This window comes from Spiroplasma endosymbiont of Sarcophaga carnaria (assembly GCF_964019595.1).
GTDB classification, from domain to species: Bacteria; Bacillota_I; Bacilli_A; order Mycoplasmatales; family Mycoplasmataceae; genus Spiroplasma; species Spiroplasma poulsonii.
Genome location: NZ_OZ026456.1, coordinates 1,038,090 through 1,153,432, shown reverse-complemented (window position 1 = coordinate 1,153,432; position 115,343 = coordinate 1,038,090). Strand labels below are relative to the sequence as shown.

Here is a 115,343-nt window from a genome sequence, read left to right as displayed (position 1 = left end):
AAAATAATTCACGCATCACCTAAAAAAGTCATTAATTGTGGTAATACAGCATAAATTGCTTCTTTAACTTTCATCATCGCTTGCCCTAATCCACTTCAAATAGAACCCATTCCATCTGAAATAGTAGGTGGCGTATCTGCTGCTAAAAAATTAATTGCTGTTGTTAAATACATCCCTAACATTATTTTTTATCCTCCTTGTTTTCAATTTCTTTTTTATCTTTTTTCTTACCTCGAATTTGGCGAATTTTCTGATAAATTGATAAACCAATTCACGCAAAAATACCTAATATAATAACAACACTAAATATTGTCGTTAATCAAACTGGCATAATATATCTCCTTTCAATAAATTAAAAAATTGAAATTTGCAAACTCGCTCCGCTCGTTGTCGCTTTGCTCCACTTAAAAAACATTATTGAATAAATTATCCGCTAATAAATTACGCGGAATAATTTATTCTTTTACTTTTTAATTTCAATATCTTTTACAATCTTATTGACAGTATTAATAACAATATCTTTACCATACTTTTTCACTAATGACCGCAAAATTAAATATTGCTTTGTTTGCATAATTTCAACCTCCTATAATTAACTTAAAAAAGTTAACTAAATTAATAGTTAACTTTTTATGATTTGGCATTTACAATTTACAGTATCATAAAAAGAAAAAAACTAACGATCCTGTTAGTTTTCCTTTATACTAATTCAATAATCACCATTGGGGCATTGTCCCCTTTACGATTATCTAATTTTAAAATGCGAGTATAACCCCCATTACGATTTTGATATTTTTTTGCAACACCATTAAATAATTTTTGTAATGCTGTTTCTTTTTCATTCGCATCAATATCGCGTAAAAAACTAGCAGCACGACGACGAGCATGTAAATCTTGTCGTTTCCCTAAGGTAATTAATTTATCAACATGACGACGTAGTTCTTTTGCTCGGGTTTCAGTAATTTCTAAACGTTCATTAATAATTAATTCTGTTGCTAAATTACGCATTAAGCCATTTCGTCAAGCTGTATTTTTTCCTCTTTTTTGTTGATATGACATGATAACATTCCTCCTTTCCTAATCGCGACGAAAGTGTAAACCTAATTGGGCCACTTTGTCCTTGATTTCTGTTAGTGATTTTTTTCCTAAGTTTCGAATATCTTGAATTTCATCTTCTGTTTTTGAAACTAAGTCCCGTAACGTATCAATTTTTGCTCGTTTTAAACAGTTTTGTGAACGTTGGGTAAATTCTAATTCATCAATACTACGATCTAATTCATCTTCTTCTGTTTCAGTTTCTGATAAAATAATTTGGGTTAATTTAATTGCTTCGTTTAAATTAACGAAGAACTCTAAGTGTTCAGTAATAACTTTTGCCGCCATTGCAACAGCATTAACTGGTGTAATTGAACTATCAGTTTGAATTTCTAACTCCAATTTTTCTAAGTCCGCATTTTTCCCAACTTTTGTTGGTTCAACATTATATGCTACTCGTTGAATTGGACAATAATTTGAATCAATCACGATTAAATCAGCATATTTTTTTTCTTTCTTGTTATCTGTAAATGATTTATAACCACGCGAATTACGAGCGTGTAATTCTAGTTCTAATTCCCCACCTTTAGCAATTGTTGCTAATAATAAGGTTCCATTAATAATTTCAACTCCCGTTGGCACCACTAAATCTTTCGCGTAAACTTCTCCTTCTTTTAAAGAAACTACCTTCAAGATAACTGATTCACCATCAGGAATAATATCTTGGTTAATTTTCAATACTAAATTTTTAATATTTAAAATTATTTTTGTAACATGTTCAACAACCCCGGGAATAGCAGTAAATTCGTGTGAAGCCCCTTTAATACGAACTGCAAAAACAGCAGCCCCTGGTGTTGCTGATAACAATGTTCGGCGTAAAGCATTCCCCAATGTTACCCCAAACCCTCGTTCTAAAGGTTCCACTAAAAACTTTCCATAATTATTTGCTTTATCTTCTGCTTGTAATTTAAATTCTGGTCTAATAAATTGTTTCATCGCCTGATCCTTCTCCTATCCTCTTGGTCTTTTTGGTGGTCGTGCCCCATTATGGGGAATTGGCGTTACATCTTTAATTGAAGTAATTTCTAATCCAATTGCTTGAATACTACGGACTGCAGCATCTCGCCCCGGACCTGGTCCTTTTACTTCAACTTGAACACTATTCATTCCGTGTTCTTGACTTGCTTTCCCAGCAGCTTCAGCAACCATTTGTGCTGCATATGGGGTTGATTTTTTACTTCCTTTAAAACCCATTGCCCCTGCTGATGATCATGAAATTACATTACCCGCTTCATCGGAAATGGTAACGATTGTATTATTGAAAGTTGAATGAATATGTGCAATTCCCTTTAGGACATTTTTCTTAACTTTTTTCTTATTCGTTGTCTTCTTAACAGCCATAATTCTTCTCCTTATCTATTATTTTTTCTTATTAGCAACCGTTTTACGCGGTCCTTTAACCGTACGAGCGTTTTGCTTTGAAGATTGTCCGCGCGCTGGTAAACTTTTACGGTGACGCATCCCACGATAACTCCCAATTTCCATTAATCGTTTAATGTTTAAAGCAACTTCACGTCGTAAGTCACCTTCGGTTTTTATTTTTGCAATTTCATTCCTAATTGTTGTTAATTCATCTTCTGATAAATCTTTTACTCGAATATCTTCTGATATTTTTGCTTCTTTTAAAATTTTTTGTGACTGTGGTTTTCCAATTCCATAAATGTAAGTTAATGCAATTACAACGCGCTTATCATTTGGAATATCCACTCCGCCAATACGTGCCATCTATCTTCTTCCCGTCCTTTCTTAACCTTGTCGTTGTTTATGTTTTGGTTGTGAACAAATTATCATCACACGCCCTTTTCTTCTAATTACACGACATTTGTCGCAGATTTTTTTAACTGATGATCTTACTTTCATCGTGTATTCTCCTTTACCAAATTTTATTTTTGTTATTCTTTTTTATTTATGTCTAAAAATAATTCGCCCACGTTCTAAGTCATAAGGTGACATTTCGACAACTACTGCATCCCCGGGTAAAATGCGAATGTAATTCATCCGGATTTTACCCGAAACGTGAGCTAAAATAACTGCCCCATTTTCTAGTTTCACCTTAAACATTGTATTTGGTAATACTTCTAAAATTGTTCCTTGTACCTCTAATAAATCAGTTTTGGCCATTTTATTTATTACCTCCAATCCCCGTTATTTTAGAACTGCCATAATTTGGTCCCATACAGCATATCCTTCCATATCAGCATCAATAACGGTTAGTACTTGCTGATTTAAATAATACTGCACTAAGGGTGCTGTATCATTTTGATAAGCTGCTAACCTAATTTTAATTTTTTCTTCACTATCATCTTTTCGTTGAACCAATGGTGTTTGATCATCATCACAAACTCATTCGACTTTTGGTGGAAACGCTGTGCGATGATACGTACGTCCACAAGTTGGACAAGTTAACCGTCCAACAATCCGATCAAATAATTTTCTTTCATCAATTTCAAAATATAAAGTATGATCAATTTTACTATTCAACTTTTGTAGTAACTGGTCTAATTTTGCTGCTTGCGTAATTGTCCGCGGAAAACCATCTCAAATTAAATCACCACTGATTGTTTGTAAATGTTGTTCAACCATTTCAATCATAAGATCATCAGGAACTAACTTTCCTTGTTCAGAATATTGTTGACACAACAATCCTGACGGTGTTTTCTGGTTAATATTATCACGAATAATATTTCCGGTTGAAAGATGCGTAAAGCCAAATTGTTTGACTAAATGCTCAGATTGGGTTCCTTTCCCACTACCTGGCGCTCCTAACAAAATAATGTTTCGCATTGTTTGTCCTCTGGCTTTCTATCATAAGTATGAATCTTTTGTTTCATCTTCTAATTTTTGTGACTTTTTGTCAATAAAAGCTTGTTGAGTAATACGACCTTTAACTTGACGCATTGTTTCTAACGCAACTGACACCATAATAATTAATCCTGTTCCTCCAATTGCTAACGCACTTGGTAATGATGTTAACTTACTAATTACATATGGTAAAATCGCAATTGCTGCTAAAAAGACTGATCCTAAAATACTTAAACGGTTAATTGTTCCTTTAATGTATTTTTCGGTTTCTTTTCCGGGACGGACCCCTGGAATAAAAGTTCCGGCCTTTTGAAAGTTTTCCGCAATCTTTTCTGGATTCATTTGAACTTGTGAATATAAGAACGTAAATAAAATTATTAACACGGCATAAATAATAATTCCTGGCCAAGTACTAAACGATAAATAATTATTCGTAAATTGGACAAAGCCATTAGCTGGGTTGCTAACGCTAATAATTTGAGCGACAGTAATTGGCGCTGAAATTAATGCTGAAGCAAAAATTACTGGAATAACTCCCGCGGAATTAATTTTTAAGGGTAGGAAGGGACGATTATTTTCATCACCTGACGCTAACCCACTTCCGGTTTGTTGAATTGGTAATTTACGTTCTGATTCATTTAACATTACAACAAACAACACTACCAATAAAAACATTACAACATAAACTAAGAATTTTAAAATTCCATCAAACAATAAGTTAATATCCTCTTGTCCTGAAATTCAAAACTTAAATGTTGTTTGTAAATTGTTTGGTAATTGCGCAACAATTCCAGCAAAAATAATTAACGAAACCCCATTTCCGATTCCTTTAATTGTCATTTGATCTGCTAATCATAACATTAACATTGTTCCAGCAATTAAAGCCGTTGGTACTAACAGATAATAGAAAATTGGACTTCCAGTTCCAAAATCAGATGAATCTCATTTTGGCGAAATAATTCCTTGATTTGCCATTGTAAAAATTGTTGCAATTCCTTGCATAATTGCAAACGGAATTGTTAATCATTTTGTTAAACGATCTAATTTTTTTCGACCGCGTTCCCCACTCTTCGCTCAGCGCGATAGTGGGGGAATAACGTCAGTTGATAATAACTGCACAATAATTGAAGCAGTAATATATGGTGAAACTCCTAACGCTAAAATAGAAAACTTCCCTAATGTTCCTCCTCCCAACATCGAAATCAAACTAAAGAACTGGTCATTGTTTGATAGATCTTGGAAGTTCTGTGAAATTGTAACACCTGGGACTGTTAAATAACTTCCCAAGCGGATTAAAACTAAAACTAATAAGGTAAAACCAATTCGTTTCATCAAATCTTTATTTTTAACAAAGAAATTTGATGATTTAACAATATCAATATCACCATTTTTGCGGGTTGTTTTTCTTTTTTTTGTCTTAGTTTTCACTATATTACCTCCACTTTTCCTCCGGCTTTTTCAATTGCTGCTTTTGCAGTTTGTGAAATTTTGTTAACTTTAACATTAACACTCTTAGATATTGTACCATTCCCTAAGATTTTAATTAATTCTTTTTCATTTTTTAGCACTTTTTTTGCAACTAATGTTTGATGGTTAACGTCATTTAAACTAAGTTTTTCTAAATCACTTAAGTTTAATAACACATAAGTTTTTGTTGAAATATTAGTAAACCCAACTTTTGGTAAGCGGCGAAAGATTGACGTTTGTCCCCCTTCAAAACCAGGACGAACGCCACCCCCAGTACGAGCATTTTGCCCCTTATGACCTTTCCCCGAAGTTTTTCCAAGACCAGAAGAAGTTCCTCGTCCTAAACGTTTTTTACTATGACGAGCCCCTTCGGTGTATTGTAATTCGTTTAATTTCATCTTCCTTACCTCTTTCCTTGTAATTCTTCTGGGGTTTTACCACGTAATTTCGCAATTTGCTCAACTGTTCGTAAATTGCGTAAACCATCTAATGTTGCTCTAATCATATTGATTGGCGTATTTGATCCTAATGATTTTGTATAAACATCTGCTAAGCCCGCTAGCTCAATTACTGCTCGCGCTGGCCCCCCGGCAATAACTCCGGTTCCCTTGCGCGCTGGTTTAATTAAAACCTCACCGGCTCCAAAATGACCAATAATTTGATGGGGAACTGTTGTTCCAACTAAAGGCACTTTTACTAATTGTTTTTTTGCTTCTTTAATTGCTTTTTTAATTGCATCAGGAACTTCATTTGCTTTTCCAGTTCCAAACCCAACACGACCTTTTTTATCACCAATAACGACAACTGCCGCAAAACGGAAGTGACGTCCTCCTTTTGTAACTTTTGTCACACGACGAATTGTTACTACTTTTTCTTCAAACATATTATCCTCACCACGACGATCAAAGTTTCGTTCTGAACGTTGATGTGGTTGACGGGGATTGTTTCGTGAAAAATCACCTTTTGGTGGTTGTGATGGTGTTGATGGTCCACCAGTATTTGGTGTTAAATCTGTTTTATTCTCTGCCATATTTTCTTATTGCTCCTTTTAAAATTTTAATCCTGCTTTACGCGCAGCTTCTGCAAATGCTTTTACTTTTCCATGGTATAAGTACCCACCACGATCAAATACTACTGTTGTAACTTTTTTATCAAGTGCTTTTTTTGCAATATCAGTTCCGACTTTTTCTGCCGCCCCAACATTACTTGTTGTTTTTAAATCTGCCATTTTTAATGTTGAGGCAGCAACAATTGTTGTTTGCTTAACATCATCAATTAATTGGGCATAGAAATGCCCATTCGACTTGAACACATTCAAACGGGGAATTGCAGAAGTACCATTGATTTTTGCACGAACACGAAAATGTCTTTTTTTACGTTTTGCGCTTCGACTTTGACTTTGTAAATTTGCCATTGTTGTTCTTCCTCTCTTCTGCTATTTACCAGCAGATTTCCCTTCTTTACGAATAATATGTTCATCTTTGTATTTAACCCCTTTTCCTTTGTAAGGTTCGGGTTTACGATAATTTCTAATGTTAGCTGCTACTTCCCCAACTAATTGTTTTGAAATTCCTTCCACAACAATTTGTGTTGGTTTGGGAAGGGTAATGGTAATTCCTTTTGGAATATGATACTCAACTGGATGGGAATATCCTAAGTTTAAGGTTAATTTATCACCTGCTAAAGCAGCACGATAACCAACCCCATTAATTTCTAATTCTTTTTTGAAACCTTTGCTAACACCTTCCAACATTCCTTGAATTAAAGAATTGATGGTTCCGTGTAATTGCTTACTATGTTTCACGTCATTTGCTCTTTCTGTTGTCACAATGCCATCTTTTGCGTTAACGGTAATAACACTTGGGATTGCTTGTTCTAATTGTCCTTTTGTGCTTTTGACAATAACATTGTTTGGTTGAATTGTTACTTCGACACCTGTTGGAATTTTTAACTCTCTATTACCAATACGAGACATTTTTCTGTTCTCCTTTAAAGTTTTCTATCAAACATAAGCAATAACTTCCCCACCTAAGTGAGCATATTTTGCTGCTTTATCTGTCATAATTCCTTGGCTTGTTGAAATAATTGCAATTCCCATCCCATTTAAAACTTGAGGTACTTTTTCAACGGTTACATAAACTCTTAATCCTGGTTTTGAGATTCTTTTTAATCCTGAAATAACTTTTGTTTTTCCTTTGTACTTCAAAGTTAAACTTAATTCTTTTTTCACATCTCCTGATATTTTAAAATCTTCAACATAACCTTCTTCTTTCAAAATCTCAGCAATTCTTACTTTCATTTTACTTGAAGGCATAATCACACTTTTGTGTAAACGTTGGTTAGCATTTCGAATTCTTGTTAACATATCAGCAATTGTATCAATCATCATAATTAATTAGTCTCTCTTTCTATCATGAAGCTTTTCTAACCCCAGGAATTTGTCCTTTGTATGCTAAATTTCTAAAGCATAAACGACATAAATTAAATTTACGTAACACAGCATGAGGTCGTCCACAGTTTCCACAGCGAGTATAACCTCTTACCTTGAATTTTGGATGGCGTTGTTGTTTAACTTTTAATGATTTTTTGGCCATATTTCTTTCCTCCTATTTTTTAAATGGCATTCCCATTTTACCTAATAAGGCGTGAGCATCGCCATTATTACTTGCACTTGTGACAATTGTGATATCCATTCCACGAATTTTTTTAACTTTATCATAGTCAATTTCGGGAAAAATAATTTGTTCTTTGATTCCTAGCGTGTAATTCCCGCGCCCATCAAAAGCGTCGAGACTAACCCCACGGAAATCTCTTACTCGTGGTAAAGCAATGTTAATTAGTTTATCTAAAAACTGATACATCTTTTTACCACGTAAAGTAACTTTTGCTCCAATTGGCATTCCTTCTCGTAATTTGAAGGCCGCAATTGAACCTTTTGCTTTGGTAACAACTGGATGTAATCCTGTAATTAACGCTAATTCATTTGTAATATCTTCGATTACTTTACTATTTTGTGCTGCATCACCAGCTCCCATATTAACAACAATTTTTTTAACGGCAGGAACTTGCATAATTGACTGATAACCTTGCTCTTTGAATAATTCTTTAACAATTACATCTTTATATTTTTTTTCTAAACTAACATTCATTATTAATAATTATTCCTTTCTTTACGCTAAATGCGCTTTTGACTTACGAGCAATGCGAACTTTTTTACCATTATCAGCAACTTGATAGCTAATTTTAGTAATTTCTTTTTTGTTCTTTGGATCAATTAATGCAACATTTGAAATATGAATTGAAGCAGGAACTTGTTGAATTCCTCCTTCGGTGTTGTCTTGTGACGGTTTAACATGTTTAATATTAGTAATTCCTTCAATGACAACACGACTTTTTTCACGTAAAACACAGATGATTGGTCCTTTAGTTCCCTTGTGTTTTCCCGTTACAACTTTGACTAAGTCACCTTTTTTAAATTTAACTTTACTCATAACTTAGCCTCCTATAATACTTCTGGCGCTAATGATGCGATTTTTCCAAATCCAGCATCCCTAACTTCACGGGCAATTGGACCAAAAATACGTGTTCCCCGTGGCGTCTTATCTTCTTTAATTAAAACTACTGCATTTTCTGAAAATTGAATTTGTGTTCCATCGGTTCTTTTTAATCCGCGTTTTGTGCGAACAATAACCGCTTTAACAACTTGCCCTTTTTTAACAATCCCACCGGGAGTGGCTTTTTTAATGGTACATACAACAATATCCCCAATATTAGTAAACTTACGTCATGAACCACCTAAGTTTTTAATTACTAACACTTCTTTTGCTCCAGAGTTATCGGCAACTCTTAATCTTGTTTCTTGTTGGATCATTTATTTTTCCTCTTCTTAATTAACCAATTGCTTTTTCAATAACTTCAATTAAACGAAAGTGTTTAGTTTTTGATAAGGGGCGTGTTTCCATAATACTTACCTTATCCCCGGTATGTGCTTGTTCATATTCGTCGTGAGCTAAATATTTTTTTGAATACTCAACACGTTTTTTATATAATGGGTGGTTTTTGTATGTTTCAACTAAAACAGTAATTGTTTTATTGCTTCGATCCGAAATAACACGGCCTTGTAGCACTTTTCGACTATTTCTTTCCATTATTTTTTCCCTGTCCCTTTCTTGGTAGTTGTTTTATCATCGGCTTTTTTTGTTGTTTTTCCAGCAGTTAAAATTTTATCACGATTTTCTTTTCAATTTGTTCCATAAGTATACTCTGATGCTTTTGGATCTTTTGCTTTTAAATCTAGATTGATTTTAACACCTGTTCCGCGACCTTTTTCTGTTCCGATTGAAATTGAACTTTTCATTGCTGCTAATTTTTCTTTTGCATTAAGTTCAACATCTTTTTTTGCAGTATTAGTTCCCGTTGATTTTTTTGTTACTTTTGGCATTTCGATTTCTGCTTTTGCCGAAGTAACTGATTTAACGGTTACTGTTGATTTGCTACTTGTTGTTGGTGCAGCTGGTTTACTAACTGCTTTTGCTGCTTCGTTCTTTTTAATTAAAGATTTTAAAGCAGCATCATTTGCTCCTGCTGGTTTAGCAGGTTCTTTCTTTACCACTGGAGTTTTAGAAGACGCTGCTGGGGCTGCTTTTGGCGTTGCTTTAGCAGGTTCTTTCTTTACCGCAGGGGTAGTTGGTTTTTTGTCAGCTTCTTTTTTTGGTGCTGACTTAGTTGTTTTATTAGCAGCTGGTTTGCTTTCTTGCAACTGTGCTGCTGGTTTTTTCGCGGGGGCTGCTGAAACTTCTTTTGTTGTTGCTGCTTTTACCGCTGCTGGTTTTTTGTCATCTGCTTTAGCAACTGGTTCAAGATTTGGTCCTTCCGCCGTCATTTCCATCGCATCAGTTAATGGTAAATCCATTAAACTTGCCATGTTGTCTTCGGGACCTTCTTGTTCTGCCATAATTTGATCAATTTTGGCTTTGCGTTGCTTTGCAAATTCTTGTGATTCTTTTTCAATTTTAGCGTATGTTTCACTTAAATTAATTTTGACATTAATTGCTGTGTTTTCACCAGCTTTTTTACGAGAAGATAAGATTGTTAAAATGCGAGCAATTTGTTTTTTCAATTCCCCAATGCGATGTGGTTTTTCTAAGTTCCCCATTGCTGATTGAAATCTTAAAGCAAATAATTCAGCGCGTGATTCTTCTTCCAGTCTTTTTAACTCTTCAACTGATTTTTTGTTTAAATCATTCATCCTTACTCTTCTCCTTTTTTTATAATCTTACATCTCACTGGTAATTTATGCATTGCTAAACGTAACGCTTCACGGGCTGTTTCTTCTGAAACTCCTGCTACTTCAAACATAACAGTTCCCGTTTTAACTACTGCTACTCATTCTTCTGGTGAACCTTTCCCTGATCCCATCCGTACTTCTAATGGTTTTTTAGTTTTTGCCATATGGGGAAAAATTCTAATTCAAACTTTTCCTCAACGTTTCATATAACGTGTCATAGCAATCCGCGCTGCTTCGATTTGACGGTTTGTAATTCGTGCTCCATCTAGTGACTGTAATCCAAATTCTCCAAAATCAACTTTAGTATTCCCTTTTGCTTTTCCTTCGTATTTAATCCGATGTGGACGACGATATTTCGTTCTTTTTGGTAATAACATTATTTTGCCTCCTTAGGAGCAGAACGTGATTTTGGTGGATATTCACGACGATTATTGTTCGAACGATCATAATCTCTTCGTTCAAACTTTGGTTTTTCATCGCTAGTTGTGACTAGATCTTTACTTAAGATTTCACCTTTACAAATTCAAACCTTAACACCGATTTGACCATAAGTTGTCAAAGCTTCAGCCAAAGCATAATCAATATCACTACGTAAAGTGGCTAATGGTACTGTTCCTTCGGTATATCCTTCGGTACGAGCCATATCAACGCCACCTAAACGTCCTGATACAGCAGTTTTAATTCCTTGTGCACCAGCTTTCATTGCTTTTTTAATTGCTAACTTTTGCACAGTTCTGAATGATGCACGATTAACAATTTGTTCTGCAATTGTATTTGCAACTAATTGTGCATCAGTATCGGGGTTTTTAATTTCAACAACATTAATTTTTACTTCCATTTTACGATCACCAATTGTAACTCTTACTAGTTTTACTAATTCGACGATGTTTTTTCCTTCTTGCCCCAAGACAACACCAACACGAGCAGTTCTAATAAAGATAACAATTTCTTTTTTTGTTCGCTCAATTTCAATTTTAGAAACACTAGCTCCTTTTAATTTTTTCATTAGAGCTTTTCTAATTTTGATATCTTGATGCAATCAATTCACATAATCTTGCTTTTCAGCATATCATCTTGAATCTCGTGTTTTAATAACTCCAACACGTAATCCCGTTGGACTAACTTTTTGACCCATATCTTGTTATCTTCCTTTCTTATTGCTGCCCATCACTAACAGTAACTGTGATGTGACTTGTTCTCTTTAAAATTTCATATGCGCGTCCGTGGGCACGAGGACGGAATCGTTTTAATGTTGGTCCTTCGTTAACGAAGATTTCTTTAATAAATAAGCGATCAGCATCCAAGCCATTATTGTTAACAGCGTTTGCCACTGCTGACTTTACTAATTTTTGAACTGGTACTGATGATTTTTTGTTTGTGTTGTTAAGAATAACTATTGCGTCTCCCACTTTTTTATTTCGAATTAAATCGATAACCAATCTAACTTTTCGTGGCGATATTCGAATACTTCTTAAGTTTGCTCTTACATTCATTTATATAATACTCACTTTCTGAATTTAATTATTTTTTCTTTTTCTTATCATCGCCATGGCCACCAAATTTTCTCGTTGGTGAGAATTCTCCTAATTTATGACCAACCATATCTTCAGTAACATAAACCGGAATATGTTCTTTTCCGTTATGTACAGCAAAGGTATGACTAATAAATTCAGGGAAAATAACGCTTCTTCTTGATCAAGTCTTAACAACTTCTTTTTTATTTATTGCATTTAATGCTTCAACTTTTTTTTGTAAATGTTTATCAACAAATGGTCCTTTTTTTAGACTTCGTGACATTGTTGTACCTCCTTTTAAATAATCTCTCTAATTTCAATCTTTACTTTCAACTACTATTCGTCATATTTGACTGCTAATTAGTAAGATTATTTAGTGCGTCTTCTAACAATTAGTTTAGTTGAAGCTTTTTTCTTATTACGAGTTTTTACTCCTAATGCTTTTTTACCTCATGGTGTCATTGGTGCTTTACGCCCAACAGGAGCTTTTCCTTCTCCCCCACCATGCGGGTGATCATTTGGGTTCATAACTGACCCACGAACAGTTGGCCGAATTCCGCGTCAACGGTTACGTCCTGCTTTTCCTCAATTTACTAAGCCATAGTCTTCATTTCCAACTTCTCCGATAGTTGCACGACATTCAGCTAGAACCTTACGAACTTCACCAGAAGTTAGCCGAATTGTAACATATTTACCATCTTCATCTTTCCCTAGTAATTGAACTGATGAACCCGCTGAACGCGCTAATTGTCCACCTTTACCAGGACGTAATTCTAAATTATGAAATACTGTCCCTTCTGGAATGTTTTTTAATTTCATGCAGTTTCCAACTTTAATATCATTTTTTTCCCCACTAATAATTTGCATTCCAACTTTAATTGTTTTTGGTGCTAAAATATATCTTTTTTCACCATCAACATAATTAACTAAAGAAATAAAGGCATTACGATTTGGATCATATTCAATTGTGGCAATTTTACCAACAACATCATCCTTATTTCGCTTAAAGTCAATAATTCGATATTTAACTTTATGACCGGCACCTTTATGTCTTGTGGTAATAACCCCTTGGTTATTACGACCAGCATGTCTTTTCCGAGTTTCAATTAATGATTTTTCCGGACGATCAGTTGTTAGAACGGAATAATCTAATGTTGTCATATTACGACGACTCGGTGTAACTGGTTTAAAACTCTTAATTGGCATTTTTATTTATCCTCCTATTTCGCCAATAAACAGTCCCAGATAGTTGTATCCTGGAATTATTTATCTTCTCCTAATAAATCTAATTTTTCTCCTGGTTTTAATTTAATGATTGCACGTTTTGTATACGTTGTTTCTCCAACAAATTTTCCCATTTTCTTTTCTTTTGGGTCATAATTAATAACATTAACTTTTTCAACCTTTACTTCAAAGATTTTTTCAAAAGCTTTTTTAATTTGAACTTTATTAGCAGTACGTGCCACTTCAAAAGTGTAAACCCCATCAGCCATATTACGATATGTTTTTTCTGATAAAATTGGTTTTTTAATGACATTTGTAATATGCATTATGCGTACACCTCCTCAATTGCTTTAACCGCTTGTTCTGTTATTAGTAGTTTGTCAGCATTTAGTAAATCATAAATATTAATTCCAGCAGATGTAATTATATTTACTTTTTCAATATTACGTGATGATTTAAAGTTAACTTCATCACCATCGGTTGTAATGATTAATAATTTTTCATTATTAACTTTTAAATTATTTAAAACCCCAACCATTGCTTTTGTTGAAGGTTGTTCAATTCCAAATTGATCAATTATCACTAAATTTTTGTCTTGTGTTTTTAATGATAATGCTGATTTAATTGCTAATCTTCTTACTTTTTTATTAACATGTTTTAAGTAATTTTTTTCTGGAGTTGGACCAAATACGATGCCTCCTCCTTTTCATTGTGGTGCTCTAATTGAACCCTGGCGAGCACGACCAGTACCTTTTTGTCTTCAAGGTTTTCTTCCCCCACCAGATACTTCAGTTCTTGTTTTAGTTTTGTGTGTACCTTGACGCATTGCCGATTGTTGCGCAACAACAGCATCAAACATTGCTTGTTGGTGTGGTTCAATCCCTCAAATTGTCTTATTTACACTAATTTCTTTAATGCTACTTCCCTTCGCATCAAGTACTTGTAATTTCATTTTAAAATTCCTTTCTACAAAACTATTCTTCAACTGATGCTGGTGCATCGGTTGCTGGTGCTGCTTCAACTGGTGTTTCAGCAACTACCTCAACTGGTTTTTCTGTTTTAATTTCGGGTTCTGGTGTTTTTGATTCAACAGTTCTTTTAATTAGTTCTGTTGGTGTCTTTGGGTTTAAACCTTTAATTGTTTCTTTAATAACTACAAACTGTTTGTTTGGTCCCGGAATTGAACCTTTTACTAACAAGGCGTTTTTTACAGTGTCAATTGCAACTACTTCTAAATTTTGAATTGTTACTTTTTCAGCTCCCATATGCCCCGGCATTTTTTTTGATTTTAAAATGCGGTTTGGAGCAATTGGTCCCATTGACCCAACTCCACGGTGATATCCTGATCCATGACCCATTGGTCCACGTGAATAGTTGTGTCGTTTAATTGACCCTGTAAATCCTTTCCCTTTTGAAGTTCCGGTTACATCAACGAATTCCCCAGCAGTAAAGATATCAGCTTTAATAATATCGCCAGAATTATAGCCATCCATGTTTCTGATTTCTTTAACGAAGCGCTTAGGTGTTGTATTCGCTTTTTTAAATTGTCCTTGGTCTGGTTTTGAAACCAAGTTAATTCTTTTATCTTCGACAGCTAATTGAAGCGCTTGATAACCATTTTTTTCTTTACTTAACACTTGTAAAACAACATTAGGTTGTACTTCAACTACTGTAACTGGTATTAGTCTACCATCGGTAGCAAAAACTTGTGTCATACCAATTTTGCGTCCTAAGATTCCTTTCATTTCTTTCCTCCTTGAAAATACGTCATGTATATCTTGCTGATAAATTAAATTTAAGAGCGGTTATTTATTTCATTTCAATTTCAACACCACTTGGTAATTGAACACGTTTTAGAGTATCAATTACTTTTGGACCATCAGGATTAATGATATCAATAATTCTTTTATGTGTTCTCATTTCAAATTGTTCTCTTGAATCTTTGTATTTATGAGTTGCACGTAAAATAGTAATGATTTCACGATCAGTTGGTAAAGGAATTGGTCCTTTAACTTTTACTCCTGCGGCTTGAGCTGCTTCAATGATTTTTTGAATTGATTGATCAACCACACGGTGATCATAACCCTTTAATTTTATTCTCATTTTAGTTTGAGCCATTACTTTTCCTCCTAATTTATTTATATTTTTTGTGTAAACATTGACAACGCCTATCAGTGTATCAAAGATAGACCATAAAAGACGTTTCCACAAAATATACATGCTAATTTATTTTATTGGATAACATCCAATAATGCAAGTACTTTTTTAAAAAAAAATAAAAAAAATAATATTTTAAAGGGGATAAAATTAGCAATTATTATCACATTCATAATCGTCAGTAACAGAAAAATATTATCTTATCTTTTATTATTTTTTTAATCTCGTTATAATTATTATTGTATAAAAGTAACAAAGGGTGAGGAGAAAAATGGCAAACAAAAAGGATGATAAAACTATCATATGAAAAAAGTCAAAAATTGTTGAACATGATTTACGTTATGAAAAAATCCAAGAGTTTAAAGCACAAGTAGTTAAAATTGAGCTTGATAATTTAGCACGTAAAACATCACGAGCCCATGAAGTATACCGTAAAACAAAGAAAAAACCAAAACTTGATAAGAAAAAAATAATTGATAAAAATAATCCAATGTATAAAATTTTATTAAATGCCCAAAAAAAGAATAACCAGTTAAGAAAACAAGCTTTTAAAACTAATGACCCTAATTATATTGATGTTAATAATATGACTGTTGCTGATCGTGTTAAAATTGTTAAATTAGCGAAAAAAAATAATCCATATTATCGCCAACTATTATTAGAAAAAAACACAACTGGACTTTCTGAATTAGCCCGAAAACGAAAAATTGAAATGATGACACAAGCAGCTCAATCAAAAAAAAGATCAAAAAAATAAAAAAAGTATAAAAAACTCCTTTAATTTTGTCGAAAACTCTTGATGAAATAAAAAAAATCATCAATATGACAATTTGAAAACTAATTTTGTGTAAGATTATGATTTTGCTTTAAATTTTTTAAACGTTAAAATATAATACCGTTGATTGTTGGTTTGGTGTTAAACCTTTGTGTTGGTATTTTCATTTTCAGAGCTTTAAATAATTTTGAATATTAGTGAAACCCAAACCATGATAATGAATTAAGGCTTCTTTAAGACTGGATTGTAATTTACTAATCTTATTTAACTTTTGATAACTAGTATCAGGGTTTGTACTAGTTTTGGTGGAATATAGAGTAGAATTTGTTTGTTTTGCTACTAATAAATATAGTGGTTGCATATCAGAAATAATTATTGATTTTTCTTTAATTAGTTGCTTATTCATATTTTCAATAATCCATTGTTTTTGTAATCTTTTGGTATTGGTGGATTGAACAAAAATATTATTATTGCTATCAACTGCCATTTGAATACAGCATTTGGTATCAGTTGAAAATGGATCGAGATGAGTTTTTCGTTTATCAAATTTATCTTTAAAATTGCCTTTATGAATTTCTTTAATAAATGTTTCATCCATTTGGATTTGACCATTTAATTTTTTAAATTTTAACTGTGTATTTTCTAATTGTTTTGATTGCATTAATTTTTGTCGATTATATCAAGCGGTTTTTGGGGTTGTTTTAATAAAACGAGAAATTATTTTACTAGATTGTCCTAACAATGAAATTTGAATTAATAAATTTCACTGTTCATAATTTAAATGACTTCAATAAGTAAAATGATGACGAAATGCATCAAAACTAGCACGACATTTTTTACATAAATATTTTTGTTTTCCTTCGGAATTATGACCATTTTTAACACAATGAAAAGATTTGCAATTAGGACATATAATGCCTTTATCTCTAAATTTTTGATCAATTTCATTTAAACGTTTTTGTTTTTTAATTAAGTCTGCTTGTTGTTTTATTTTTTCATAAAATTCTAAAAATTGATCATCTGTTAAGCTATTTATTAATTCTGTAATTATTTTTTTCATCATTTATTTACCTCTATATATTAAAAATATACCTAATTTTAGGTATATTTTATAAATATCAAGAGTTTTCGACAAAATTAAAGAAAAACTCTTTTATACTGTTAATTTATTTGTGATAAACTTCATTATTAATAATTTTAAATCCCCGATAAATTTGTTCTAGTAAAATTAATCGACATAATTGATGCGGTAATGTTATTGCTCCAAAGTTTAATTGAAAAGCAACCTGTCCTTGGATTGTTAAATTAAAACCATGACTACCACCAATAATAAACATTAATTTTGCTTTTTTAAAATCCTTAACATCTGCTATTAAAGCAGCAATTTTTTCACTTGTTAATGATTTACCATCCAGAGCTAATAATACTTTATAATAATCGGGATAATCTAAAGCTTTTTTTATTACTAATACTGTTTGTTTATTAACTGCTACTTGTTCATTTTTATTTACAATTTCTTTTATTTCAATGATTTCGATTTTAGCATAATGTTTAATTCGCTCTAAAAACAAAGCACAACCCGATATTAAGAAACTTTTATCTAATGAACCAACTGTTAAAATTTTAATATCCATTACTTGTATTGATCTGTCATTGAATCAACATTAATTTTTCATTTTAAATCAGGAAAAGCATAATCTGGTGATAACGATGGAAATTGTCCATTTTTATCAACTTTTTTATCTTCATCAGCTGTTAAAATTCCATCTTTGTCACCTTTTTTAACATATCCTAATGCAATACTAACACTTGGATCGATATTAGGAACTGGAATCTTAAAATTATAGTCATGATAATCATCATTTGTTAATTTACTAAAATCATAAAAACCATAACTAAGAAAAAACCATTGATGAGCGTATGTTGGTTTATCCGTACTACTATTTGGATTTTTATAAACCAAGTAATTAGCGTAAGCAACTAATTTATCAATTATTGCTGAAAAAGTAAAACGTTTATGTTCGCCTTGGAATTCAAACCGAATTGTTACATTTGGAATTGTTATCGCAAGATAACGAGCTGATTGATAACCACGGTTCTCATTAATCTGGTCAAATCCTTTATTATAATTGTTATTTGGATCATTTAATCAATCTAAAATTGTCGCAACTGGCGATAAAGTTTTTAATGATGGTGGTGTATAAGGTCATTTTTTACTACCTCACGTATGTTCTTTCACCCAATCTTTATTTGATGTTTTTTCTGCATTACCACTCATTGTTACTAAATTTTGATTATTAGGATCAACAACAGTTGGGTTTTCATTTGCCGTTAAACCAACTTGGGTATAATATGAATCATAACTAGTTGAATAATTAGTAAAAAATTCTTCTCATAAGGTTTTTTGATTAATTTTTTTTGCATTATCAAAAGGGTCAGTTCCATCAATTTTTGCATTTGAAATAATATTATCTTTTTGTTCTTGTAATCCGGCAGCAATTTGTTCTGGTGTTCAATTTGCTCCTTTTACAGTTGTCTTACTATTGTCTTTTGTTAAATTTATTCCAGTTAAAAATGGAACAACGACATTACTAATTAATCCCATTCTTCTCCCTTGTAAACTATATTCATAAGGAGCTCCCGTTTCATCTTTCCCTGATTCAGCAGCGTTATCGATTCCATTAACTGATTTTCCAGTTACAGTCGGCGCATGACTAAATTTTTGATTCCCATTATATACAAAAACAGGCACCGGATTTCCTTGCGGTGTTGTATTACAAGCAACAAGTGAAGTTGTTGATGTTGTAATTAAAGTTGTTGCTGTAAAAAGTGATAATAATTTACGCATTTTAGACCCCTTTTCCTAAGCGTTTATTTAATATAATTGCATCTCTGCTACTAACTAAAATGTTAACCTAAATTTTAGCATTTTGCAAACCATAATCAGCAAATGAACCATGTTTTTTTACAAATAATAATTCGACACTACCAGTTGGGCCATTCCGATGCTTCGATAAAATTAACTGTGCTTTTTCAGTTTCCAATGGAGCATATAAGTTATTTGGATCATAGGTTTCATAATAGTCTTCACGAAATAAAAACATAATAATATCAGCATCTTGTTCAATTGCCCCTGAATCACGTAAGTCTGACATAATTGGACGTTTATCTTCTCGTTTTTCAACTGACCGTGATAGCTGAGATAAACAAATAATTGGTACTTCTAATTCCCGCGCTAAAGCTTTTAATTGGCGCGAAATAGTTGAAACCTCTTGTTGACGAGAATCACTAAAATGCGTTCCCGTACTCAATAATTGTAAATAATCAATAACAACTAATCCAACTTCATTTTCACGACACAGTTTTCGAAGTTTTGATTGTAATTCAATAACTTTTAATCCTGGTGTATCATCAATAAATAACTTGGTTTGTTTTAAAAAGTCCGCAGCCTTTGTAATATTTTCTCAATCACGAGTTTGTAAACCTTTTCCAGTACGAACTTTTGCTGAATCCACTGTTGAATAACTCCCAATCATCCGTTGAATCAATTGTTCTGCGGGCATTTCAACTGAAAAAATCGCAACAGCTTTTTTTGATTGTGCTGCAGATTTAACAGCAAAATTTAGAGCTAATGCCGTTTTCCCCATTGATGGTCGTGCTGCTAGAATAATAAAATCCCCTTTTTGAAAACCTGATGTCATTCGGTCTAAATCACGAAAACCACTTGGACTACCTGTTAACATTTCACCAGAATTTTCTAACAATTCAATTTTTTGTAAAACTTTGTCAACTTCATCAAATAATGTTTTAAATAAATTTCCTTTTCGTTCTTTTTTAACATCTAAAATCTCTTTTTCGGCTTTGCTAACAACTTCATCAATTGGCTGATGAGTTTCAATTTCACGATGGATATTTTCAAGCACCGCTTTTAAACGGCGTGAAGTGGTGTTTTTAATAATAATATCTAAATACTCTGTTAAATTTGCATCAGTTGTATATGATTGAAATAAATCTGTTAAAAATTCAATTCCCCCAATTTTATTTAACATATTATTTTTTAACATATAATTACTTAATGTCGTAATGTTAATGGCTACTTTTGCCAAAAACTGTTCTTGTAAGGCTTTAAAGATAACTTTATAATTCATTACGGTAAAATCTTCTTCTGTTAAAATTGAAAACACTTCTTCTGCAGCAGCAATTGAATGAGCAATAATTGCTAAAACATTTTTTTCCGCTTCATTAATAACATTAATCTTATTTAACTCTTTTTTACTTAAGTTATCCATTACCTAACTCTCCTTTTTATCAATCATCACCTTCAAAGTTGCAATTAAATTAGGGGCTAATTTAATTTTTAAATAGTGCAACCCAAAACTTGTTAAATTATTATTATCAAGAAATTTCTTTTTATCAACTTTTAAATTAAATTCTTTTGCCAAACGATCTTCAATTTGGGTTAATGAAATTGAACCAAAAGTTTTATTATCATGAACTTTTAATTTAAAATTTAAGGTTAATTGTTCTAAAGCTGTCTTTAGTTCTTCTAATGTCGCTTTATTTGCTGCTGCTTGGGCTGCTTGTTCGGATAGAACAACATTGAGTTTTGCTAAATTAGCTGGGGTTGTTGGAATCCCAAATCCTTCTTTAATTAAATAATTTTTCGCATAACCATCTGAAACTTCAATCACATCATTAATTTTGCCTTTGCCCTTAACATATTTAATTAAAATAACTTTCATCATAATCACCTATTATCAATTATATAGGAAAACTATCTTAAAAAAATACTTCTTTTATCATTTTAAGAAGGATAATAAAAAACGAATGATACTATTCGTTTTTAACCAATATCTAATAAGTACAAACATAAGACAGCTTTCTTAAAAACCTTGTCTAAGCGTTTTTCTGCATCAGGATCTTCTTGGTATGTTAATGAATTACGATATTTTGTATGTTGTAAGAAACTAAAAATATCATATTCTAACTTAGGATTAAATTCTTTGATGTCTGTGCGTTTTTCTTCTAACAACGGCAATAATTTATTTAATACTGTTAACTTAGCATTAATATCACCATTATTAGCAAAATACTCCGTAAAGATTGATTCCTTATTAATTTTTTCTTCATCATCATTATCATTATCAAATGAGCGCTTTGATGTAAACCCCGGTTTTCGTCTTAACTTTCTGTTACTACCAAAATGATTTTCTTTTACACCAAAACGTTTAACCTTGCAACTGTTACTAATTGTCTCAACAACATCAATGCCAAATCAATCTAACAATTCATAAATTTTAGTTGGGAAACTATTAAAAGCAATTGACTTATAATTATTTAAAGCATTAATAGTTGGTCCATCTGTTTCTGTTGATAAATTAACAACATTTAAACTATACTCACAAAACTTTAATAGTTCTGAATCTTCAACAAAAAAGGTATCAATTTGATTATAAATTACATCATAATTTTTTTGATCTTTTTTTTGAACTGATTTTTTATTTAAATCTAATTCCAAGTCATTAATCAAATCAATACTATAACTTTCTTTTATAATTCCTAATTCTTGTAAAGTATTATTTACTTCTAAATTAATATTAAAAAAAATAATTGCTTTATCAACATTCATTCCAAATAATTTAGTTGACGAATTATCTAACGATGTTTTAATAAATTGGTCATTGACCATCACTGACCAATCAGATAAAATTTCTTTAAAATTTGTTAAAAAATACGCATATCTTTTATTTTCATTTTTATCAAAAATTGACATACTTCACCCCTGATTATATTTTTTATTTCTACATTATATATATTATACCAAAAAAACAAGATTAATTAAAGCAATAACTTTGGATTTATATTTGATGATAAATAAAATAATTTTAATAATCATCGCTTTTTTATTGCATTCTATTTTCTTAACCAATTATCTTTTCTAAACAATTAAAAAAACATACCAATGGGAATTTGATATGTTTTGTTTATTGTTTACTGTTTAAATTAAATATATTTGAAATGGTGGACCCGAACGGGATCGAACCGTCGACCCCCTGCGTGCAAGGCAGGTGCTCTCCCAGCTGAGCTACGGGCCCAAAATTAGATAAAAAATGGTCGGGCTAAATGGACTTGAACCATCGACCTCACCCTTATCAGGGGTGCGCTCTAACCAACTGAGCTATAGCCCGAAAACCTAAATCATTATAACATTAATTTTATTTAAAAAACAACTATAAACCTTTAATTTTGTCGAAAACTCTTGATGAAATAAAAAAAATCATCAATATGACAATTTGAAAACTAATTTTGTGTAAGATTATGATTTTGCTTTAAATTTTTTAAACGTTAAAATATAATACCGTTGATTGTTGGTTTGGTGTTAAACCTTTGTGTTGGTATTTTCATTTTCAGAGCTTTAAATAATTTTGAATATTAGTGAAACCCAAACCATGATAATGAATTAAGGCTTCTTTAAGACTGGATTGTAATTTACTAATCTTATTTAACTTTTGATAACTAGTATCAGGGTTTGTACTAGTTTTGGTGGAATATAGAGTAGAATTTGTTTGTTTTGCTACTAATAAATATAGTGGTTGCATATCAGAAATAATTATTGATTTTTCTTTAATTAGTTGCTTATTCATATTTTCAATAATCCATTGTTTTTGTAATCTTTTGGTATTGGTGGATTGAACAAAAATATTATTATTGCTATCAACTGCCATTTGAATACAGCATTTGGTATCAGTTGAAAATGGATCGAGATGAGTTTTTCGTTTATCAAATTTATCTTTAAAATTGCCTTTATGAATTTCTTTAATAAATGTTTCATCCATTTGGATTTGACCATTTAATTTTTTAAATTTTAACTGTGTATTTTCTAATTGTTTTGATTGCATTAATTTTTGTCGATTATATCAAGCGGTTTTTGGGGTTGTTTTAATAAAACGAGAAATTATTTTACTAGATTGTCCTAACAATGAAATTTGAATTAATAAATTTCACTGTTCATAATTTAAATGACTTCAATAAGTAAAATGATGACGAAATGCATCAAAACTAGCACGACATTTTTTACATAAATATTTTTGTTTTCCTTCGGAATTATGACCATTTTTAACACAATGAAAAGATTTGCAATTAGGACATATAATGCCTTTATCTCTAAATTTTTGATCAATTTCATTTAAACGTTTTTGTTTTTTAATTAAGTCTGCTTGTTGTTTTATTTTTTCATAAAATTCTAAAAATTGATCATCTGTTAAGCTATTTATTAATTCTGTAATTATTTTTTTCATCATTTATTTACCTCTATATATTAAAAATATACCTAATTTTAGGTATATTTTATAAATATCAAGAGTTTTCGACAAAATTAAAGCTATAAACCCAAAATATTTTAAAAAAATAAGAAAATAATTTTTAGAACCCTAATCTAATTATTTATAGTAACTATCAGTAAAAAATAATTAAATTAAATAATAATTAATATAATTTTTAACCATATAAAAATGTTTCTCCTAACTTTAGATATTAATAAAAACCTAGAAAGGTTTTTATTAATATTCTCTTAGTTAAAAGAAACATTGCAAAAGTATTTAAATTACTTTTTATTTTACAATCGGATTTAAGTCTTCAATATCGTTAACATTCTCACGATTTGATTTTTTACGACTTTGTTTTTCTAACTTTGCTTGCAATTTTGCCGCTTTTAATTCTTCTTTTGCTAAACGTTTTGTTTCTTTCTTTGACATTTCTGAATTATGATTAAAATCATTATCATTAATAAAACTAAAGAAATCATCATCATTTAAATCAGTTGGTTTCGTTGTCGCTTGCGGTTGTGATAAATCTTGGTTAACATAAACTGGGTTTGCAACAAAAGCTTGTTCGTAGTAATCTGGCATTCCTGCCCCCGCTTGATTTTGTTGTTGCTCACCAGATGTTCCTTGTTGCCCAAATCCTTGTGATCCTAATGGGCCACTCTCTGCTCCTTGTTGTTCTAAAGGCAATTCATTTGTACCAATTGGTTGTGTACTATTATATTGTTCTTGTGCAGTAACGGGTGCTATTGGTTCAACTTGGGCTGTTTGTAGAGGTTCTGATTTAATATCAGTAACATTTGAAACAGCCACATTTTCAGAATTAAAACCACGACCGCTTTGTTGGCGATCATTATCTTCATCAGCATTCTTTCTTAAATCATCATCCCTTTTACTGCCCTGATGATTTTTTTCTGTAGAATCTTTTCGATGGTAATCTTCTTCTGAATGTTCATGATAACCCCCATGGCCACAAGTGCATCCACCACCACAGCCATTTTGCGATCAATGGTTAGGATACATGCCGTGATACATTCCTGGGTGCATTCCCATTGGTGGCATTGGCGGCATCATTGGATAATACGGATATGGCGCTAGCGCTGGTTGTTGAATAAAAAAGACTTGTGGCGAAGCACCACTAGCCGCAGGATACGGAGTAATAACTTGTTGTTGTGGTGGTGTCGAATATTGTGGGATTGCTGATACTGCTGAATAATTATTTGTAGGTGAAATTGATGGTGACAACGTTAGTGTACTAATAAACACTTCAGCATCACGGCGACTTCTAAATAACGCTATTTCACTATTGGTATCATGTGACTTCACTAAATATCCTTCTTCATTTGGTAAGATATAAAAGCCATTATTCATTACTACACCTCATTTACCCTATCTTCTACCCATACTTTACTATATATATTATAGCATAAAAAAAGGAAATAATATATAATATTATATCTATTTTTTAATTAATAGGTTATTTCTTTAAAAAATAAAAAATAATTATTCCTTTAAACTCTAACTTAAAGTTTCTATTTTCTTTAAAACTCGCTCAATTACTTTATTTTGGTTTCCTTTTCATCACTGCAACGATGAAATTCGTTCAAATTTTCAACCATTACTTTCTAAAATTGATTGTCGCCAAATATCTCGAGCTCGGTCCATTGGCTTAGAATGATATGTATGACCATCACACTCAATTGCTAACACAAAATTACCTGTTGTTTTATCTTTAATTCCTAAATCAATCCGAAAACCAGATTGTTTTACTTGCGGAATAATTTCAAATCTTTCTCCATTTAAATGTTTTTTCAATTGAGTATAAATTTCTTCTTCTAAAATACTATCCATTTGTTGATAAGGATTCTCATCACTATATTCTATAAGATATTTACTTCAAATTGATTGAAAAACCTCATTATCTAAATTGCATGATTGCAAGTGATCAACATAATTAATATAGTCAGCAAATACTTTTGCTCCTTCAGATTTTAGTGCTGAAATATCATAACCAAAATCATGACCCTTGATTGATTTTACAACAATAATTTTTTTAATAGCTCGGGAAACCGCAACATTAATTCGATTTTCACCATTTCTATTATTAATAGGACCAAAATTTCGTTTTAAACGATTTGTAACACTATCTCTTGCAAATGAAACTGAAAAAATAATAATATCTCTTTCATCTCCTTGTACTTCTTCAAGATTTTTTACAAATAAAAATTTATTAACATCAGACTTACCATTCATTTCTCATTCAACTATCGGATCATTTAGTTTTTCCAATTTTTCTAAAATTAAATTTGCTTGGTTCTTATTAAATGCAACAACCCCAATTGTTTCATTATTTTTTCTATTGTCTAAAATATTCAGAATTTCTTGCACAACAGTATTTGCCTCAATTTCATTTCTTTGATTAATTCATTTTCCATCAACATTGCGAACTTCAATTGCCTTCTGTTTTTTATATGGTTTTTCACAAACTAAGAGTTTTCCTTCATAAAATATTTTATTAGAGAATTCAATTAATTCACGATTCTCTGAACTATAGTGATAATTTAACATTTCCTTTGAAAAGAAAGTGGTTGCAAATTCTAGTAGTGATGAATACTCGCTTGCTTTAAATTCATCAATATCATCTTCTTCATCATAATCATCAAGATTTTTTGCAAAAAAATTCGATGGTTGAAGTTGTTTTCCATCTCCTGCAACAATAACTTTTTGACCACGATTCATTAAACTAATACCTCGCTCTAAAAAAATTTGTGAAGCCTCATCAAAAATCATATAATCAATACTCCCTCTTTTATTTGGAAACAATGTTATCCCGCCTTCAATTGAAGAAATAATAATTGGAAAAATTTCAGAAATAAAGACTCTGTATGATTCCATCATTTTTTTAAGAGTTGGCAATCGTTTTCCATCCATTAAGCGCTCAAATTTTACATATAATTTCGGTTGTTCTTGCTGTAATACTTCAATTTTGAACATTATATGTTTTGCAAATTTAATATGCAAATTTTTTAAATCTATTTTTTGCTTTTTCTTAATTAATTTTTTATATTCAGATTTTCAATCAATTTCTTCTAATTTGAAAACATCCAAATACTTATCTTCAAATTTTTTTAAACTAATACTAATACATTTTATTAAATACTCTAAACTAAGTTTATTATCTTTTAAAATACTAAGAATATCTTTTATTTCGTTATTAAAACTTACAGAATAATTATTACTTCATTTTGTTCCTAAATATTGATATTCATTTATAAGTTCATCAAACAATTCAAACTCTGAATTTAAAATATTACTAGTATAATATTTTTTTACTTTTCTTTTATTCCAAAAACCTTTAATTTTGTCGAAAACTCTTGATGAAATAAAAAAAATCATCAATATGACAATTTGAAAACTAATTTTGTGTAAGATTATGATTTTGCTTTAAATTTTTTAAACGTTAAAATATAATACCGTTGATTGTTGGTTTGGTGTTAAACCTTTGTGTTGGTATTTTCATTTTCAGAGCTTTAAATAATTTTGAATATTAGTGAAACCCAAACCATGATAATGAATTAAGGCTTCTTTAAGACTGGATTGTAATTTACTAATCTTATTTAACTTTTGATAACTAGTATCAGGGTTTGTACTAGTTTTGGTGGAATATAGAGTAGAATTTGTTTGTTTTGCTACTAATAAATATAGTGGTTGCATATCAGAAATAATTATTGATTTTTCTTTAATTAGTTGCTTATTCATATTTTCAATAATCCATTGTTTTTGTAATCTTTTGGTATTGGTGGATTGAACAAAAATATTATTATTGCTATCAACTGCCATTTGAATACAGCATTTGGTATCAGTTGAAAATGGATCGAGATGAGTTTTTCGTTTATCAAATTTATCTTTAAAATTGCCTTTATGAATTTCTTTAATAAATGTTTCATCCATTTGGATTTGACCATTTAATTTTTTAAATTTTAACTGTGTATTTTCTAATTGTTTTGATTGCATTAATTTTTGTCGATTATATCAAGCGGTTTTTGGGGTTGTTTTAATAAAACGAGAAATTATTTTACTAGATTGTCCTAACAATGAAATTTGAATTAATAAATTTCACTGTTCATAATTTAAATGACTTCAATAAGTAAAATGATGACGAAATGCATCAAAACTAGCACGACATTTTTTACATAAATATTTTTGTTTTCCTTCGGAATTATGACCATTTTTAACACAATGAAAAGATTTGCAATTAGGACATATAATGCCTTTATCTCTAAATTTTTGATCAATTTCATTTAAACGTTTTTGTTTTTTAATTAAGTCTGCTTGTTGTTTTATTTTTTCATAAAATTCTAAAAATTGATCATCTGTTAAGCTATTTATTAATTCTGTAATTATTTTTTTCATCATTTATTTACCTCTATATATTAAAAATATACCTAATTTTAGGTATATTTTATAAATATCAAGAGTTTTCGACAAAATTAAAGCCAAAAACTAATCTTATGCTTTAATTTATCTGTTAAATAGTATTGAACAATAACTAATTCTTTTTCTGTAGTAGCATTTCAATTAAAATTTACTACCTTTTTGAAAGCTGTAAAATTTTTAATAATATTACTTTTTGCTAAAATATAATCATAATAATCACTAGCCTGTAAATATGTTTTAATTTGCTGACATTGTTCATCAAAATTATTTAATAAAATATTATTAAAAATTTCGTAATCTTTGACTTTACTAATAATCTCATCAGCAACTTTGCCTCTATATTTTGTTAAATCATTAATATATGTTTGAGCATCTTCGGTTGCTAAAGCATCATGAAAATTACTAATTTGATTTAATAATTCATTAATTTTAGTTGAAATATCTTCTGTTGATTGCACCGGCTGTGAACTTCACATTCTTAAAGAAGAAAAACTTTTACGTAACTGATTAATAAACAATTTTTTATCATTTTTTAAATCATAAATTAATAAAGCAAAGGTTTGAAAATGTTTTAGTCTATTATAAACGACTTCTGTTGCAACTCTTTTTTCAGCACAAAAAAGCGCTTTTTTATTATTATTCAAAATATTAATTAACAAATTAACAATTGTTTGTGATTTACCCGTCCCCGGTGGACCATTAATAACAAGATTTTTTTGTAATGCTGATGAAATAGCTAATTTTTGTGAAAAATCTAATTCTGAAATTTGCACAATTTTTCCCATTGATTTAATAGGATTATAATTCTTATCAACAACATCCTTGTTACTTAATTGATTTTCTAATTCAGTAAAATATTCTTCTGAATTTTCCCAATTATCTAAATCATGAATTAATTCTGCACTTTCGGTTTTATAAAACCCAATTAAAGCACTATAAACTAAAGATGAATCAATAATTTCTGCTTTTTTTCTTAATGTTGCTAATGACTAAAACTTAAATGGAAATTTTACAAGATTAAATTCTTTTACAAATTCTAAATTTGGAATATTGATATTTAATTTCTCACAAAAAATGTTGAGCATTAAATCATATTTATTTTTAATAATTTCAAAAATTGAATTATTATCATTTTCATCATTTTCCAGTTGTTCAATTTCATTCGCTAAATCTGTCTTTAAAAAATATCCCGATCGACTTAATAAATTAATGTTTGGATTAATATTTTGATCTCAATTAATACTAAATTTATTGTTTGCTTGCTCAAACGTAACGTTAAAAAAGAATAATGGTCCTCGATAATAATCTATTTTATTATTTTCATCATAATATGCACCAGAAACAAAAGGAAATCCAATTTTCAAATGTGAAATCCCTGTTTCTCGACGAGACTCTGCATCCGTTTTATTTAATTTAAGTAATTTCTGATATATTTCATTTTTTCTTCATAAAATATACTCATTTATATTATCATTAACATCTATTTCATTATTTTTTTCATAAATTCTATCTGTTTCATAATCTGTTAAGATTGATAAAGTGGGTTTTAAAACCGTTTTGTTATTTAAAAAATCTAATGATATTTTTCCTTTTATTAATAACTCTTGAAACAAGTTTTGATTTCCTAAATAATTGCCAATTTCAAATAAATCAATAACTCGAAATGATTGGCGTTTTAAATCCACAAAATTTGCTAAACTATTTTTACTTCTTGCTATAACACGTTCTTTAATTTCCCGTATATTCATTTATAACCTCCATTTAAATAAATTTGCAACTGATTAATTTTATTATTTCATAAATTGAAAATTATTAAATGTAAATTGTAAATGCAAGTGCAACAAATCTATTAATTTAATAATAACATAAAAAATATAACTTAAGGAATTATGTAAAATGAAGTGCAACAAATCTTATTAGTCAAATAATACAATAAAAATCATAAAAAATCAATTATAAATTTTTAAAAATCAAAATATTTATAGTTTTTATTTTATTTTAAGGAAAATTAAGCACACTAAAAAATAATTTATTAAATTACTTCAAATAAACCTATTTAAAATTATCTGAAAATACCTCTTTTGCTGTTTTTCAATTAAGAACAGGCCTTAATTTATCATTTATAACATTAACTACTCAATTTATTTTTTGTTGACTAACATTATTAAAATCAGTTCCCTTAGGAAATCATTGTCTAAGTTCAGAATTCATATATTCAATTAATGGTTTTTGTTGTGGTTTACCGGGGTCACAAAAATAAACTTGTGTTTCAGCAAATATTTCTAATTCTCTTCATTTACTAAATTCTTTTCCTCTATCAGTTATTATTCCTTTAATTTTCCCAAATAAATTATTACTTATAACAATATCTTTAAACTTTTCCACAACTTCATTAGCGGTATGATTTTTTAATTTCATAACAAAATAACTTTTACTATTTTGTTCAACTAAAACCAAATTACTAGATTGATGCTCTTTTCCAACTATGGTATCCATTTCAAATCAACCAACATCAGTCTCTTTATTCTCAATATCTCATATTGATTTAAAATTAATTAATTTACCACGATTATCAAATTTTCCTTTTGTTTTATATTTTTTACCACGATGACGTAAATTCTGTTTTAAAAAACCATAAAAACCCAAACGAATTCATTTATACAATGTTTTAACACAAACAGGAAATTTAATACCAAACTTTAGAAAATAACGATGAATAAGTTGTGATGGAGAATCACGATAAACATTAAATCTTATATTAATAAAATTTAATTGTTCTTCTGTAAACTTATATCTTTTATTATTCTTTTTTCTTTTCTCATAATACATTTTATCTGACTTATAAGCACTATATTCATCAATAGTTTTAAAACGCTTAATTTCTCGCAAAATAGTACTACGATTTCTGTTCAAACATTTAGCAATTTGTGAAATATTTATTTCACCATTCTTTTTTAAAAATAATTTTGATAATAATAATTTTTCCAATTTAACCTTATCAATAAAACTTAAATGACTATACATAACATTTATATACCTTTCATTAATTTATAAATTTAATATTAAAATTATTTAATACATTATTGATATATGATAAAATCAATTATAGCATTCAAGTAATTTTAATAAAGGAGAAGTAAAATATGAAAAAGTTACTAAGTATTTTAGGAGTAATCGGATTAACAGCAACAAGTACAACAACATTAATTAGTTGTGAAAAACCAAATAATAATGAAAACGGGGGGTAATAAACCTACACCAGAACCACAACAACTACCAGAAAATAGCAAATGAACTAATATTCCTAGAACACAGGCGCCTAATAAAAAATTTTTAACTGCTACTAATAAATGATATTTTTATATAAATAAATATGAAAATAATTATATAACGACAAAATTTTATTTTGATAATAATTTTATTAATAATCAAAACACTTGATGACAACACTTAAAAAATGATTCAGATTTTATTTGAAACTATAATTTAGTATATCGTTGAAATAAAAACAATGAACCACAAATACCAGAAATTAATAAAGACACAGGACTAATAATTGATTGAAAAGAATAAAAGGACTAACAAGTCCTTTTTTAAATTAATCGAACAAACTTCATAAAGATAATTAATAGGAATATATTTGTTATTGTATTATATAATGCTGGACTAAATTTTCATACCTCAAATGTTTGACTAAAAAAACTATATATTGTTTGAAATATTTTACCAACACCGCTTGCTAATTCGTTTACTTGTTTAACACCGGGAATATTATTTACAATTCAAATTGCAGCATTTTTTATATGACACGCTAAATTATATCAACTACAACTTTCATATTGGGCTTGTCATCATTGTCCATCAGGAAACAACCCGCCATTATTTATTTCTTGTCAGTTATAAATTCCAAAATTAAAATCATAATAACGGTACATATCATTTTCTTTTTGGGCTTGTAATTCAAAAACATTATAACCGATTTTTTGTTCTTCAATTTTTTTGTATTTTAAACCGTATTTATCTTTTAAAGCACCTTAAAAAATATAACCTTCATTTTGATTAATATTATAATTATTTGCAACTGAAAAATCATAATTAAATACATTACCATAATTAGTATTATAAAAACGATTTTTAAATGCTGAATACAATTTAATGTCTAATTGATTGTATTTATCAGAAAAATAAAAATAACGAGGATAAATTTTAAAACCATTATTTGCTAATAAACCATATTTTTTATTATATCCTTGTACATAAGTATCATTTTCTAAATCAAAAATGGTACGTAAATAATCTTTATAAAAATTTTGGGAAACCGTAAACATACTATTTAATAGTTTTTCAAATTGATTTTTATTAGTATTAGTTTCATCAATTAAAACATCTCTAAAATTAATCAATTTTAAACCAAAAAAATTAATTAAAACAGTATCATACTGTAAATTATCAATATAACCACTTTCAATAAAATTACTGCGATTTTGAAATACGGGTACCAAAGCATGGGTAAAAAAGGCTTTTAAAAATTTATTAATATCAATTTGACCTTTCATCTGTTCAAAAACCATTTTACCAATATTAGGAGAATTACCTTGATAATAATTATAAGTTTCAGCACTAAAATTAAAAGTATCTTCTTTTTCTTTTATGAAAGAAAATAAAAAACCTAAATCATCAGTATACCAATAACTATTTGCATTATTACCATCCCAATATTGTTTAAAATGTGTTAATTCTAAACTACCAGCAATAATATTTTTATTTTCATCAATTGTTAAAATCATCCGATAAATTGATTTTCTAGTTAAAATAACATCAGGTTTTCAATCTAATTTTTCCATATTATTAATAATTTCAAAATCAAAAATTATTCTTTCACTACCCAAATTTGGGTCATCATAGTTTGGATTACCACCTTGCTGAATTCGGATATTTTCTTGTACAATAACATCAATATATTTAAGCAAAAAAGAACGAACATTTTGATAATATTCAGTATATCATTTTAATTTGCCATCATTATCAACAACGGGTAATTCTGGTTCACCGTTTCCATCTCAACGATATACTAAATTATAGTTTCAAATAAAATCTGAATCATTTTTTAAGTGTTGTCATCAAGTGTTTTGATTATTAATAAAATTATTATCAAAATAAAATTTTGTCGTTATATAATTATTTTCATATTTATTTATATAAAAATATCATTTATTAGTAGCAGTTAAAAATTCTTTATTAGGCGCCTGTGTTCTAGGAATTTGTATTCAAAACTCATTAATCATTTTAACTAATTGTAAATTATCAATACCTCTTTCTAATTTATTAATAACTTCCACAGTATTAAAATACTTAGCAAAAGAATAAGAAAAATTAGTTAATTCTTTTAAAAATTGTTTTTTATCAACATCATAGAATTTATCAATATTATATTGTTTAGCATAAGTATCTCAATTTTTATATAAATCCATAAACTCATCACTAGGCTTATCAAATGAAATTCCCGTTGAATAACTATCCTTTAAAAAGTCTAAATATCATTTATCATTATAAGTTAATGTTTGTGATGTTTTTAGAGTTGGATTAATAAAGTAATTTGTTTCAGACCAGTTTTCAAAAAAACTACTGCGTAAAAACATTGTATTAATAAAATCAGTTTCATTCATTCCCATTGTTTGTTAATTAACAGTATAATTCTGCTGATTTAAGGGTTTAAATGCTGTTAAAGTAATAAATGGAATAATTAAACCTAAAATACCTAAAATAGATATGGCAAATAAAGATAATGATTTTTTCATATTTATAATTCAACCCCTAACTATACAATGTTTTTGAAACAATAAACCCAACAATATATAAACTTGATATTGTTAACATTAATGGATGACTAAACAAAATTGCCATTTTACCAAACAAAGAAAGTAAAAAAGTATCTGAGTTATATAAATCCATAATGATATTTTTTGCTAATGTTAATTGATTTATAATCACCGTAATAAAACTAGTACCAAAAATAGCAATTGCAGCAACTAATAAAACTAATCTAATCATTAATCTGTTTCCTTTCACCGACCATTTTTATTAGCCTTATGTGCTTTTTTAACACCACGTACTGTTGAAGCATACAATTTTGATGTATTGTTTTTAACAGTTGAACCTAATTCATTATATTGTGTTCTTGTTCCGTGGATAGCATAAATTGATAACTTAACAACCATAAAAAAGATAATAAAATAAGCAATAGTTGTATTTGTCATTGGTAATTTAGTATTTCAAATTACATCAAAAATAAACAAAAATACATCAAAAATAAAACTAAAAATCTTATCTCAATTATTACTTTCTGATAATAAATTAATCATCTTTATCACTTCCTTTTTCTTTTTTAGGTTTTAAATTTTTTTTTCAAAATATCAATATCAAACAATGCTAAACGCTCTTTAACACTTAATTTAGTAATTTCTGACCAATAATATTCTTTATAATTAACTATTTCATCATTTTTTAAATCACGAACAAACTTTAATCATTGACTATCATATTTCTGTGCAAATTCTAATGGAATAATTATTTTAAAAAACCGAATTCCTAACCCAACATCCGACTTATGTTTTGCTCGTTTACCTTCGGCTGTTCGTTCTACTGATTTTGTTTTTCAAATTTCATAATCTGTAATATCTTGAAAAATACCAATTCGCATAATAAAGAAACGATTAAAAAAATTAAATCCTTTTTTAGCAATAGGTTTTTTCAATGAAATTGGAATAATAATACCACTTGCTAATTGTCGAATATTATTTCAAATCATACCCTCACGCTGAGCAGTAAATAAAGCACGATTACCAAAATGTCTTGCTAATACAATTCACGGAATTTTACCACTATGAACTTTTTTCTCATCGTGGGGACTAGTTCCATCAATATATAAATAACTTTCATCAAATAAAATAACACTATCATCTGGGGGAACTGGTTTTGTTCTATCTGTAAAATCTAAATTTTTAAATGTTAAAACTTTAACTTTATCATCTTCTAACGGATAATTACTATAAATCTTATCTGTTAATAGTTTCATAGTTTGTGATAAATAAGTTAAAAGTAAAGTTTTTCCCGTCCCTAACTTACCAATAATTACTGATAACGGATTATCTCAAACAAAATTAACTAAACGAAAAGCACTCAACTGATAAAATATGTTTTTTCAAACTCATCAGACAAAATAAACACATTGCAAAGCAAACAATAATCAAAATACTAAACCGGTATAATTTAATGAAATTATTCAAAGTAATAAATCAATTAAACTAAACAAAATCATTGAACCACCAATATAACAATAATTTTTTAAGAAAAATATAAATTTTTTCATTACTTAAAATACCCAACTATTTTAAAAACCATTCACAATAAAAACCACGTTAAAAATAAAATCACAATTCAAATACCAATCATAAGAGTTAAATATTCATTTTGAGTTAAATTTCAAGTTGTAATAATTTCAACATTCGTTTTATCTATAAACAAAAATACATAAATAAAAAACTCTTTTAATTTTTCTCAATCATTTTGCATATTTAAAAACTCCACATTTTCTGAATAAGTTTAAAAAACATCCCCAAAAATAAAACGATAAATAATACAAATGATATGACATATAAAAATTCAGGAGCATTTGAACCAATAATATAACTAACAAATTGAACTCAATAATCATATAAACCCATTAATTTAAGTCCTTCAAGTCATTAATTAATTTATCTACTTTTTCATCACTTCAATTTGTTAAATTATTGTTAGTTGTTTTTACTTTTTGAGGTTCACCAGGAAATATTGCTTTTTTCATTTGTGTAAAATAATTTTATTTGTATTGATTATACAAATTGATTAGTTCTGCTCCAGTTAAATATTTTCACACATGACGTTTTAAATTTTCATCATATTTTACAATAGGATAAGAATTATCATAAATCAAACCGATTGCTACTTGTTCTGAGTGTTTTTCACTCGGATAAATAAATTTATTACTCAACCAAAAACCAATATGACGATTATGATTAGGTAAATTTATAAAAATTGCTTTTTCTGTTTCAAAAACTATCAACTCTTTACGAATAAAATAATTTTCTATATTTTGATTTTTCTTAACAAAATTACTCAATTTTATCAACTCCTAACTAAATATTTATTTAATAAACAATGTTATATTTAATGTTTATATATTGTTTACTTATTGATAAAAACACTGATTATTAACAATGTTATACATAATGCTATATATTGTTTATTTAATGTTTAATAAACAATGTTATTAACAATGTTAAATATATAAAATAATAAAAATTGACACACTGAAAAATACTATTTAATTTTTAATAATAGTCTTTAATTTTGTCGAAAACTCTTGATATTTATAAAATATACCTAAAATTAGGTATATTTTTAATATATGGAGGTAAATAAATGATGAAAAAAATAATTACAGAATTAATAAATAGCTTAACAGATGATCAATTTTTAGAATTTTATGAAAAAATAAAACAACAAGCAGACTTAATTAAAAAACAAAAACGTTTAAATGAAATTGATCAAAAATTTAGAGATAAAGGCATTATATGTCCTAATTGCAAATCTTTTCATTGTGTTAAAAATGGTCATAATTCCGAAGGAAAACAAAAATATTTATGTAAAAAATGTCGTGCTAGTTTTGATGCATTTCGTCATCATTTTACTTATTGAAGTCATTTAAATTATGAACAGTGAAATTTATTAATTCAAATTTCATTGTTAGGACAATCTAGTAAAATAATTTCTCGTTTTATTAAAACAACCCCAAAAACCGCTTGATATAATCGACAAAAATTAATGCAATCAAAACAATTAGAAAATACACAGTTAAAATTTAAAAAATTAAATGGTCAAATCCAAATGGATGAAACATTTATTAAAGAAATTCATAAAGGCAATTTTAAAGATAAATTTGATAAACGAAAAACTCATCTCGATCCATTTTCAACTGATACCAAATGCTGTATTCAAATGGCAGTTGATAGCAATAATAATATTTTTGTTCAATCCACCAATACCAAAAGATTACAAAAACAATGGATTATTGAAAATATGAATAAGCAACTAATTAAAGAAAAATCAATAATTATTTCTGATATGCAACCACTATATTTATTAGTAGCAAAACAAACAAATTCTACTCTATATTCCACCAAAACTAGTACAAACCCTGATACTAGTTATCAAAAGTTAAATAAGATTAGTAAATTACAATCCAGTCTTAAAGAAGCCTTAATTCATTATCATGGTTTGGGTTTCACTAATATTCAAAATTATTTAAAGCTCTGAAAATGAAAATACCAACACAAAGGTTTAACACCAAACCAACAATCAACGGTATTATATTTTAACGTTTAAAAAATTTAAAGCAAAATCATAATCTTACACAAAATTAGTTTTCAAATTGTCATATTGATGATTTTTTTTATTTCATCAAGAGTTTTCGACAAAATTAAAGATAATAGTTATTAAAATATAAAATTAATCATTTATAATTAAATTGATATTTTTGCACTACACACCGCCTACAAATTTTAAAAAGAAAGTAGATATATTTATAAAGAATATTATAAAAATTTATATTCCAAAACTACTATTAATATGACCCTTAATAAAAATATTCTTATTTTTATTAAATCCTACTTTAAAACAATTATTTCATTACTAATAATTTCAATAATAACTTATAGACAGTGTGTAATACAAAAATAAACAACAAAATTATTTAATCAACTCACATAAAAGCTAGTGTGCCATAGCTAAGATATATGATCAGTAATAATAAATATTAAAATACTTTAACCATAACACGGAAAAAGTTTAAAATCTTAATGATAACAAAAATACCAAATGGAATTAAAATAATTCACGCATCACCTAAAAAGGTCATTAATTCTGGTAATACAGCATAAATTGCTTCTTTAACTTTCATCATTGCTTGCCCTAAACCACTTCAAATAGAACCCATTCCATCTGAAATAGTAGGTTTATCACCAACTGCTAAAAAATTAATTGCTGTTGTTAAATACATACCTAAAATTATTTTTTATCCTCCTTATTTTCAATTTCTTTTTTATCTTTTTTCTTTCCTCGAATTTGGCGAATTTTTTGATAAATTGATAAACCAATTCAAGCAAAAATACCTAATATAATAACAACACTAAAAATTGTCGTTAATCAAACTGGCATAACTTATTCCTCCTAAAAATCTAATTTTCGCGGCACGCTTCGCGTGTTCGCTACGCTCAAAATAAACTATATTGAATAAATTAGGCGGATAATTTATTCATCTTCTTTTTCATTATTAATTACAATATTATTTAACGTATTAATAACATTATCTTTTCCATACTTAGTTACTAAGGACCGTAAAATAAAATAATGTTTTCTTTCCATTAAAAAAATCAACTCCTTTCAAAGTTGATTTGTTGCACTTCATATTACAGTTTACAAAATAAAATAAAATAAAAAGATAGTTTTTATCTTTCGTTAATATTTAATCTTTTTTAGACATAAACCATGTGGTTTTGCACAATATTTTGTTGTTTGACCAACTGGAGGATGATCCAAAACTTCCTTCAACTGTTCTAAACTAATTCTATCCCAATAACACGCTAAAATGTTTTGTGTTATCATCCGAATTTGATAACGAATAAAACCCTTTGCAATAAAATGTATCTCAATTTTTTTTGCTTTGTTTCTCTTAACATAAATTTTATTAATTTTACGCTGGGTCTTAATTGCTTCGCCTTGTTTTACTCCTGAAAAATAAGCAAAATCGTGGTCACCAACAAACACTTGACTAACTTGCCGTAATTTTTTAAGATCCAATAATTCATCAACTTTTAATTCATAACGGTGATTAGTAAAATCATAACTATGATCATTAATCGTATAAACATATTCTTTTAATTTTGTTGTCCGAACACTAAAGTTATCAGCAACTACTTTATAATCTTTAATATTCATATTAATTGGTAAAATTTTGCTAATTGTTTTAATAAAAAAATCGACATTGCGTGGTTGAAACGGAATCTTAACTAACACTTTTTGATCACAAGCATGAACACCAGCATCAGTCTTACTAGCACCCAATGTTCAAACTGGCTGCTGACAAACACGAAAAAATGCTCTTTCTAATTCGTTTTGAATTGTTCGTGCATTTTTTTGTTTAACTCAACCATTATAATCATAACCATCATATTCAAGGGTTAATAATAACAATGACATTATCATCCTAAAACAAAATCATCAATGTGAGGAATACGAATTTGTAAAAATCCAGTTGGAATTTTCCCAAATGCTCATCCATTTGTTCCTCAATATCAAACTTCATAGAAAGTTTGATATTGACCCATCGTAACTGATTGCGCAATAATAATACTTGCAACCCCAACCCCAAAAATAAACAACAAAATATCTGGGAAATGAATACGATAATGACGATAACGTGTTCTTTTTGCATACGGGTCATAACCACGTGCATCCATTGCATAAGCTAAATCTTCGGCTTTTTGAAAAGCCGATACTAATAATGGAATAATTAAAGCCGTTGTTGATTTAATTTTATCTTTAAAATGACCATTACGAAAATCACCCCCCCGCGAAGCTTGAGCCTTCATAATCCGACCAGCCTCTTCAATTAACGTTGGAATCATTCGTAAGGCAATTGAAATTATTGTTGATAAAATATGAACTGGAAAACGAACTAATTTTAAAGGACTCAATAAATCCTCTAATGCTAATGTTAGATCTAATGGTTGTGTTGTTGCTGTTAAAATGGTTGTAATTAAAATCATTAAATAAATCCGGCAAGCCATATACAGCGCATTAAAAACAGCTTTTTCGGAAAAAGCAAATCAACTTTTCCCGCCCCGAGCGAAAGGACCAGTTGCTGTTGCTTTGCCACCTCAGTGTCAACCAATATAACCATCGGTTACTAAAAAACAGTTAATTAATAGTAAAACAACAAACATAAATAAGATTGGTTTTAATAATGCTACTAGCAATCGTGGTGGTAATTTTGCTAAAAAGAACAACGTAAAAATGGTTACCCCCAGAATAGCATAACCGGTAAAACCAGTCGAAAAAAAGATTGATACCATTAATGATAACAACATAAATAGTTTTACCCGTGGGTCCATCCGATGAACAGCGGAATTGTAGGCAATATAACGTCCAAATGATAAGCGCATCTTTTTACCCCTTTCTTTTTAGGCCTTTACGTTGGATGATTTCTTTTGCTAATTCATCAATATTCCGAATGTCAGCATCTGTTAAATCAAATCCTTTTTCTTTTAATTGATAAATTAAATTATAAATCTTTGGTGGTTCAATTAAAAGTGTTTGTAATAAATCTTTGTTTTTAAAAATTTCAAAAGGTGTTCCAATTTTAATAATTTTCCCATCTTTTAAAGCAACAACTTCATCAGCAATTTCTAAAACATGATCCATATTATGAGTAACTAAAATAATTCGTTTGTTTTGTTCTTGATTAATCCGGTGAAATAACTTAATAAAGTCTTCTTCTCCTTCCGGGTCTAATCCTGCGGTTGGTTCATCTAAAATTAAAGTATTTCCTTCCATTGCTAAAATTCCCGCAATTGCAACCCTTCGTTTTTGTCCTCCTGATAAATCAAATGGTGAACGTTCTAAATAATTTAACGGTAAACCAACCATTGTTAAATATTTCTTAGCATTTTCACGAGCAATTTCTTTACTCTCACCTAAATGAATTGGACCAAACATAATGTCTTTTTCAATTGTTTCTTCAAATAACTGATATTCCGGAAATTGGAATACTAAACCAATTGATTTTCGTAGTTGTTTAATATTTATAATCCGCTTTTGCTTTGCCTTAATAATGAAACCATTTGCATCAACAACTCCTGTTGTTGGAATTAATAATCCATTAATATGTTGAATCAAAGTTGATTTTCCACTCCCCGTGGAACCAATAATAGCAGTAATTTTCCCTGGTTTAATAACTAAATTAATATCTTGCAATGACTTATATTCATACGGTGTTTTTGGTGCATAAACATAAGAGACATCGGTAAATGTAATATCAGTGTTTTGTAAGGCCTCAACTTTAGTTTTCTTTTTTACTTTTGACATAGTTCATCCACCAACTCTCTAAGATCCAGCGTATTTTTAACATTCAACCCATTTAAACGTAAGCTATCAATTACTCGCGAAACAAACGGCACGTCTAAATGAATTGATTTTAAAAATTCTTCATCATACAAAATTTCGTGTGGTTTTCCACATTTAACCATTTGACCCTTGTTCATAACAATAACTTTATCCGCATTTAAGATTTCATCCATATCATGCGTGATTGAAATAATTGTTTTTTCGCGCGATTCTTTTAAATCAACCATAATTTGTTTAATTTCTTTACGTCCTTTGGGGTCTAACATACTTGTTGCCTCATCAAAAATAATGATATCAGGTTGTAATGCTAACGCCGAAGCAATCGCAACACGTTGTTTTTGTCCTCCTGATAGCATTAATGGTTCGTGGTCAAGAAAATTACTAATTCCTACTTTTGCAGCGGCTTTGTCAATAATTGCTTGCATATCTTTTTGTGGTACTTGGCGATTTTCTAATCCAAAAGCAATATCATCACGAACAGTTGAACCAATAAATTGGTTATCTGGATTTTGAAAGACAATTCCTAAAAATTTACGAATTCCAGTTAGTGTTAATGAATGAACTTCATTCCCAAAAACTTCAATTCTTCCTTTTTGGGGGCGTAAAACACCAATAATAATTTTGCTAATTGTTGATTTTCCACTCCCATTATGACCAATAATTGTTACATATTCACCATGTTTAATTTCAAAACTAACTCCATCAACGGCATTAGGATGATTTTCACGGTAGCGAAATTCAACATCAGTTAATTTTAATGAAACATCATTTAGTTTCTCTAATTTTGAATTTGGTTTTTTTGTTTTTTTTGCCATTTCTTCTCATCCTTAATGTTAATTACATAATAGTTTAATTATATCTTAATATTTTTAAATATTAATTGAAATTTTTTCTTTCCAATTTCATATTTAATTATATATAAATATTATAAATACACAATAAAAAATTTATTTTTCAACAAGCCACTTATCATTGACCACCACTACTAAAATCATTATCATCTAAGTCAATGCTTTGAATATAAACATCACGTGGTTTAGCCCCCTTTTGTGGCCCAATAACTCCGTTGTCCTCTAAAGCATCAATTAACCGACTTGCCCGATTATAACCAATTGAAAATTTACGTTGAATTAACGATGTTGATGCTTTTTGATTTAAAATTACAAAACGCTTAATTTCATTATACATTGGGTCAATATCTTCACCTTCATTCCCACCACCAACTTCATTCGAATTCTCAATATTAATAAATTCTTCATCAAAATCAGGTTCTTGTTGCGCATGACAAAAATCAACTAATCGTTGAATTTCGTCATCGGAAATAAATGCTCCTTGCGCACGGGTTGGAATATTTTGACCAGCTGGGGCATATAACATATCACCATAACCAATTAATTTTTCAGCACCACCTTGATCTAAAATTGTGCGTGAATCAATCGAAGAAGCAACAGAAAAGGAAACTCGTGATGGAATATTTGTTTTAATAACCCCCGTAATAACGTCAGTTGAAGGACGTTGGGTTGCAATTACCATATGAATTCCTGCTGCTCGCGCCAATTGAGTAATTCGCATAATTGAATCTTCAATATCTTTTCCCGCTGTCATCATCAAATCTGCTAACTCATCAATTACAACAACAATGTATGGTAAGCGTTCTTTTGGGGAAACTTTATTATTAAATGTTTCAATGTTTCTAACTCCACGTTCTGATAACATACTATAACGGCGTTCCATTTCTTCAATAACTTTTTTTAAAGCAGCATTTGCAAATTTTGTATCAGAAATCACTTGTGCTAATAAATGCGGTAAATTATTATAAACTGCTAACTCAACTTGTTTTGGATCAATTAGCAATAATTTAACTTCTGATGGTTTTGTTCGTAATAATAACGATGATAAAATCGTATTAATACATACTGATTTTCCACTTCCCGTTGACCCGGCAACTAGTAAATGGGGCATTTTATCTAATTCAACAAAAATAATTTCACCATTAACACTACGCCCAATTCCAACTAACAACTTCTTATTTTGTTTTTCTAAGGGTACTCGTTCCATAATTTCACGTAAGGTTACTTTGCTACTAATTTCATTTGCTATCTCAATTCCAACCGCTGACTTACCTTGAATTGGTGCTTCAATTCGAACATTTTGGGTTGCTAAAGCATATTTTAGATCATTTTCTAAATTCATAATTTTATTAACTTTCACACCAGGTTGCATTTGAACTTCAAATTTTGTAATTGTTGGTCCAATATTAACACCTTGAACACTAGCGGCAATATTAAATTGATGAAAGACCTCATTAATTTTAACCGCTTTCTTTTGCGCAGAAATTTTATTACGTTCATTATTTCGCCGATTATCTTCTTTTGGATTTAATAATCCTAAATTTGGTAATTTATAATGTGGATTATTAAAACTACTACGACGCGGTGCAGCTTGGCTAAGTTTTTTATTAACTTCAATTGTTTTTGGCTTTGAAGCACGGCGTTGTTGCGGTGGCATATTAAAATTATTCCCACTCATTAAGGGCGGTTCATATGAAGGATAATATTCTGTTTGATAAGGGTCAGGTTCATTAAAAATTGGTTGATTACTTTGACGATGATAAATCCCATCATCATTAAGCACATTTGAATCAAATTGATCATAGTCTTGTGGTTCTGCAGCATTAAAATCATCAACCTGAACATGATCATCATAAAATGATGTTTGTTTAACCTTGGTTGGATTAAGATTACGATTAATTTTCCCAAATGGCGTAATATTTGTCTCTGAATTCAGTTTATCACGAGCAGCATCAATATTAACATCTTTGCCATAAGCGGAACTATATACTGGTAAGTCATCAATATTCTTATTAAGATAATTATTATTTTGACGATTACGTGGTTGAATATATTGGTCTGGTGTTGGCGAAACTTTTGGTGTTCGTTGCGGTGGCGTTGGATTATAATCATTAAATTTATCAGCAGGCATTCTCGATTGCATTGTTTCTTGTTCATCAAAACGAACATAATTTTGTTTCCCTTTTTTCTTCCCAACAAAATCATCCGCAATTAAATCATCAATTAACCGTTTATCATGTAAAGCGGTATAAGACGGCATTTGAATAGTAATATCTGATGCTTCCGTTGTATGCATTACTTGGCGAGCTGAAAATAATTCCTCATCAGGAATATTAAATGATTGATAAATATTTTGTTTTTGGCGGCGATTAGCTGATAATCTTAACACACGCAACCCCTGTTGTTGGCGTTGTGCTTTTGGTAAAAACAGTCCTCAAACTGTTCCGGTTGTTACTCAACTTCCTCATAATAAAAAAGTTAATAAACAAAAAATTAGTGAACCAAAAATTGTGGTATAACTAAAAATTACCGCCAGGAAATTTCCAATAATTCCGCCACCAGCATATAAGGTAATTCAAGCTCCATTAAATCCAATAAAAGTAATCGGATGACTTGGATTAGCATTAAAAATTGAAGCATCCTGTCAATGTGCTAAATAATTATTAATAACATCTAAAAAAACGGTTTTATTAAAAAAGGCAATTTGACCATTAGCATATTGATAAATTAGTAAAAAACTACTTACTAATCAACAAGATAAAATAACAAAGCTAATAATCATTCAGCATACCCGACTCTTTAATTTAATCCGTACACCGATAAAAATTGTAACTCCAAGCACTAAGCATACTAAATATAGTAAATACTTAAATCAACCAAAAGCAAATGTAAATAAAACATCATCTAAAAATTGCCCAATTAAAGTAATTCGGCCCACCGCAAGAATCGTAAAAAAAGTAACTAACAACGCACCGATTACTCACCCGATTGAATCATTACGACGTTGCTTTTTTTCGACTTTTAAGATTGCAGTGTTCTCATTATGATCATTTAAAAGGTGATCATCATAAGATTTCTTTTTCATGGTGCAGCCCTCCTAAAATCCTAAATATTTAAGAATTACTTTAAATATGACCATACATTTAAAAAGTTTCAAATATTTATATACTATAAATATATCATAAAATTAAATTTCATTCACAATTGCTAAAATAATTGGTGTTTTCCCTGTTTCCGTTTTAACAAATGAACTAATTGTTAATCTAATTTCATTTTTAACTTCATTAACATCATACATTTCACCAGCAACAGCTTTTTTATAATGTTTTTCAATAATGTCAATAATTACCTTTTGCATTTTCCGAAAAATATCATTATTTTCTTGAATATAAATTACTCCTCGCATTTGTGTATCAATTAAGGAAACTAATTCTTTTGTTTTACCATCAATTGAGACACCAATAATAACAACTCCATCGGTTGCTAATTGTTTTCGCTCATTTAAAACAACAGCCCCAATATCACCAACACCAATTCCATCAACATATAAATCGGCTGTTTTTACTTTATTTGTTGTTTTTGTGTATTCACCATCAACAAATTCAACACCATCACCATTATCAACAATAAAAATATGGTTTGGGTTAATACCGGCTTCAATTGCCGCAGTTTTTTCTTGGACAAAGTCTTTGTATAATCCTTTGACGGGAATAAAGTATTTTGGTTTAATAATTGAGCTCATTAATTTAACATCTTCATAACTTGCTGTCATTGTTCAAACTTTTTTATCCGATAAAGCAATTGTTTTTGCCACTGTTCGTGCTAATTCATCTAAAACATTAGCATAGTTTAATTCACTTCCTGGATTTGGTGGGGTTGCTAAAATAATCATATCGCTTTCTTTAATATCTAAAATATCATCATTCCCAGAAGCAATTTTAATTAAACGACTATATAAACGTTCACCACTACCAGTTACAATAATTAATGATTTTTCTTCTTTAACCACTTCTTGTAAACCTTTAATATTAATCCCGTTAAAGTTTAATTTATTACTATCTGATAACACTTTTAATGATTCTAATAAGGTTTGACCGTAAATTCCAACTGAAATATTATTTTCTCGTACTAAGTCAAAAAGTTCACTAATTTTATGTAAATCTTGATCAAAACAAGCTAAAATAATCCGTCCTTCTGCTTCTTTGACTGCTCGTTCAATATAATTTTTAATTTTATGATTTGGTGCTGTATAATCGCGTCGTGATGCTGTTGAAGCTTCAGATAAAAATAATAACACCTTATTTTTAGCAACAATTTGATTTAAGTGTTGTAAATCAGTTGCAAAGTTTGGATCAGCTTTGGCATCAAAAATATAATCCCCCGTGTAAATAATTGTTCCATCTGGTGTGTGTAATGCAAATCCAAAACTATTTGGCATATTTGTTGTTGTTGAAAAAACTTCAACTTGACATGTTCCAAAATCAAGAACATCCTTTGCATTAATAACATTAAAACATTCTTCTTTACCACGTACTTTAAAACGTTGTAAATGGAATTTTAAAACATTGCATGTTAAATCACTACCATAAACTGGTACCGCTAATTCTTTTAACATATAAGTTAATGCTTCTGAACATTCATCAGAAGGTTTTGTAATAAAAATCCCTTTAATACGGGCACGATTTTCTTTTAAATAATCAAAATTTGATATTACTACATCAATCCCTAAAATCCCTCGTTCAGGGTTTTTTGTTCCTGCATCAAAAATAAAAATATCTTGTTCTACTTCGATACAGTATAAATTCTTACCTCTCTCATCTAGGCCACCAAGAGCGAAAAAACTAATTTTTGCCATAATTAAAATCTACTTCTTTCTATTCTTTTTTGTTTAGTACTCATTTACATTTCATTATTTAAATGCTTTTTACATTGTTTTCTTAAATTAAATAAATGTAATCTTAATTATTATACATTAGTATTAAAAAAATATACAAATAATTAAAAAAATATCTTATTACCATTATAATACCACATTTTTTCAGTTAAAATCTTTAATTTTGTCGAAAACTCTTGATATTTATAAAATATACCTAAAATTAGGTATATTTTTAATATATGGAGGTAAATAAATGATGAAAAAAATAATTACAGAATTAATAAATAGCTTAACAGATGATCAATTTTTAGAATTTTATGAAAAAATAAAACAACAAGCAGACTTAATTAAAAAACAAAAACGTTTAAATGAAATTGATCAAAAATTTAGAGATAAAGGCATTATATGTCCTAATTGCAAATCTTTTCATTGTGTTAAAAATGGTCATAATTCCGAAGGAAAACAAAAATATTTATGTAAAAAATGTCGTGCTAGTTTTGATGCATTTCGTCATCATTTTACTTATTGAAGTCATTTAAATTATGAACAGTGAAATTTATTAATTCAAATTTCATTGTTAGGACAATCTAGTAAAATAATTTCTCGTTTTATTAAAACAACCCCAAAAACCGCTTGATATAATCGACAAAAATTAATGCAATCAAAACAATTAGAAAATACACAGTTAAAATTTAAAAAATTAAATGGTCAAATCCAAATGGATGAAACATTTATTAAAGAAATTCATAAAGGCAATTTTAAAGATAAATTTGATAAACGAAAAACTCATCTCGATCCATTTTCAACTGATACCAAATGCTGTATTCAAATGGCAGTTGATAGCAATAATAATATTTTTGTTCAATCCACCAATACCAAAAGATTACAAAAACAATGGATTATTGAAAATATGAATAAGCAACTAATTAAAGAAAAATCAATAATTATTTCTGATATGCAACCACTATATTTATTAGTAGCAAAACAAACAAATTCTACTCTATATTCCACCAAAACTAGTACAAACCCTGATACTAGTTATCAAAAGTTAAATAAGATTAGTAAATTACAATCCAGTCTTAAAGAAGCCTTAATTCATTATCATGGTTTGGGTTTCACTAATATTCAAAATTATTTAAAGCTCTGAAAATGAAAATACCAACACAAAGGTTTAACACCAAACCAACAATCAACGGTATTATATTTTAACGTTTAAAAAATTTAAAGCAAAATCATAATCTTACACAAAATTAGTTTTCAAATTGTCATATTGATGATTTTTTTTATTTCATCAAGAGTTTTCGACAAAATTAAAGGTTAAAATAATAAAAGCAATCAAAAGGATGTGAAATAACATTGAAAGCAATATTTCCGGGTAGTTTTGACCCAATTCATGATGGACATCTTAATATTATTAAAAAAGCTAGTGCTCTCTTTTCAAAATTGTATGTTGTTGTTACTAATAACTTAGAAAAAACAGGACAAACTGAAATTAAAATCCGGGCAGCAAAAGTTATTGCTGTTTGTCAACAAATTAATCCACACATTGAAGTTGTCATTAATGATAAAATGTTAACCAGCGATTTTGCAAAAGAATTAAAAGTTAACTATATTATTCGAGGATTACGAAATAATAATGATTTAAAATATGAAATGGAATTAGCTTTTGCTAATAAAAAATTAAATGAAAATCTTGAGACAATCTTCTTTGTTGCTGATTATGGCTTAACGGAAATTTCTTCAACCTTTTTAAAACAAATTGAACAACTAAAAAAATAACAATAAAGGGGGGACTAAAATGAAATTAAATAACATTAAAAGTGTCTTTATTTCAGGAGCAAGCAAAGGAATTGGCTTTGAATTAGCAAAACAATACTTAACCAACCATATTAATGTTTTTTGTGTGGCAAGAAATACAACACCAATTACAATCTGAGCAAAAGAACAAAATCTAACCAGTTATTTACAAACATTTAATTGTGATTTAAGTCAAATTGCAACCAACAGAAAACTAATTTCTGAACTTAATAAAATTGATTTTGATATTATGATCAATAATGCTGGTTTTAGTGTTTTCGGAATGTTTGAGAATACTAACATTGATGATGAACTAAATTTAATTGATTTGAATATTAAAAGTCTCCAATTTATGACTAAATACTTCTATTTAAAATATCATAAAACTAACACCGAAAAAAGAATTATTAACCTCGCTTCCATCGCCGCCTTCCAACCAGGACCATTACATGCCACTTATTTTGCCTCAAAAAGTTATGTTTTAAATTTTAGTTGTGCAATAAATTTTGAATTGCAACAACAAAAATCTAAATTAAAAGTAATTGCGTTATGTCCCGGTCCAATCAAAACAGACTTTTGAAATAGAGCCCAATATCAAAGTAAAAAACTACCACCTGGTAGTATGAATGTTACTAAATTTACTAAAATTGCTTTTAAAAAAAATTAATCAAACAAAAAGAGACGTTGTTTTAATTGGCAGTAAAAATAAAATTAATGTTTTTTTCGCAAAGCACTTACCTCGTAAAATGGTTTTAAAACAAGTCTATAAAATGCAAAAATCAGGTTTATAATTTATAACCTAAAATACAAACTAAAATAAATTAACTTTTTTAAGTTAATTTTTAAATAAAAAAACATTATTTTATAGTCCTTAATAATTAAAGATAAATAAAATAATGTTATTAATTAAAATATATCATATTGATAAAGAGATTTAGTATTTTTAAATAAAATAGGTAATATAAAAATTATAATCATATTTAAAATAAAGTTAGTTTAAAAAAATAGTTCATGAATTTTATTCAACATTATTATAATCATTTGTTTTAAGAAACTATAATTTTAAAATAAAATTTGGCTTGAGTTTTCACTCAACTAAATAAACTAGTATTTTTGACAGTAGCTTTAGCGGTAAATTTCGCAGTTATGACATTATCAGAATATTGCAAATTTAAAATTAACTTTACGTTTACTACATCAATCTTTCTTCAACTCTTATTCCCTCATACATAGCTAGCTACTATAAGTTTCTTCTGCTAATGTTTTTTCATCTTCTTTATTATTTATTAATGACATATTAACTACATAACCTAGCGGTGAATAAACCCTTCGATTAAAATAATTAAATTCATACCCTTCAACTCAATAATTACTATTTTCTTTAATTTCTACCTTAAAAAAATTATATTTTGTTCCTGTTGGTAATTTTTTTGATCAAATAAATGTATTCTTATCCGAATTATTTATATAAAAAGCGGTCACCTTCGTAATTGGTGTTGCCAATTCTGAATCTTTCACAAAATTAGATTTTTTTTGATGAATCTCAGTTTCTCTTTTTACTATTTTTTTTGCTTGTTGACTAGATTCTAAGTTAGCTTTGAAATCAGTACCTTCAAAATTATTTTTTACATCATATAAACTCGTAGCATTTAATGTTAAAATTGGTGCAACGCCAATTGTTAATACACTTACTAAACTTAAAATTTTTTTCATTTAAAATTAACCTTTCTTTATCTCTTAGGACATCCTAAGATAGTATTATCCTACCTTAAAGCACAAGAAAATTATTTTTTAATATAAAATAATGATAAGAATCATATTTAAATCAAAAATTCTATTATTTAATTAATAGTTTTACCGCATTTGTCGCTTTAATTTAACTTAAAAAAACAAAAAATATTGAGATTCAATATTTTTTACCTTGTTATTTTTTAATTTTTTCCTAGCAAATCAAACATATTTTTTTTATAAATTTCAACACCAGGTTGATCAAACGGATTTATTTTTAATAAATAAGCTGACATCGCACATGCTTTCATAAATCAATATGATAAATAGCCAAACATTTTTTCATCCATTGTCTCAAATTCCAAAATAATATTAGGAACATGTCCTACTTTGGTATGAGCGGCGATAACACCTTGGATTGCAGTTGTATTGACCTCGTGCAATGTTTTTCCTGCTAGATAGTTTAAGCCATCAAGGTCTTGCTCTGCTTTGGTTAAAGCAAGATCTAATTGCGGTTTTTTAATTTCAATAACTGTTTCAAATAAGATGTTTTTTGTTCCTTCTTGAATAAATTGACCAAGAGAATGTAAATCTGTTGAAAAAATACATGATAAAGGTAGTAATCCTTTTGAATCTTTTCCTTCTGATTCTCCGAATAATTGTTTTCATCATTCAGTAATCATCTGCATTTGTAGCTCATAAGTTACAAGCATTTCAGCTTTATATTTTTTTTCGTAATTCAAAATATAACGGCCAACAGCATATTTATAGACATAATTAGTTAAATCATCAATTAAAGTGTCTTGATAAGCTTGTTGTGCTCCTTTAAAAACATTGTCAACGTCAATACCACTTACGAGCATTGCAAAAACCCCAACCGGAGTTAAAACTGAATACCTTCCTCCAATATCATCAGGAATTACGAAGGTTTGATATCCTGCTTCATCAGCTAATGTTTTTAATGCACCTTTATGCTTATCGGTAATTGCAACAATTAATTTTGCCGCTTTTAGAAAACCTTCTTTTTTCTCTAAAAGCTCCTTACATAGACGAAATGCAATCGCTGGTTCAGTTGTTGTTCCAGATTTAGAAACAACACAAATTCCAAATTTCTTATTTTGAAGATATTGTAAAACTTGTGCCATATAAGTTGAAGACATTGTATTACCAAGATAAATTACTTTGACTTTTTGTTGACTATATAACCCATTAATCATTTCAATCGCAGCACGAGCACCAAGATAACTCCCACCAATTCCAATTACTAATAAAACATCAATTTCATTCGCTAATTGTTTTGCTGTTTGTTTCATTGCTGCAAGTTCTGCTTGATCATAAGTATTTGGTCATTCAACCCAACCTAAAAAATCACTTCCTGGGCCAGTTTTGTCATGAATCATATGGTGAATATCTTTAACTTGTCCTAAATACTTCTCGAAAACAGCTTCACTTAATGCATTAGTAAAATTTACTTTGATCATTATAATATTGCCTGCTTTCTATCTAAAAATCCCTTTATTTATAAAATTTAAACGTTTTATTTACTTGTTAACGAAGTAATTTTTTCACGTAAAGGTTGAAAACCTGCTCCCGTCTCTTGAATTTGACTGTTGTTTTTCTTCAGTAATTCAGGTCGGCAGTTTTTATAACTTAATTTAACTTGTTTCTTAACTGGATCAAAATCAAGTACTTCCACTTCAACATTGTCACCAACATTAACAAATTCTTTAATATCTCTTACAAAGAAATCTGAAATTTCACTGATATGGATTAAGCCATCAGCTTTTTCTGCCCGACAAAAAGCACCATACGGAGTAATATTTGTTATCTTCGCAATAACTTTACTTCCTTTTTCATACATAATTAGTCACATCCCCTTTCTAAAACTATAGTAATTATACCGCTAGAACTATGAAAATCATTTTCTAAATCAGAAAAAAATTTATTAGCCACATATAAAAAGGATTATATCACCTTATTTTAATAAATTAAGGCGATATAATCCGTTATTTTCATTATTATCCTCATTATTTCCTTCTTGCTCAGGTTTTTCTTCTTTATAAGAATCATTATAATGACAATTTGGATAATTAGTACAAGCTTTAAAGCGTTGAAAACGTTTATTAAATTTTAAAATAATTTCACCAACACCACACTCTGGGCATAGCCCAAATTTAGGACCAGTTTGGTGAATATAGCGACATTTGGGAAAACCAGAACAAGCAATAAATTTTCCATATTTTCCATAACGATATACCAAATCACTACCACACTCTGGACAATCAATTCCCGCTTTTTCAACCGGAATCTCTTCCATCAATTCCATTGCTGCTTCAATTCGTGGTTTAAAGCGTTCTCAAAATTCTTTTAATAATGGTTTAGGGTCTGCTTCACTATGGGCAATCACATCTAAACTTTCCTCAATGGTTGAAGTATATGTTTCATTAATAATATCATTAAAATATTCTTGCAACTTATCACTTGTTAAAATTCCTTTTTCTGTTGCTTTAATAGCTTTATTTTCGACAATAATATACCCACGCTCTTTTAAAGTACGCATAATTGGGGCATAAGTTGATGGTCGACCGACACCAATTTCTTCTAGTGTTTTAATTAATTTTGCTTCAGAATAACGACTTGGTGGTTTTGTAAAGTGCTGAATTCCAAATAATTCATTTAAATTAATAATTTGGTTTGGTTTCAAGGCTGGTAATTTTGCAATTTCTTCATCATCATCTAATGCGGAAAATTTTAAAAAACCATCAAACTGAACCGTACTTCCCGTCATTCGAAATTCATAATTATTATTATCTAAAATAATTGCTTTACTTAATAATTTAGCACTAGCCATTAAACTAGCAAGAGCACGATTATAAATAATTTTATATAAACGTAATTGATCACGACTCAAATATTCTTTTGCTGCATCAGGTGTCATCATTAAATCCGTTGGTCGAATTGCTTCATGGGCATCTTGCACATTTTTTTTATTTTTAGCGGGAGTTTTAACTTCACCCAAATATTTTTGCCCATACTTAATCGTAATATAATCAAAGGCATCTTGAATAAATTTATCACTTAACCGAATAGAGTCTGTTCGAGGATAACTAATAAACCCCGTAATATCATCTTTTACTTTAATTCCTTCGTATAGTTGTTGCGCAATTAAAGAAGTTTTATTTGAATCAAACCCCAACTTACTACTTGCTTCTTGTAACATTGTTGATGTTGTGTGTGGATTAGGTGATTTTAGGTGTTTTTCTGTTTCCTTAACTTGAACAACAACAAAATCTTTTTTTAATGCCTTTTTAACTTTTAAAACATCAGTTTCATTTTTTAATTCAATCTTTTCATCTTTAAATTTTGTTAATTTAACAACTGCTTTTTTATATAATCCTTCAACAGTTCAATATTCTTCGGGAACAAAAACTTGTCATTCTTTTTCTCGTTCAACAACTAATTTTAACGCAACAGATTGTACTCGTCCAGCTGATTTTGACTTAATCTTTTTTTGTAACAATTTACTTAATCGAAACCCAATAAAACGGTCAAGAATTCGGCGTGCTTCTTGTGATTTTACCAAGTTCATATCAATATCAGTTTGATGATGAAACGCTTCTAAAACGGCTTCTTTTGTAATTTCATTAAAACGAACACGACGCGATTTGTCATTACAATTTAAAACTTCATTCAAGTGATATGCAATCGCTTCTCCTTCGCGGTCGGGGTCCGTTGCAAGAATAACTAAATTTGCAGCTTTAGCTTCTTGTTTTAATTTTTTTACCAGTTCTTTTTTCCCACGTTCCATCTTGTAAGTTGGTTCAAAAGTTTCAATATCAACACCCAGACCATACTCACCCTTTGTTGATAAGTTTCGAATATGTCCTTCTGAAGATAATACTAAATAACCATCACCAAGATATTTTTCAACTGCTTTTGTTTTTGTGGGGGATTCCATTATTACCAGCGTATTCGCCATTTTTTCTCTCCTTTAAATTGGATAATACATTACAATAATTATTATACATAATATTTCAAAAAAACTATTTAAATTCTTTAATTTTGTCGAAAACTCTTGATATTTATAAAATATACCTAAAATTAGGTATATTTTTAATATATAGAGGTAAATAAATGATGAAAAAAATAATTACAGAATTAATAAATAGCTTAACAGATGATCAATTTTTAGAATTTTATGAAAAAATAAAACAACAAGCAGACTTAATTAAAAAACAAAAACGTTTAAATGAAATTGATCAAAAATTTAGAGATAAAGGCATTATATGTCCTAATTGCAAATCTTTTCATTGTGTTAAAAATGGTCATAATTCCGAAGGAAAACAAAAATATTTATGTAAAAAATGTCGTGCTAGTTTTGATGCATTTCGTCATCATTTTACTTATTGAAGTCATTTAAATTATGAACAGTGAAATTTATTAATTCAAATTTCATTGTTAGGACAATCTAGTAAAATAATTTCTCGTTTTATTAAAACAACCCCAAAAACCGCTTGATATAATCGACAAAAATTAATGCAATCAAAACAATTAGAAAATACACAGTTAAAATTTAAAAAATTAAATGGTCAAATCCAAATGGATGAAACATTTATTAAAGAAATTCATAAAGGCAATTTTAAAGATAAATTTGATAAACGAAAAACTCATCTCGATCCATTTTCAACTGATACCAAATGCTGTATTCAAATGGCAGTTGATAGCAATAATAATATTTTTGTTCAATCCACCAATACCAAAAGATTACAAAAACAATGGATTATTGAAAATATGAATAAGCAACTAATTAAAGAAAAATCAATAATTATTTCTGATATGCAACCACTATATTTATTAGTAGCAAAACAAACAAATTCTACTCTATATTCCACCAAAACTAGTACAAACCCTGATACTAGTTATCAAAAGTTAAATAAGATTAGTAAATTACAATCCAGTCTTAAAGAAGCCTTAATTCATTATCATGGTTTGGGTTTCACTAATATTCAAAATTATTTAAAGCTCTGAAAATGAAAATACCAACACAAAGGTTTAACACCAAACCAACAATCAACGGTATTATATTTTAACGTTTAAAAAATTTAAAGCAAAATCATAATCTTACACTCTTACACAAAATTAGTTTTCAAATTGTCATATTGATGATTTTTTTTATTTCATCAAGAGTTTTCGACAAAATTAAAGTTTAAATTTATTTTTTCAAACTAAAATAGATTTCGAATCTTATTAATAATCATATCAATCGTATTTGCAACAATTGGAACTGTAAAATAAAGAATAACAATAACCCCAACTAGTAACAAAATTATTCCAATAATAGTCATACTAATTCAAAAGGTTTTGACATTAAATCTTGAGCGAATTACAACCCTAATTTGTTTTTCATCGATTTTCTTATTCCAATTTTTCTTTACTTGATAAAAATTATCAATTAACTTATCATATTGTTTTTGCGTAAGCCCAAATTCATTCATAACTTCAAACTGATCCATCTTGCTATGACCAAATTCATCAAAGATTTTATCATAAATTTCTTGTGCTTGAATTTTTCCCATTAATGTCTTAATGGTGTAATTTTTATATGTTCCCAATCCGGGTGATGTATCAACCACTCCTTTTACAAAACTATTTTTAAAACTTTCTTCTGTTTCATCATCTATCATTGGTTCAACTTTCGTTGGATCTAAATCAATTACTGGAGCATTTGTATCAAAAAAATCATGTAAATTTTCTGTAAAATTATTGTCAAAATTATCATCATTTTCTGCTTTATTAACAATTGGGGGAGTGGGGTCATTGAATTCAGCAGTATCGAAGAAGAAACTGTGTTCGTCATCCTGTTCGTCATCAAAGTGACTATCAAAATCATCATCAAAATTAAATAAATCAAAAACATTATTTTCAGATAGTGAATCAATTTTTGCCTTTCCTGCAGGTTCAATGACATCTTTTACTTCTGAGCGATTCTCCGCATTTAAAATTGTTGGTGGTTCATTTTGGATTACTTCTTCTTGTTCAGTTGTTAATGGTAATTCTGGTAAAATAATTGTTTCTGAACTAGTTACAGTTGACCGTGACTCTTGTTTTTCATTTCTTTTTTCTCAAGCTTCAATTAAAGTTTTATTTAAAGCTTCAGCTTCTTTTAAATGACGAAGTGAAGTATCTAACGTATTTTTTAATTCTTTGTATTCACCACCACTTGTTTTTGGCTGATTACGATCGCTGCTAATAAACTCATCTAAAATTTTAGAAATATGAATTGCTCAATTATATTCATCTTCAGCACTAAGCGGACCGACAGGACGACGAAAATCATTATAATTACTTTCTTTCGCGAATGGGCGAGAATTATAATACGGTGAATAAGGATCATCCAAATATTGTTGATTACGATAATCATACCGATTATGATATGATGACATATTTCGCATATCATTCTCAGGCCCCAAATTTGGCAATGAAGAAGGATTCACCGTTTGATTAATATTTTGATACGGTGGCGTTGGATTTACCATTGCGGGAGATTGTTGTTGTAATGGTTTTGGTTGTTGAATTACTGGCGAATAATTATACTGCGATAACAATGGGGGATATAAATTTTGTGGTAGGGTATACTGCACTCCTGATGGGGGAGTAGGATATGGATAAAACGGTGGATATGGATATGGATATTGATAATAACTAAAAAAATCAGGATTATAATGAATCCGACAATTATTATGGCAACCCTTACTATGACCCTTTTTTATGTTTTCACCCATATTATTCACCCTATTCGCAATTTAATCATTTATATTAATTATAACATAAAAGCCATGAAATAACATTTTCGATCTTGCAATTTAACATTATACAAAATAACTAGTTTAATTTCAAGACAGTTGAATGGATTTTGCACAATGTTTTTAATTGTTTTAATTTTCATTGCTTCATTATGTCTTAAATTCCTTCCCTTCTTTTTTACCCCCGAACAATAATTTTATTATTTTATCAGCTGTTAATAGATCGTCTGAATAGTCAGGACGTCTTCATTAAGGTAATTAAAGATAAAAAATAAAAAAAGTATTTTAATAAAATACTTTTTTATAAATCAATTATTTTTTAATTGCTGTTCCAGTTTTACCAGCTAATGCTGCTTTTGCTTGCGCTAATTCAGCAATAATAGCAACTTTTTGATCACCTAAACTAGCAAATTTCATTGCTGCTTGAACTTTTGGCAACATACTGTTCAAAAAATTAGTGATTTAGATCCAAAAATGAATAATTTTGGATATGTGGGATTAAGTTTTTATGCCTAAAATTTGAACGTCACTTAAAAATAGAAGATTCGAAGTTGATTTAGTCGTTACTTCCATTTCCAACAAAGAAATTAATTTAAGGGATGGTTTTTTTGTAAAGCTTTAATAGATACCTGGTGCAACAAATTCTGTTATATCAACTAAAATTGTTGAAAAATTAAAACTTGAGTCAAGAGGAAAAATGAAAGTTTCTACTGGTTCTAATTCAGAAGATGAATTTTATACATATATGGTTGCTTTACATTTACCAACTGACCTTCAACAAGGAATAGTATCAACACCTGAGGGATTAAAATCTCGAGTATTCCCAAGTTCATTTGTAACTAAGATTACAATGGTTCACGGAAATGAACATATTTCCAGCCAAGGATTTGACGCAATAATTGGACTGGATGTACTTGAAAGTGGCAATTGTACTATTGCTGGCCCAAATATGGTATTATCATTCTAATTTAATTTATAACTGCCAAAAATTAATGGCAGTTTTTTATTTTAATGTTATAATTTTATTAACGGTATGAACTAAATTCTTAAATGTCTGTGGTTTTCACATATTTATTGACAATATGACTTTACATATTGCAGAAGTAAGGATGCCATTCCTTACTTTTTTATCCTTATACCTCTATCCTATACTCTTTTAAATAAAAAAACAATAAATTTCTTATTGTTTTGCAATATTAATAATATTAGTTGAAGTCAAAATATTCATTAATAACTCATATAAGCATTGAATAATTTGTACTAATGGAACAACTTTATTACGATAGTCTGTTATTTTTTGAGCAATTTCTAATCTTTTTTCTGGTGTTAATCCAATAACAAATTTATGATAAGTTTCCACTTCTTCAACAATTTTTGCTTTGTTAAATTCTGGTAACTTAATTTTTCCCTCATTAAAATCTTTCTCAATTTTATCAATATTTTCTAATTGTGTTTTTAATTTTTCTTCTTCTTGATCAACTGAAAATTCAGTTAAAACAATATCGCGTTGTAAAAATAATCCTAATTGATTTACTAAATTTCAAATTTCTAACGCATCACTTGCTTGGTTAATATCTTCTAAACATTTATCAAGGGCTGAATCTAAACTCTTAATTTCTTCATCATAAATTTTTGTTAATTCAGTAATTTCTACTTTCATCATATCTACGAAAAGTTTATTTAAATCAACTGGACTTGATTCTTTGGCACTAGCCATAAAATCGTTTAAAAAACGAGGTAACGGAATAATTGAATTAAATAATTTACTTACTTCAATTAGTGTTGTCACTTTCTTTTGATCAACTTCTTCGGGTGTTTTATCTTCTAAATATTCAGTTCTAATATCATCAAATAAAGGTTTAATTTCTGTTTTAACAAAATTAAATAAATCCTCAAAATTAGTTTTAAATTTAGCTCCTGCTAAAAATGCTTCAATTTTTGGGTTTTTTTCTGCAGTATCCTTTTGATAATCTACTTCAAAAAGATCAATATATTTTGTTAAATAATTCATCATTCCTTTTTCAACATCTGCTCAGAAATTATTCTGTTGTGTCATAATATCATATCCCTCTATTTCTATAAATTATTATTTACTCCAATTTTACCATAAAATAAGAATTTATGTTATTTTAATTTGTCTTTTCTTGATTTTCTTTAATTTTTTGACGATTAACTAACAAATTATTTAAATTAACAACAATTGAAACTAATAACGCAATAATTAAACTTAAGACAATTAAATATAAAATATAATATTCTGGTTTCCGAAAATCTTGAAAAAAATATGGAACATAATAATTTTTGGCAGGAGTACTATAATTTCATAACTTTTCATCAATCGGAGTTAACAATAATACTATTTGTCGTAAAGCAATAAAAATTGTGTAGAAAATGGGATGAAGATAAAACTTGTATAACTTTCGTGCATAAAAATCACGATGATTAATTATTTTTTTTCAAACCTAAAACAAAAATAAATAATAAAAATAATTGGACAAAGTCAATGTTGAACAACAGTACTAATCCAATAAATTGTAATATTATTCCAACTTGCGGTAAAAGTTTGTCTTGTAATTGCACCAATCACACTACCGATTGTAAAAAACAAAAAAGTTAACAACGCTGCAAAAACAATATATAACACAAAAAGATGGTTTGTCACAAAATGACAATATTTTTGCTTGCTAAAATAAATTAAACCACCTAACGCAAATAACAAAATTAATAAATCCGTTTGAACACTCCATCAACTAATAAAATATTATGAGTAACTTAACCAATTTAATTGATAATGAAATAAACTATAAAAATAAGTTAACGCTAAAATAATAATTTCCAAACTAAAAAGAAGACTACAATAAATTAAATTTTTAATCTGTATTTGTTTTGACATATTACTCCTTGTGATGATGATATTTATTATACAAGATATTTTTACTAATTTGATATTTGCTAGCAACAAAATCAATTGCTTGTCTAACTCGATAATTTTTATTTTTAATTAATTGATCAATTTCATTAATTAAAACTTCATCAGCAACGATGCTTTTTGGTTCACAAGTAAATCCATCAACAACAATTACATATTCACCAAAAGCAACATTTTCTTCTTCTGCTAAAAATGTTAAAACTTCTTGGCAAGAACCACGATATCATTGTTCATGAATTTTTGTAAGTTCCTTCCCCACTGCAATTTGACGATCACCCAGCACCGTAAAAATTAGTTTTAATGTTTCTAACAGACGGTGTGGTGCTTCATAAAAAATAACTGGGTATGGTAGCTGTGCAATTTGTGCTAATTCATTAGTTTTCTTTGTTTTAGTTTTATCTAAAAAACCAAAAAATAAAAAGTGTTTTGGATTAAGACCTGAGCTAACAATCGCATTTAAAGCAGCATTTGCTCCACTAATTGGCACAACATCATAAGGATACTCCGCTAAAATTTTATGAACAGCATAATAACCCGGATCACTAATTAACGGATAACCAGCATCACTAATAATAGCAATCGATAAATTAGCTGTTAAATCATTAATCATTTCTGTAAACCGTTCAATTTCATTTTCTTTATTTAATGAAACTAATTTTTTCTTTAGATTAAAATAATTTAACAATTTTAAAGTATTACGAGTATCCTCACAATAAATTTTTTGAACATTATTTTTAATAACATCAATCGCTCGTGGTGTCATTTCTTGTAAGTTCCCAATTGGTGTTGCAATTAAATAAACTTTGGGCTGATTACTTTTAAAACTATATTGTTTAATTTTATTTGCCATTATAAAGACTCATTAGTTTATCAAAACTATCACCTTGAACCAAATATTGGGAAATAATTTGAGAAACTCTTTCTAGAAGGTCATTATTAATAATTGCTAACTGATCAGCGCTAAATTTTCCTAAAACCCAGTTGCGAAGCGGGATTTGATCATGCTTACCAATTCCTAACTTAATACGCAAAAAAATTTCACTACCTAACTTGTGAATTAAATCTTTAATACCATTATGCCCCGCACTTGAACCATTCTTTTTTAATTTTATAACATTAAAGGCAAGATCTTTATCATCATAAATAACAATGATATCTTCTAACGTTAATTTATAAAATTGTTTAATTAATAAAACGGCATCACCACTTAAATTCATAAAAGTTTGCGGTTGACAAAAAAGAACTTTTTCATTGTTAATTGCTGTTTCTCAAACAAAAGCATTAAAAACATTACGAGGTTTTGTTAAATTAAACTTAACAACTAGTTTATCAATTGCTAAAAATCCGATATTATGTCTTGTATAACTATATTCACAACCCGGATTACCCAAACCCACAATTAACTTCATAATTTCGCTCCTCTTTATTTAAACACCCGTTGATAAATTTTATCAACATTACGTAAAAAATAATTAATATCAAATAACTGGTCTAGTTCTGATAATGTTAAATATTTTGCAACATCATTTTTAATCAAGACTTTTTTAAAATCAATTTGTTGTTGTTGTTGTGTAAGTAAGGTGCATTTTTGAATAAAATCATAAACTTCTTCCCGCGAATAATTAGTTTTTTTCAAAATTTTTGTTAAAACAACTTGGCTAAAATAAAGATTATTCGCTTGTTGTAAATGTTCATTAATCTTAATTGGATTAACAACTAAATCTTCAAGAACAATAATCATTCGTTTTAACAAATAAACAACTAACTGATATGTGTCAGGAATAATAATTCGTTCATTACTACTGTGTGAAATATCACGTTCATGTCATAATAAATTGTTTTCAAAAGCAACATTCATATTGCTACGAATTAAACGAGCTAATCCTGAAATATTTTCCGCACTAATTGGATTTTTTTTATGGGGCATTGAAGATGACCCTTTTTGGGTTTTACTAAAGCCTTCGGCAATTTCGCTAACTTCTGAACGTTGAAAGTGGCGAAACTCTAAAGCCATTTTTTCTAATAAACTAGCAATTTGCCCAAAACTAGTGAACAACGCAACATGATAATCACGGGAAGTAACTTGAGTTGTAATTGGATCAATTTGTAATCCTAATTGTTGTGCAACATATTCTTCGACCGACATTTCAACATGAGCAAAATTACCGACTGAACCAGAAATTTTTACAACTTCAATCCCTTGTGCTGCTGCATTAAAACGAATGATGTTTCGTTCTAATTCTGCATACCAAAGTAAAAATTTTAATCCTAATGAAGTTGGTTCAGCAAACATCCCATGGGTACGCCCCATAATTAGTTGCTTTTTATATAAGAGGGCTAACGATTTTAAAACTGTTTGCAACTGGTGCAAGGATTTTTTAACAACTTCATTTGAAACTTTAATTAAATAATTTTGACTAGTGTCAACAACATCAGTTGATGTTAAACCATAATGAATTCATTTCTTTTCTGGTCCTAATGTTTCAGACAACATGCGGGTAAAAGCAACAACATCATGTTTTGTTTCAACTTCTAATTCTAACATTCGTGATAAATTTACTGTTAAATGTTCTTTAATTTTTTTAATATCGCCAGGAGGAATTAAGCCAATTTTAGCTCAACCTTCACAAACTAATAGCTCTACTTTTGCTCAAGTATTATATTTATTTTCATCACTTCAAATTGCTTCCAACTCTGAAACAGCATAACGATTAATCATTAGAAAATTCCCTCATTCATTAAAATGGTTTGTTCACGATCAGGACCAACCGAAAATAAACTAATTGGTACTCCAACAATTTCCTCTAATTTCATTAAATATTGTTGAGCATTATGTGGTAGTTCTTCAAATGACGTCACTTTACTAATATCCTCTTCTCACCCTGGCATTGTAATTAAGATTGGTTTACATGCTTCATATTCTTTAATTGTACTTGGAACATAATCAATTTGTTGACCCTCATATTCATATCCAACACAAATTTTCAATTCCTTAATTGATGATAAAACATCTAACAACATTATTGCCATACTAGTATAACCACTAATTCGTAATGAATGTTTCATTAAAACACCATCGAACCACCCGATTCGCCGCGCGCGACCAGAAACAGTGCCATACTCGCGTCCTACTTCGCGAATATATTGTTCTGTTTCGCCGAAAATTTCTGATGGAAACGGACCAGTTCCAACTCGCGTATTATAAGCTTTGACAATTCCAATAACATTATTAATATAACGCGGGGCAATTCCAACCCCAACCGGAATTGATGCAGCTGTTGGATTAGAAGATGTCACAAAAGGATAGGTTCCGTGGTCTAAATCCAGCATTACTCCTTGGGCTCCTTCAAATAAGACTTTCTTATGGGCATGAATCGCATTATCAACTAAAATTGAAATATCAGTTACCATTGTTTTAATTTGTTGGAATAAATCTAAATATTCTTTTCAAATTAATTTTGGTTCAAATCCTTCACTATTAAAAATCTTTGTTAAAATTTCATTTTTAAATTTCAAATTATTTTCTAATTTTTGTAAAAATCCAGCTTCATCAAACAAATCACCTAAACGAATCCCAATTCGTTCGGCCTTATCCTGATAACAAGGTCCAATTCCTTTTTTTGTTGTTCCAATTGAATCTTTTTGGCGATATTCTTCTTGCAATTCATCAATTTTCATATGATATGGAAAAATTAAATGTGCTCGATCACTAATCCGTAGATTGCTACAATCAAACCCATTTTCTTGTAAATAATTAATTTCACTAACTAATTTTCGTAAGTTAACAACACAACCATTCCCAATTACATTAATTGAATTTTTATTAAAAACACCCGAAGGAACAATACTTAACTTATATTTTGTTCCCTTAATCACAATTGTGTGCCCAGCATTATCGCCACCCGCTCAGCGCACAATAACATCAGCTTTTTGGGCAAAATAATCGGTAATTTTACCTTTTCCTTCATCCCCTCATTGACTACCAACAACCGCTAATGTTCGATAATTTGTACCACTCATAACTTATTCCCAACCTTTCTATATTTTAATCTTAATATAATTTTCAATGATTTTACATTTTTTCTCTTTATTTAGTCTTAATTACCGCTTGGATAAAACCATTAAATAATGGGTTTGGTTTGTTTGGCCGTGAAGTAAACTCAGGATGATATTGCGCAGCAATATAAAACGGATGATCACGTAATTCAATAATTTCAACCAAGTTTTTTGTCTCATAAAGGCCACTAAAAACTAATCCTGCTTGTTCTAATTGTTGACGATAATCATTATTAACCTCATAACGATGACGATGACGTTCTAATACTTCATCTTTACCATATAATTGATGAGCTAATGTATTTGGAACTAAAGTTGTTTTATAATTTCCTAATCGTAACGTTCCACCAATATCTTCTGTTTTATCTTTGCCACGAATCAGATCAATAACAGCATTATTTGTTTTAACTAGTTCAGAAGAATTTGCATCCTCAATATGACAAACATTACGAGCAAATTCAATCACTGCTGCTTGCATTCCAAAACAAATTCCTAATAACGGAATCTTATTTTCACGGGCAAACTGACAAGCCAAAATTTTCCCCTCAAAACCTCGTTTACCAAAACCACCAGGAACTAAAATTCCCTTTGCATTTTGAAATAACTGTTGATAATTATCGACAGTAACATCTTCAGCTTTAATTCAATCAATTTTAATTTGAACACTATTTTCATAACCAGCAATCCGTAATGATTCACTAACAGATAGATAAGCATCTGGTAACTCAATATATTTTCCGACCAACTTAATTTCAATTGTTGTTTGTGAATATTCAATTTTTTCAACAAATCGCTTTCATTCCGTAATATCTGTTTTTGTAATGTTTAAATTTAACAAATTACTAATCACTTGCTGCGCATTCTGCTGATACATTTTCATTGGTACTTCATAAATACTCGCAGCATCAGTTGCAACAAGAACATTACTTTTTTCAATATTACAAAATAAAGCAATCTTTTCAATTAAACTATCATCTAATAATTGTTCTGCGCGAGCAACAACAATGTCGGGTTGAATTCCTAATGATAATAATTCTCGCACTGAATGTTGCGTTGGTTTTGTTTTTGATTCCTTTGAAGCAGCAATATACGGAACTAATGAAACGTGCATATATATCACATTTTCACGACCTTGTTCCATTCGGACTTGGCGAATTGCTTCAATAAAAGGTAATGATTCAATATCACCAACAGTACCACCAATTTCAGTAATAATAATATCAGCTTTTGATGTTTCTGCGGCATGATATACCTTCTTTTTAATTTCATTAGTAACATATGGCACCACTTGGACTGTTCCGCCATCATATTCACCACGACGTTCCTTTTCAATTACATTTTTATAAATTTGTCCTGAAGTAATATTTGATTCTTTTGTTAAGTTTTCATCAATAAAACGTTCATAGTGTCCTAAATCTAAATCAGTTTCTGCACCATCAGCTGTAACAAAAACTTCCCCATGTTGATAGGGGCTCATTGTTCCTGGGTCAACATTTAAATATGGATCAAATTTTTGCATAAAAACATTTAATCCACTTGCTTTTAATAAGACACCGATTGAAGAAGCAGTAATTCCTTTCCCCAGACCGCTTACAACTCCTCCCGTTACAAAAATATATTTTGCCATCGTATTTTCATCCTTTCATCCCCAAATAAAAAGAGTTTAGAAATTAACAGGGTTGTCAGTTCTAACACTCTTCAATCTTGGTATTAATTATTTTCTTCCATTTCATTTTCAAGAGCTTTTCAGTCAATTTCTTCTGTAATGCCCAATTTAGCTGCTACTGTCTCATCGTCATCATCAACAGAATAATCATTCGTCAACTCATCATCCTCAACTTCAATTTTGACAAAATCATCCTCTTCATTATCATCTTCATCTAAAGTATCATCAAAATCAAGAGTGTCAATCAATGATTCCTCTTCTTCATCTTCTTCCTCTTCATCTAAATCAATATCTTCAAATTCTTCTGTTGTTTCAAATTGATCAGTATAATCATATTGTTTTTTAATATCATCATATTTTAAAAATTCACGCAACCCTCACATACCTTCACTTGTTAAGACAAAACGATTATCTAAAACTAAATCAGTATATAATTCCGCAATAACGTCTTCCTTACTTGTTCCGTGTACTATTACAGCACTTTGTGAAGCAATCTCATTTCAAATATTTTCAAAAGTATCACTTCCACCTTTTTTCTTTAAACATGAATACACTAACTCTAATAATTCTACACTATCGTTCATTAATTTAAACCTTTCTTACTAACTACTTTCATATCTTTCACCAATTGAAAACCAAATTGTTGTTGCAGTTTCTTTGTTATTATTTTTAAATGCCAAGACTTCTGACACTTCCATAATGCATTTTATACCATCAGGAGTATCAATATAAATTGGTTTTGTATCACTATCATATAATTTAACTGGTTTTAGGTTATATTCAACCATAAAATAATTATAATGGTTTTTATTAATTTCTTCTAAATTTCTTTTATCATTATTTACTTTTCGTAAAAACTGACGATTTGTTAACATTTTAATTAAAGTAACTAAAATTTCATCATTTTCCTGCTCTAACATTTTTAAATAAGTAAATAAAGTGTAATCATCTAATAAACAATACTCTTCTGCTTTCATCATTTTACCATCAAATAATGGCCTTAATAATGTTACAATATCTTTATTTTTAAAAGGATATTTTTCATGGTACAAATCACATAAACGCTTAAACATCATTTTAAAAGTTAAATCAAAACCAATGCTTAATGGGTGTAAATAAATTTGTTTATACATATGATAACGACCAATTAGAAAGGATTCAATTGCATACTGAACTTTTAACGGAAAAATGATTTTTTTATCTTTAATAAACAAGTGCCGAATAATTCATTGCGTATCAACATGACTATAACCAACACCACTTGTTTGGCCATCACGCAATAAGTAATCCATCCGATCAGCGTCTAATTGCGATGAAACTAATGATGATAAAACACTATCCCGATGTTTTCCTTCAATAATCATACATAATTCATTAATTTCATCTGAACTAAATTCTTCAATTAAAATCTTATTAATATTTGATGTTGGACTTTTGATTAATAATGTTGAATAACTTTCGTGGTTAATATTACTATTCGTAATTTTATTAATCATTTCAAAAGTATGCGAAAAAGGACCATGCCCAATATCATGCAATAATCCTGCTAATTTAACCAATAATTGTTCATGTTTACTATACATTTCTTGAAAACTTGGTGTTTCTAACATTTTACTAACCAAATGATAAACACCAATACAATGTGAAAAACGCGTATGCGACGCACTTGGAAAAACATATTGTCCCCCTGCTAACTGACTAATGCGACGTAACCGCTGAAATTCTGGAGTATTAATTAATTTGACAGCAATTTCTTCAATAATTTCAATATCACCATGAACACTATCCCGGATTGTTAAGGGTAATTTCATCATCTTTATTGTAATTTTGTAATATTACTAATTACTTGTTCCTTTCCTAATAAATAAATAACCTTTGCTAGTTCTGGTCCGTGTTCTTGATGAGAAGTAAAAATTCGAATTGGCATAAATAGATTCTTTCCTTTCATTTTATACTGATCACCCATCTTTGTAATTAGGTCTTTAATATTTGTTTCTGTTCAATCTGATAACTCATGTAACTGTGTTTTAAAAGTTGCAATCATTGTCTCATAACCACTTAATTCTGTTAACATTCCCCTTGTTGCTAGTGCTAACTGCGCAACTGGTTCAAAGAAAGGTTTTGCTAATGTAACAATTTCCGCACCATATTGAAGTTCTTTTTTATAAATTAATAATAACATATTTACTCATTCTGGGGTTTTTTTTGTTAAATCAAATGCTTGCGCTAAAAAAGGTCGAACAAAAGCAAGATAATCTTCATCGCTAAGTTGTTTAAGATAATAATTATTCATTCAAGTTAATTTTTTAACATCAAACATACTTGGCGATTTACTAAATCGTTTTTCATCAAATAACTTAATTAATTCATCATGAGAAAAAATTTCTGCTGTTCCCAATGGTGATCATCCTAATAAACTAATAAAATTAAAAATTGCCGTTGGTAAATAACCTAAGGTACGATACTGACTAATAAACTGCACTAAATGACTATCACGTTTTGATAGTTTTTTATGTTGTTCATTAACAATTAAAGTTAAATGCGCAAAAATTGGTGGTGTTACATTAAAAGCTTGGTAAATCATTAATTGTTTAGGGGTATTAGAAATATGTTCTTCACCGCGAACAACATGACTAATTGCCATTAACATATCATCAATTACTACTGCAAAATTATAAGTTGGAATCCCGTTTGATTTTAAAATAACTCAATCCCCAAGGTCTTTTGATTCAAAATGAACCGAACCACGAACTAAATCATCAAAATCATAATTTGTGTTATCGGGAACAAAAAAGCGCAAATTATATGGCGTATTATTTGCTAATTTTGTTGCAACTTCAGTTGCTGATAATTTTCAGCATTTTCGATTATAACGTGGAGCAAGGCGTCCTGCCGCTAATTGCGCTTCACGATCTTGTTCTAATTCAGTTGGGGTGCAGAAACAATAATATGCTTTTTTCATATCTAATAACTCTTGAGCATATTTTTGATACAAATCTAACCGTTCTAACTGGCGATATGGCCCATAAGCTCCTGGTCGATCAATTGTTTCATCTGGTTCAATTCCTAATCAGCGTAAATTATCTAATTGTGATGCAATTGCTCCATCAACATTACGTTCTGTATCAGTGTCTTCAATCCGTAAAACAAAAATACCTTGATAATGTTTCGCAAATAAATAATTAAATAAAGCTGTTCTTGTATTCCCAATATGTAAAAATCCCGTTGGACTTGGTGCATAACGTAATCTAATCTTTTGACTCATTTTAGTTCCTCATTCTAACTTCTAACAATTGTCTTTTTTAACTAGCAGCAATGTTGTATAACTTTGAATAATGTTAGTAAAGTTTTTTTCTGCTGTTGTTGCTTTAATATTAATATTTTCATCTTCTAATTGTAATAATTGTTTTAAATTCATCTTAATTGCTGTTTTATATTCTTTTAATTTTGGCGCATCAACAATAATCGTTGTATCAATATTAACAATTTGATAATTTTGCTTAGCCATTAAAGTTAGTGCTTGCTTTAAAATTACTTGTGAATTAATATTTTTGTTTGTTTCATCAAACCAATCACCTAAATCGCCAAGTCCTAAGGCTCCAATAATTGCTTCACTAATTGTGTGTAACAAGATATCACCATCCGAAACAGCTTCAACTTGATGTTGACAGGGAATAAAAATTCCTCCCAAAAGTAATCCTGTTCCTGCTTTTAAATTATGTAAATCATAACTATTACCAATCCGCATTATTATTCTCCTTAAACATTAAATTTGAAAAAGCAAATATCACCATCTTGCATGATATAACTTTTTCCTTCACTCCGTAGACGACCATTTTCTTTTACCGCTTTTTCACTACCGTATTTGATTAAATCAGCATATGAATATATTTCGGCACGAATAAAACCACGTTCAAAATTAGAGTGAATAAGACCCGCACACATTGGTGCTGTTGAACCCTTCTTAAAAGTTCAGGCACGAACTTCTTGTTTTCCCGCCGTAAAAAATGTTTGTAATCCTAATAAGGCATATGATTTTTTAATTAATTGATTTAACCCTGTTTCTTTAATACCATAATCTTCCATTAACAAAGCACGATCAGTTACATCTAACACCGATAATTCTTCTTCAATTTTGGCACAAATAACAACAACTTCAATCCCATTTTGTTTGCCATATGCCTTTACGTTTTCAACATAAACATTATCTCGTTGACTCAAATCATCTTCAGCGACATTAGCAACATAAATAAATGGTTTAATTGTTAATAAATTAAAACTTTTTACAGCTCTTAATTCATCTTCTGATAACACAAGATCTTTTAATAACTTGTTTTGTTCTAATGTTGCTGCTAACTTTAATAACAACTCATATTCAAGCACATCATCTTTTTGTTTTAGGGTTTGCGCTTTTTTCGCCACTTTATCAATTCGTTTCTGAATTTGTTCTTGATCAGAAATAATTAGTTCCAAATTAATAATTTCAATATCACGAATTGGGTCAACTGTTCCTTCAACATGTGTAATATCTTTATTATCAAAACAACGAACAACCATACAAATTGCATCCGTTTCGCGAATATTTTGTAAAAAAGCATTGCCTAAGCCTTCTCCTTTACTAGCGCCAGCAATTAATCCGGCAATATCATAAAATTCAAATGTACTAAGAATTGCTTTATTTGGTTCACAAAGATTAATTAAAGTATCCATGCGTTCATCAGGAACTTCAACTGTTCCAACATTAGGATTAATTGTTGCAAACGGATAGTTTGCTGCTTCAACTTGTGAATTTGTAATTGCGTTAAATAAAGTTGATTTACCAACATTTGGTAAACCAACAATCCCCATTTTTAATGCCATCTTTTTTCTTCCTTACTATCAACTAATCATCTGTTAAACCTAATAATTCTAAAATTCGGTTTAAATCTTTTAATCCATGGTAACTAATAACAACATTATCAGCATCAATAACGACCTTTGTTCCTAATTTTCGCATAATTTTATTTTCTAAAAATTCATTAACAGTTCGTTTCCCCGAATCTTTTTTATTAGTTTCTTGAACTTTACTTGGTTTTGTCCCATAAGTTTTAACTAATTCTTCAACTTGGCGCGCATTTAAATTAAGACTGACAATTTTATCAACAACCTTTTTAAATTCACTCTTATCAATGTGAAGACTAATTAACGGTTTCACTTGTCCCATCGTAACTTTATTTTCTAATAATAATTTCTGAACATCAGCTGGTAAAGTTAATAAACGTAAGGTATTTGTAATATGACTCCGTGATTTTCCAATTCGTTTTGCTAATTCATCTTGGGTTAAGTCTAGTAACGCAATTAATTCCTTATATGCATTTGCTTCTTCAATCGTATTTAAATCAACCCGTTGGATGTTTTCAACCAATGCCACTTCTTTCATTTGTTGATCATTAAAATCAACAATGATTGCTGGAATTTTTGTTAACCCTGCTAATTTAGCAGCGCGACTACGACGTTCTCCCGCCACTAAATAATAACCACTACTTGTTTTTTTAACAATTATTGGTTGAATTAAACCATATGCTTTAATTGATTGTGCTAATTCTGCCAACTCTTCGTCATTAAAAGTTTTTCGTGGCTGATGTGGGTTTGGAAAAATTTCTGTTAGCATAATTTCATTTGCTGTTGCTTTTAATTCATCGCTACTTTCAATTTCTTTAATTACATCGTTAATTCCTTCACCAAAAATTTTATCCAATCCCTTTGAACTTAATCGACTCTTATTGTTTGCCATTATTTGCCAACACCTCTCTCGTTAATTCTTCATACGCAATTGCCCCGGCGCCACCTTTATCATAATCAAAAATACTTAATCCATGTGAGGGTGATTCACTAATTTTAATATTACGGGGAATATGCGTTCGATATACTTTTTCATTAAAATATTTTTTAACTTCTGCCATTACTTCAAATGATAGTTTTGTTCGTGAATCAAACATTGTCAGAACAATCCCTTCAATGGTTAAATTTTTATTAAACATTTTTTGTACAAAGCGAATTGAAGTTAACAATTGGGCTAAACCTTCTAATGCATAATATTCCGCTTGAATTGGAATTAAAACTGAATCAGCACAAGCTAACGCGTTTCGATTAATTAATCCTAATGACGGTGGACAATCAATTAAAATAAAATCATATTTATCACGAATCGGTTTAATCCGGTCAAGTAACAGACTTTGATTATCATCTAATCTTTCCATTAAATAAATATCTGCTCCCGCTAACGAAATTGTTGCTGGTGCTAAATCAACATTATTGATAACGCCTGGGATAATAATATTTTTTAACGGCACTTGGCCAACCAAAACATCATACATACTCATCCCATCATGAATTTCATCTTTATTAACCCCCGTTCCTGTTGTCGCATTTCCCTGGGGATCAATATCAACTAATAAAACTTTTTTCCCAGTTCGCGCTAAGCCCGCCGCTAAATTAATTGAAGTTGTTGTTTTTCCAACCCCACCTTTTTGGTTTGTGATTGCAATAATTTTCCCCATAATTTTCCTCTCTTTGCTCTGTAACTAATAATTTTATATACTACTATTATATAACACTTTACCCAATTGGGAATTTTTTTATTTGATTAAAACTGCGTGGATATGGTTTTACTGTTGGTGCGGTTTTAATAAAATAACAAATATTACGTTCTCCTAATGGAAGAATATTTTCATATTGTGTCTGTTCTAACTTTAAATTTAAGGCCTTTAATGTTGCTTGTGCTGTTGCTAATTCGTTAACAATATTAGGTCCTTTATAACAAATAATTTTCCCCTGAACTTTAACCATTCGCACAACTAATTCTAACAACATTCCTAAATTAGCAACAGCTCGTGAGACAACATAATCAAACTGTTCAGAATGTTGTCAACTGTAATTTTCTGCACGAGCATGAACAATTTCAACATCCTTTAACTGTAACTTGGTAATTAACCGTTGCAAAAACAAACAACGTTTTTCTAATGCTTCAATAATCGTTAATTTAATTGTTGGACAAAATATTTTCAGAATAATCCCCGGAAATCCAACGCCACTCCCAACATCAACAACTTTTACTTTATCACCAAACGTATAATTTTTTAACACTAATGCTGAATCTAGAAAATGTTTAATATAAACATCCTCACGACTAACAAGGGTTGTTAAATTCATTACTTTGTTTTGCTCAACCAAATATTGATAATATTGTTCTAATTGTTCTTCTTGCTGTTTGTTAATAACAAGCTCAGAAAAATAATCATTAATTAGTTTGATCATCATAACCCCTCATAACTTTTAATTGCGTTAACATTATAACAAGATATTTGTTAATATATAAATAGATAATAAAAATTATTCAAAAGGAGAGTTAAAAATGACGAAAAAAGCGTTAATTGTTGTTGATTATCAAAATGACTTTGTTAATCCAAAAGGAGCATTATATGTTTCTGGAGCAGAAAAACTTCATCATCAAATTGTAAAGTTAATTAAAACGTTTCAAAATAATAAAGATTTAGTTGTTGCCACAAAAGATTTTCATCCCAAAGATCACTGTTCATTTAAAAAGTGACCACCACATTGTCTTGCCAATAATTGAGGAAGCAAACTTTATCAATTACCAGAAAGTTATTTTAATAAAATTATTTTAAAAGGAACAGCACAAGACATTGACAGTTATAGTGCCTTTTTCAATGATGATCAAATTTCGAACGGTTTACATAAATTCTTACAAGAACAAAATGTGACAGACCTTGTCCTGGTTGGTGTTGCCTTAGATGTTTGTGTTTCTGCAACTTTAACTGATGCTATTAAATTAAATTACCATGGTTATCTTGACCTAACATGTAGTGTTGGCCTTAACCCCCACATTACCTTTTAAAAAAACTATTATCTTAATAAATAATAGTTTTTTTAAAAATCATCATCGTCAAAATCAATGTTTTTTACCCGCATAATGGTTTCACCGTTTGGCAATTGACCAATCCGCCCGCTGCTACTGCCCCTTCATTTAACTTGATAATAAATAATTCCTTGAGCGTGTAGTAATTTTAACAACTCAATCCAATTGTATAATTGATCGCGATACATTCAACGCTTTTCGCTATGAGATTCAATTAAATTACGATTATAAAAACTGTGTGGATGTGATCACATTCGAATTTGCCGCATTGTGTTTTCACGTTTTGACACAATTTCAAGATTTTCAGCACGATTATCGCGGGGATTACCATTAATATGATCAATCGTCATATTTGGTTGTACTTGGCCAATAAATAATTCAACAACTAATTTATGCAGCGGTTTTGTTTTTGTTTTTCCTTCTTCACGACGACGAACTAAAAAATAATTTGTATTTTTTGGTTTTTTTAGTTCCTTAACTTTCTTTGTCATATTGTTACGAATACGACCCATATTACTAATCTCAAGATAAGGAAAATCAGGATGAATTTTTCAAATTTCTGTGTTTTTTGTTTTGTACATTTTTAACCTCTTACTTTTTTGAAACTGCCTTATGATTGGTAATATAAAAACGATATGGTTTTAACTTAAAATTAGTTGCATAATCAATATTAACCCGTGGCGTTGTTGTAATGTCAAAAACACTTGGCGTTGTTTCTTGCCCTAAATATAGTGTTGAACTTTTGATAAGGTCAAGCCCATCATCAGTTTTATTAATTTTTAAATAACGTGACAGTTTTCCTGGACCATTTGCTAAATTAGGTTTACTAATAAAATTAGGAATTGTTTCATCAAGAATAATTTCACCAGCTCGTAACAAAACAGCACTCGGATAATCAACTTGATCAGTAACAATATTAAGACAAAAATACATCCCATAAATCATAAAAATATGGGCATAACCGCCTTGTCAAAATAATGTTTCATTACGTAAACTTCGTTTATTGTTAAAACCATGATTAGCATCATCGTTTGGTCCATCATATGCTTCTGTCTCAATAATTTTACAAATAATTTTTTTCCCATCAATAATACGAATTAAATACTTTCCTAATAATTGTTTTGCAACAATAATAGCATTTTGCGAAAAAAAAGCAGAATCTACTAATCGTGTTAAATTTAACATTTTTGCGAAAAAAACATAACAAAAATTATTACTAATTTGTTATGTCTTCTTAACCAATCTTTTCACATTGGTCAAAATCAACTTCGGTGGGAGTTAAACGACCAAACATCTCTAAATTTACTGTTGCAATTCCTTTTGAAGTATCAATTTTTGTAACTTGTCCTTCCATATCAACAAAAGTTCCAGATAGAATACGAACATAATTGTTAACTTCAAAGTTTGCAACAAACACTTTTTTAACTTTTTTCCCTTGTTGTGCTGCTGTTTTTTTAGCTGCTAGTAATTTTGAAAGCATTGTTTTTGCTTCTTGGTCAGTTAATGGAAACGGTTTTGTCCCGCGTCCTGATGAACCAATAAACCCGGTAACACCAGTTGTATTTCGAACAATATATCAGGCTTCATCATTCATAATCATATTAATAAAAATATATCCTGGATAAACGTTTTTTTCTATTGTCTTCCCGTTTTTGGGTGGTACTGTTTCTTTTACAACTCTAATATCAAAAACAACATCTTTCATATTTAATGATTCTACCCGTTGAATTAAATCATCACGGACACGATCTTCGTGACCAGAATAACAATTAATTACATATCATTTTCCAGGATACTTCGTAACATCATCGAAATCTTCACTGTTATCCAGGTTATCATTATTTGCCTCTAGTTCTGTCATTGTGTTCTGTTCTGTCATTATTTTGCTCCTTTAATTTTTTCTTATCGTACTATTATATAATGCGCGCGACGGTTAGTAAGTGGTGTAAAACTAAATCCAATACTAAATAAAATATTGCAAAAGCAATAATAAATAAAATTGTTATTAAAAATTTGCGTCCTAAACTACCTTTACTTGTCCAACGAATTCTTGTTACTTCTTTGGCCATTTTAACAGGAAATTCACGAAATGCTAATTTTCAATTTGTTCTTTTACTTTTATCGGAATGTTTACGTTTAAAAAGACCTTTTTTAATTGGCTCACCATTTTCGTCAATTTCTGGTGCAGTAATTTCTTTTTTTGTTCCAATTTGAATTGGTGCTGTTTTACTTGCTTTTTTTTGAAAAATTAGCGCTGCTTTCTCATTTTTCTTTTGCAGCTTTAACGATTTTTTTTTTTCTTTTGTTAAAACTGGTTTAATTTCTTTTTTTGCGTTATCATCTTTCGCTTTTTTAGTCATTGCGAACACCTACCTTGTTTCTTTATGTTTCGTATGCTTGTTACATGTTTTACAAAATTTATTTATTTCTAACCGCTCTTTTTGTGTCATCTTATTCTTAAATGTTGAATAATTTCGATTTAAACATTCCGAGCATACTAATATGATTTTTTCGCGCATAATATTCACCATATTTAATTATAGTATATTAATAAAAATATTGGTATACTTAATTTAATTATTTTTATAAAAATCCTTTGTTTTTTGCATAATTCGTTGCATTGCATTATCAACTTGCCAATAATCTAGGGCTAAAAGTTGATGAATATTATAAATATTTTCCCCCGCATACCATAATCGAAAAACTTCTTTTTCTAATGGTGATAACCGTTGATAAAATAATTTAATAACTTGTTTTTGTTCATCAAAACGCGCAATTTTTGTTGAAAAATATTCTTCATTGCTTGTAACATTATCATTTGCTAGTTTAACATAATAATTCAAAACGCGATTTCGCATATTTAAACATTGGCGAATTTGCTTATGAATATCTCATGTATAACGTTGAAAAATAAAATCTTTTAGTTTTTTCCGTGACTGAGGATTATACATTTTCGCACTTTCTAGGACAGAAAAATACTTCAAGCTCTCTAAATCGGATAATTCAATTGGCAAAGCAAAATACTTATAAAACGTTCGTCGTTTTACCTCTTCTAGAAAGGGGGGCATATAATTTATATAAATTAATTACCGCTTTATTGTTATGACCCTCTTGAAATAAATAAAGTAGTTCATATTCATTAATAAGCATCAATTCCTTTCTAATTACTATTTGTTTTATTGCTGTAGCATTTTAATTTGATAAATTAAAATTGCACTCGCAACTGATACATTTAAAGAATCTAAATGACCTGTTGTTGGAATATAAAGGTTAAAATCAGAATGTTTTAGTAGTTTGGGACTAATCCCTGTCCCTTCGTTTCCAACAATTAAACAAACAGGGGTATCATATTTTAATTCGTGCACCTTTTGTGCATCTGTTGTTAAACTTGTTGCATAAATTCAAAAACCTTGTTTTTTTAAATATTCAACCGCATTTGTTAAATTATTTACCCGCGAAACAGGAACATAATTAAAAGCTCCGGCCGAAGTTTTTGCAACCGTGGCATTAATATCAACTTGCCGTTTATCTAAAATAATTACCCCATCAACATTAAACATATCGCAAGTTCGAAGAATGGCACCAAAATTATGCGGGTCAGAAATTTGGTCAAGAACCAATAAAAATGGATGCTTCTTTTGCAAAGCTTCTTGGGTTAGTGTTTCAAGCGAATAATTTTGCGGTTTTAAAATTTCTAACACTAAATTTTGATGTTTATTTGTTTTTACTAATGTGGTCATTTTATCAGAAGAACAAAAAGCAACCTTTAAATGGCGATCTTGGGTTAATTTTAAATAATAATCATTATTTTTACTTTGATCTAATAAATATAATTTATTAACTTTCATTGTTGGGTTTAATAAGGATTCAACAACGGGATTAATTCCATAAATGTATATATATTCTTGCATATTATCTTCCTTTTCCTATTTTATTATGCATAACCAATATTAATAAATTATTTTACAAATATTATAGTTCAATTTTATACTTTTTAATAGTTTCTTTTAATTTTTCGATTGCTCGCTGATAAATTGCCAAGTTTTTTGCTGCTTTACTTGGAAATTTAGGTTCCAAGACTGGGAATCCCAATATTTGCTTTCATTGGTTTTAAATCCTTCTGTTTTGGATTAGTAACATAATTAATTAATGAACCCAAAACGGTTTCTGAAGGTAATTTAATTAACGGCAATTCCATCATATATTGATAAACATTTAAAGCACACAATAACCCTGATGCCGCGGATTCTAAATAACCTTCAACACCAATAATTTGACCCGCAAAAAAGATGTTACTATTTTGTTTAAATTGCAAATATTGATTTAAAATCTTTGGTGCATTAATGTAATTATTTTTATGTAAAACACCATAACGAACAATATCAACATCCGCTAAACCATGAATAAATTGTTTAATAATTCGTTTTTGTTCTGGTCAGGTTAAATTTGTTTGTCAACCAACCAAATTATATAAACTATCAATCACATTATCTTGGCGTAATTGGACAACAGCAAATGGTTGTTCACCATATTGATTTAAAAGATTATTACTACTCATTGGACCATTTAACAAAATTTTTCGTGATGTTTGCGCCATAACTTCAATTGGTTGACAACCTCTAAAATATTTTTCAAAAGCAGGGATAATAACTCGCTTTGCATTAACTAGTTCTGTCACTAATTGGTCAAATTCTTGCTCTGTTAATGGACAAATAATATAATCTTTCTGTTCGGAATGGCGTGCCCCATAATATGCTTTCGTAAAATCAATTCCCGATTTTGTGATAATTGGTGCTGAACCACCATAATAATATAACGCTTTGTTTCCAATTAACTTTTTTAATTCTGTCTCAAAATTTGGACTAATTAATGGTCCTGCTGCAATAATGGTAACTTGTTGTGGGTCAATTGTCACAAATTCATCGTAAATAATAGAAATATTAGGATGATTCAATAATGTTGTTGTAATTTTTGTAGAAAACAATTCACGATCAACACTAAGAGCGTCATCTCCTGGTACTTGTATTTCATAAGCTGTTTTTAAAATTAATGAATCCAATAATTTTAATTCTTCTTTTAAAATGCCAATCGCATTTTCTTTTGACACACTACGAAAAGAATTAGAACAAACTAATTCGGCAAAAGTTTCTAATTTTTGTACCGAATTCTTTTGCTTGCTCTTTCCTTCATATAAGTTAACTTTTAATCCTCGTTTTGCTAATTGATATGCAATTTCTGAACCAGCTAAACCAGCACCAACAATATTAATTTCTTTTGTCTTCATCAGTTTAAAAAATATCTTTTTCTAATAAAACTTTACGAAGCTCATCAGCTTTAACAAAATCTTTGCTATCTTTAGATTTAATTCATTCCAATAAATATTCCCGAATTTCACCACTAATAACCGGTAATTTAAAATTAAAATTCATAATATTAAAAATAATATTATAAAAATCACTAGCTAATTGCAAATCTAACATTTTATTACGTAATTGTGTATTGATCATTTTTATCATCTGACTAATAATTGTCAAAACATTAGGGCTATTTAAATTATTAGCTAATTCAGCAAGAACCTTTTTAACATATTCACCGTGCTTTGCTAAATTATAACTTAAATCATATTCTGCTAAAAATAAATTAATTGCTTTCAAAACCTTTAAAATCTTGTCAATTTCATTTTGAACAACACCAATAATAGTATCGGTGACATTTAAAGGTTGCGTATAATTAGTTGCATATAACAAGTAGCGCAACGCATTAGCACCATATGATTTAATAAAATCACGAACTAAAATAGTATTATCTAATGATTTACTCATTTTTTCATCTGCAACATTTAAATGCCCATTATGCATTCAAATTTTACTAATTTCTTTTCCTTTATTTTTAGCAAAAAATTGAATTCTTTCATTTTCATGATGCGGAAAAACCAAATCAATCCCCCCAGCATGAATATCAATTGTTTGATGGTTAAAAAATTTATCAATTAAAACCGCACATTCTGTATGTCATCCTGGACGACCCCGATATTTTTGACCATTAATATCATAAAATGGAAACGAAAGCCCTGTCGAAGTATTTTTCCACAAAGCAAAATCATATTGACTATGTTTATTTGCATTATGTTCAATCCGTGCATTAACTTCTAATTCTGCTAACTTTTTATTAGCTAAACAACCATAAACTTCTTGATATTCTTTAATATTAAAATAAACATTACCATTAACTTCATATGCGGCTCCAATTTGAACTAATGCTTTAATAAAAATAACAATATCATTAATATGATCAGTAACCCGTACCCGCGCTGTTGGCGTTTTAACATTTAAATTAGTAACATCTTCTTCAAACGCTTGAATATAAAATTCAGCAATTTCTTGTTCCGTTTTATTTTCCATAACAACTTTATTAATGATTTTATCATCAATATCCGTATAATTTTGCACATAGTTAACTTCAATCCCTTGAAATTGTAGAAAACTAACTAATAAATCAACACTAATAATAGCGCGCGCATTACCAATATGGATATAATTGTAAACTGTTGGTCCACATGCATAAATATTAACTTTTTTTGTTTGACCATAATCTGTAAAATCACGAGTCAAAGTATTATATAATCTCATACTTCACCCTCTTATCTATTTGATTCAAATTCCATTTTCTTCAAATGAAACAAAAGCATTTGAATATCAGCTGGATTAATCCCCGAAATCCGGTTTGCTTGGCCAATTGAAATAGGACGAATCTTTTTAAATTTTTCTCGTGCTTCAAGTGCCAAATTATCTACTAAATCATAATTTAAACTAGCGGGAATCAATTTATTTTCTAATTTAATTGTTTTTAAAGCAATTTCTTGTTCTTTTTTAATATATCCTTCAAAGCGAATGTTAATTAATAGATTTTGTTTTAAAAATGATTTTAAGTTTTGTAAAGGTAGTAACTCCTCTTCTAAATATTTTAACTCAATATTTGGTCGTTTTAACAAATTATATCCCGAGATTCGTTCCGTAATATTGGCAATTCCTAACGTTGCTAACTTTTGAATAATTGGTGATTTTACAGTAAAATAAGTATCTTTTAATAATTGGATTACCTCATTATAGTTTTTTACATTTGTTTGATATTCATTTCAACTTTGTTCATCAATTAAACCAAACTGATGAGCATATTTTTTTAACCGTTCTTCAGCATTATCGTTTCGTAATAATAAGCGATATTCTGCGCGAGAAGTTAGTAACCGATAAGGTTCTTCGGTTCCTTTTGTAATTAAATCATCAATTAAAACACCAATATAGGCTTGATCACGACGTAAAATAAATGGTTCTTGATTATTAATACTCAATACCGCATTAATTCCCGCCATTAAACCTTGGCAAGCAGCTTCCTCATAACCACTTGTTCCGTTAATTTGTCCAGCAGTATATAAATTCTTAATTCGTTTTGTTTCTAACGTGTGGGCCAATTGGGTTGGAACAATTGCATCATATTCAATTGCATATGCTCATTTTAAAACTTCAACATTTTCAAAACCAGGTAATGAACGGAGCATCTTATCTTGAACATCAATTGGCATTGATGTTGAAAATCCTTGCACATAAATTGTATTTAAACTCTTTGACTCTGGTTCTAAAAAGATTTGGTGACGAGGTTTATCAGCAAACCGAACAATCTTATCTTCAAAACTAGGACAATAACGTGGGCCAGTTCCTTTCGCATTTCCAGAATACATTGCTGATAAAGGCAAATGATCTTGCACAATAGTGTGCGTGGTTGGGGTCGAATGAATTAATCAACATAATTCTTGTTCTTGTAACGGGGTAAATTTTTTGGTAGCATAAGAAAAAGCTAACTTCATATCAGTTCCTGGTTCTGGTTGTGCTTTCGTATAATCAATTGAAGTATTAAGAACACGAGCGGGTGTTCCTGTTTTTAGCCGAAATAATTCAAACCCTAAGTGTTTTAATTGTGTTGATAACCCCGCTGTTGTAATATCTCCATCAGGTCCTTGTGCCTTTTTTTCTTTTCCTTGTAAAACTAATGATTGCATATATGTTCCTGTTGTTAAAATAACTTTTTTCGCAAAAAATTGGGTTTGATCTTTTAAAACAACACCATAACAAACATTATTATCATCAACCAACAAACTTTGCACTGCTCCTTCATATAATTCCAAATTAACTTGGTTTTCAATAACAGTTTGCATATATTTTGCATATTTAATTTTATCTGATTGTGCTCGTAATGCTCATACTGCTGGACCACGAGAAGAATTTAATAATTTCATTTGTAAAGCAGTCGCATCAGCAGCTTTGGCCATTTCACCACCAATAGCATCAATTTCACGAACAACAATGCCTTTTGCTGGGCCACCAATTGAGGGATTACATGGCATTAAGGCAATTTTATCTTTATGTAAAGTAATTAACAATGTTTTTTTCTGCATTCTAGCAGCAACTAAACTTGCTTCAACACCAGCATATCCAGCCCCAATAACAATTACATCGTATTCTTTCATTAAAACCCCTCCTTTAAATTATTTTACTGATTTAATTCTGCTTCAATTCGTTTTAATTCTTGTTCAACATTTAAACGTTCAAATAAATTTGCTTTTTTCTCTATCCTTTTATTATATATCATTTCTTGACTTAAACTTGTTGAAAATGTTAAATTTTGTAAATCAATGTTAAAGTAATCCGCAATTTTTTGCGCGTGATCAATTAATACTGGTTGTAATAAAAAGGCACTAACAATAATAACATAAGCTAGCGTTGCTAATGTTGTATGTAATTGGGTTGTTTCTTGATTCTTTTCTAATTCTCATGGTTTACTTTCTTCAATATATTTATTTGCTTTATTACATAATTCTAAAACAATACTTAATGCTTTTGCAATTTGATAATTATTCATTGCTATTTGATAATTTTTAATTGCTAACAAACAACTATCAATTAAATCATTTTTTAATGTTCCTTGCGATAAAAGTTCCCCATTAAAATATTTGCTAATCATATTACTGACACGTGATACTAAGTTTCCAATATTATTGACTAGATGAGTATTATATGATTCTAAAAACATTTCATAAGAAAATTTCCCATCATGATCAGTTGGAATTTCATATCCTAAATAAAATCTTAAAACATCACGACCATACTGATCAATTAAATATAATGGGTCAACAACATTACCAATTGATTTACTCATCTTTGTATCTTTGAATAAAATTCAACCATGGGATAAAAGTTTATTTGGCTGACGTAACCCCAATCTTTCTAACATACTTGGTCAATAAATGGTATGGAACCGAGCAATTTCTTTTCCTAATAATTGCAAAATTTCAACATTTGTGTTATTTCAAAATTTATTAAATAATGTTTCATCTTCTGATAAATAACCTAATGCTGTTAAGTAATTAGATAACGCATCAATTCAAACATAAATAATATGTTTGTTATTTTCTAATGTTTTAATTCCTCACGAAAAAGTTGTTCTTGTTACTGACAAGTCAGTTAATCCTGGTAGAATAAAATTATTTAACATTTCATTTTTTCTAGCTTCTGGTTCAATAAAAGTTGGGTGAGCATTATAATAATTAATTAAAAACTGGCTATATTTTGAAACTTTAAAAAAATAAGTTTCTTCTTTAACTTTCTTTGGTTTGTTCCCGCACACCAAACATTGCTGCGTTATTTTATCTAATTGTGATTCTGTTAAAAACTCCTCACAACTAACACAATATAAGCCCTCATATTCACCTAAATAAATATCTCCTTTATGATATAATTTACTAAAAATCTTTTGAACCCCTTGTTCATGAGCATGATCTGTTGTGCGAATAAATTTTGAATACTCAATGCCTAATTTATTTCATAATAACTTAAAATTATTAACAATCATTGTTGTAAATTCAAATGGTGTAACACCCGCTTCTTTTGCTTTCTTTTCAATTTTTTCACCATGTTCATCACTACCAGTTAAGAAAAAGGTTTCATAGCCATCTAACTTCTTATAACGGTTTAAAATATCCGCTAAGGTTGTTGTATAAGCATGGCCAATGTGTAATTGGGCACTTGGATAATAAATTGGGGTTGTAACATAAAATAATTTCTTGTTCTGACTCATAATATCCCTCTCATTTTTATAATTGCTAATATAAATTATATCGCATTTTCTGTTTATCAGATAAATAAAAAAATAGTTATGATGATAACTATTTTTCATTAACAATAATTTATCTTGTTACTTCACTTAGTTTGCGAGAAGAAATACTACGTAAGCCTTCTCCTAGCAATTCTGTCATTTGATAAGCAATATAAATAAAATCAATGTCATCAATACGATTATCGTAATTTTCCTTTAAAATATTAGTTGCCTGTTTATATAATTTATTATTGTAAACTTTAACATCTAATTTCTCTTTGAAATAACTAAAAGATAATGTTTTAGCATTTAACAATAAGGAATCAATTCGCAGCAATAATGTTTTATAGGTGTCAGCTAACGCTAATTCCAATCGATATGTAAAATCATCTTCAGTAATAACACGACCACTATTTCGAATTCAAAGCACATTGTCATATAACAATTGAATCGGATTAGTGGAATCACGAATTTTTTCAATACTTAAGACTAATTTTAATTTGTCGCGAATATTATGAAAGTGTTTCTCTAAAATAGGATTCTTCATTTTAATAATCTCCTTCAATACTTCAGCCATTTAACAGCACTGTTATAAATACGCAAAAGGTATTATTATTCAGTTTTATTAATTATAAGGTTAGTTTCTTATATATAATTATCATAACATAAGAAATATATTTTTCTAAAAAAATAAAAAACACTAAAAAATTTTTAGTGCTTCTTACTTTTAATTAAACTGTTGCAAAGTATAATAATGTTCGTACCATTTGTGATACATATGACATTTCGTTATCATATCATGCATATACTTTAACTAATTGTTTCCCATCAACTTCAATAATTTTTGTTAATGTCGCATCAAAGATTGATCCATGTGATTCGCCAATAATATCTGATGAAACAATTGGTTGCGTATTATAACCAAAAGTTTCTGACTCAGCTGCTTTCATTGCATTATTAATTTCATCAACTGTTGTTGTTGTTTTTAATTCAACTGCTAAGTCAACAATTGAACCGGTAATTGTTGGGACACGTAACGCCATTCCATCAAACTTACCTTTTAATTGTGGCAATACTAATGCTGCGGCTGCGGCTGCTCCAGTTTTAGTTGGAACAATATTAGAAAAGGCAGCGCGCGCTCTTCTTAAATCATCATGAGCTAAATCTAATAAACGTTGGTCGTTTGTAACAGCATGAACAGTTGTTATGTATCCTTTTTCAATTCCAAATTTTTCATCTAGAACTTTAGCCATTGGTGCTAAACAGTTTGTGGTACAACTTGCTCCCGAAATAACAGTATCATCTTTTGTGATATCCTTATGGTTAACATTGTAAACAATCGTTTTAACATCAGTTCCTTTTGCTGGCGCTGAAATTAAAACTTTTTTTGCTCCTGCTGTAATATGTTGTGAAGCTCCTGCTTTATCAGCAAATCTTCCTGTTGATTCAACAACAACACCCACTCCTAATTTCCCTCATGGCAAAGCGGTTGGATCTTTTTCTGCACAAACAACTACTTTCTTTCCATTAACAATAATAGCATTTTCTTCTGAAGAAATTTTTCCACGCATTCATCCCCCTTGGGCTGAATCAAGTTCTAATAATGTTGCTAATGTTTTTGCATCTGTTAAATCATTAATTGCGACAATTTCAACATTTTTTTCTTCAAATAATTTTCTAAATGCTAAACGGCCAATACGTCCAAATCCGTTAATTGCAATTTTTGTCATCTACTCTTTCTCCTCTACTAGTTTAATAACTTAGTCTGCAATAAAACATTGCATCCTTACTCTTATTTTACAACCTCGTTCCTTAATTTGCAAGAAATTTAGAAAATATCCAAATAAAGCAAGCACAAAAAACTAGAAATCTTCATTGTGAATTAAAAACTCATTTTCATCATCAACTGCTGCTTCAAATAATAATGGGTCACCATATAAATCTAATGCAATCGCTTCAAAAGCTAACAACGAATTTGCTTGCTTTAGCTTTTAAAATTCTTTCATATCCATTTCATAATATTCTGCCATTTCCGTTAATTCTTGTACTACTTCTGGCTGTGTTTTATGTTTTAATAAACTAAAAGAAGCTTCTAAACTACGATATGCTGGATCATCTTTTGCTAGCGTTCCATGCACAGCCAAATATTCGGCCAGAATTTTTTGTTTTTGTTCTTTTAAAAGATTGAATTTTTCTAATGGTAAATAATGTTTATCAATAAGTGCTTCTTTGTCTTGTTGTCATTCATTTAAAAATAAAATTCGATGTAAATCACGTTCAAAACATTCAAACTTAAACTTATCATCTGGGTCTGGTTTATCATAATCAAATCAATAATTTTTAATTAGATATTCTTTTTTATCTTTTGTTATTACTTTAATCCCAACTTGTGGTTCATATCAATATTTTTGAACATCTAAATATAAAATATCTTGCACCTTATTTTTTTGATCATATCCTTTAAAAAAATATTTATGTAGTTCATACTTTAGCATAATCATTATCACTTCTCCTACTACTTCCAATCAATTCTAATTCTGTTGCCAGTCCTCGAATCCGATCAACAATCCGCAACACTTTTACCTTATTAATTTCCTTATCACCAATTTCATTTTTAACATTAGCATAAATTGTTGTTAATGCAGTTGTTGTAAAATTAGAAGAAAAAAAAGTTGGTAACTGGTGGCTGATCCGATCATTTAAAATTCGAAATAATAAATCATCACGAACTCATGGTGAAATAGTTTCCCCACCAATGTCATCTAAAAATAAAACATCGGCTCGTAATAAGTCCACAACTAACGAGGATTTGTTATTAAAAATATTAAATGACTCTTTTACGCGGTTAATTAAATTAATTACTGAAATAAAAGCAACCTTCCAATTATTATTTGCTAAAACATTAGCTAATCTAATTAATAAATAAGTTTTCCCAACCCCCGGTTCACCATAAATATATAATCCTTTTTGGCGTTGTCCTTTAACAAATTTAACCATTTCAACAATAATCTGATGCATATTATTGAAGTTTTCATCTTTTTTAATATCATTTAAACGAAGTTTTAATAACTCATCACTAAAGTCATAGTAAAGATAATTATTTTTAACTTTGTTTACTTCGTTCAATGTTATAGTATGGTTACACTCAACCCGTGTTAAAAATAACTTGTCAGCTTCTTTTTTAAAATAATATTTATAACCTTTAAATTGTTGTTGACAAAATAATAAATTCGGACTAGATTCACAGTAATGATAATTATTTAAATATTCTTCAAAGAGCGAACTAAACTTTTCATAATCATTAACATCAAAAGCAATTGCTTGCAAATTAAGCATTAACTCTTCATTACTCTTAATTTGTTCTAACAAATTTAGTTTTGTCATTCCTGTGTCTCCTCTTTTGAAAATTATTTTATAAGTTTTTTAAATCATCTAATAATTGGTTAAGGTCAACCTTTTCTTCTTCTCGTTTTTGTCGTTTTTGTTCATAAAGTTTATTATATTCTAACGCTGACATGTTATCTTTCGCCGTTGTTTCTTTAAATTTATAAGTAGTACTTTTAATTGTTTCTTTTGCAATTTTATTTTTTTGTGTCTTCGCATAAGCACTACGTAAATGTTGCATTGCCTTATCAACTGTGTCAATTTGTAATTGATTAAAAGTATTTGCAATTTTTTCACAATATTTTCTTTCAATTCGACGAGAATTTTTAAACCAAACATATTCAATTAAGCAATTAACAACCCCTGGCTTTAACGAATAATTAACAATTAAATCACGAATTAAATCAATTTCCATTGGCGTTGGTTTTGTGTTTTCACGTAATAAAGTTAAATATTCAATTGGATCAATTGATGTCATTTCATTAATTTTTGCTTCTAACATATTTGTTGGCCTTACAATATTTTCTTCATTAACAGTTAAGTTTAACTGCTCTCCAGTTATTTGTTTTTTCAAAATTGTTTTTTGATGAAAATCAGATAATAAATGTTGAAATTTTTCATAATTAAAAATACGTTTTTGCTCAACTAGTTCGATACTCTTATAAATAAAAATAGCAAGATTATTTGTTAAAACATGGTAATAATTTGCTAGTTGAATGATTTTTTCACGATATGGGAGATATAATTTATGATTGGCGTTTTTAGCTGCTAAGTACTTATCAATATAAACAAAATCTAAATTAACATTGGTCCTATTTAGTGGCGGTGCTGGTTCATTAGTAACATTAGAATAATCTGCTTCGCTAAATTTAGCTTTAATAATTGCAAAACATTTACCCCCAACAATATTTAATAAGTGCTCACTTAAGATTTTATTTTCAAAAAAAGCAATTGCAGAAATAGGTAATTGCGGTTTTAAAATATGATGCGCACCATTTTTGCGTTTTAACATTTTTAACAATCCAATTGTTTCTAATTTATTTTTTGCTGTCAAAAACTCTTCATATGTCATTTGTAATAATAATAAAAGATGGTCTAATTGATACTTAATATTTAATTCTAAAACAAAATCTTGTGCTGTAAAAGCAAGATATAACATATGTGCTTTATCGCCAATAATTGGACGATATAAACATAAAAGCAGCATACGTTCATCATCTGATAACTGGTTTTCTTGTTTTATTAAATATGTAACCACTTTCCCCAACATTTTTTCACATTCCTCTTCACTTAAATTTCACTAATAATATTACAACTAACAAATAATAAGTAAATATAAATTAACAAAATCATAATATCTGTTTAGTTATCCACAAATATTTTTAATAAAAAGTCTTATTTTTATTATATTTTTAAAAGTTTTGCACATATAAACAATTTTTAATTATTAGAAGAATTACGTTTTCTAAATTTAAATGGCATTAATGCTAACGCCTTGTTTTGCGCACACCACAAAGTAATGCTGTGCCGTGATGTAATTAATTTATATAAAATAGTAAAACTAGAAATTGTCATTGGTAAATAAATTGCCATTTGAATTGGAAACTTAACGGCTTTTGCAATAAATGTTGCTCCTAACACAACTGAATTTCAACCAATTGAATATAGTCATAAAACATTAAATCCAAATGAAATTAACATAAAGGAAATAATATATAACATAATTGTTTTTATAATTCAGAATTTTTCATTTTTAGAAAGAAAAACAATGCTGCCCATAAAACCATAAAAGGCAAGATTAAAGGCAAAACCACCATGGTAAGTTCCTTGAATATTAACTAAGGCTCCTAAAGTATCGGTGGCAATTCCACTTAAAACACCAAAGAAAGGCCCAAATAACATTCCAACAACAAAAATTAAAAAGTTACCTAATTCTAACTTAATTCCTCCTGTAATTGGAATTGTGTAACCAATTAAATTTGTTAAAATAACTGATAATGCAATCAATAGACTTGTGATTGTTATTGTTAAAATATTAATTTTTTTTAAATTTTTATAATCTAATCAAGCGCCAATTCCAAGTAACAGGGCAATCCCTAATCAAGCGCCAATATTTGTTAATAAATACAACATACTTTACATCCTTTCTAAATAAAACTGATATACTAACGAAATAAAATATAACGATCCACAAATTAAAATATTTTTTGTTTTATTTTGTAATAATAATTTCTTTCAATTTTTAACTTTATTATGAAAATTAATGTCCGTAATATCTCACGACATTGGGTGTTTAAAAGCAGTAATATATAAATTTGTCCCAAAATGTTCTTTTAACAACGTTAAGTTTTGCAAATAATCTTTCTTTTGCGATGATGCATATAACACTAGAACCTCATTATGATTTAAATTATTTAACGTTTCAAATGTATGAATGCAAGCACGAATTCCTTCTGGATTATGCGCACCATCAATAATAAAGTACGGATTTTTACTCAACTGGGTAAAACGGCCCAAGACCGGATTTACTTTAAAAAGTGCATAATTAATTTTAAACTTAAAAACTGTCAAAAACTTAATTACTAATCCAACATTAAATTCCTGATAATAATTAATTGCTTGCGGATAAACTTCGCTTGTAATAATTCTATCCAAATTAAGATATTTTGCAATAACAGAAAAATATTTTTGACAACTTGCACTAATAAAAAGTTGGCAATCATTTTTAACAATTCCCACTTTATTTTGAATAATACTTTCTAATTCTGTTCCTAAAACTTCGGTGTGGTCATAATCAATTGAAGTCAATAACACCGCTAGTTGATTATTAAAAACATTAGTTGCATCTAATCGTCCACCAATGCCAGCTTCAATAACAGCAATTTCAACTTGTTGTTCTAAAAAATATTTAATACAAATTAAAACTCAAATTTCAAAAAAAGTTAACTGATAAGTTTCAATTTCGTTTTTAATACTTTTAATAATTCGTTTTAAATCATTGTCACTAATAACTTGGTTATTAATTTTAATTCGTTCATTGTGCTTTAAAAATGCTGGTGAAGTAAAAAGACCAACTTTTTTATAATTCAACATTAGTTGGCGTTGCAAATAATTAGAAACAGAACATTTGCCATTAGTTCCAACAACATTAATAACTTGAATTTTATCTTGTCCATTATGATATTTTTCTACTAATAGTTTTGTTAAATTATATTCTTTCTTAAACAAAGCAGCTTTAAAAAGTTGTTTCTTAACATCCATCAATTATTTTCCCTTATCCAATAATGGTTGTAAATATTGAGCGGTATAACTAATATCATTTTTTGCCGCAATTTGTTCGGGTGTTCCTGTTGCAATAACAGCTCCGCCACCAACACCACCTTCTGGCCCTAAGTCAATAATATAATCTGCTACTTTAATTACATCCAAGTTATGTTCAATCGTAACAACCGTATCACCATTATCGACAATTTTATTTAAAACTAACAATAACCTTTTAACATCATCAATATGTAACCCCGTTGTTGGTTCATCTAATAAAAATAATGTTTTTCCTGTTGTTCGTTTTAATAAAAATGTTGATAATTTAACTCGTTGTGCTTCACCACCTGACAACTCAGTTGCTGATTGTCCTAACTTAATATAACCCAAACCAACTTCTTGCATTGTTGCTAACTTTTGGCTAATCTTTGGTTGCTTTGCAAAAAATTCACAAGCTTGATCAACTGTCATTTCTAAAACATCATAAATATTTTTATCTTTGAACTTAACTAATAATGTTTCATCATTATATCTTTTTCCTTCACAAACTTCACAAGGAACATAAACCGTTGGTAAAAAATGCATTGAAATTTTAATAATTCCATCACCTTGACAATTCTCACAACGCCCACCAGGCACATTAAAAGAGAAACGCCCCTTTAAATAACCACGGGCCTTTGCCTCATTTGTATTTGCAAATAAATCACGAATGTCATCAAAGACAGAAGTATACGTCGCTGGATTACTCCGTGGCGTTTTTCCAATTGGATCTTGTGAAATATTAATAACCTTATCAATGTTAGCAATCCCAACAATTTTATCATAAGCACCGGGGCGATCAGTTGCCAATCCAAGATTTTTTTTAATTCCTTTTCATAAAATTTCATTCATTAATGTTGACTTCCCGCTACCAGAAACTCCGGTTAAACAAACAAATTTATTTAAAGGAATTGTTACATTAATATTTTTTAAATTATTTTCACGCGCTCCTTTAATCTCTAATGTTAGACCATTACCACCACGACGTTTAGTTGGTACTGTAATTTCTAATTCACCCGTCAAATATTTTCCAGTAATTGAATTTGGGTTTTGTTTAATGTCCTCAATACTTCCAGCAGCAACAACTTCACCACCATTAATTCCTGCCCGTGGACCAATATCAACAACATAATCACTGGCACGAATTGTATCTTCATCATGTTCAACAACAATTAAAGTATTTCCCAAGTCACGTAAACTTTTTAAGGTTTCAATTAATTTATCATTATCACGTTGATGTAATCCAATTGATGGTTCATCTAACACATATAGTACTCCAGTTAGTTGACTTCCAATTTGTGTTGCTAATCTAATTCGTTGTGCTTCTCCCCCTGATAAAGTTGAGGCATTCCGTGACAATGTTAAATAACTTAAACCAACACGGTTTAAAAAATCAAGACGATTAACTAATTCATTAATAACTAATCGTGCAATCTCTTGTTGTGATTCGGTTAAAACTAAATTTAAAATTTCTTTTAATTCATCTTCAACTGATAAATCGGTAAAATCAGAAATGCTAATATTATTAATTTTTACCGACAATGGAATTTCATTTAATCGTTTCCCCTGGCAAGTTCCACATTTTTTATCTGTCATAAATTGTTTGTAATATTCCCGAGCAGTTTCACTAGCAGTTTCCGTATAGCGCCGTTCAATTAATTGCCCAACTCCTTCAATATAATCATAACCACGCATAATATTACCGCTTGCTGTTTTAAAATTATATTCAATTGGTTCATCACTACCACGAATTAAATATCCTAACTGTTCTTTTGTCAAATCACTAACTGGTTGTTCTAAAACAATGTGATAGTGCTCTGCTAAAACTTTAAATTTTTGTCATTCAATATTTGTTGTGTTAACAATATTTTTTAAATAAACAATTGCTCCTTGCAAAATTGATAGTGAACGATTTGGAATTAATAAATCTTCATCAACTTCTAATTTCACTCCTAACCCTTTACATTCATTACAAGCTCCAGCTGGTGAATTAAAAGAAAATAATCGTGGTTCTAATTCTGGAATCACAAAACCACAAATATTACATGAATAATTTGTTGAAAATAACGTTTCTTTTTGTTGATCAACAAAATCAATTTTTACTAAAGCATTTCCATATTTTAAAGCAACTTCAATTGCATCATGAATCCGACTCAATAAATCTTCCGAATTTTTATACACTAATCGGTCAATAATAATATCAATGTTTTGTCGTTTATTTTTGTCTAACTCAATTTCTTCATCTAATGTTTTAATTTCACCATTAACTTTTACCCGAATAAAACTTTCTTGTTTTAATCGTGCAAATAAATCTTTAAAACTCCCTTTTTTGTCACGCACAACTGTTGATAAAATCATAAACTTTTCACCTTCGTTTAAAAGTTGTTTTAAATTATTAATAATTTCCTTGATTGTTACTGACTTAATAACACCATGGCCATTAATACAATAAGGGGTTCCAACCCGAGCGTATAACAATCGCAAATAATCATAAATCTCCGTTACCGTTCCAACTGTACTTCGGGGATTATGACTAGTTGTCTTTTGATCAATTGAAATTGCTGGTGATAATCCATCAATTGCATCAACATCTGGTTTTTCATTTCCACCTAAAAATTGACGGGCATAACTCGACAAACTTTCAATATAACGTCGACGACCTTCCGCATAAATAGTATTAAAAGCTAATGATGATTTTCCACTCCCAGATAAGCCAGTAAAAACAACTAATTTATCTTTTGGAATTTGAACATCAATATTTTTTAAATTATTTTCACGTGCTCCTTTAACAACAATCCAATCTTTTCCCATTTTTTCACCTTCTTAATTATTATTTTGTAAAAGTAACATAGTAAAATGATATTATTTTTTAAAAATAATGCAAATATAGTTTAAAAAAATCTAACATTTGCTGTCAGATTAATAAAATTAGTTAAGTTCTGTAGCAAATTGACTTACTTTATTTTCAATAAAATAGGCATATTCTTTAACTAATTCTTTTTGTCCTTCTAAGAAGAATAAAATTTTCATGATTTTTTCTTTTAGTTCTGAAACTTCTTCATCACTACTATAATTTTCAATAAAATAAATCTCAACTAATTGCTCTGCAATTTCTTCATCAGCAACTGATTGTTCATAATAGTTATTGTAATTAGCTTCATTTAAAATTTCACCAACAAAATCGCGAAAAAGTTTATCATCATTAATTTTTGTTTTAATTTCTAATAATAATTCTTTTAATTCTGGTTTCATATTTTCCTCCCTTATTTTAACTACTTATATTGTACTATATAAATTAATTATTTTCTTGTTTAAATAATTTGTTATATTGTTGCAAATAATTTTCTCGTTTAGTTATCGTTTCATCCAAATCTTCATTAACCATTGTCTGCTTTGCTAAAAATTGACTTTTTTCATTTTCAAATGGTTTTAATACTCGCATCACAATTTTTTGTAATCGTAATGCTAACTCTTGACTATCCAATAATTGAATTGAATTTGTTAGAATCTTTTCGTAGTTAAAACCAGCTAAAGAAGCACTTGCGGACCCGACTAATTTTGCCCCATTTTTCAAAAGCATTCGTTGTAACCGGTCATATTCATCATCAAAATAATTTCGGTTAACATAAAATTCAACCTCATTTTCAAATTCTTGCCGATTCTTTCCAATTTTACGGCGAAAAATATTCCGGTTATTACCTGTTGTATATCCTTTTGCCATTAAATTTGATAAATCAGTTGTTAAATCAATATTTTGTTCAAGTTTTGCTTTTAAAATATAAAACACTCGTAACACATAGCCAATAAAAACCTGATTATTTTAATCACTAAAATCATAGTATTTTAAAATATCTAAGCAAATCATAATGTCATTTTGTAATGATTGTACTTGATATCGTTGATATAGTTGTGTTAACTCATCAACTAAAACTTGAATGTTGTTATCCATCCTACCCCCGTTTTAATATTACTATTATGATTTTACCACATCTGTTTTTATTACAAATGATAAATAAACATTTTGCTTTTGTAAAAAACTAATTTTATCAACCCGTGACAACTGCTTAAAAGCAGCTTCGCGTTGCATTGCGGCAGAACGAGTTTGATATTCTTCACTATAAATTATTTTAACTGGTCTTCGTTTTGATTGCGCCGTATATTTAGCCCCCGTTCCAAAATTATGTTCTTGCTTCACAGCGAACTAAATCAACAGTATATCCAGCATACAATGTTTTATCAGCACAAACTAGCACATAAAAATAATGTTTTTTCATAATTAGTTCCTATATCATTTTCTCAAAATCAAGCACTTTATCTGCTCAATTAACATTAAAATTAATATCATGGGTTGTAATTAAAACAGTTCCTTCAAATGCTTGAATTGCTTCTAATAATGCTTCTTTTGCCAAAACATCAATATGATTTGTCGGTTCATCTAAAATTAATAAACTACATGGTTCTAATGATAACGCTGATAAACGAACTTTTGTTTGTTCTCCCCCCGATAACTTTATCATTTGATTTTGCATTAACGTACTTTTAACTCCAAAGTTTGCTAAAATACTACGAATGCGCCCATCTTCAAGCTCAGGGTATAAATTTTTTAAATATTCAATTGGCGTCATATCCATAATTGCTTCAATTTGATGAAAATAAGCAATAACAACGCCATTCCCAAGTTTCAAAGTTCCCCCTAAACTCGGAATATTTCCAGCTAGCGTATTCAAAAAAGTTGTTTTTCCAATTCCATTATATCCACGAAAAATACACTTTTCACCATCACGAATATCAAATGTTAGTGGTTGAATTAACGGAAACTGATAACCAATTTCTAATTTTTCAGCACTAACAATGATTGTGCTTGCTGGGCGTTTATATTTAAAACTAAACTTTGGTTTAGTCAACTCATGACGCTTTTCAATAATTTCCATTTTATCAATTTGTTTTTGTCGTGATTGGGCACTTTTTGCTGTTGAAGCACGAGCCTTATTTTTTGCAACATAAGTTTCTAATTTTTTAATTAACCGTTCTTGTCCTTTTTGGGCTTTATCATATTGTTCGTTTTTTAATTCACTTAATGCTAAATACTGTTGATAATTTCCAACATAACGATTAACTGTTAAATTTTCAATTGCATAAATAACCTTTCCGACTTTATTAATAAAATCAATATCATGCGAAACCACTAAAAAAGCTTTGTCATAACTTTGCAAAAACTTTGCCAATCATTCAACTTGTTCTAAGTCTAAAAAGTTAGTTGGTTCATCTAACAATAAAAAATCATTTTCTGATAATAATAATTTTGCTAAGATAACTTTCCACCGTTGTCCCCCCGATAATTCTGATAACTTTGCATCTAACCTTGTGGGGTCAATTCCTAATCCATTAACTAAACTACGAATTTCTTTATCAATTGTTTCAAACCCATTTTGGTCTAAATGTTCTTGTAATTTTAAAGCTTTTACTAATTCATCTTCATCATAATTAGCACTCATTTTTTCATAAATATCATGAATTCTTTGTTCAATATCAAATAAATGTTGATATGTTAATTTTAAAAACTGATCAACGGTCAAACTACCATCTAACTCTTGGTGCTGATCTAAATAACCAATTTTAACTTTTGGATGTAAGTCAATCATTCCTTCATCAGGTGTAATTTTTCCATAAATAATACTTAATAAAGTAGTCTTCCCCGTTCCATTAGCCCCAATTAATGCTAGATGTTCACCCTTATTAATTCGAACTGTTGCGTTTTTATATAAAATCTTTCCACCGTTAGCATGACTTAAATTTTCAATATTAATTAAACTCATTTTAACCTCAATCCCTTATTACAATATATAATTATACCTTATTTTAAAATAGAAATAAAATAAAAGTTTTATATAAAATAACTTCTTAACATTACTGTCGAAATTTTTACATTTATTAAAAAACTTAATTTTAACTAATAAAATTTAGAATTAGTTTTTAAAAATATATTCGGTCTTATTTAATAATTAGTTTTATCAAGGTGTTAAGTTCATCATCTCTTTACATTTTTTTAAAAGATTATAAAATGAAAACATAATAATATGTAAAGGAGTGAAATTAATAATGCAACCTCTTGTTCATAATCTTAATAATGCTTGTCTAATGAAAGCATTATTAATTAATGCCTTACATACAAAATGCTTGTCTTTACTTAAAAAGGAGTATAAACCGCCAGCAGTCTAAACTTTAAAATAATTATAAAAATTAGAGAACTTAAAATACTAAGGAGGAAAATAACATGAAAAGGTTATTGAGTATTTTGGGGGCCGCCGGATTAACAATTACTAGCACAAACACAATTCTTGCATTCAAGATTTATTCAGACACTAGTATAGTATCAATACAAACCAATTGTTAAAAGAGAACTATCAATTTTTAAATAGTAGAGAAATTGCTGATCGAGAAAATCGTGTTCTTACACACTCAGAATTTAAACCAACATGATATTATTTACAAGCAAACAATACTTATAAAGTAACATTAAACCGTGATTTAACAGACAATGAATTAGGACAGATTAAACTATCAATTGGGCAGTGAGGACAATACAAAAAAATAAATGAAAACAAAAATAGTGTTTTTAGTCATTTTGTAATTCCAACAAAAGCTAATTTTATTACTTTTTATTTAGAAACTGATGGCGTTCTTTATCTTGCCGATAATAATCTAACGGATTTACAAGTAACTAGCGTGACAGCAGAAAATTCTAATGCTGTTATTAAAATGCCAACTTTTAAAATAAATAAATCTAATCAATATGATTTTATTAATGGTGTTTTAAACACAAATTCTCCTTTTGTTGAATTTGTTTCTAATCATTTTATTGCTACAATGCAAACAGAAATGATTATTAAGAAAGTTTTTCCCCGCCTAGAACAACATTTTAATGCTATTTTAGCAGGGTGAGATAAAACGTGAAAATATACTAATGAAATTCTTGGTTTAAATGAAGCAAATGAGGGAATCAATAAAAAATATCCACAATATGTTCATATTGCCAACGAAAATGATAGTAATGGTTATGCTAATGCTAGTGATAATCGAATAATGTTTCAAAATAGTACTTCAGCTGGACAAGATTTATTTTTAGATCAAATTTCTGGTCAATGAGCACTATGACATGAAACTGGTCATACTTATTAAAGTTCCCAATATAAATGAAACGATTTAGGAGAAGTTACTAATAATATTAGTGCCCTATATGTCCAAGAACATTTTAATGTTCCATTGCGAATTTTCAATTACATTAAAGAAATTAAATTATTTTTCCAAACTCCAATTGAAAAACGAGATTTTAATAAAATAAAACAAGAACCTTTGTGAGTTAAACTAGCAATGTTTTGAAAATTACAAATGGCATTTGGCAAAAACTTTTATCCACAATTAAATCAAACTTATCGCGCAATGCTTAATACAGAAAAAACGAACTTAATAGTGATCAAGTTAAAATTCAAAATTTTATTATTCATACATCAGAAATATCAGGTTATAATTTAGCACCATTCTTTCAAGAATGAGGTTTATCACCAACTAAAGAAACTAAAAATATTATTAGTAAATATCAACGTTTAACAAAACCAATTTGAAATAACATCATCGAATAATTAACAAAAGAGCACCCAATTGTTCAAAAAATTATGCCAATAAAAAAATAGCATCAACCAAAGAAATTGCTGCAAAAAATGTAACAATAAATTTTGGTGATGAATTTAAAACAATGAGTGCAATTAAAAAAATTTTTACAGTGCCTAATTTAAGTGACGATGAAAAAATAACAGTAGCTACTGATTATAATTCAGCAGTAAACACATTTTTAAAAGACAAAAATACTTTGTTAGTTCCTGTTGAATTGAAAATTGCTCAAAAAAATAAAATTCCAAATATTCAAAAATATTTGTTTAAGTTAAACAAATTAAATAATACAATGGTATTCCAAGGAATCAGTGATGGATATAAAGGAATAATTGGTTTACATTCACAAGATAAAGTAATTAAATTTGATGGTAATTCTGAAGAAATTCATTATTATTTTAAACACGAAATGTACTATACTATTAAAATTAAAAATAATCTTGGTGAGTTAATAAAAGATATTGTTATTACTGGTGATCAAAATTTCGCTGAAATTATTAAAAAACATGATTTAACTAATGGCATTAAATATGATGAAAATTATCAAATTGAAATTATTCCTGCCGAAGGAAATCGTGTTCAAATTTTTAACAATGATAAATATCAACCATTAAATGGCCCCAAAACATATATCATTAAAAATGATAATTTAGTTGAAATAAAATAAAAAAATTAATTTAAAATAGGAAAGATTAATAATAATCTTTCCTATTTTTTAATTAAAACAAATATTAATCATACCAGAGTTTTTATAACATAAAATTATCTTTTATAAAATAGTATTAACCTTATTATTATTCCAACGCACTGTGATTATTAGAATCAATATCAAATTGAGTTGATACTAGATAATTTACTTTCTTTGTCATTTTTTTGCTTTACCATCACTAATTTCAAATAAGCGTGATCCAGCCTTAAGAGCTAGAGTTATAACCCCTTTACTATAATTAGCAGAATGTTCATCTGGTTTTACTGAAACATTAACATCATTAAGAGTAAGAACAGTTCCATTTAACAAATTAATAGTTTTTTAACATAATTTACCATCTTTTACCAAATTGCCTTCCTAAAAAACAAGATTTTTACTATTATACAAAAAAACAATATAATAAGTTTGAGAAATTATTTAATTTCTCAAACTTATTCCTATTTTTAAAAGCTTATAATTTTAATAAATTTAATTATAACTAAAAATAGTTAGAATCTAATTAATCATTTTCTTTAATTTTGTCGAAAACTCTTGATATTTATAAAATATACCTAAAATTAGGTATATTTTTAATATATAGAGGTAAATAAATGATGAAAAAAATAATTACAGAATTAATAAATAGCTTAACAGATGATCAATTTTTAGAATTTTATGAAAAAATAAAACAACAAGCAGACTTAATTAAAAAACAAAAACGTTTAAATGAAATTGATCAAAAATTTAGAGATAAAGGCATTATATGTCCTAATTGCAAATCTTTTCATTGTGTTAAAAATGGTCATAATTCCGAAGGAAAACAAAAATATTTATGTAAAAAATGTCGTGCTAGTTTTGATGCATTTCGTCATCATTTTACTTATTGAAGTCATTTAAATTATGAACAGTGAAATTTATTAATTCAAATTTCATTGTTAGGACAATCTAGTAAAATAATTTCTCGTTTTATTAAAACAACCCCAAAAACCGCTTGATATAATCGACAAAAATTAATGCAATCAAAACAATTAGAAAATACACAGTTAAAATTTAAAAAATTAAATGGTCAAATCCAAATGGATGAAACATTTATTAAAGAAATTCATAAAGGCAATTTTAAAGATAAATTTGATAAACGAAAAACTCATCTCGATCCATTTTCAACTGATACCAAATGCTGTATTCAAATGGCAGTTGATAGCAATAATAATATTTTTGTTCAATCCACCAATACCAAAAGATTACAAAAACAATGGATTATTGAAAATATGAATAAGCAACTAATTAAAGAAAAATCAATAATTATTTCTGATATGCAACCACTATATTTATTAGTAGCAAAACAAACAAATTCTACTCTATATTCCACCAAAACTAGTACAAACCCTGATACTAGTTATCAAAAGTTAAATAAGATTAGTAAATTACAATCCAGTCTTAAAGAAGCCTTAATTCATTATCATGGTTTGGGTTTCACTAATATTCAAAATTATTTAAAGCTCTGAAAATGAAAATACCAACACAAAGGTTTAACACCAAACCAACAATCAACGGTATTATATTTTAACGTTTAAAAAATTTAAAGCAAAATCATAATCTTACACAAAATTAGTTTTCAAATTGTCATATTGATGATTTTTTTTATTTCATCAAGAGTTTTCGACAAAATTAAAGATCATTTTCAAAATAAAAGTTATATTTTTAAAATATAACTTTTTTTATTTTAACGCATCGGATTCAAAAACAATAACTGGCAAAAATTATTCAGTCCCTTTTTATTCCTCTTTATTTTACTAATCCTAAGAAAGTTTGTGGTTCTAAACTAGCTCCCCCAACTAAAGCACCATCAATATCAGGTTGTGCTAATAATTCCTTAATATTATCTGGTTTAACACTACCACCATATTGAATTCGAATTACACTTGCTACTACCTCATCATAAAGCGCAGCAATTTTAGTACGAATTATCGCACAAACTTTTTGAGCAATTTCAGCAGTTGCTGTTTTTCCAGTTCCAATTGCTCAAATTGGTTCATAAGCAATAACAACTGTTTTTGCATCTTCCAAATCAATTCCCTGAAAAGCTTTTGCAATTTGATTTTCAACAATTTGTTGAGTTTCATTATTTTCATATTGTTGTAATGTTTCACCACAACAAATAATTGGAATCATTCCCTTTGCTAATAATTTTTTTGCTTTTAAATTAACAGTTTCATCAGTTTCATTAAACATTTGACGACGCTCAGAATGCCCAATAATAACATGTGTTATTTTTAAATCTTCTAACATATCAACTGAAATTTCACCAGTAAAGGCCCCAAAATCTTCATAATGACAGTTTTGCGCCGCAATAATTAAATTTTTAGCATATTGTTTTGCAACAGCTAAATTAACATATGGTACTGCTACTCCTGCTTCTAATGTCAGATTAGCACAAGCAGCATCAACTTGTTTTAAAAATTCAATTGTTTCACTCGTTGTCTTATGCATTTTTCAGTTTCCAATAATAATTGGTTTTCGCATTTTTTTCCCTCGTTTCTTTTCTATAATAACATTTTAATTATATACTTAAATTTTATAAATTTCCTCTTTAATTTTGTCGAAAACTCTTGATATTTATAAAATATACCTAAAATTAGGTATATTTTTAATATATGGAGGTAAATAAATGATGAAAAAAATAATTACAGAATTAATAAATAGCTTAACAGATGATCAATTTTTAGAATTTTATGAAAAAATAAAACAACAAGCAGACTTAATTAAAAAACAAAAACGTTTAAATGAAATTGATCAAAAATTTAGAGATAAAGGCATTATATGTCCTAATTGCAAATCTTTTCATTGTGTTAAAAATGGTCATAATTCCGAAGGAAAACAAAAATATTTATGTAAAAAATGTCGTGCTAGTTTTGATGCATTTCGTCATCATTTTACTTATTGAAGTCATTTAAATTATGAACAGTGAAATTTATTAATTCAAATTTCATTGTTAGGAAAATCTAGTAAAATAATTTCTCGTTTTATTAAAACAACCCCAAAAACCGCTTGATATAATCGACAAAAATTAATGCAATCAAAACAATTAGAAAATACACAGTTAAAATTTAAAAAATTAAATGGTCAAATCCAAATGGATGAAACATTTATTAAAGAAATTCATAAAGGCAATTTTAAAGATAAATTTGATAAACGAAAAACTCATCTCGATCCATTTTCAACTGATACCAAATGCTGTATTCAAATGGCAGTTGATAGCAATAATAATATTTTTGTTCAATCCACCAATACCAAAAGATTACAAAAACAATGGATTATTGAAAATATGAATAAGCAACTAATTAAAGAAAAATCAATAATTATTTCTGATATGCAACCACTATATTTATTAGTAGCAAAACAAACAAATTCTACTCTATATTCCACCAAAACTAGTACAAACCCTGATACTAGTTATCAAAAGTTAAATAAGATTAGTAAATTACAATCCAGTCTTAAAGAAGCCTTAATTCATTATCATGGTTTGGGTTTCACTAATATTCAAAATTATTTAAAGCTCTGAAAATGAAAATACCAACACAAAGGTTTAACACCAAACCAACAATCAATGGTATTATATTTTAACGTTTAAAAAATTTAAAGCAAAATCATAATCTTACACAAAATTAGTTTTCAAATTGTCATATTGATGATTTTTTTTATTTCATCAAGAGTTTTCGACAAAATTAAAGAATTTCCTAGTAAAATAATAACTTTCTTAATGTTATAATATATTACAAAGAGGTGAAAAGATGTTTTTTTCAGCATTTCAAATTAAATATAATACAAAATCAATTAAAAAATTACCAAAAATTAATAATTCTAAAAAATGATTAATTATAGATGTTCGCCCAAAAGAAGAATGACATGAAAGTCATATTACTAATAGTATTAATATTTCTCATCATTTGTTCCGTTTAATTTATTCAAAAAAAGTTATTAAAGATAAAAAAATCCTTTTTATTTCAAGTGCAGGTCATTCACATCTTGACTTATATCGTTTGCTAAAAAAACATAATTTTAAAGTTTATATTTTGATGGGCGGCTGAAAAAAAGTTCACCACACTGATGAAATTGATAAAATCTTAACTTATAACCCTATTGATTAATTTTATTAATCATTGGGGTTTTTATTTGGTATGGAACTGGGGGCGCTGTTTTGCTTAATAATAATTCATTAATTTCTCACAAAATTAAACTTCCTCCAACAATAATTATTAAACTATATAAGGTATTGTGATTACTTTTAAAAGCAACAAAACTATAAATAATATAGCAAATTGAAACTACTAACAAGAAGATCGCAAAACCAGCATAGTAATACATTCCTTTTACTTTCGTTACTTCAACCCGCTTTGTATAACGATTTACTCATACTGCAACAATTAAACTAATATAACAAATAAAAGCAACAAAACTAACAGCATTTGAAGAGATATCTAACAAATAAAGCGGATCATCTTTGACTGCTAAACTAGTTCCCATAATAATTAAGTTAAAACTAACTGTAATTGTCATTTGAATTAAACCAATTTGTTGATAACTTAGTTCTCTTTTACCAATGTAGACAAGACGTTCATCTTGAACAGTTTGTCCCAATGCTGGTGAAACAAATGTTAAACCGTTAATACTCATTAATGCGGTAATAACAATAAATCAAGTTAAAATACGGGCAATTGGTCCACTAATAATGTTATTAAATAAACTAAAAACACTTCCATCATTTGTTCCTAAAAATAATGAAATAACTTGAATCAAGTAAAAAACCGTAATAAAAACCATTGCCACAAATAATGCTTTTGGGACAACATTTTTGTTAGAAACTTCTTTTTGTAATCCGGCGGCATAAATAAAGCCATCAAAAGAAAATAACACCGGCAAAAGACCCATAAAGAAATTCCCAAATTTTAATTCTTTAAAAGTATCAAACACGTTACCACTCATTGGAATAATAAATCCAAGAATTAAACTTACCACTAGTGGAATAAATTTAACAAAAGTCCCGATTGTTTGTACTCATTTTCCAACATTTCGTAAAAAAATATTTAATAAGTAAAACAAAATTAAAAGAATACTACCCACACTAATTGCAATTGCATTTTGTGTTCCCTTCGTAATACTCGTTACTTCTAACGCATCAAACATTGCATTAATACTAAAAATTGGAAAAATTCCTAGTAAGATTGGAAAATAAAAAAAGATATAAAAAATTGAAAACAAACTTCCAACCTTACGACCAATTAAGACATTGGCTCATAATGCTAATGTTCCATTACCACTCTTTGTGTTAATGGAAGCAATTTCAATAAAAACCATAATCATCGCAATTCCTAAAATTCCAACTAAAATTCATAGGGCAATTGCTAAATATGGATTTTGAGTAAAATATAAAACATGGCCCTCAGAAGTATCATTTTTTAAATAAATCCCAATTCCGATTGTAATTCCAACAGCCGTTGAAAAAACAGTTAAAAATTCAAAGAACTTAACATGTTTTTTCGTTTTTCCCATAATTTTTTTCCTCCATTTTCAAATACATAACCTTCAATAAACATATCTTATAAAAAAGATAAGTAAATTATAGCATATCTTATTTTTGGTTTTCATAATATTTTTTCTTAATTTCACGAAACAAATGATTAACTCCCGACTTTGAAATTTCTAAATTATGTTCACTTTCTAATAATAGTGAAAGGTCTTGTAATGATGCATCGGGATAAGCAACCCGTAATAATGCAACTTTTCGAGTATTATCATTTAGTTCATCAAATAAATTATGATCCAACAAATAATTAATCATAACGGCCTGTTCTTCTCCAGCTTTCATTGCCTTCTGTTGATTTGAAATCTCAACGTTATTTAACCGATTAATACTGTTTACCATATCGCGCGAAATGCGGGTATTTTCAAATGCTAAAACACTATTAATTGAATCAATTAATTTTAGAAAATCAGAAACTAAAATTGATTTCTTAAGATAACAAACACATTTATCATGTCGCATAATTATTTTAAAAGGAAAATGAAATTTATGTAATAATTTACGAAAAGTTTGTGCGGAAATTTCATCAATAAACTGTACCTCTAAGTGATAGTTACTTGTTTCAGGGGAATTAACACTACCACACGCAACAAAAATCCCCGCAATATAAGCACGTTGTTGACGTTCACTTCAATCAACTGGAATTGTAATAATCTTTTCGTTAGTGTCAGCGTCAAAAATATTTAAGTCTTTTAAAATTTCAGCTGCCCGTTCTTCAATCCGCAGAATAAACGTTTTATGTTTCTTTAATTTTGTTGTTTGCATAATAATAATGTCAATTTCAACGTGGTATAAGTTTTTAAGAAACATATAAATTGTTCGAATAATTGCGTTACTAATTGAACTAACTTCAAAATTAAAATAATGGTTACTAATATTTAATGTCATATTATATTTAACAAAACCACATAGAAAAGCTTTTTGACAAATTAGGTCAAATTCTTTTTTAACAATTTCCTCTTTAACTTCTAACGCAAAACTCATTTTTATCCCTCTTTTAATTCTCGTTTAATAGTACAGAAAAAACCACTATCTTGGCATAGTGGTTTGGACAATTAACCTTTTTGTTTAAATTCGCGAACCTCTTGTTCAGAATCTTGTATTGGTTCAATTCCCCCATCCTCAACTTTTCGGATTACAACATTTGCTAATTTAATAACAACTTCATGGGCAATTGATAATTGCATATGTTCAAATAATTTTGCCGCTTCTTCAACATAAGCATGAATCGGATTAGTTTGTGCATAACTACGTAAATAAATCCCACTTCGTAATTTACTTGCTTGATCAATGTGCTTTGTTCAATATTCATCAAACGAAGAAATAATCGCATTTCGTTCAATTTGGTTCATCACATCAACAGGAACTTCTTCTGTTCGCGCACGATAAAAGCCATTCATTTTTTCAGCAAGATATTTTGCAACTTCCTCTCGCGTCATTTTTTCCATTACTGTTTTATCTAACACATTATTTGCAACAACTTTATCATTAACACCTTTAATTAATTCATCATAATGAATAAATCACTCACCATGTGATTGATTTCCAAACATTTTTGTTAAATCATATGCTGCTGAATACTGCATCTTTTTAATAATTGGTTTTAAATCAGTAGCTGTTAAGATTTGATCACGACGAGCATACATTGCTTCACGGTGTTGTGCTAAAACATTATCATAATCTAAAATGTGTTTTCGTTGATCAAAATTCATTCCTTCAACTTTTTTTTGTGCATTTGAAATTGCTCTTGTTAACATTCGTGATTGGATAAAGTCTGATCCTAATCTTGCAAAAATGCGGCGTAGGCGATCACCACCAAAACGCATCATTAACTCATCATCCATTGCAACATAAAAACGCGAAAATCCGGGATCACCTTGTCGTCCTGAACGTCCTCGTAACTGATTATCAATCCGACGAGCTTCATTTCGTTCAACACCAAACACGGCCAAGCCACCAAGTTCTGTTACTCCTGCACCTAATTTAATGTCCGTTCCCCGACCAGCCATATTTGTTGCTAAGGTAATTACCCCCTTTTCTCCAGCTTCCGCAATAATATCCGCTTCTCGTTCATGGTTCTTAGCATTTAACATTTCAAATTTTAAATTAGCATTTCGTAAATAATGCGAAACAATTTCTGATGATTCAACCGAAGTTGTCCCAATTAGAATTGGTTGTCCTTTTTCATGTAAAGTCAGAATTTCTTTTATCATTGCTTGCATTTTTGCATCACGATTTGCAAACATATAGTCTGCTTCATCACGACGAATTAGGGGGCGATTAGTTGGAATCTGAATTACTCGCATATTATAAATTTTAACAAACTCTTCTTCTTCTGTTTTTGCCGTTCCGGTCATTCCACTTAATTTATTATATAAACGGAAAAAGTTTTGATAAGTGATTGTTGCCATTGTTACTGTTTCTTGTTCAATTTCAACATATTCTTTTGCTTGTAATGATTGTTGTAAACCATCACTATATGCCCGTCCTGGCATTAACCGTCCAGTAAACTGGTCAATTAAAATAATTTCATTATTTTGAACAACATACTCAACTCCATTTTTAAAAACAAAGTTAGCTTTTAAAGCATTTAAAATTAAATGATATAATTCGGTATTTTTAATATCAAATAATGAATTAATTGAAAAAATCTTTTCTGCTTTTGAAATTCCCTCTGGCGTTAAATACACTTGTTTTGTTTCTAAATCAATTTCAAGATCATTTTTGCGTGCCAATGATTTTGCAAAATGATCAGTTGCTTGATATTGTGGAATTCGATTTTGGCGACCTCCCGAAATAATTAATGGTGTTCTTGATTCGTCAATTAAAATTGAATCAGCCTCATCAATAATAGCATAGTTTAATCCGTGTTGTACTTTATCACTAAAGTTTTTAACCATATTATCACGTAAATAATCAAACCCTAATTCAGCGTTAGTTGTATAAGTAATATCACAACTATAGGCTTTTCTCTTTTCATCTTTATTTCCACTAAGAGTATTTAACCCTACTGTTAAACCTAAAAATGAAAACACTTGACCATTAATATCGTAATCCCGTTTTGATAAATATTCATTAACAGTAACAACATGGACTCCTTTCCCAGTTAAACCATTTAAATATGTTGGCATTAAGGCAGTTAAGGTTTTCCCTTCCCCGGTTTTCATTTCCGCAACATCACCTTCATGTAGAACAATTCCCCCAATTAATTGAACACAATAAGCATGCAAACCTAAAATACGACGCGCTGCTTCCCGCGCCACCGCAAAGGCCTCAACTAAAATGTCATCTAATGTTGCACCTTGTGCTAATTTCTCTTTAAATTCAGCTGTTTTTGCTTTTAATGCTTCATCAGACAATGCTTGCATTGCTCCATCTAAGGCTATAATCTTATCTGCTATTTTTCCATGTTTTTTTACAATATTACGGTCGCTAACTGCCATGTAACTATCTCCTCTATTCTACACAATTATAAACAATCATTTTTATTATATCATAAAAAATAATGTTCGCATAATTATTGCACAATGTTAATTAACGATAATTCTTATCCTCTGGTTTTCATGAATAAGAATCTCATAAAATCTCACTTATTAAATAATACTTAACATCTAAAACACCAGGATAATTCTCTAATTCACTAATAAAATTAATCATTTATTTTCCTGACTGAAACCAACATTGAATTGCAAAGTCTTGGTCATGTCAATGACGTGATAAGTATGAAACATAAACTTTATTATGTAATAATTCTTGTAAAACTTTAATATCAACATCATGCTCAATTTTAAAAAAAAATATCAACAAAATTAACATAACCAAAAGCATTTGGGTTAACAATACAAATAGGTTTAATAATATTTTGCCCCATTAACTTATTAATTCGCATACGAATTGTTTTTTCAGAAATATTAATTGTTTTACTAATTTTGCGTACTGAAATGCGACTATCTTTTTGCAACTGCCCAATAATATCCCGATCTATTTCATCCAATCTAATCATACTATTACCTCTCAATTTTAATTAAAAAAACAAAATAACCTGATTTCATTCCAATAGGTCCTTATTTTAACCATTATTTTATAATTAAAATGTTAATGCTACTGATTAAAATCCTTTAATGTCCTTTTTTATGCCTTAATATTAACTTATTTCCGAAAAAAAATCCATTTTTTTCCTAATTAATTATAAAATAATTAGAATCTTAATTTGTAAAATGTTGCGAGAAAAATATAATAAAAGCAAAGAGAGGAGAATTACAATGAATCAATTACGACATTTTATTGATACACAAGATTTTAGTAAGAATGAAATCTTGGATTTATTAACGCTAATGAAAAAACTAAAAACTGCTCGTTATAATGGTGCAATTCCACCCTTATTACAAAATAAAACATTAGCAATGATTTTTGAAGAACCTCCAACAAGAACAAGGGTTTCTTTTGAAGCAGCAATGACATTATTGGGCGGACATGCACAATATTTAAAACCTGGAGAAATTCATCTTGGCCAAAAAGAGTCTCTTTATGACACAATTAAAGTTTTATCACATATATATGACTGATGGAATTTTAATTCGGGCTTGAAAACACGAAACAGTAACGGCAATTGCCAAAAATGCTGATGTTCCTGTTTTTAACGGCCTAAGTGATTATAATCATCCGACACAAGCCTTATGTGATTTATTTACGATCTTAGAACACACTGACCCAACCTTGTATTTGAATAATGACTTTAGCAAATTAAAAATTGTTTTTATTGGTGATCGAACTAATGTTTGTAGTTCGTTAATGCACATTACGACAAAAATGGGAATGAACTTTGTTCATATTGCCCCGAAAAAATATCAATCACCACCAGAGTGAATTGATATTGCCAAAGCAAACATTAAAGAAAACAATAGCGGTAGTATTTTAATTACGGAAGATTTAAATTATGTTAAAGATGCCAATATTATTTATACTGATTTATGATGATGAGTTGACCAAGAAGATGAAGCAGACGAACGTGTAAAAGCCTTTAAACCAACTTATCAAATTACTAATTCCCTAATGGCAAAAGCGGGACCACAAGCAAGATTTATGCACTGTTTGCCAGCTTCACGAAACATTGAAGTTATGGATGAAGTTATTGATGGAACTCAATCAATTGTTTTTCAACAAGCTGAAAACCGTTTAACTGCCCAACTGGCCTTGTTAGTTTACTTTATCTATCAATGCCTCGATATTGCCACAGAATATACAAAAATTTATCATAGCGGTGATATTACTAGTTGATTATATAATATTCAGCGTCCGTGAAAACAACGTTATACTTTTAATCATAAAGAATAATCTTTATGAAAACAAAGAAATTAAAAATAACTGATATTATCCTTTTTACCTTTAGTGCCATTTTTGTCCTTGACTCATTTGCTGCTGCTGCAAAAATTGGATGATCATCAATTATTTATTGATTTTTACTCGCAATCTTTTATTTTCTTCCGTATGGTTTTATTAGTGCTGAATTAAGTTCTACCTTTGGTGCTGAAGGTGGAATGTATGTTTGAGTGAAAAAAGCGTTTGGACGAAAATGAGCTGCACGAACAAATTGGTTATATTGAATTAACGTTGGACTATGAATGCCATCTGTTTACTTAGCTTTTTCAAGTACCTTATCATTTGCCTTTTTAATAATACGCTAAACTTTTGAATTCAAATTGGAATTGCCTTATTGCTAACTTGAATTACAATCGTATTAAATTTTATTCGGTTAGAGAAACTAAAATCAATTCCAAATTTAACATCAGTCACAAAATTAATTGTAACTGTTGCCTTAATTGCGGGTGCAATTTACTGATTAGCAAATGGGCATCCAGTTTCAACTCCAATTAATGATGCAAAATTTGGTTTTTTACCTTCCTGATCAACAGGTGTTATCTTTCTGCCGGTTATTATTTATAATTTTTCTGGCTTTGAATTACAAAGTAATGCTACTGATGAAATTGATAATCCCCGAAAAACAATTCCAAAAAGTATTTTAATTAGTGTAATTATTATCATTATTTGTTATTTAATTGGAACCGCCGCTGTTAACATTATTGTTAATGTTAACCACCTTGATGAAGCAAATGGAATTATCCAATCAATTGGTGCTGCTTTTAAAGCACCCTGAATTACAATGATTGTTGCTATTTTTATCTTGTTTACTTTCTTTGGAACAATGATTACTTGAACATCTGGCGCAAACTTAGCAATTAAAGAAGCGGCTGAAGACGGTGAATTTCCAAGCATCTTTGCTTCTAAATTAAAAAATGATACACCATTATGAGCATCAATTATTACCGGTATTATTTCAACTATTGTTATTTTAATTGGCGGAGCAATGCTATCAGTAACACCAAATGTTGCAAACCTATTTTGAACCTTATATGCTTTTTCATCGCTGATGTTTTTAGCCCCTTACTTTTTAATCTTTCCTGCCTATATTAAATTACTGCTTAGCAAGCCTAATATTGAACGGCCATTTAAAATTAAAGGACCCCTATGAGTTCAATGAATTATTGTTTTACTTCCAACCATTATTATTATTTTTTCTGTTATTTTGTTTATTTTTGGTAGTATTATTGTTAAGAATGACACCTGAGCTTTCAATGGTGGCGGGCAACACGTTACCTTTTGTATTGTTTGGAGCATTATCGTCATTATTGTTGGAGAAATCTTAATTAGTTACAACAAATGAAAACATAAAAAAGGAGGAACACAACAACATGAATAAGTTATTAAAAACAATATCGCAAGATGATGAATATTATATGCCCGGAGAATTCGAACCACACCAAGGCTGTTGAATGGTTTTCCCGGAACGAATTGATAATTGACGAAAAAATGCTGAACCCGCACAAATTGTATATGCAAAAGTTGCTAATACAATTAATAAATATGAGCCTGTAACAATGATTACTTCGCCACGAACAAAAGAAATTGCCAAAAAATTATTGGATCCAACCATTAAAATTTTAATCTTCGAAAACGACGATGCCTGAATGCGTGATATTGGTCCAACCTTTTTAAAAAAAGTGGTAATGTCTATGCTGTTGATTGAGTATTTAATGCGTGAGGAGGTTTAAATGGTGGCTTATACTTTCCATGGGATAATGATGATAAAATTGCCGCTGAAGTATGTGCTTATTTAAACATTGATCGTTATCGTACTTCGTTTGTTTTAGAAGGAGGTAGTATTTATGTTGATGGTGAAGGAACCTTATATACGACAGAAGAATGTTTATTAAATCCTAATCGTAATCCAGATTTATCAAAAGCAGAAATTGAAGCAGCTTTAAAAAAATACTTAAATATTAAAAAAGTAATTTGATTACCCTACGGAATTTTCAATGATGAAACAAGTGGCCATATTGATAATATGTGCTGTGTTGTTAAACCAGGAACCGTTCTCTTGGCCTGAACTGATTATCAAAATGATCCCCAATATGAACGTAGTCTTGATGCCCTCAAAGTGCTAGAAACAACAACTGATGCAATGGGTCGTAAAATTAAAGTAATTAAATTGCCAATTCCAACACCAATGTATACAACAAGAGAAGATACTAGTGATATTGTTGACAAAGAACATGTTAAAGCACGATTAGAAAATACCCGCTTAGCTGGTAGTTATGTTAATTTCTACATCACTAATGGTGCAATCATTTTACCAATCTTTAATTTAGCAACCGATCAACAAGCAATTGATATTATTAGTACTGCTTTCCCACATCATAAGATTGAAACAATTTATGCTTATGAAATTTTATTGGGTGGTGGAAACATTCACTGTATTACACAACAACAACTTTAACAAAGAAAAAAACGACAACATTGTCGTTTTTTATGTCCTATTTATTTTGAACAGCTTCAATTCCCGGTAACGGTTTACCTTCCATATATTCTAGGCTTGACCCACCACCAGTTGAAATATGGGTGAATTTATCTTTATAACCCAACTGAATTGCAGCAGCCGCTGAATCACCACCACCAATTAGGGTAAGGGCATCTTTTAATTCGGCAATTGATTCACAAACAGCTTTTGTTCCAATACTATAGTTACTAAATTCGAACACTCCCATTGGTCCGTTTCAAGCAACTGTTTTAGCACCAGCTAACTCTTTTTTAAAAAACTCAATTGTTTTTGGCCCAATATCTAAGCCCATATAACCTTCATCAATCTCAACTCCGTTAGTAACTTTTGCTGGAACATCAGCAAATTCTGGTGCTTCTAACGCATCAATTGGTAAAATAATTTTCCCATTAGCTTTTGCTAAAAACTCTTTTGCAATATCAATTTTATCAGCTTCTAATAATGAATTTCCAATGTTATGACCTTGGGCGGCAAAAAAAGTATATGCCATTCCCCCACCAATTAAAATCTTATCCGCTTTTGTTAATAAATGTTCAATTACACCAATTTTATCTGAAACTTTAGCCCCACCAATAATTGCAACAAATGGTTTAACTGGATTATCAACTCCTTGTGATAACATTTTTACTTCTTTTTCAACTAGAAATCCCAAGCATGATTCCTTAATATTTGAAGCAATCCCGACATTTGAAGCATGAGCACGATGCGCTGTTCCAAAAGCATCATTAACAAAAACATCACCTAAACTCGCTCAATATTTTCCTAATGCTGCATCATTTTTACTTTCACGTTTTGCAGTTGCATTGCCATTATCATCAACACTAACTTGCCCATCTTTATCAAGAATGTCAGCAAATCTGGTATTTTGAAATAAAATAACATCTTGTTCTTGCATTTCATTAATTGCTGCTTCTAATTCTTTTCCTTCAAAAGCATCAACAAATTTAACTGGTTGTCCTAACTTTTGTTCCAAAACTTTAGCAACCGGCGCCATATCACGTTTTTCTAAATCAGCTACTGTTTTTACTTTTCCCAAATGTGAAAATAAAATAACTTTTGCCTGATGCTCTAGCAAATATTTAATTGTTGGTAATGCTGCTGTGATTCGATTATCATTTGTTACTTGCCCATCTTTCATTGGCACATTAAAATCAACTCTAACTAAAACTTTTTTCCCATTAACTTGAACATCTTTTAATTCTTTTTTATTCATAATAACTACTTTCTCACTTTCTTTTGTGCTTTATCTAATATATATCTTATCGTAAATTTTTCCTTTTAACAGCAATTATCAAGATATTCTAAGGCAAATTGCGCTGCTTTTGCCCCGTCACTAACAGCTGTTGCAATTTGACGCAATGTTGTATTCGTCACATCACCAGTTGCATATAACCCCGGCACTTTTGTTAAACATTTATTATCAACAATAAAGTATCCATTTTCATCTAAGACATCTAAATTTTTTGCAAAATCACTAATTGGAATTGCACCAATATATGGAAAGACTGCGCTAACTTCTAATTCTGTTATTTCATCAGTTTTAACATTTTTGACAACAATTGCTGTTACCCGATTTGCATCAACATCTTTAATTTCTGTTACAATGCTATCAACAATAAAATCAATTTTAGGGTTAGCCTTTGCTTTATTAACAATGTTCATATCCGCACGGAATTGGTCACGACGATGAATCAAATAAACTTTATTAACAAACCGTGCTAAATACATTGCTTCTTCAATTGCAGCATAACCACCACCAACAACAACGACATCTTTTCTTCGATATAAAGCACCATCACAAACAGCACAGTACGAAACACCACGACTATTTAATTCAATTTCCCCAGGAATTCCCAATTTTCGTTCAACAGTTCCAGTTGCCACAATTACTACTTTTGCAAATAATTTTTTACCCGATAATAAATCTAATTCAAATAAATTATCTTTTTTAGTAATATTTGTTACGCGTTCTGCTAAATAGGGAATATTTAATTTTTGGGTTTGTTCAAACATTTTTAATGCTAAATCTGGGCCTTGAATACTATCAAACCCCGGATAATTTTCAATTTCACTGGTTTTTGTTATTTTTCCTCCTGGAGCCCCTTTTTCAATCATTGCAATCTTGGCCATTGCCCGTGCCCCATAAATTGCAGCAGTTATCCCCCCTGGTCCTGCACCAATGATTAATATATCATATATTTCATTAGTATTGTTTTTCATACAATCATCCGCCTTTTCTTCATTTCATAACAGCTATTCAATGTGCAAATAATATTAAAATTAAACCAATCCCAATCATTAAACTAAGAATAACATAATCAAGGATCCGCATATTTTTAATAAATAAATCATGATCATCACGTTGTGTTTCTAAAATTATCCGAATAATATTATAACCAGCAAGGTACATTCCTGTTTGGATCCCACAACGGAAAATCTTTAATCGATGGGGATTTTCTACTTTTTCTAACTCTCGTTTATCAGCTTTTAAAATTTGTTTTAAAAGTGCACCGTGATATTTAAAGTAAGTTTTCATTACTTGTTTTTTTGTCATTTTATGTTTATTTTTAAAATAAACTTTTTTTAAATTTACCTCCTGTGATAGGTTATTGACTATCATTGGGTCAGGTTTAATATCATAATATCATTTTGCTCAAATCCCTTTTCACGATAGTTTCGTAAAATCGGGTTCTTCTTTTTTAAACCGTCAATAATAACTATAACGAAATATTAATGGTAATGCAATCACAATTAAAA

125 protein-coding genes, 2 tRNA genes and 6 pseudogenes (2 of these 133 cut by a window edge) are annotated in these 115,343 nt (G+C 29.1%); 20 read left to right on the top strand and 113 right to left on the bottom strand.

What is annotated here, in order from left to right; all coding sequences use genetic code 4:
• From AACK91_RS06625 to rpsJ, 30 genes are all read right to left on the bottom strand, one after another.
• Positions 1 to 182, bottom strand: partial view of a hypothetical protein gene (locus AACK91_RS06625; RefSeq protein WP_126821078.1) — the 5' portion only. 70 nt of this gene lie to the left of the window's left edge; only the first 182 of its 252 coding nucleotides appear in the window; the start codon lies at positions 180 to 182; its stop codon lies off the left edge, out of view.
• Complete coding sequence (locus AACK91_RS06620) at positions 182 to 331, bottom strand: hypothetical protein (RefSeq protein ID WP_004027793.1); 150 nt, start codon at positions 329 to 331, stop codon at positions 182 to 184. The genes AACK91_RS06625 and AACK91_RS06620 overlap by 1 nt, the downstream gene beginning before the upstream one ends.
• Positions 332 to 699: 368 nt before the next feature.
• Positions 700 to 1,059, bottom strand: coding sequence for a 50S ribosomal protein L17 (gene rplQ, locus AACK91_RS06615; RefSeq protein WP_040092952.1), 360 nt, complete (start codon positions 1,057 to 1,059; stop codon positions 700 to 702).
• Between the two features lie 18 nt (positions 1,060 to 1,077).
• Entirely contained in the window at positions 1,078 to 2,031 is a 954-nt protein-coding gene (locus AACK91_RS06610; RefSeq protein ID WP_338965363.1) for a DNA-directed RNA polymerase subunit alpha, read from the bottom strand.
• A 15-nt stretch (positions 2,032 to 2,046) separates the two neighbouring features.
• A complete protein-coding gene (rpsK, locus tag AACK91_RS06605) occupies positions 2,047 to 2,436 on the bottom strand; it encodes a 30S ribosomal protein S11 (protein WP_070406476.1) in 390 nt (129 codons plus the stop codon).
• 18 nt (positions 2,437 to 2,454) lie between these two features.
• Positions 2,455 to 2,820, bottom strand: coding sequence for a 30S ribosomal protein S13 (gene rpsM / locus AACK91_RS06600; RefSeq protein ID WP_338965360.1), 366 nt, complete (start codon positions 2,818 to 2,820; stop codon positions 2,455 to 2,457).
• Positions 2,821 to 2,841: 21 nt separating this feature from the next.
• The gene (gene rpmJ, locus AACK91_RS06595; RefSeq protein ID WP_004028447.1) at positions 2,842 to 2,955 is read right to left on the bottom strand and encodes a 50S ribosomal protein L36; all 114 of its coding nucleotides are present in this window, start codon (positions 2,953 to 2,955) and stop codon (positions 2,842 to 2,844) included.
• Positions 2,956 to 2,997: 42 nt separating this feature from the next.
• Entirely contained in the window at positions 2,998 to 3,216 is a 219-nt protein-coding gene (infA, locus tag AACK91_RS06590; RefSeq protein WP_040092948.1) for a translation initiation factor IF-1, read from the bottom strand.
• A gap of 24 nt (positions 3,217 to 3,240) precedes the next feature.
• Positions 3,241 to 3,879: a nucleoside monophosphate kinase gene (locus AACK91_RS06585; RefSeq protein WP_338965355.1), complete on the bottom strand. Its 639-nt coding sequence runs from the start codon at positions 3,877 to 3,879 to the stop codon at positions 3,241 to 3,243.
• 18 nt (positions 3,880 to 3,897) lie between these two features.
• On the bottom strand, positions 3,898 to 5,325 hold the full coding sequence (secY, locus tag AACK91_RS06580) for a preprotein translocase subunit SecY (protein ID WP_338965353.1): 1,428 nt from the start codon (positions 5,323 to 5,325) through the stop codon (positions 3,898 to 3,900).
• A complete protein-coding gene (rplO, locus tag AACK91_RS06575; protein ID WP_338965352.1) occupies positions 5,325 to 5,762 on the bottom strand; it encodes a 50S ribosomal protein L15 in 438 nt (145 codons plus the stop codon). The genes secY and rplO overlap by 1 nt, the downstream gene beginning before the upstream one ends.
• Before the next feature lie 5 nt (positions 5,763 to 5,767).
• On the bottom strand, positions 5,768 to 6,247 hold the full coding sequence (gene rpsE, locus AACK91_RS06570) for a 30S ribosomal protein S5 (RefSeq protein WP_338966591.1): 480 nt from the start codon (positions 6,245 to 6,247) through the stop codon (positions 5,768 to 5,770).
• A gap of 165 nt (positions 6,248 to 6,412) precedes the next feature.
• Entirely contained in the window at positions 6,413 to 6,778 is a 366-nt protein-coding gene (gene rplR, locus AACK91_RS06565; RefSeq protein ID WP_338965350.1) for a 50S ribosomal protein L18, read from the bottom strand.
• Between the two features lie 21 nt (positions 6,779 to 6,799).
• Positions 6,800 to 7,339: a 50S ribosomal protein L6 gene (rplF, locus tag AACK91_RS06560; protein ID WP_040092941.1), complete on the bottom strand. Its 540-nt coding sequence runs from the start codon at positions 7,337 to 7,339 to the stop codon at positions 6,800 to 6,802.
• Positions 7,340 to 7,363: 24 nt separating this feature from the next.
• Positions 7,364 to 7,753, bottom strand: coding sequence for a 30S ribosomal protein S8 (gene rpsH, locus AACK91_RS06555; RefSeq protein ID WP_422397293.1), 390 nt, complete (start codon positions 7,751 to 7,753; stop codon positions 7,364 to 7,366).
• A 19-nt stretch (positions 7,754 to 7,772) separates the two neighbouring features.
• Positions 7,773 to 7,958, bottom strand: a complete 186-nt coding sequence (locus AACK91_RS06550) for a type Z 30S ribosomal protein S14 (RefSeq protein WP_283272911.1) — start codon at positions 7,956 to 7,958, stop codon at positions 7,773 to 7,775.
• 12 nt (positions 7,959 to 7,970) lie between these two features.
• Positions 7,971 to 8,513 carry a 50S ribosomal protein L5 gene (gene rplE, locus AACK91_RS06545; RefSeq protein ID WP_338965346.1) on the bottom strand — a complete coding sequence of 181 codons (543 nt, stop codon included), beginning with the start codon at positions 8,511 to 8,513 and terminating at the stop codon, positions 7,971 to 7,973.
• A gap of 21 nt (positions 8,514 to 8,534) precedes the next feature.
• Positions 8,535 to 8,855 carry a 50S ribosomal protein L24 gene (rplX, locus tag AACK91_RS06540; protein WP_338965345.1) on the bottom strand — a complete coding sequence of 107 codons (321 nt, stop codon included), beginning with the start codon at positions 8,853 to 8,855 and terminating at the stop codon, positions 8,535 to 8,537.
• An 11-nt stretch (positions 8,856 to 8,866) separates the two neighbouring features.
• The gene (gene rplN, locus AACK91_RS06535) at positions 8,867 to 9,235 is read right to left on the bottom strand and encodes a 50S ribosomal protein L14 (protein ID WP_040092935.1); all 369 of its coding nucleotides are present in this window, start codon (positions 9,233 to 9,235) and stop codon (positions 8,867 to 8,869) included.
• Positions 9,236 to 9,254: 19 nt separating this feature from the next.
• Positions 9,255 to 9,515, bottom strand: coding sequence for a 30S ribosomal protein S17 (rpsQ, locus tag AACK91_RS06530; RefSeq protein ID WP_338966587.1), 261 nt, complete (start codon positions 9,513 to 9,515; stop codon positions 9,255 to 9,257).
• A complete protein-coding gene (gene rpmC, locus AACK91_RS11615; RefSeq protein WP_419334804.1) occupies positions 9,512 to 10,612 on the bottom strand; it encodes a 50S ribosomal protein L29 in 1,101 nt (366 codons plus the stop codon). The genes rpsQ and rpmC overlap by 4 nt, the downstream gene beginning before the upstream one ends.
• Positions 10,613 to 10,614: 2 nt before the next feature.
• A complete protein-coding gene (gene rplP / locus AACK91_RS06520; RefSeq protein WP_338965343.1) occupies positions 10,615 to 11,028 on the bottom strand; it encodes a 50S ribosomal protein L16 in 414 nt (137 codons plus the stop codon).
• Positions 11,028 to 11,786 (bottom strand): 30S ribosomal protein S3, encoded by a 759-nt coding sequence (gene rpsC, locus AACK91_RS06515; protein WP_338965342.1) that lies wholly within the window; start codon positions 11,784 to 11,786, stop codon positions 11,028 to 11,030. Before rpsC ends, rplP begins: the two co-directional genes overlap by 1 nt.
• 19 nt (positions 11,787 to 11,805) lie before the next feature.
• Positions 11,806 to 12,144: a 50S ribosomal protein L22 gene (gene rplV, locus AACK91_RS06510; RefSeq protein ID WP_338965341.1), complete on the bottom strand. Its 339-nt coding sequence runs from the start codon at positions 12,142 to 12,144 to the stop codon at positions 11,806 to 11,808.
• Positions 12,145 to 12,172: 28 nt separating this feature from the next.
• On the bottom strand, positions 12,173 to 12,448 hold the full coding sequence (gene rpsS / locus AACK91_RS06505) for a 30S ribosomal protein S19 (protein WP_338965339.1): 276 nt from the start codon (positions 12,446 to 12,448) through the stop codon (positions 12,173 to 12,175).
• Positions 12,449 to 12,534: 86 nt separating this feature from the next.
• On the bottom strand, positions 12,535 to 13,371 hold the full coding sequence (gene rplB, locus AACK91_RS06500; RefSeq protein ID WP_338965337.1) for a 50S ribosomal protein L2: 837 nt from the start codon (positions 13,369 to 13,371) through the stop codon (positions 12,535 to 12,537).
• Positions 13,372 to 13,427: 56 nt separating this feature from the next.
• Positions 13,428 to 13,715, bottom strand: a complete 288-nt coding sequence (rplW, locus tag AACK91_RS06495) for a 50S ribosomal protein L23 (RefSeq protein ID WP_070406459.1) — start codon at positions 13,713 to 13,715, stop codon at positions 13,428 to 13,430.
• A complete protein-coding gene (rplD, locus tag AACK91_RS06490) occupies positions 13,715 to 14,341 on the bottom strand; it encodes a 50S ribosomal protein L4 (RefSeq protein WP_338965331.1) in 627 nt (208 codons plus the stop codon). Before rplD ends, rplW begins: the two co-directional genes overlap by 1 nt.
• 22 nt (positions 14,342 to 14,363) lie before the next feature.
• On the bottom strand, positions 14,364 to 15,134 hold the full coding sequence (rplC, locus tag AACK91_RS06485; RefSeq protein WP_040092920.1) for a 50S ribosomal protein L3: 771 nt from the start codon (positions 15,132 to 15,134) through the stop codon (positions 14,364 to 14,366).
• 64 nt (positions 15,135 to 15,198) lie between these two features.
• Entirely contained in the window at positions 15,199 to 15,507 is a 309-nt protein-coding gene (gene rpsJ, locus AACK91_RS06480) for a 30S ribosomal protein S10 (RefSeq protein ID WP_040092918.1), read from the bottom strand.
• 310 nt (positions 15,508 to 15,817) lie between these two features.
• Here rpsJ and AACK91_RS06475 point away from each other — a divergent pair, with 310 nt between their 5' ends.
• Positions 15,818 to 16,303, top strand: a complete 486-nt coding sequence (locus AACK91_RS06475; protein ID WP_338965321.1) for a hypothetical protein — start codon at positions 15,818 to 15,820, stop codon at positions 16,301 to 16,303.
• A 118-nt stretch (positions 16,304 to 16,421) separates the two neighbouring features.
• Here the strand turns inward: AACK91_RS06475 and AACK91_RS06470 are convergent, their stop codons facing one another.
• The 15 genes from AACK91_RS06470 to AACK91_RS06400 all read right to left on the bottom strand — a co-directional run bounded on the left by AACK91_RS06470 (position 16,422) and on the right by AACK91_RS06400 (position 31,104).
• Positions 16,422 to 17,384, bottom strand: a complete 963-nt coding sequence (locus AACK91_RS06470) for an IS1/IS1595 family N-terminal zinc-binding domain-containing protein (protein WP_338963247.1) — start codon at positions 17,382 to 17,384, stop codon at positions 16,422 to 16,424.
• A 103-nt stretch (positions 17,385 to 17,487) separates the two neighbouring features.
• Positions 17,488 to 17,955, bottom strand: coding sequence for a 23S rRNA (pseudouridine(1915)-N(3))-methyltransferase RlmH (locus AACK91_RS06465; protein WP_338965318.1), 468 nt, complete (start codon positions 17,953 to 17,955; stop codon positions 17,488 to 17,490).
• On the bottom strand, positions 17,955 to 19,169 hold the full coding sequence (locus tag AACK91_RS06460; protein ID WP_338965316.1) for a lipoprotein: 1,215 nt from the start codon (positions 19,167 to 19,169) through the stop codon (positions 17,955 to 17,957). The genes AACK91_RS06465 and AACK91_RS06460 overlap by 1 nt, the downstream gene beginning before the upstream one ends.
• A gap of 67 nt (positions 19,170 to 19,236) precedes the next feature.
• Positions 19,237 to 20,610 carry a replicative DNA helicase gene (gene dnaB, locus AACK91_RS06455; RefSeq protein ID WP_338965314.1) on the bottom strand — a complete coding sequence of 458 codons (1,374 nt, stop codon included), beginning with the start codon at positions 20,608 to 20,610 and terminating at the stop codon, positions 19,237 to 19,239.
• A gap of 3 nt (positions 20,611 to 20,613) precedes the next feature.
• Positions 20,614 to 21,066: a 50S ribosomal protein L9 gene (gene rplI / locus AACK91_RS06450; protein WP_338965313.1), complete on the bottom strand. Its 453-nt coding sequence runs from the start codon at positions 21,064 to 21,066 to the stop codon at positions 20,614 to 20,616.
• A gap of 98 nt (positions 21,067 to 21,164) precedes the next feature.
• Complete coding sequence (locus AACK91_RS06445; RefSeq protein WP_338965311.1) at positions 21,165 to 22,094, bottom strand: hypothetical protein; 930 nt, start codon at positions 22,092 to 22,094, stop codon at positions 21,165 to 21,167.
• Between the two features lie 246 nt (positions 22,095 to 22,340).
• Positions 22,341 to 22,416: transfer RNA gene (locus AACK91_RS06440), tRNA-Ala, on the bottom strand.
• 16 nt (positions 22,417 to 22,432) lie between these two features.
• A tRNA-Ile gene (locus tag AACK91_RS06435) sits at positions 22,433 to 22,509 on the bottom strand.
• 150 nt (positions 22,510 to 22,659) lie between these two features.
• A complete protein-coding gene (locus AACK91_RS06430) occupies positions 22,660 to 23,622 on the bottom strand; it encodes an IS1/IS1595 family N-terminal zinc-binding domain-containing protein (RefSeq protein WP_338963247.1) in 963 nt (320 codons plus the stop codon).
• Positions 23,623 to 23,931: 309 nt separating this feature from the next.
• On the bottom strand, positions 23,932 to 25,014 hold the full coding sequence (locus AACK91_RS06425; RefSeq protein ID WP_338965309.1) for a hypothetical protein: 1,083 nt from the start codon (positions 25,012 to 25,014) through the stop codon (positions 23,932 to 23,934).
• 147 nt (positions 25,015 to 25,161) lie between these two features.
• Positions 25,162 to 27,039, bottom strand: a complete 1,878-nt coding sequence (locus tag AACK91_RS06420) for an AAA domain-containing protein (RefSeq protein ID WP_338965306.1) — start codon at positions 27,037 to 27,039, stop codon at positions 25,162 to 25,164.
• 57 nt (positions 27,040 to 27,096) lie between these two features.
• On the bottom strand, positions 27,097 to 28,059 hold the full coding sequence (locus AACK91_RS06415) for an IS1/IS1595 family N-terminal zinc-binding domain-containing protein (protein WP_338963247.1): 963 nt from the start codon (positions 28,057 to 28,059) through the stop codon (positions 27,097 to 27,099).
• Between the two features lie 74 nt (positions 28,060 to 28,133).
• Entirely contained in the window at positions 28,134 to 28,865 is a 732-nt protein-coding gene (locus AACK91_RS06410; protein ID WP_338965303.1) for an AAA domain-containing protein, read from the bottom strand.
• 204 nt (positions 28,866 to 29,069) lie between these two features.
• Positions 29,070 to 29,828: a DUF4011 domain-containing protein gene (locus AACK91_RS06405; RefSeq protein WP_338965301.1), complete on the bottom strand. Its 759-nt coding sequence runs from the start codon at positions 29,826 to 29,828 to the stop codon at positions 29,070 to 29,072.
• A gap of 304 nt (positions 29,829 to 30,132) precedes the next feature.
• Positions 30,133 to 31,104: an IS30 family transposase gene (locus AACK91_RS06400; RefSeq protein WP_338965299.1), complete on the bottom strand. Its 972-nt coding sequence runs from the start codon at positions 31,102 to 31,104 to the stop codon at positions 30,133 to 30,135.
• A gap of 119 nt (positions 31,105 to 31,223) precedes the next feature.
• Between AACK91_RS06400 and AACK91_RS06395 the strand changes: the two genes are divergently transcribed.
• A complete protein-coding gene (locus tag AACK91_RS06395; RefSeq protein WP_338964379.1) occupies positions 31,224 to 31,328 on the top strand; it encodes a lipoprotein in 105 nt (34 codons plus the stop codon).
• Positions 31,312 to 31,653 carry a hypothetical protein gene (locus tag AACK91_RS06390; protein WP_338965297.1) on the top strand — a complete coding sequence of 114 codons (342 nt, stop codon included), beginning with the start codon at positions 31,312 to 31,314 and terminating at the stop codon, positions 31,651 to 31,653. The genes AACK91_RS06395 and AACK91_RS06390 overlap by 17 nt, the downstream gene beginning before the upstream one ends.
• Before the next feature lie 20 nt (positions 31,654 to 31,673).
• On the opposite strand, the pseudogene AACK91_RS06385 reads toward AACK91_RS06390, so the two are convergent.
• The 6 genes and pseudogenes from AACK91_RS06385 to AACK91_RS06360 all read right to left on the bottom strand — a co-directional run bounded on the left by AACK91_RS06385 (position 31,674) and on the right by AACK91_RS06360 (position 36,238).
• Positions 31,674 to 33,878 (bottom strand): annotated as a pseudogene (locus tag AACK91_RS06385) (spiroplasma phage ORF1-like family protein).
• A 16-nt stretch (positions 33,879 to 33,894) separates the two neighbouring features.
• Positions 33,895 to 34,131 carry a hypothetical protein gene (locus tag AACK91_RS06380; RefSeq protein ID WP_338965294.1) on the bottom strand — a complete coding sequence of 79 codons (237 nt, stop codon included), beginning with the start codon at positions 34,129 to 34,131 and terminating at the stop codon, positions 33,895 to 33,897.
• Positions 34,132 to 34,181: 50 nt separating this feature from the next.
• A pseudogene (locus AACK91_RS06375) lies at positions 34,182 to 34,442 on the bottom strand (hypothetical protein); the annotation flags it as partial.
• Positions 34,435 to 35,449, bottom strand: a pseudogene (locus AACK91_RS06370) (hypothetical protein). The pseudogenes AACK91_RS06370 and AACK91_RS06375, both read right to left, overlap by 8 nt.
• Positions 35,449 to 35,652 carry a DUF2649 family protein gene (locus AACK91_RS06365; protein WP_338963585.1) on the bottom strand — a complete coding sequence of 68 codons (204 nt, stop codon included), beginning with the start codon at positions 35,650 to 35,652 and terminating at the stop codon, positions 35,449 to 35,451. The pseudogene AACK91_RS06370 and the gene AACK91_RS06365 overlap by 1 nt, the downstream one beginning before the upstream one ends.
• Before the next feature lie 151 nt (positions 35,653 to 35,803).
• Positions 35,804 to 36,238 (bottom strand): annotated as a pseudogene (locus AACK91_RS06360) (DUF3627 domain-containing protein).
• Positions 36,239 to 36,540: 302 nt separating this feature from the next.
• Between AACK91_RS06360 and AACK91_RS06355 the strand changes: the two are divergent.
• Positions 36,541 to 37,503, top strand: coding sequence for an IS1/IS1595 family N-terminal zinc-binding domain-containing protein (locus tag AACK91_RS06355; protein WP_338963247.1), 963 nt, complete (start codon positions 36,541 to 36,543; stop codon positions 37,501 to 37,503).
• A gap of 430 nt (positions 37,504 to 37,933) precedes the next feature.
• Here AACK91_RS06355 and AACK91_RS06350 read toward each other — a convergent pair whose 3' ends face one another.
• From AACK91_RS06350 to AACK91_RS06315, 8 genes are all read right to left on the bottom strand, one after another.
• The gene (locus tag AACK91_RS06350) at positions 37,934 to 38,185 is read right to left on the bottom strand and encodes a hypothetical protein (RefSeq protein WP_338966586.1); all 252 of its coding nucleotides are present in this window, start codon (positions 38,183 to 38,185) and stop codon (positions 37,934 to 37,936) included.
• Positions 38,185 to 38,334 (bottom strand): hypothetical protein, encoded by a 150-nt coding sequence (locus AACK91_RS06345; protein WP_004027793.1) that lies wholly within the window; start codon positions 38,332 to 38,334, stop codon positions 38,185 to 38,187. Before AACK91_RS06345 ends, AACK91_RS06350 begins: the two co-directional genes overlap by 1 nt.
• Positions 38,335 to 38,634: 300 nt before the next feature.
• On the bottom strand, positions 38,635 to 39,375 hold the full coding sequence (locus AACK91_RS06340; protein ID WP_338965288.1) for a tRNA pseudouridine synthase A: 741 nt from the start codon (positions 39,373 to 39,375) through the stop codon (positions 38,635 to 38,637).
• Positions 39,375 to 40,340: an energy-coupling factor transporter transmembrane component T gene (locus tag AACK91_RS06335; RefSeq protein WP_338965285.1), complete on the bottom strand. Its 966-nt coding sequence runs from the start codon at positions 40,338 to 40,340 to the stop codon at positions 39,375 to 39,377. Before AACK91_RS06335 ends, AACK91_RS06340 begins: the two co-directional genes overlap by 1 nt.
• A 4-nt stretch (positions 40,341 to 40,344) precedes the next feature.
• Positions 40,345 to 41,262 (bottom strand): energy-coupling factor transporter ATPase, encoded by a 918-nt coding sequence (locus AACK91_RS06330; protein ID WP_338965282.1) that lies wholly within the window; start codon positions 41,260 to 41,262, stop codon positions 40,345 to 40,347.
• Positions 41,250 to 42,116 carry an energy-coupling factor transporter ATPase gene (locus tag AACK91_RS06325; protein ID WP_338965279.1) on the bottom strand — a complete coding sequence of 289 codons (867 nt, stop codon included), beginning with the start codon at positions 42,114 to 42,116 and terminating at the stop codon, positions 41,250 to 41,252. Before AACK91_RS06325 ends, AACK91_RS06330 begins: the two co-directional genes overlap by 13 nt.
• Before the next feature lie 151 nt (positions 42,117 to 42,267).
• On the bottom strand, positions 42,268 to 45,237 hold the full coding sequence (locus AACK91_RS06320) for a DNA translocase FtsK (protein WP_338965276.1): 2,970 nt from the start codon (positions 45,235 to 45,237) through the stop codon (positions 42,268 to 42,270).
• 102 nt (positions 45,238 to 45,339) lie between these two features.
• The gene (locus AACK91_RS06315) at positions 45,340 to 47,007 is read right to left on the bottom strand and encodes a ribonuclease J (RefSeq protein ID WP_338965273.1); all 1,668 of its coding nucleotides are present in this window, start codon (positions 47,005 to 47,007) and stop codon (positions 45,340 to 45,342) included.
• A 274-nt stretch (positions 47,008 to 47,281) separates the two neighbouring features.
• Here AACK91_RS06315 and AACK91_RS06310 point away from each other — a divergent pair, with 274 nt between their 5' ends.
• The 3 genes from AACK91_RS06310 (at position 47,282) to AACK91_RS06300 (ending at position 49,492) form a co-directional block, all read left to right on the top strand.
• Positions 47,282 to 48,244 (top strand): IS1/IS1595 family N-terminal zinc-binding domain-containing protein, encoded by a 963-nt coding sequence (locus AACK91_RS06310; RefSeq protein WP_338963247.1) that lies wholly within the window; start codon positions 47,282 to 47,284, stop codon positions 48,242 to 48,244.
• A gap of 140 nt (positions 48,245 to 48,384) precedes the next feature.
• Entirely contained in the window at positions 48,385 to 48,807 is a 423-nt protein-coding gene (coaD, locus tag AACK91_RS06305; protein WP_338965270.1) for a pantetheine-phosphate adenylyltransferase, read from the top strand.
• Positions 48,808 to 48,826: 19 nt separating this feature from the next.
• A complete protein-coding gene (locus AACK91_RS06300) occupies positions 48,827 to 49,492 on the top strand; it encodes an SDR family NAD(P)-dependent oxidoreductase (protein ID WP_338965268.1) in 666 nt (221 codons plus the stop codon).
• 566 nt (positions 49,493 to 50,058) lie between these two features.
• On the opposite strand, the gene AACK91_RS06295 is transcribed toward AACK91_RS06300, so the two are convergent.
• The 4 genes from AACK91_RS06295 to topA all read right to left on the bottom strand — a co-directional run bounded on the left by AACK91_RS06295 (position 50,059) and on the right by topA (position 54,532).
• Entirely contained in the window at positions 50,059 to 50,538 is a 480-nt protein-coding gene (locus AACK91_RS06295; RefSeq protein ID WP_338965265.1) for a hypothetical protein, read from the bottom strand.
• A gap of 218 nt (positions 50,539 to 50,756) precedes the next feature.
• Entirely contained in the window at positions 50,757 to 52,034 is a 1,278-nt protein-coding gene (locus tag AACK91_RS06290; protein WP_338965262.1) for a glucose-6-phosphate isomerase, read from the bottom strand.
• Positions 52,035 to 52,090: 56 nt separating this feature from the next.
• Positions 52,091 to 52,414, bottom strand: coding sequence for a S1 RNA-binding domain-containing protein (locus AACK91_RS06285; protein ID WP_338965260.1), 324 nt, complete (start codon positions 52,412 to 52,414; stop codon positions 52,091 to 52,093).
• 114 nt (positions 52,415 to 52,528) lie between these two features.
• Positions 52,529 to 54,532, bottom strand: a complete 2,004-nt coding sequence (topA, locus tag AACK91_RS06280; protein ID WP_338965257.1) for a type I DNA topoisomerase — start codon at positions 54,530 to 54,532, stop codon at positions 52,529 to 52,531.
• Between the two features lie 155 nt (positions 54,533 to 54,687).
• Here topA and AACK91_RS06275 point away from each other — a divergent pair, with 155 nt between their 5' ends.
• Complete coding sequence (locus AACK91_RS06275) at positions 54,688 to 55,650, top strand: IS1/IS1595 family N-terminal zinc-binding domain-containing protein (protein WP_338963247.1); 963 nt, start codon at positions 54,688 to 54,690, stop codon at positions 55,648 to 55,650.
• 128 nt (positions 55,651 to 55,778) lie between these two features.
• Here the strand turns inward: AACK91_RS06275 and AACK91_RS06270 are convergent, their stop codons facing one another.
• Positions 55,779 to 57,335: a hypothetical protein gene (locus AACK91_RS06270; RefSeq protein ID WP_338965254.1), complete on the bottom strand. Its 1,557-nt coding sequence runs from the start codon at positions 57,333 to 57,335 to the stop codon at positions 55,779 to 55,781.
• A gap of 333 nt (positions 57,336 to 57,668) precedes the next feature.
• Entirely contained in the window at positions 57,669 to 57,797 is a 129-nt protein-coding gene (locus AACK91_RS06265; protein WP_338965252.1) for a hypothetical protein, read from the bottom strand.
• Positions 57,798 to 58,053: 256 nt separating this feature from the next.
• Between AACK91_RS06265 and AACK91_RS06260 the strand changes: the two genes are divergently transcribed.
• Positions 58,054 to 58,323, top strand: a complete 270-nt coding sequence (locus tag AACK91_RS06260) for a hypothetical protein (protein WP_338965249.1) — start codon at positions 58,054 to 58,056, stop codon at positions 58,321 to 58,323.
• Positions 58,324 to 58,536: 213 nt separating this feature from the next.
• Here the strand turns inward: AACK91_RS06260 and AACK91_RS06255 are convergent, their stop codons facing one another.
• The 15 genes from AACK91_RS06255 to rsmG all read right to left on the bottom strand — a co-directional run bounded on the left by AACK91_RS06255 (position 58,537) and on the right by rsmG (position 73,306).
• Positions 58,537 to 59,412 carry a hypothetical protein gene (locus tag AACK91_RS06255; RefSeq protein WP_338965246.1) on the bottom strand — a complete coding sequence of 292 codons (876 nt, stop codon included), beginning with the start codon at positions 59,410 to 59,412 and terminating at the stop codon, positions 58,537 to 58,539.
• Positions 59,413 to 59,485: 73 nt separating this feature from the next.
• Positions 59,486 to 59,707, bottom strand: coding sequence for a hypothetical protein (locus tag AACK91_RS06250; RefSeq protein WP_168226815.1), 222 nt, complete (start codon positions 59,705 to 59,707; stop codon positions 59,486 to 59,488).
• A 543-nt stretch (positions 59,708 to 60,250) separates the two neighbouring features.
• Entirely contained in the window at positions 60,251 to 61,135 is an 885-nt protein-coding gene (rsmI, locus tag AACK91_RS06245; RefSeq protein ID WP_338965242.1) for a 16S rRNA (cytidine(1402)-2'-O)-methyltransferase, read from the bottom strand.
• Positions 61,125 to 61,694, bottom strand: coding sequence for an aminoacyl-tRNA hydrolase (gene pth / locus AACK91_RS06240; RefSeq protein WP_338965241.1), 570 nt, complete (start codon positions 61,692 to 61,694; stop codon positions 61,125 to 61,127). The genes rsmI and pth overlap by 11 nt, the downstream gene beginning before the upstream one ends.
• Positions 61,695 to 61,708: 14 nt before the next feature.
• A complete protein-coding gene (purB, locus tag AACK91_RS06235; RefSeq protein WP_338965239.1) occupies positions 61,709 to 63,004 on the bottom strand; it encodes an adenylosuccinate lyase in 1,296 nt (431 codons plus the stop codon).
• Entirely contained in the window at positions 63,004 to 64,305 is a 1,302-nt protein-coding gene (locus AACK91_RS06230) for an adenylosuccinate synthase (protein WP_338965237.1), read from the bottom strand. The genes purB and AACK91_RS06230 overlap by 1 nt, the downstream gene beginning before the upstream one ends.
• Positions 64,306 to 64,372: 67 nt before the next feature.
• On the bottom strand, positions 64,373 to 65,968 hold the full coding sequence (locus AACK91_RS06225; RefSeq protein ID WP_338965234.1) for a CTP synthase: 1,596 nt from the start codon (positions 65,966 to 65,968) through the stop codon (positions 64,373 to 64,375).
• Positions 65,969 to 66,051: 83 nt separating this feature from the next.
• Positions 66,052 to 66,561: a DNA-directed RNA polymerase subunit delta gene (gene rpoE, locus AACK91_RS06220; protein ID WP_338965232.1), complete on the bottom strand. Its 510-nt coding sequence runs from the start codon at positions 66,559 to 66,561 to the stop codon at positions 66,052 to 66,054.
• Positions 66,562 to 66,609: 48 nt separating this feature from the next.
• Positions 66,610 to 67,821 carry an HD domain-containing protein gene (locus AACK91_RS06215; RefSeq protein WP_338965229.1) on the bottom strand — a complete coding sequence of 404 codons (1,212 nt, stop codon included), beginning with the start codon at positions 67,819 to 67,821 and terminating at the stop codon, positions 66,610 to 66,612.
• A 2-nt stretch (positions 67,822 to 67,823) separates the two neighbouring features.
• On the bottom strand, positions 67,824 to 69,272 hold the full coding sequence (gene gltX / locus AACK91_RS06210; RefSeq protein WP_338965227.1) for a glutamate--tRNA ligase: 1,449 nt from the start codon (positions 69,270 to 69,272) through the stop codon (positions 67,824 to 67,826).
• A gap of 21 nt (positions 69,273 to 69,293) precedes the next feature.
• Entirely contained in the window at positions 69,294 to 69,755 is a 462-nt protein-coding gene (gene ispF, locus AACK91_RS06205) for a 2-C-methyl-D-erythritol 2,4-cyclodiphosphate synthase (protein ID WP_338965225.1), read from the bottom strand.
• Between the two features lie 11 nt (positions 69,756 to 69,766).
• Positions 69,767 to 70,867 (bottom strand): redox-regulated ATPase YchF, encoded by a 1,101-nt coding sequence (gene ychF / locus AACK91_RS06200; protein ID WP_338965223.1) that lies wholly within the window; start codon positions 70,865 to 70,867, stop codon positions 69,767 to 69,769.
• Positions 70,868 to 70,889: 22 nt separating this feature from the next.
• Positions 70,890 to 71,780, bottom strand: a complete 891-nt coding sequence (locus AACK91_RS06195) for a ParB/RepB/Spo0J family partition protein (protein ID WP_338965220.1) — start codon at positions 71,778 to 71,780, stop codon at positions 70,890 to 70,892.
• On the bottom strand, positions 71,767 to 72,546 hold the full coding sequence (locus tag AACK91_RS06190) for an AAA family ATPase (RefSeq protein WP_338965217.1): 780 nt from the start codon (positions 72,544 to 72,546) through the stop codon (positions 71,767 to 71,769). The genes AACK91_RS06195 and AACK91_RS06190 overlap by 14 nt, the downstream gene beginning before the upstream one ends.
• Before the next feature lie 58 nt (positions 72,547 to 72,604).
• Positions 72,605 to 73,306 (bottom strand): 16S rRNA (guanine(527)-N(7))-methyltransferase RsmG, encoded by a 702-nt coding sequence (gene rsmG, locus AACK91_RS06185; protein ID WP_338965215.1) that lies wholly within the window; start codon positions 73,304 to 73,306, stop codon positions 72,605 to 72,607.
• Positions 73,307 to 73,400: 94 nt separating this feature from the next.
• Here rsmG and AACK91_RS06180 point away from each other — a divergent pair, with 94 nt between their 5' ends.
• Positions 73,401 to 73,904, top strand: a complete 504-nt coding sequence (locus AACK91_RS06180) for an isochorismatase family protein (protein ID WP_338965212.1) — start codon at positions 73,401 to 73,403, stop codon at positions 73,902 to 73,904.
• Between the two features lie 32 nt (positions 73,905 to 73,936).
• Here AACK91_RS06180 and AACK91_RS06175 read toward each other — a convergent pair whose 3' ends face one another.
• The 24 genes from AACK91_RS06175 to AACK91_RS06060 all read right to left on the bottom strand — a co-directional run bounded on the left by AACK91_RS06175 (position 73,937) and on the right by AACK91_RS06060 (position 96,571).
• A complete protein-coding gene (locus AACK91_RS06175; RefSeq protein WP_338965210.1) occupies positions 73,937 to 74,506 on the bottom strand; it encodes an HNH endonuclease signature motif containing protein in 570 nt (189 codons plus the stop codon).
• Positions 74,507 to 74,516: 10 nt separating this feature from the next.
• Entirely contained in the window at positions 74,517 to 75,110 is a 594-nt protein-coding gene (locus AACK91_RS06170; RefSeq protein ID WP_338965207.1) for a DNA-3-methyladenine glycosylase, read from the bottom strand.
• 49 nt (positions 75,111 to 75,159) lie between these two features.
• On the bottom strand, positions 75,160 to 75,804 hold the full coding sequence (gene nusG / locus AACK91_RS06165) for a transcription termination/antitermination protein NusG (RefSeq protein ID WP_338965205.1): 645 nt from the start codon (positions 75,802 to 75,804) through the stop codon (positions 75,160 to 75,162).
• 34 nt (positions 75,805 to 75,838) lie between these two features.
• Positions 75,839 to 76,285, bottom strand: a complete 447-nt coding sequence (gene secE, locus AACK91_RS06160) for a preprotein translocase subunit SecE (RefSeq protein ID WP_338965202.1) — start codon at positions 76,283 to 76,285, stop codon at positions 75,839 to 75,841.
• Positions 76,286 to 76,294: 9 nt separating this feature from the next.
• Entirely contained in the window at positions 76,295 to 76,444 is a 150-nt protein-coding gene (gene rpmG / locus AACK91_RS06155) for a 50S ribosomal protein L33 (protein ID WP_071890193.1), read from the bottom strand.
• A gap of 54 nt (positions 76,445 to 76,498) precedes the next feature.
• Entirely contained in the window at positions 76,499 to 76,876 is a 378-nt protein-coding gene (locus AACK91_RS06150; protein ID WP_338965199.1) for a hypothetical protein, read from the bottom strand.
• 225 nt (positions 76,877 to 77,101) lie between these two features.
• Positions 77,102 to 77,836: a 23S rRNA (guanosine(2251)-2'-O)-methyltransferase RlmB gene (gene rlmB / locus AACK91_RS06145; protein WP_338965197.1), complete on the bottom strand. Its 735-nt coding sequence runs from the start codon at positions 77,834 to 77,836 to the stop codon at positions 77,102 to 77,104.
• Between the two features lie 155 nt (positions 77,837 to 77,991).
• Positions 77,992 to 79,209 (bottom strand): methylenetetrahydrofolate--tRNA-(uracil(54)-C(5))-methyltransferase (FADH(2)-oxidizing) TrmFO, encoded by a 1,218-nt coding sequence (gene trmFO, locus AACK91_RS06140; RefSeq protein ID WP_338965194.1) that lies wholly within the window; start codon positions 79,207 to 79,209, stop codon positions 77,992 to 77,994.
• 4 nt (positions 79,210 to 79,213) lie between these two features.
• The gene (gene cysS / locus AACK91_RS06135; RefSeq protein ID WP_338965192.1) at positions 79,214 to 80,554 is read right to left on the bottom strand and encodes a cysteine--tRNA ligase; all 1,341 of its coding nucleotides are present in this window, start codon (positions 80,552 to 80,554) and stop codon (positions 79,214 to 79,216) included.
• An 11-nt stretch (positions 80,555 to 80,565) separates the two neighbouring features.
• A complete protein-coding gene (gene mnmG / locus AACK91_RS06130) occupies positions 80,566 to 82,449 on the bottom strand; it encodes a tRNA uridine-5-carboxymethylaminomethyl(34) synthesis enzyme MnmG (RefSeq protein WP_419335381.1) in 1,884 nt (627 codons plus the stop codon).
• A gap of 20 nt (positions 82,450 to 82,469) precedes the next feature.
• Entirely contained in the window at positions 82,470 to 84,053 is a 1,584-nt protein-coding gene (gene metG, locus AACK91_RS06125; RefSeq protein ID WP_419334767.1) for a methionine--tRNA ligase, read from the bottom strand.
• A gap of 109 nt (positions 84,054 to 84,162) precedes the next feature.
• On the bottom strand, positions 84,163 to 84,618 hold the full coding sequence (locus tag AACK91_RS06120) for a hypothetical protein (protein ID WP_338965187.1): 456 nt from the start codon (positions 84,616 to 84,618) through the stop codon (positions 84,163 to 84,165).
• Positions 84,619 to 84,802: 184 nt separating this feature from the next.
• On the bottom strand, positions 84,803 to 85,801 hold the full coding sequence (gap, locus tag AACK91_RS06115; RefSeq protein WP_338965184.1) for a type I glyceraldehyde-3-phosphate dehydrogenase: 999 nt from the start codon (positions 85,799 to 85,801) through the stop codon (positions 84,803 to 84,805).
• Between the two features lie 261 nt (positions 85,802 to 86,062).
• Positions 86,063 to 86,572 (bottom strand): hypothetical protein, encoded by a 510-nt coding sequence (locus tag AACK91_RS06110; protein ID WP_338965181.1) that lies wholly within the window; start codon positions 86,570 to 86,572, stop codon positions 86,063 to 86,065.
• Positions 86,544 to 87,455 carry an ATP-binding protein gene (locus tag AACK91_RS06105; protein ID WP_338965177.1) on the bottom strand — a complete coding sequence of 304 codons (912 nt, stop codon included), beginning with the start codon at positions 87,453 to 87,455 and terminating at the stop codon, positions 86,544 to 86,546. Before AACK91_RS06105 ends, AACK91_RS06110 begins: the two co-directional genes overlap by 29 nt.
• Positions 87,456 to 87,483: 28 nt before the next feature.
• Entirely contained in the window at positions 87,484 to 88,725 is a 1,242-nt protein-coding gene (locus AACK91_RS06100) for a DnaD domain protein (protein WP_338965174.1), read from the bottom strand.
• Positions 88,726 to 88,895: 170 nt separating this feature from the next.
• Positions 88,896 to 89,588, bottom strand: coding sequence for a folate family ECF transporter S component (locus AACK91_RS06095; protein WP_338965171.1), 693 nt, complete (start codon positions 89,586 to 89,588; stop codon positions 88,896 to 88,898).
• 3 nt (positions 89,589 to 89,591) lie between these two features.
• Positions 89,592 to 90,716: a bifunctional folylpolyglutamate synthase/dihydrofolate synthase gene (locus tag AACK91_RS06090; protein WP_338965169.1), complete on the bottom strand. Its 1,125-nt coding sequence runs from the start codon at positions 90,714 to 90,716 to the stop codon at positions 89,592 to 89,594.
• 3 nt (positions 90,717 to 90,719) lie between these two features.
• Positions 90,720 to 93,566 carry an excinuclease ABC subunit UvrA gene (uvrA, locus tag AACK91_RS06085; RefSeq protein ID WP_338965166.1) on the bottom strand — a complete coding sequence of 949 codons (2,847 nt, stop codon included), beginning with the start codon at positions 93,564 to 93,566 and terminating at the stop codon, positions 90,720 to 90,722.
• A 117-nt stretch (positions 93,567 to 93,683) separates the two neighbouring features.
• On the bottom strand, positions 93,684 to 94,007 hold the full coding sequence (locus tag AACK91_RS06080; RefSeq protein ID WP_040092797.1) for a hypothetical protein: 324 nt from the start codon (positions 94,005 to 94,007) through the stop codon (positions 93,684 to 93,686).
• A gap of 43 nt (positions 94,008 to 94,050) precedes the next feature.
• Positions 94,051 to 94,542, bottom strand: coding sequence for a hypothetical protein (locus AACK91_RS06075; protein WP_338965162.1), 492 nt, complete (start codon positions 94,540 to 94,542; stop codon positions 94,051 to 94,053).
• 33 nt (positions 94,543 to 94,575) lie between these two features.
• Positions 94,576 to 94,704, bottom strand: a complete 129-nt coding sequence (locus tag AACK91_RS06070) for a hypothetical protein (protein ID WP_338965159.1) — start codon at positions 94,702 to 94,704, stop codon at positions 94,576 to 94,578.
• A 24-nt stretch (positions 94,705 to 94,728) separates the two neighbouring features.
• On the bottom strand, positions 94,729 to 94,950 hold the full coding sequence (locus AACK91_RS06065) for a GIY-YIG nuclease family protein (RefSeq protein ID WP_338965156.1): 222 nt from the start codon (positions 94,948 to 94,950) through the stop codon (positions 94,729 to 94,731).
• 88 nt (positions 94,951 to 95,038) lie between these two features.
• The gene (locus tag AACK91_RS06060) at positions 95,039 to 96,571 is read right to left on the bottom strand and encodes an ABC-F family ATP-binding cassette domain-containing protein (RefSeq protein WP_338965154.1); all 1,533 of its coding nucleotides are present in this window, start codon (positions 96,569 to 96,571) and stop codon (positions 95,039 to 95,041) included.
• A gap of 458 nt (positions 96,572 to 97,029) precedes the next feature.
• On the opposite strand from AACK91_RS06060, the gene AACK91_RS11610 reads away from it, so the two are divergent.
• The 4 genes from AACK91_RS11610 (at position 97,030) to AACK91_RS06045 (ending at position 100,685) form a co-directional block, all read left to right on the top strand.
• On the top strand, positions 97,030 to 97,149 hold the full coding sequence (locus tag AACK91_RS11610) for a lipoprotein (protein WP_419334755.1): 120 nt from the start codon (positions 97,030 to 97,032) through the stop codon (positions 97,147 to 97,149).
• Positions 97,143 to 97,934: a M60 family metallopeptidase gene (locus AACK91_RS06055; protein WP_338965152.1), complete on the top strand. Its 792-nt coding sequence runs from the start codon at positions 97,143 to 97,145 to the stop codon at positions 97,932 to 97,934. The genes AACK91_RS11610 and AACK91_RS06055 overlap by 7 nt, the downstream gene beginning before the upstream one ends.
• 574 nt (positions 97,935 to 98,508) lie before the next feature.
• Complete coding sequence (locus AACK91_RS06050) at positions 98,509 to 99,090, top strand: putative mucin/carbohydrate-binding domain-containing protein (RefSeq protein ID WP_338965149.1); 582 nt, start codon at positions 98,509 to 98,511, stop codon at positions 99,088 to 99,090.
• A 632-nt stretch (positions 99,091 to 99,722) separates the two neighbouring features.
• Entirely contained in the window at positions 99,723 to 100,685 is a 963-nt protein-coding gene (locus AACK91_RS06045) for an IS1/IS1595 family N-terminal zinc-binding domain-containing protein (protein ID WP_338963247.1), read from the top strand.
• Between the two features lie 211 nt (positions 100,686 to 100,896).
• On the opposite strand, the gene tpiA is transcribed toward AACK91_RS06045, so the two are convergent.
• A complete protein-coding gene (tpiA, locus tag AACK91_RS06040) occupies positions 100,897 to 101,634 on the bottom strand; it encodes a triose-phosphate isomerase (protein WP_338965146.1) in 738 nt (245 codons plus the stop codon).
• A gap of 145 nt (positions 101,635 to 101,779) precedes the next feature.
• On the opposite strand from tpiA, the gene AACK91_RS06035 reads away from it, so the two are divergent.
• Together AACK91_RS06035 and AACK91_RS06030 are read left to right on the top strand one after the other, a co-directional pair.
• Complete coding sequence (locus AACK91_RS06035) at positions 101,780 to 102,742, top strand: IS1/IS1595 family N-terminal zinc-binding domain-containing protein (protein WP_338965143.1); 963 nt, start codon at positions 101,780 to 101,782, stop codon at positions 102,740 to 102,742.
• A 160-nt stretch (positions 102,743 to 102,902) separates the two neighbouring features.
• On the top strand, positions 102,903 to 103,259 hold the full coding sequence (locus AACK91_RS06030; RefSeq protein WP_338965140.1) for a rhodanese-like domain-containing protein: 357 nt from the start codon (positions 102,903 to 102,905) through the stop codon (positions 103,257 to 103,259).
• On the opposite strand, the gene AACK91_RS06025 is transcribed toward AACK91_RS06030, so the two are convergent.
• The 5 genes from AACK91_RS06025 to AACK91_RS06005 all read right to left on the bottom strand — a co-directional run bounded on the left by AACK91_RS06025 (position 103,249) and on the right by AACK91_RS06005 (position 108,695).
• On the bottom strand, positions 103,249 to 104,661 hold the full coding sequence (locus AACK91_RS06025; protein WP_338965138.1) for an APC family permease: 1,413 nt from the start codon (positions 104,659 to 104,661) through the stop codon (positions 103,249 to 103,251). The two genes, AACK91_RS06030 and AACK91_RS06025, sit on opposite strands and share 11 nt — an antisense overlap.
• A 79-nt stretch (positions 104,662 to 104,740) precedes the next feature.
• Entirely contained in the window at positions 104,741 to 105,676 is a 936-nt protein-coding gene (gene whiA / locus AACK91_RS06020; protein WP_338965136.1) for a DNA-binding protein WhiA, read from the bottom strand.
• A 71-nt stretch (positions 105,677 to 105,747) separates the two neighbouring features.
• Entirely contained in the window at positions 105,748 to 108,135 is a 2,388-nt protein-coding gene (gene secA / locus AACK91_RS06015) for a preprotein translocase subunit SecA (protein WP_338965134.1), read from the bottom strand.
• Positions 108,136 to 108,226: 91 nt separating this feature from the next.
• Positions 108,227 to 108,349 (bottom strand): hypothetical protein, encoded by a 123-nt coding sequence (locus tag AACK91_RS06010; protein ID WP_338965131.1) that lies wholly within the window; start codon positions 108,347 to 108,349, stop codon positions 108,227 to 108,229.
• A 130-nt stretch (positions 108,350 to 108,479) separates the two neighbouring features.
• Entirely contained in the window at positions 108,480 to 108,695 is a 216-nt protein-coding gene (locus AACK91_RS06005; RefSeq protein ID WP_338965128.1) for an Lrp/AsnC family transcriptional regulator, read from the bottom strand.
• 259 nt (positions 108,696 to 108,954) lie between these two features.
• Between AACK91_RS06005 and argF the strand changes: the two are divergent.
• From argF to aguA, 4 genes and pseudogenes are all read left to right on the top strand, one after another.
• Positions 108,955 to 110,026, top strand: a pseudogene (gene argF / locus AACK91_RS05995) (ornithine carbamoyltransferase).
• Positions 110,027 to 110,031: 5 nt separating this feature from the next.
• Positions 110,032 to 110,376, top strand: a complete 345-nt coding sequence (locus AACK91_RS05990) for an amino acid permease (protein WP_338965121.1) — start codon at positions 110,032 to 110,034, stop codon at positions 110,374 to 110,376.
• On the top strand, positions 110,310 to 111,449 hold the full coding sequence (locus tag AACK91_RS05985; protein ID WP_338965119.1) for an APC family permease: 1,140 nt from the start codon (positions 110,310 to 110,312) through the stop codon (positions 111,447 to 111,449). The genes AACK91_RS05990 and AACK91_RS05985 overlap by 67 nt, the downstream gene beginning before the upstream one ends.
• Positions 111,442 to 112,526 (top strand): annotated as a pseudogene (gene aguA, locus AACK91_RS05975) (agmatine deiminase). Before AACK91_RS05985 ends, aguA begins: the two are co-directional and overlap by 8 nt.
• A 37-nt stretch (positions 112,527 to 112,563) precedes the next feature.
• Here the strand turns inward: aguA and AACK91_RS05970 are convergent.
• From AACK91_RS05970 to AACK91_RS05960, 3 genes are all read right to left on the bottom strand, one after another.
• Positions 112,564 to 113,799 (bottom strand): phosphoglycerate kinase, encoded by a 1,236-nt coding sequence (locus tag AACK91_RS05970; protein WP_338965117.1) that lies wholly within the window; start codon positions 113,797 to 113,799, stop codon positions 112,564 to 112,566.
• Positions 113,800 to 113,864: 65 nt separating this feature from the next.
• Entirely contained in the window at positions 113,865 to 114,806 is a 942-nt protein-coding gene (gene trxB, locus AACK91_RS05965; RefSeq protein WP_338965114.1) for a thioredoxin-disulfide reductase, read from the bottom strand.
• Positions 114,790 to 115,343 carry the 3' end of a prolipoprotein diacylglyceryl transferase family protein gene (locus AACK91_RS05960; protein ID WP_338965112.1) on the bottom strand. It continues 652 nt past the right edge of the window, so only the last 554 of its 1,206 coding nucleotides appear in the window; its start codon lies beyond the right edge, outside the window; the stop codon is at positions 114,790 to 114,792. Before AACK91_RS05960 ends, trxB begins: the two co-directional genes overlap by 17 nt.